Source organism: Massilia litorea, assembly GCF_015101885.1.
GTDB lineage: Bacteria > Pseudomonadota > Gammaproteobacteria > Burkholderiales > Burkholderiaceae_D > Telluria > Telluria litorea.
Map to the genome: position 1 here is coordinate 3,133,976 of NZ_CP062941.1, position 111,090 is coordinate 3,245,065.

The following is a 111,090-nucleotide window of genomic DNA, read 5'->3' on the forward strand; positions in this document are numbered from 1 at the left end:
CCTGGCCGGGCAGGACGTGGGAGAGGGCGCCGGGTGCGGCGTCGGTTGGACCAAGGGTGTTCGGAATCAGGTAAAGGGTGCCGGGCATGAGTCAATCAATAAGTTAAATGCCGAAAAATGCCACGCCGGCGCGGCGCAGCATACCGGTCAGGGCGATCAGGGGCAGGCCGGTGAGGGCGGTTGGGTCGGAGGAGTCGATGCGTTCCAGCAGGGCGATGCCCAGCCCTTCGTTCTTGGCGCTGCCGGCGCAATCGTAGGGCTGCTCGATGCGCAGGTAGGCGTCGAGCTCGGCATCGGGCAAATCGCGAAAGCGCACGAAAACCTGGATATTTTCCACCTGGGCGCTGTGGTCGCGGCCGTCCCACAGGCACAAGGCCGTATGGAACACGACTTCGCGCCCGCGCATCGTCTGCAGTTGGGCCAGGGCGCGCGGATGGTCGCCCGGTTTGCCGATCTGCTCGCCATCGAGCGTGGCGACCTGGTCGGAGCCGATGACGAGCGCGCCCGGATGCCGGAGGGCGATCGCCTCGGCCTTGGCGCGCGCCAGGCGCAGGGCGGTCGCCTGCGGTGCCTCGCCGGCCAGGGGCGTCTCGTCGATATGGGGTGCGATCGCCTCGAAGGGCAGGTGCAGGCGCCCCAGCAGCTCGCGGCGATAACTGGAACTCGAGGCCAGGATCAGGCGCGGCGTGGAAGAACTTGGTATCATGTGCGCGCTTCAGCAAAATTGAACAGGAAAAGCAGTCCCGGCAGGCAGCGCCCATGAAGGGGCCAGCGCAGGCGCCGGGCCGTGGCGCGCCGCAACAGATGGACGGCGCCAGGGCCAAAAAAACGCGCAAGTCTTTGACTGCGCGAGGATAACCCTGTTATTATCGCAGGTTTTCCGGGGACGTTTTCTGCAATGAGCGCTTTTGTCATCGACGCCTTTGAGTTCTGCCGCACTGGCGGCTATCGCGAAGGGGTGACCCCGGTCACGGAAATGACCCGCCTTGCCGCCGACTGCGCCAACGCCAGTGGCGAGATCGCCTGGTCGATCCAGGGTGGTGTAACCCCGCAAGGCTATCCGACGATGACCCTGTCGGTGGCCGGTCCGGTCCAGCTGGTATGCCAGCGTTGCCTGGCCCCGTTTGATTACCGCATCGATTCGTCGACCCAGCTGGTCTTGGGGCGCGACGACGAGGAAGCGGACGGGATGGAAGAAGTCCTCGACGATGAAAGCATCGACGTGATCGTCGGCAGCCACACTGCCGATATCCGCGAGCTGCTCGAGGACGAAGCGCTGCTGGCCCTGCCGCAGGCGCCGAAACACGAGGTATGTCCGAGCACCACGCTGCTCGACACCCTGAAGTCTGAAAAGGTATCGCCGTTCGCCGGCTTGAAGAACCTGAAATCCGAATAAGCCGAATTGGCAAATAAGTCGTAGTAAGCAGTTGTAGTCAAACGCGCGCACAGTCGAGTATGTCAGGGCAGCGTTTCAAATATTCCGGCAATCGTGAGGTTGCCGGTGGGATACTCGATGTGCATGTTTTTGCAAATCGATTGTGTTAGAATTTTAGAACTTTAGTATTAGGAGTCATCATGGCAGTTCAGCAGAATAAGAAGTCCCCATCGAAGCGCGGTATGCACCGTTCGCACGATTTCCTGGTTGCCCCTAACCTGGCAGTCGAGCCGACGACCGGTGAAACCCACCTGCGTCACCACATCAGCCCGAACGGCTTCTACCGTGGTCGCAAAGTCCTGAAGACCAAGAACGACGAGTAATCGCCGTCTTGTTTTTCTGTACCATGAAAGCGGTGCAACGTATGTTGAGTGCGTGGCGCCGCTTTTTCTTTGTCCCCGGTCGCCGATTTTTGCGCACCAACACGGTTGCTGTCCCGGACCGGCATCGCGCCGACGCGCGCATGCACCTTGCCGCCACCGTCGTGTGAGTCGCGGTATTACCCCCACAGATGACAATTAAAATATCCATCGACTGCATGGGCGGAGACCACGGTCCTTCCGTTACCATTCCAGCAGCCCTGTCCTTTCTCAAGCAGCAGCCCGAAGCCGAACTGATCCTCGTCGGCCTGGAAGAGTCGCTGCGCGCCGAACTGAAAAAACACCACGCCGACACCAATCCGCGCGTGACCATCAAGCACGCCTCCGAAGTGGTGGAGATGGACGATCCGGTCGAAGTCGCGCTGCGCCGCAAGAAAGATTCCTCGATGCGCGTCGCGGTCGAGCTGGTCAAGGACGGCACGGCCAATGTCTGCGTGTCCGCCGGCAATACCGGCGCCCTGATGGCCGTCTCGCGCTATGTGCTCAAGACCATGGCCGGCGTCGACCGTCCGGCGATCTGCTCGATCCTGCCGAACCAGAAGAACGGCCCGACCTACATGCTCGACCTCGGCGCCAACGTCGACTGCAGCCCGCACCACCTGCACCAGTTCGCGATCATGGGCTCGGTCCTGTTCTCGGCCATGGAAGGGGTCAAGAAACCGACCATCGGCCTGCTCAACGTGGGCACCGAAGAGATCAAGGGCAACGACGTCGTCAAGGAAACGGCGCTGCTGCTGCGCGCCGACCACGAGCGCGGCTCCCTGAATTTCCATGGCAACGTCGAAGGCAACGACATCTTCAAGGGCACGACCGACGTCGTCGTCTGCGACGGTTTCGTCGGCAATGTCACGCTGAAAGCCATCGAAGGCCTGTCGCGCTACATGAAGTCGGTGTTCAAGCAAAGCTGGCTCTCGATGCTGGGTGCACTGATCGCCCGCGGCGCGCTGAAAAAACTGAACCCGGAACGCTATAACGGCGCCGGCCTGCTCGGTTTGAAGGGCCTGGTGTTCAAGAGCCACGGCGGCGCGAATGCGTACGCTTTCGAGTGGGCAATCAAGCGCGCTTTCGACGCGGCGAAATATAATGTACAAGAGCAACTCTCGGCGATGATCGCCGAGCTGATGCCAGACACGCCTGACGCCCAGCGCCAGGTTTGATTGACGACGGAACTCGGGTGGAATCGCAATGACTGTCTACAGCAAAATCATCGGCACCGGCAGCTACCTGCCTGCGCGCAGGGTCAGCAACGACGAACTGGCGGCCGAACTGGCCGCCAAGGGCATCGAGACCTCGGACGAATGGATCAGCTCGCGCAGCGGCATTTCCGCGCGCTACTATGCAGCGGCCGACCAGAACTCGTCCGACCTCGCCGTCGAAGCAGCCCAGCGCGCCCTCGAGGCTGCGGGCAAGAGCGCAACCGATATCGACATGGTGATCGTTGCCAGCTCGACGCCGGATTTCCAGGGCAGCTTCCCGAGCACCGCCTGCATCGTCCAGCGCAAGCTCGGCATGACCAACCATAGCGCCGCCTTCGACGTGCAGGCCGTCTGCAGCGGCTTCGTCTACGCGGTTGCCACCGCCGACGCCTTCATCAAGGCCGGCATGCACAAGACGGTGCTGGTGATCGGTTCGGAAGTGTTTTCGCGCATCCTGAATTTCGAAGACCGCACCACCTGCGTGCTGTTCGGCGACGGCGCCGGCGCCGTGGTCATGAGCGCTTCGCAGGAGCCGGGCATCCTGGCCGCCAAGCTGCACGCCGACGGTACCCATTCCGACATCCTGTCGATCCCGCCGAGCCCGGCCGGCAGCCCGGCCAGCGGCGGCTTCCTGCACATGGATGGCCAGGCCGTGTTCAAGCTGGCCGTCACCGTGCTCGAAGAAGTCGCGACCGAAGTGCTGGACGCGGCCCAGATGGCGCCATCCGACGTCGACTGGCTGATCCCGCACCAGGCGAATATCCGCATCATGAAGAGCACGGCCAAGAAACTCGGCCTGCCGCTCGAGCGCATGGTCGTCACCGTCGACGAGCATGGCAATACCTCGGCCGCCTCGATCCCGCTGGCGCTCGACCTTGCCGTGCGCGACGGTCGCATCAAAGCAGGCGACAATATCCTGATGGAAGGCGTCGGCGGCGGCTTTACCTGGGGCGCCGTCCTCGCGCGCATGTAACGCAGTAAGCTTCAATACGAGGAACATAACAAGATGAGCAAATTCGCATTCCTGTTCACCGGCCAGGGCGCGCAAGCGGTCGGCATGCTGAACGGCTTCGCCGGTAACGCCGTGGTGGAGCAGACCGTCGCCGAGGCATCCGATGCCCTCGGCCTGGACATCGGCAAGCTGATCGCCGAAGGCCCGAAGGAAGACCTCGACCTCACCACCAACACCCAGCCGGTCATGCTGACCGCCGCCGTGGCCGTGTACCGCGCCTGGATCGCGGCCGGTGGTCCCGTGCCCGCCATCGTGGCCGGCCACAGCCTCGGCGAATACTCGGCCCTGGTAGCCGCCGGCGTGATCGATTTCAAGGACGCGGTGCCGCTGGTGCGCTTCCGTGCCCAGTCGATGCAGGAAGCGGTGCCGGTCGGGCAGGGCGGCATGGCCGTCGTGCTCGGCCTGTCCGCTGACGACGTGCGCGCCGTCTGTGCCGAGGCAGCCCAGGGCGACGTGGTCGAAGCCGTGAATTTCAACGAGCCGACCCAGATCGTGATCGCCGGCCACGCCGCCGCGATCGACCGCGCCTGCGAGATCGCCAAGGCGAAGGGCGCCAAGCGCGCCATGAAGCTGGCAGTCTCGGCGCCGTTCCACTCCTCGCTGCTGAAGCCTGCTTCGGACCGCCTGCGCGAGTACATGGAAAAACTGAGTTTCAATGCGCCGCGTATCGATTTGATCAACAACGTCGACGTGGCTATCCTGAAAGACCCGGAGGCGATCAAGGATGCCCTGGTGCGCCAGGCAGCCGGCCCGGTGCGCTGGGTCGAGACCATGGAGAAAATGGCGGCCGAGGGAGTCACGCAAGTCATCGAATGCGCCCCGAGCAAGACCCTGATCGGCATGGCGAAACGCATCGATCCGGTGCTCGTCGGCGAAGCCCTGACGGACCAGGCCGCGCTCGAGCGCGTGCTGGCAGCCGTCAAGGGCGCCTGAGCGTCAACATCGTTTCAAGTAAAGGAACAGAATGAATCTGGAGAACCAAGTCGCTCTCGTCACCGGTGCCTCGCGCGGCATCGGCAAAGCCATCGCTCTCGAACTGGCCCGTCAAGGCGCAAAAGTCGTCGGCACCGCTACCAGCGAATCCGGCGCGGCGGCCATCACCGAATACCTGGCCGAGTTCGGAGGCAAGGGTCTCGTGCTCGACGTCACCGACGCAGCGCGCTGCACCGCCGTCATCGACGAGGTGCAGAAGGGCTTCGGCAGCCTGTCCATCCTCGTCAACAATGCCGGCATTACCCAGGACAACCTGGCCATGCGCATGAAGGACGAGGAATGGGACAGCGTCATCGCGACCAACCTCACCGCCGTCGGCCGCCTCTCGCGCGCCGTGCTGCGCGGCATGATGAAGGCCAAGCAAGGCCGCATCATCAACATCACCTCGGTCGTCGGTTCGTCCGGCAACCCGGGCCAGATGAACTACGCCGCCGCCAAGGCCGGCGTGGCCGGCATGACGCGCGCACTGGCACGCGAAATCGGCAGCCGCAACATCACCGTCAATTGCGTCGCGCCGGGCTTCATCGATACCGACATGACCAAGGGTCTGGGCGAAGGCCAGCACGAAGCGCTGCTCACGCAAATCCCGCTGGGCCGTCTCGGCCAGCCGGAAGACATCGCCCATGCGGTGGCTTTCCTGGCCGGTCCGACCGCGGCTTATGTCACCGGTACCACGCTGCACGTGAATGGCGGCATGTACATGAATTGACTGAAAGTCTGCCGGCACGGGGCGTACGATTGAATTTCGCCCCATTTACATCACGGCAGAATCTCATCTTTTAGCAGGAGTTTCGGCTGAATTAGCGTCAGACGCCGAAAATAGTTTTTCAGCGCGCAAACCTGATAAAATGCGCGCACTTTCCGCAACACATACCTAATGGAGCCATAACATGTCGGATATCGAACAACGCGTTAAAAAAATCGTCGCTGAGCAACTGGGTGTTGCAGAAGCCGACATCAAAATCGAGTCCTCGTTCGTTGACGATCTCGGCGCCGATTCCCTGGACACCGTTGAGCTGGTGATGGCCCTGGAAGACGAGTTCGAAATGGAAATCCCTGACGAGCAGGCTGAGAAAATCACCACCGTCAAGCAGGCGATCGACTACGCGACCGCGCACGTTAAGGCCTAAGCGGGCCTAAGCTGTTTTAGTTTTCGGGAGAATCGCTTGAGCCGTTCACGCAACCGCCGCGTTGTCATTACCGGCCTGGGCTGCGTTTCACCTATCGGCAATAACATTGCCGATGCGTGGAGCGCAGCGCTGGCTGGCAAGTCGGGCATTGCCAACATCACCAGGTTCGATGCAACGCCGTTTTCGACCCGCTTTGCCGGCGAAGTCAAAGGCTTCAATATCGAGGATGTCATCCCCGCCAAGGAAGCCCGCAACATGGATACGTTTATCCATTTCGGCATGGCAGCGGGTATCGAGGCGCTGCAGGATTCCGGGATTGAAGTCACCGAAGAGAATGCAGACCGTATCGGCGTGATCGTCGGTTCGGGCATCGGCGGCTTGCCGCGCATCGAAGAGCAGAAGGACGAATACGACAAGCGCGGCCCGCGCCGCATTTCGCCGTTCTTCGTGCCTGCTTCGATCATCAACATGATCTCGGGCGACCTCTCGATCAAATTCGGGTTGCGCGGTCCGAACCTGGCCATCGTCACGGCCTGCACCACCGGCCTGCATTGCATCGGCGCGGCCGGCCGCCTGATCGAATACGGCGACGCCGACGTGATGATCGCCGGCGGTGCCGAGTCGACCATCTCGCCGCTGGGCCTGGGCGGTTTCGCCTCGGCACGCGCGCTGTCCTCGCGCAACGAGGATCCGGCCACCGCTTCGCGTCCCTGGGACCGCGACCGCGACGGCTTCGTGCTGGGCGAGGGCGCCGGTGTCATGGTGCTGGAAGAGTACGAACATGCGAAGGCACGCGGCGCGAAGATCTACGCCGAGCTGCTGGGCTTTGGCATGAGCGCGGACGCCCACCACATCACGGCGCCGATGGAAGACGGCAGCGGCGCAAGCCGGTGCATGGTCTCCGCCATGGCCAATGCCGGCATCAATGCCGACCAGGTGCACTACGTCAATGCGCATGGCACCTCGACGCCGCTGGGCGACCTGGCTGAAGTGCAGGGGATCAAGCGTACCTTCGGCGACCATGCCCACAAGCTGGTGGTCAACTCGACCAAGTCGATGACCGGCCACCTGCTGGGCGGCGCTGGCGGCCTCGAGTCGGTGTTCACGGTGCTGGCGATCCACAACCAGGTCTCGCCGCCGACGATCAACCTGTTCAACCAGGATCCGGCCTGCGATCTCGACTTCGTGGCGAACACCGCCCGCGACATGCAGATCGACTATGCCGTGAAGAACTCGTTCGGCTTCGGCGGTACCAACGGTACCCTCGTCTTCGCCAAGGTCTGAAGTTCGAGCATGTGAACAAGACAGATCGACACCCGAGTGGTGTCGATTTGTTTTTTTGCAGCTTATGTCTGAACCTGCTGCGCCCGGTCCTGTCTAAGGTATTGGACGCCTGACCCTGCCGCACCCCGCGCGCGGCAGGCGTTCCGTTTCACTTTCCCTTCATATCGTGTCCCTTGCCGTGTCCGCACGTGTTGCGCCGTCACGCCGTTTGCGCGCAGGCCTCCTGCTGTTCGCGCTGGCGCAGCTATGCGCCGCCACTCTCGTCGGCATGGTGTTGCCGGGCCGCTTAGCCGGCGCCCCTTTTTGCGTCGCTTTTTTCCTGCTTGCAGCGCTCAGTTTGCTGCACCGATGGGCGAGCACGACAAAGACGCACCGGATTGATGTATCTGGAACCGGCACCATCCGCCTGACGGTACAACAGGAGATGGGAGCCGAACCGCCGGCCTCCGACGGACGGGTGGTCACACTGTTGCCCGCAAGCCTGGTCTGGCCTTCGATGCTGCTGCTGCATCTGGCCGACGAGGCCGGTACCAGGCACCTCGTCCCGGTGCTGCGCGACAGCCTGCCGCCATCCGACTACCGGGCGCTACGCGTGGTGATCGGCACGCTGGGCAGGCACCCCGGGCGAGCGGCAACGACATCCGAAATACTTTGAACTTATTGCAGCGGGCCAACTCTTAGACAGGGAGGAGATACGATTCTCCCGTCGGCGCAGGCCCCAACGGGACACGGTCAGTGACGACAGAACGCGAGGGTGATCAACTGCTGGTCGAACGCGTCCAGGCCGGCGACAGGCAGGCGTTCGACTTGCTGGTGGCGAAGTATCAGCGTAGGCTGATGCGGCTGGTGTCGCGCCTCGTGCACGACCCTGCCGAAGCCGAGGACGTGGTGCAGGAAACCTTCATCAAGGCCTTTCGCGCCTTGCGCCATTTCCGCGGCGAGTCCGCGTTTTATACCTGGCTGTATCGGATCGGCATCAACACGGCAAAGAATTATCTCGTCACACAGGGCCGGCGCGCACCGACCTCGACCGAGGCAGATACGGAACGCGCTGAAGCGTTTGACGATGCGGATAGCTTGCGAGACATTAATACACCGGAATCAGTGTTAGCGAGTAAGCAGATCGCCTACACGGTCAATGCGGCAATGGAAGCGCTCCCGCTGGAACTGCGGACAGCAATTGTCTTGCGCGAAATTGAGGGTTTGAGCTACGAAGAAATCTCCGAAGTGATGGCGTGTCCAATTGGAACCGTGCGCAGCAGGATTTTTCGCGCGCGCGAAGTCATCGCCGAAAAATTGAAGCCTTTGCTCGATTTTCCGGCTGACAAACGTCGGTAGCTAGCGTTATCGCAACAACAAGGAGGGCGGAAGGTCAAAGCAGATGGATCGCTCGCCTCCCTGAAAACTGGACCACTTTTTGGATCAACAGCTACTGGAACGACCGATGGACACGAACAAAAAAAACCGCGAACGTATCTCCGCCCTGAGCGACGATGCATTGCCGAAAGACGACCACGAACTGGCCTGCGCAGCCCTGCGCACGGCCGATGGAATGGCAGCGTGGGAAGTGTATCACCTGATCGGCGATGTGCTGCGCACGGGAGAGCCTGCCGATCTCTCGCCCGGCTTCGCGGCACGCCTCAGCGCGCGCCTGGCGGCCGAGCCGCTGCATCCGCGCCGCCCCCTCGTCGAGGCCGAGCTCGCCAAGCCTGGCGTGCTGGCGGCCTCCACACCCTCGTCCTGATACCTGCCTCTGCGGCAAGCCGGCCGGCGATCGTCGCCACGATCGCTGCGCGGTCCTCGCCTCCTTTTCCGCGGCTGCGCCGCGCACCCGTCCGCCGGATGCGCGACAAGACGGTGGTTTTTGGCTTACCATAACGTCAATTCCCCCGTCCTCAACCGTGACTTCCATGACAAGCAAAAAAATTGCCAACGTAGTCGTGTCGGCCCTGCTGTTGGCGTGCGCCGGCTTTTCCGTTTCCACTGCCGCTAGCGCCGCCGCTCCCGTGCCGGTCCCGGTGGTGACGGGCCTGCCCGACTTTTCCGACCTGATCGACAAGGCAGGTCCCGCGGTCGTGAACATCCGCACCACCGAGCGTGTACGGATGGGGCAGGGCGGACCGGGCGAAGAGGAAATGCAGGAATTCCTGCGCCGCTTCTTCGGCCAGCCGATTCCGCGCCGCCGCTCCCCCCAGCAGCAGCCGCAGCAGGAAGAAGAAGTGCAGCGCGGCGTCGGCTCCGGCTTCATTATTTCCGACGACGGCTATGTGCTGACCAATGCCCACGTGGTCGAGGGTGCCGACGAAGTGACCGTCACGCTGACCGACCGCCGCGAATTCAAGGCCAAGGTGCTGGGCTCGGACAAGCGCTCCGACGTCGCCCTGCTGAAGGTCAGTGCGACCAATCTGCCTTACCTGCGCACCGGCGACTCGAGCAAGATCCGGGTCGGCGAGTGGGTGATCGCCATCGGTTCGCCATTCAATCTCGATAACACGGTGACAGCCGGCATCATCTCGGCCAAGTCGCGCGACACCGGCGAATACCTGCCGCTCATTCAAAGCGACGTCGCCGTCAATCCCGGCAATTCGGGCGGCCCCTTGATCAACATGCGCGGCGAAGTTATCGGCATCAACTCGCAGATCGCCACGCTTTCCGGCGCCTACAACGGCATTTCCTTCGCCGTGCCGATCGACGAGGTCATGCGCGTGGCCGAGCAGCTCAAGAAGACCGGCACCGTCACCCGTGGCCGCCTGGGCGTGCAGATCAGCGAAGTCACGCGCGACGTCGCCGAGTCGCTGGGCCTGGGCAAGGCGCGCGGGGCCGAAGTGTCGATGGTCGAAGCGGGCGGCCCGGCCGAAAAGGGCGGCATCAAGGTCGGCGACATCATCCTGAAGTTCAACGGCCAGGCGATCGAGACCACGCGCGACCTGCCGCGCCTGGTCGGCGCGACCAAGGTCGGCGCGCGCGCGACGGTCACCGTCTGGCGGCGCGGCCAGCAGATCGATGTGCCGGTGACGATCGTCGCGCTGGAAGACGAAAAGGCGGTCGCCCCCAAGCCGCAACCGAACAAGCCGGCGCCGGGCGCAGCGCCGAATGCGCTCGGCCTGCATGTGTCGAACCTGAATGCCGAACAGCGCCGCGGCCTGCGCCTCGAGGGCGGCGTCGTGGTCGACAGCGCCGAGGGCAGGGCGGCCGCGGCGGGCGTGCGCGAGGGCGACCTGATCCTGCAGATGAACAATGTCGAGATCAAGGACGCGGCCCAGTTCAACGCGCTGGCCGGCAAGCTCGATCCGAAGAAGAGCGTGGCGGTGCTGGTGCGGCGCGAGAACGTGACGCAATACCTCGTCATCAAGCCGGTCAAGTGATGCGCTTTACTCTCTATTCGCGCAGCTACTGCCATCTTTGCGAGGATATGCTGAACGCCCTGCAGGCCATGGCGCCGGCGGGGCAGGCCTTCGAGGTCGACGTCATCGATGTCGATGCCGACCCGGCGCTGGTGGAGCGTTTCGACGAGCTGGTGCCGGTGCTGTATGGGCGGCTCGATGAGCCTGAGCTGTGTCACTATTTTCTCGATGCCGAGGCGGTACGGCGCTATCTCGACCGCGAGCTGGTGCGGGCTTCGTAGGGTGGGCTCCGCCCACGCGGAACACGGCATGCAAACCGCACCGTTTCCCGCAAGCTGGGGCGGTATGCACGAGTTCGACCGCGTGGGCAGAGCCCACCCTGCGGTGCGCCGACCTTACTGGTCACAAAGACTCCCCAGCAGCCCTCCCACAGAAACCGGGCTTTCTACCCTGAAATCCGGTAAAATGCCTGGCTTGGAAAAGCTTTTGTCCCTCGCACACAGGCTTACACGTTGAGATAAGGCGCTCGCCTGGGGAGAACCAGCCCCACACGAAGCGCCTTTTTCGTATTGCGCCGGCAGTTCGCGGCGCCGCCCGGCAGCCTGTCGGCGGCTTCGCCCCTTTTTGGTTTTGAGCTTTGTTAATGAACAACATACGTAACTTCTCCATCATCGCCCACATCGACCACGGCAAATCGACCCTGGCCGACCGCATCATCCAGCTGTGCGGCGGCCTGTCGGACCGCGAAATGGACGCGCAGGTGCTCGACTCGATGGACCTGGAGCGCGAGCGCGGCATTACCATCAAGGCGCAGACCGCTGCCCTGCAATACAAGGCGCGCGACGGCCAGGTCTACAACCTGAACCTGATCGATACCCCGGGCCACGTCGACTTCAGCTATGAAGTCTCGCGCTCGCTGTCCGCCTGCGAAGGCGCGCTGCTCGTCGTCGACGCTTCGCAAGGCGTGGAAGCGCAGACGGTCGCCAACTGCTACACCGCACTGGACCTCGGCGTGGAAGTCGTGCCGATCCTGAACAAGATCGACCTGCCGCACGCCGATCCCGAGAACGCCAAGAAGGAAATCGAGGACGTGATCGGCATCGACGCGTCCGACGCGACCGTGTGCTCGGCCAAGACCGGCCTCGGCGTGGAAGACGTGCTGGAAACCCTGATCGCGAAAGTCCCGCCGCCGAAGGGCGACCCGGACGCACCGCTGCAGGCCCTGATCGTCGACTCCTGGTACGACCCCTACGTCGGCGTCGTGATGCTGGTGCGCGTCGTCAACGGCACCCTGCGTCCGAAGGACAAGATCCTCCTGATGGCGACCGAGTCGGTGAACCTGGTCGAGAACATCGGCGTCTTCACGCCGCGCTCGGTCTCGCTGCCGGAACTGAAAGCGGGCCAGGTCGGCTTCATCATCGCCGGCATCAAGGAACTGACCGCCGCCAAAGTGGGCGACACCGTGACCCTGGCGAACCGTCCGGCCTCAAGCCCGCTGCCGGGCTTCAAGGAAGTGCAACCGCAGGTCTTCGCCGGCCTGTTCCCGGTGGAAGCGAACCAGTACGACGCGCTGCGCGACTCGCTGGAAAAGCTGAAGCTGAACGACGCCGCGCTGATGTACGAGCCGGAAGTGTCGCAGGCGCTGGGCTTCGGCTTCCGCTGCGGCTTCCTGGGCCTGCTGCACATGGAAATCGTGCAGGAACGCCTCGAGCGCGAATTCGACATGGACCTGATCACGACGGCCCCGACCGTGGTCTACGAGGTCGAGATGCGCGACGGAACGGTTATTCGCGTCGACAACCCGTCGAAGATGCCGGAACCATCGAAGATCAACGAAGTGCGCGAGCCGATCGTCGACGTCAACCTTTACATGCCGCAGGAATATGTCGGCTCGGTGATGACGCTCTGTAACGGCAAGCGCGGCATCCAGATGGACATGGCCTACCACGGCCGCCAGGTGAAACTGCACTACGAAATCCCGATGGCGGAAATCGTGCTCGACTTCTTCGACCGCCTGAAGTCGACCTCGCGCGGCTATGCCTCGATGGACTACGAGTTCAAGGAATACCGCTCGGCCGACGTGGTGAAGGTCGACATGCTGATCAACAGCGAAAAGGTCGATGCGCTGGCGATCATCGTGCACCGCGCCAACGCGCCGTACCGCGGGCGTCAGGTAGCAGCGAAAATGCGCGAACTGATCCCGCGCCAGATGTTCGACGTGGCCATCCAGGCGGCGATCGGCGCCACCATCATCTCGCGCGAAAACGTCAAGGCGCTGCGCAAGAACGTGCTGGCGAAGTGCTACGGCGGCGACATCAGCCGCAAGAAGAAACTGCTTGAGAAACAAAAAGCCGGTAAAAAACGCATGAAACAGGTTGGTTCGGTGGAGATTCCACAGGAAGCCTTCCTCGCCATCCTTCAAGTGGAAGATAAATGAACCTGCAACCAATCCTGGGGAATTTTGCGCTTATTCTGTTCGTACTCATGGTGGTCACGGGCGTCGTCTGGTTCCTGGACGTCTTCGTCCTGGCCAGGCAACGCCGGGCCGCCGCGGACGCCGCGCTGGCCGAATACGATGCCCGCACGGCCAAGCTGATTGCGGACGGCATCAAGGTCGACAACAACGGCAACCGCGCGGCAATCGAGGCGGCGCACCTGCGCCAGCCGACCTGGGTCGAGTACTCGGGCAGCTTTTTTCCGGTGATCGCGCTGGTGTTCTTCCTGCGTTCCTTCCTGTGGGAACCGTTCAAGATCCCGTCGAGCTCGATGGTGCCGACCCTGCTGGTCGGCGACCTGATCCTCGTGAACAAGTACACCTACGGCATTCGTCTGCCGATCGTCAACAAGAAGATCATCGAGATCAACGATCCGCAGCGCGGCGACGTCATGGTCTTCAAGTATCCGAAGGACATGAGCCAGGACTACATCAAGCGCGTCATCGGTGTGCCGGGCGACAAGATCACCTACGAAAACAAGCGCCTGACCGTGAACGGCGTGCCGGTGCAGTACACCCCGCTCGACGAATACCTGGACGACGAACGGCCGGTCTACCACAAGCAGTTCGTGGAAAAACTGCCGGGCATGGAACACCGCATCCTGAACACGGATCCGGCACGCTCCTTCAACCTCGACGGCGTGGAGAACTTCCCGCACCGCGACGCCTGCGACTATTCGTATGATAAATTTACCTGTACCGTACCGGCAGGCAACTACTTCATGATGGGCGACAACCGCGACAACAGCGCGGACAGCCGCTACTGGGGTTTCGTCCCGGACAAGAATATCGTCGGCAAGGCCTTCCTGGTCTGGATGAACTTCGGCGATCCGAAGCGCATCGGCGCGATCAAGTAACAGGAAAGAGGCCGGGTTCGGCCTCGCCAAGGAGTCATGATGCAGGACCGCAAACCCGTAAGCTCGACGAAGCAGCAGGGCATCTCGCTCACCGGCCTGATCCTGGTGTTGATGGTGCTGGGCGTGTTCGCCCTGCTGGCGATCAAGGTCGTTCCGTCCTATCTCGAGTTCCGCGCCGTTCGCGACGGCATCGCGCGCGCCAAGGCGGCCGGCGGCAGCGTTTCCGAGATGCGGCAAGCCTTCGATAAGTCGGCTGAAATCAATAATATCGATGCGATCCGCGGCCGCGACCTCGTCATCGGCAACGAAGGCGGCAGCCCGCAGATCAGCTTCGCCTACGAAAAACGCATTCCCCTGACCGCGCGCGCCACCCTCGTCATCGATTACGATGGCACGACCGACCCGAGCGGCGTCGTGGCGGCGAAAGAGGGCGGCTCGAACTGATCCGCCATCCGGCCGCGCCGCTTCGACGCGTGCCGGGCAGGGAACCCGCCGCTGCCCGTCTTGGAGCGGGGGAACCCTCATGGCGCGCGCCGCCCGGCGCCGCCCAACCGAGCAGGAAGCGCCGCCTTCGCTGCGGCCGTACTACAATACATCGACAATGAATCTTCAGTTATTGCAAACACGCTTGGCTTATACGTTCCGGGATGCTGGCCTCTTGCAGCAGGCCCTGACACATCGTAGCCATAGCAGCCTGCATAACGAACGCCTCGAATTCCTGGGCGACTCGATCCTGAACTGCGTCGTGGCCTCGATCCTGTACGAACGCTTCAGCCACCTCGACGAGGGCGACCTGTCGCGCCTGCGCGCCAATCTCGTCAAGCAGCAGTCGCTCTTCGAAATCGCGACCAGGCTCGAACTGTCGCAATTCCTGCGCCTGGGCGAAGGCGAGCTGAAATCGGGCGGCTTCCGCCGTCCCTCGATCCTGGCCGACACGCTCGAGGCCCTGCTCGGCGCCATCTTCCTCGACGCCGGTTTCGATGCCGCGCGCGACGTCATCCGTGCTTTCTACATTCCCTTGCTCGACACGGTCGACCCGCGCACCCTCGGCAAGGATGCCAAGACGCTGCTGCAGGAATTCCTGCAAAGCCGCAAGATTTCCTTGCCTACCTATAACGTGATCGCCACCCATGGCGCCGCCCACAGCCAGGAATTCGAAATCGAATGCCTGGTCCCGAAACTCGGCATCCAGGTCTTCGGCCGCGGCGGCAGCCGCCGCGCCGGCGAACAGGCCGCCGCGCGCCTGGCGCTGGAAACAGCCGAACAGGCGCTGCGCAAGACCCCGGCCGCCGGCCGCAAGGCCAAGCCGCGCGCCGCCCAGCTCAAGCTGGCCGGCATCGCCACCATCCAGGGCGACGAGGCCGCAGACGCGCCACTCGCCGTTCCGACCAAACAGGCATGAAGAAGCTCAGTATGAATACCGAAGACCACACCCCCGACAACACGCCCGGCCAGGACCTTCCCCAGAACGACGCGGGTGAAGAGCAGGGCGCCGACCTGAACGCCTTCTTTGCCGACCGCAAGGACGCCAGCGGCGGCGCCTCGCCGCAAGGTTTCCGCTGCGGCTACATCGCCATCGTCGGCCGCCCGAACGTGGGCAAGTCGACGCTGATGAACCAGTTGATCGGCGCCAAGGTGTCGATCACCTCGCGCAAGGCGCAGACCACGCGCCACCGCATCACCGGCATCCAGACCCATGACGACGCCCAGTTTATCTATGTCGATACGCCCGGCTTCCAGACCCGTCATGCGAATGCACTGAACAAAACGCTCAATAAAACTGTCTCGAACACGCTGACCGCCTCGGACGTCGTCCTGTTCGTGATCGAGGCCGGCAGCTTCGGCCCGGCTGACCAGCAAGTGCTGGACCTGCTGCCGAAGAACGTGCCCGTGATCCTGGTCATCAACAAGTCGGACCACATGAAGGACAAGGCGACCCTGATGCCCTTCGCGCAGAAGGTGGCGTCCCTGCGCGACTTCACGGCCATCGTGCCGGTGTCGGCCAAGTTGCGCTTCCAGATCGATTCGCTCGAACGCGAGATCCGCAGCCACCTGCCGGAAAATCCGCCCGTGTTCGGACCGGACGACATCACCGACCGCAGCGAGAAATTCCTTGCGGCCGAGATCGTGCGCGAGAAAGTGTTCCGCCTGCTGGGCGACGAGCTGCCTTACACGAGCACGGTGATCATCGAGCAATTCCTGCAGGAAGGGAATCTGCGCCGCATCTTCGCCGCCATCCTGGTCGAGCGCGATACCCACAAATCGATGATCATCGGTAACAAGGGTGCGCGCCTGAAGGAAATCTCGACCCAGTCGCGCCTCGACATGGAAAAGCTGTTCGGCGGCCCCGTGTACCTGGAGATCTGGGTCAAGGTCAAGTCCGGCTGGGCCGACAACGAAGCGGGCCTGCGCGCCTACGGCTACGAGTAAGCCCCCGGAGGACTTCCCCCAACGCATGACGAGCCTCGACACTCCTCTCGATCCCGACAAGACGGCGGCCGAGGGCTCCGCGCCCGTGCCTCGGCGCAGCCGCGCGCCCCTCAGCCAGGTCCGTGTCAACGGCCAGCCTGCGTTCGTGCTGCACAGCTATCCCTACAAGGAAACGAGCCTCATCGTCGACCTGTTTACGCGCGACCACGGGCGCATTGCCGTCGTGGCGAAGGGCGCGAAGCGGCCGCTCTCCAAACTGCGCGGGGTGCTGCAGACTTTCCAGCCCTTGTCGGTGTCCTGGAGCGGCAAGTCCGAGCTGCGTACCCTGATCGACGCCGAATGGGTCGGCGGCATGCTGCCCATCGAACGCACGGCCTTGCTGTGCGGCTTCTACCTGAACGAATTGCTGGTGAAATTGCTGGCGCGCGATGATCCGCACCGGGCGCTGTTCGACCACTACATTTCGACGCTGAACGAGCTGGCGCACGGCGAACCGGCACAAATTGCCTTGCGAAAGTTCGAACGGGCCTTACTTAAGGAAACAGGCGTCGCCGCCGACCTGAAACGCTCGACGACGACGCGCGAGACGGTCGACGCCGCGCTCGATTACGTGGTCGATCCCGAGCGTGGCGCCCGCGAAGCGCGCGTGTCCGATGTCTGGCCGGTTGTTTCCGGCAAGACCCTGCTCGACATGGAGCGCGAGGATTACGCCGATCCGGCGACGCAGGCGCAGAGCAAGCAATTGATGCGCTTCCTGCTGGCGCACCACCTGGGCGGGGTGCCCTTGAATACGCGGCAGATTTTGATCGATTTGATGCAGTTATAAAACCTAAACAACCATGAGCTTCCTGCAACCCGTCGGCCCGGTCATCGACCTGGGCGTCAACATCGACCACATCGCCACCGTGCGCAACGCGCGCGGCACCGTTTACCCGGACCCGTTGCGCGCCGCCTTATTGGCCGAGCAGGCCGGCGCCGACCTGATCACGCTGCACCTGCGCGAAGACCGGCGCCACATCAAGGACGCCGACGTGCTGGCGATGCGCCCGCAGCTGGCCACCCGCATGAACCTGGAAGCGGCCGTCACGCAGGAGATGATCGACTTCGCCTGCCAGGTGCGTCCGCAGGACGTCTGCCTGGTGCCGGAGCGGCGCGAGGAAGTCACGACCGAAGGCGGCCTCGACGTCATCCGCTATTTCAAGGAAGTCGAGACGGCGGTAAAGCAGCTGAAAGGCGAGGGCATCCGCGTCTCGCTTTTCATCGATGCCGACGAACAGCAGATCGAAGCCGCGGCCCGCACCGGCGCCACCGTGATCGAGCTGCACACCGGGCGCTATGCCGAGGCGGAAGCTTCCGAGGCGCTGCACGAACTGGAGCGCATCAAGGCCGGCGTGGCAGCCGGCGTGAAGCACAGCCTGGTCGTGAACGCCGGCCACGGCCTGCACTACACCAACGTGCAGCCGGTCGCCGCGATCCGCGACATCGCCGAACTGAACATCGGCCACGCGATCGTGGCCCACGCCTTGTTCGCCGGCTGGGAAAACGCCGTGCGCGAAATGAAGGCGATCATGGTTGCCGCGCGCTTGGGCGTGACGCTGGGGGCACAGTGAGCGAGGGGTTGACATGATTTATGGCATCGGCACCGACATCGTCCAGATCTCGCGTGTCGAGGCCGCGCTCGCGCGCAGTGGCCCACGTTTCGCGGAAAAGATCCTCGGGCCCCAGGAGCTCGAGAAATACCATGCGCGGCGCGCGCGCAGCGAAGTACGCGGCCTGCGTTTCCTGGCCACGCGCTTTTCGGCCAAGGAAGCGTTCTCGAAGGCGATCGGCCTGGGCATGCGCATGCCCATGACCTGGCGCTCGGCGCAAATGCTCAACGCCCCGAGCGGCAAGCCGATGATCGTCTGCAGCGGCGCACTCGAGGAATTCATGCGCGAGCACCGCCTGAGCGCGCAGGTAACGATCAGCGACGAGGCTGATTACGGTGTTGCCTTCGTGATCGTAACGCAGGACGCCGCGCCATCGTCATCAGATAAGTGATACGCCAGTGACCCAGGAAGTGGATTCGAACGAGTTGCCGGAGGACCCGGCGCCAGACAACAAGCCTGCCCATGCGGTGGCGGAAGCGCCGATCGCCTATGCGGCCGCGGGCGGGGCCGCCATGCCTGCGCCGCATCCCGTCGAGGGCAAGCCCGCGAGAGGCAAGCGAGCCGAGGGCTCCGCCCCGCGCGCCCGTCCCGACGCCTGGCAGGTAATGAAGGAAGAGCTGACGGCGACCCTCAAGGGCGACGCCCTTGACCCCGTGCAGCCCAGCCTGTCGGCGCGCGAGCAGGTGCTGGCGACCGTTGCCAAGCTGCCCGGCCTGCCTGGTGTCTACCGCTATTTCGACGCCAACCAGAACGTGCTCTACGTCGGCAAGGCCCGCAACCTGAAGAACCGCGTGTCGAGCTATTTCCAGAAGAACCTGTCGAGCCCGCGCATCGCGATGATGGTGTCCCAGATCGCCCATCTGGAAACGACGGTCACGCACAGCGAAGCCGAAGCCCTGATCCTGGAAAACAACCTGATCAAGGCTTTGAAGCCGCGCTACAACATCCTGTTCCGCGACGACAAGTCCTATCCCTATTTGAAGATCACGGGCGGCGATTTCCCGCGCATGGCGTATTACCGCGGCGCCCTGGACAAGAAGAACCAGTATTTCGGCCCTTTCCCAAGCGCTTGGGCGGTCAAGGAATCCATGCAGATCCTGCAGAAGGTGTTCATGCTGCGCACCTGCGAGGACAGCGTGTTCGCCAACCGCACGCGTCCCTGCCTGCTGCACCAGATCGGCCGCTGCAGCGGGCCCTGCGTCAACCTCATCGACAAGGAAGCCTACAAGGTAGATGTCGAGAACGCCGCGAAGTTCCTGCGCGGGCGCCAGACCGAGGTCATGGAAGACCTGCAGGGCAAAATGCACGGCTTCGCCGAAAAACTGATGTTCGAGCAGGCGGCCGGCGTGCGCAACCAGATCCAGTCGCTTTCGCGCGTGCTGCACCAGCAGAGCATGGAAACGACGGGGGACGCCGACGTCGACGTCATCGCCGTGGTGGTGCAGGGTGGGCGCGCCTGCGTCAATCTCGCCATGGTGCGCGGCGGACGCCACCTGGGCGACCGCGCCTATTTCCCGACCCAGGTCGGCGAGGCGATCGCCGAGCTGTCGATCGAATGCGAAGTACTGGCCGCCTTCCTGGTCCAGCACTACACGGACAAATTCATCCCGGGCACCCTGATCCTGAACATCGAGTTCGACCAGCCGGAACTGATGGTGGCGCTGATCGAGCAGTGTGGTCACCGCATCAACCTGATTTTCCAGCCGCAGGGCCAGCGCCGCCAGTGGCTTGAGCTTGCTCAAAAGGGCGCCGAGATCTCGCTGGCCCGCCTGCTGTCTGAACAAGGGTCGCAACAGTCGCGCACGCGCGCACTGGCCGAGGCCTTGTCGCTGGACGCGACCGATCTCGACACCTTGCGCATCGAATGCTTCGACATCAGCCACACGGCAGGGGAGGCGACCCAGGCATCCTGCGTGGTGTTCCACCACCACGCGATGCAGAACGGCGAATACCGGCGCTACAACATCAACGGCATCACGCCGGGCGACGACTATGCGGCAATGCGGCAGGTGCTGATGCGCCGCTACGAAAAAGTGGCGAGCGGCGACGGCGTGATGCCCGACGTCGTGCTGGTCGACGGCGGCAAGGGCCAGGTCGAGATGGCGCGCCAGGTATTGTCCGAGCTGGGCCTGGACATCGGCCTGATCGTCGGCGTGGCGAAGGGAGAAGGCCGGCGGGTCGGCCTGGAAACGCTGATCTTCGCCGACGGCCGCGCACCCCAGGAGCTGGGCAAGGAGTCGGCCGCCCTGATGCTGGTCGCCCTGATCCGCGACGAGGCGCACCGTTTCGCCATTACCGGCATGCGCGCCAAGCGTGCCAAGACGCGCCAGGCTTCGCGTCTCGAGGAAATCGAAGGCATCGGCGCCAAGCGCCGCCAGCGCCTGCTGGCCCGCTTCGGCGGCCTGCGCGGCGTGGTCGACGCCAGCGTCGAAGACCTGTGCCAGGTCGAGGGCATCTCGACCGCGCTGGCGGAAGAGATTTATCGGCAGTTGCATTGAAGGCTCATGCCCTTCGCGCTTGCATCGGGCGGAGGTCATCGCCAACTCTGTGCCGACGCTGCAAACGCGTGGAGTCAGGACTCCACGCGTTACGGTGCCTGCATCCCGCCACCGCATCTCCTCGCCCCTGCCGAGCTCAACTGGTTTAAAAAGCAATACCCATGTAGACTAGCGGCGCACGCATTTTTCAACGGTAAGCCAGATCACGCCCTTATGCCTTTCAACATCCCGATTCTCCTGACCTGGTTACGTGTAGCACTCATTCCCCTCGTTGTCGGCGTCTACTACCTCCCCACGCACTGGCTGCCGGTCGCCGACCGCAACCTGGCTGCCACCCTGGTCTTCATCGTGGCCGCGATCACCGACTGGTTCGACGGCTTCCTGGCGCGCCGCTGGAACGAAACCTCGGCCTTCGGCGCCTTCCTCGATCCGGTCGCGGACAAATTGATGGTGGCCGGCGCGCTGCTGGTGCTGGTCCAGCTCGACCGCGTGAACGCGATCATCGCCTTCGTCATCATCGGCCGCGAAATCACGATCTCGGCCCTGCGCGAATGGATGGCCGAAATCGGCGCCCGCAAGTCCGTCGCCGTGAGTTCGCTGGGGAAGGTGAAGACCGCGGCCCAGATGGTGGCGATCCCGGCGCTCCTGTTCCACGACACCCTGTTCGGGATCGACGTCCACTTCTGGGGCGAGATCCTGTTATGGGTCGCCGGCGTCCTCACGGTGTGGTCGATGTTCTACTATCTGCGCAAAGCGTGGCCGGTGATTAAGGAAAAAGGCGGGAATCTGTAAGATTACTTCTCTGTCATCCTTGACGTACGGATCAGATCATCTATAATGCTTGCCTGTTGTGACGACATCGCAGCAAACGACAGACAAAGCGGGAGTAGCTCAGTTGGTAGAGCGCAACCTTGCCAAGGTTGAGGTCGAGAGTTCGAGACTCTTCTCCCGCTCCAAAGTTTGCAGCAGTCGGCAGTAGCAAGCAGTAAGGGTTGTCTTGGAAATTGCCACTAATTCTGAGATAATCGATGTTTCCAGAATGCGGGAGTAGCTCAGTTGGTAGAGCGCAACCTTGCCAAGGTTGAGGTCGAGAGTTCGAGACTCTTCTCCCGCTCCACTCCGGAGCAGCAGTAAGCAGGTAAAGAAACACACTCCATGCGGGAGTAGCTCAGTTGGTAGAGCGCAACCTTGCCAAGGTTGAGGTCGAGAGTTCGAGACTCTTCTCCCGCTCCAAAAAGCGTGTGGTTAGCAGTAACTCCTAAGCGGGAGTAGCTCAGTTGGTAGAGCGCAACCTTGCCAAGGTTGAGGTCGAGAGTTCGAGACTCTTCTCCCGCTCCAAGAATTCAGAGAAGTCCTTCTTCTCCTGTTGATGCGGCACATAACCCGCCGGCTCAGCAGCAATACCATATCCTCTGGCGAGGTAGCAAAGCGGTTATGCAGCGGCCTGCAAAGCCGTCTAGACGGGTTCGACTCCCGTCCTCGCCTCCAAATATCAAGGACTTAGCTCGCATTGGGCTGGTTCATCAAGCGGTAGCACCTCCCGACGCGGTAGGTGCACCTCCCAGTGAAACGGCCAATTGGCCGTCGTCTTCCGGATGCAGGCTCAGTGAGGGTTGAGTCATGGCATCCATCAAACAAACTCCATCCGGCGCATTCCAGCTCTGCGTCAAGAACCGGCTCCTTCCGAAAACGCTGTGGGCGACGTTCGACACGCGCGAAGCGGCCGAACAGTACGGCCTCCAGCTTTAGCGGCTGCTCGGGCAGGGCATTGTGCCCTCGGCGCTGCTCGTGCGCGTCAAGGTTGGGCTGAAGCCAGGCCAGCGGAAGCCGCCTATTAAGATCGATGAGGATGCGCCTTGCTTGTCTTCGTAGAAGGGCGAGGAGACTTTTCAGGTTCCGGGATTCGTCAACGTCGTACCGACGGGTGCACGCGGCGCGGTGGACACACTCGCGTTTGGGATCGTGGGAATGACCTCAGTGTCGGCGAAAGGTAAGCGTACTTACGAGATCAATATTCGGGGCAGCGCTCGACCGGTGGTCGTAAGACACTGCCTTGGCGCCGAAGGCGTGAATTTTCGCCTTTACCATCGTATGGGAGATGCTAAACCATATGCGACGTATTACTTCGCCCTCGGTTACGACACCGAGCGGGACTGCCGGTGAGTTCGTTTAGCACCGAAACAGCGGAATCCATGGCCGGGCGGTGACTATTTTCCTGCCTCTTCCTGCATTCGATTAATCAGTCCCTCCAGACAGGCCATCAGCGGCTTTGCCTCCTCGGCCGAGAGCGCACCTGAGAAACTCACGACCGTGTCATATGGTTGATTCTTGTAGCGGGTGGCGAACTGCATCCGTTCGCCCTCTAGCAGTGCGGTGACCGCAGACAACGTACCGATGAAGTCGGCGAGACCAAGAATGTATCCTGGCGAGTCGGCAGCAAATATCTTTGTCGGGATAAGCGCTTTGCCTTCTGATTCTTTCGCGATCCAGAAGTTAGTCGGGCCAGGCAGCACGACCTTTTGTTCGAACTGCCCCTTTTTGAACTTGGCTCCGGGCGTCTGCAGCTTGCCAGCCTTAATAGCTCCCGCGGTCATGCCAAGACGCAGATTAAGAGAAAAGTCGTATGCCTCGACCACGTCAGGTTTCATGTCAAGCACGACAGCGCGCATACCGCACGTGGTGTAACCGTTCGCGTCCCTGCCAATCTGAGGTTGGAGTTGCGCACTTGCCGCTTGCATGACAACTTGGGCCTGTACGGGAAGGCTCAGCGTACTTACCAGGCCCATCAATATTAGTTTTTTCATCCTGACGATTATACCGTCGGGTTTGATGCTCGGTAGCAAGTTCGAAGGTCGGGACAGCATTGGCCTATCGTATGTAGGGCCGACGGTGATTTGTCGATCGTCGATATTTTCTACAAGTGACAATGTGAGATATTTTTCCGTAAAGATACTGATAAGCTTGGTTGCAAACGTAAACAGAAGTTCGGCCAATGCACCCGCTTGTATTCCATCCTCCTTCCAAGAGAAGTCGCGTTGCGATTTCGACAGAGCGCCATTCCGAATACACGTCGGCCGCCATGCACAGGCAAAACCGGACGCTACCGTTCGACGTACGCACGCTTACGGATGGCGCCCTGGTAGGGATATCCGCGACAGGGGATCACCTGTTTCTTCATCAAGATGAGCTCGATTGCCTGCTCAACGATCCTGACAAGTTCCCGCCGAAGCGCAAGGCCGAGCTGGCGGCGCGCTTCTTTCTCCCTAACCACGGTCGCAACGTGGGAAAGGAGCGCCTGCTCGCCGCCCGCCGTGCCGCGAAACGCGAAACCGTCGCCGCTGGCCCGTCGCTCCACATCATCGTGCCAACGCTGCAGTGTGGGCACACTTGTCAGTACTGCCAAGTTAGCCGCGCCCAGTCCGACTCCGGATTTTCCATGACGCCAGCGGCGCTCGACGCCGCGTGCGAGCGCATCTGGGAGAGCGACGCAGATGTCCTGACGGTGGAGTTTCAGGGCGGCGATCCACTGTTGCGCTTTGACCTGATCGTTCGGGCGGTGGAGAGACTGACCGACATGAACCATGACGGAAATAAGCGCCTCCGATTCGTGGTTGCATCGACCTTGCACCAGCTGACCGAGGAAATGTGCGCATTCTTTCGGGCACATGACGTGGTTCTGTCCACCAGCCTCGACGGGCCGGAACACTTGCACAACCGTAACCGGCCAGTGCCGGGTAGGGACAGCTATCGGCGCACCCTGGACGGAATCGCGCTGGCCCGGCAGCGCATTGGCGAACACGCGGTATCGGCGCTGATGACGACGACTCGAGCGTCTCTCGAGTTTCCCGAGCAGATCGTCGATGAGTACGTTCGCCTGGGCTTCAACGAAATCTTCTTACGCCCCCTGAGCATTTATGGCTTCGCGAAGCGCAACTTGGCGCGGGTCGGCTATTCGCAGGAAGAGTTCCAGGTGTTTTACGAGCGGGCGCTGCAGCGAATACTGTGGTGGAACCAGCAGGGCGTCCCGGTGCGCGAAGTGTACATGTCCATCGTGATGAACAAGATTCTGTCGACCTTCGACGCCGGCTATGTGGATCTGCAAAGTCCGACTGGCGCCGGATCGAGCGTGCTGGTCTACAACTACGACGGCTGGGTCTACCCGAGCGACGAGGCGCGCATGCTCGTCGAGACCGGCGATGCGAGCCTGCGTATGGGCCGAGTAACCGATTCGCTGGCCCAGTTGCTGTCTTCGGAAACGAGACTGCAACTGATACAGGCGAGCGAAACCGCGGCAGCCGACTGCACCTCATGTGCTTACCGCCACTATTGCGCCCCGAACCCAGTGGACAGCCAGGCCCAGTTCGGCCGGCCCGACGTGCCGGCGCATCAGACGGAGCATTGCGGGCGTCACCAATGGTTGTTCGACACGGCGTTCGCGCTGCTGCATGGTGCTGACGCAAATTCGGAAGAGATGTTCCATGTATGGGCGCGGCCGAGTACGACGCAGGAGGCCGCATGCGACAGGTAAGCGTCGAGGTAGGGATGGCCGCGGCGCGCGGCATCTATCGCGTCGTCGCGTTCGCAAACCTGGCGGAGCAGTGGCAGGACGATCTCCAGTTCCTGGTGCTGGCGCCCGACGAGGCGTCGTTGGCCCAGGTCGAGACTTTGCGTCAGAAAGGGCTTCGCAATATCGCGGCGGCGACGGCGCTCGGCTTGGAGGAGGGCGACATTGTCGACTGCGAACCTGATCGCGCGAGGGCGACTGTGCTGTTCCGCGAGAGCGACGTGCACCACAGCTTGTTCCTGACCAACCGCTGCAACAGCTACTGCGTCATGTGTTCCCAGCCGCCGACTCGTCATGACGACGGATGGCTGGTGGACCAGGCAATCGATATCGTGCGTCATGTCAGAGTGCCGCCACCTGTCATCGGCGTCTCCGGCGGCGAGCCGCTGCTTGCTGCCGCAGGGCTGGAGCGCGTCCTTGCGAGTATCAAGGACTGCTGGCCCGGGACGGACGTCGAGGTATTGACGAACGGCCGCCTGCTGCATGATGTCCGCGTCAAGGAAGCGCTGTTCAGCGAGCCGCCGGCCAATGTCCGCTGGCTGGTGCCGCTCTACGGGCACGCTGACTTCCTGCATGATTTCGTGGTCCAGTCGCCTGGCGCATTCGACGAGACGCTAGATGGACTGCTTACCCTGCAGGAGATGCGCCAGCCGATCCAGCTGAGGATCGTGCTTATCCAACCGGTGCTCGACGTCCTGGACGAGCTGTGCCGCTTCATCGGGCATAACCTGCCGTTCGTCGAGTGTGTCGCCTTGATGGCTTGCGAGCCGACAGGGTTTGCGCTGGCGAACCGGGACATCTGTGACCTGGACTTGTTTGAGGCGGGACCAGCGCTGGAGCGCGCTTCGCGTGTACTCGACCGATATCAGGTTCGGCACGTCTTCATGAACGCGCCGCTGTGTGCGCTGCCGCCGCGTCTTTGGACGCGGGCCACACGCAGTATTTCGGACTGGAAGAATACGTATGCCGACGACTGCGCGAGGTGTACGGTCAAGGACCGCTGTTGCGGGCTATTCGCGTGGCACGAGAAGAATTGGAAACCCACCAAGTTGAAGCCGATAGAGGAAGCGATCGCATGAGCAAATTTATTCGAAATCTCACCCTGTTCATCGCTGGGCTGCCGCTCGCGACAAGTCGCGCCGCCGAGGTACCTGCGCCGCAGGCGCCTCGACTCGACGACCTCGATAAAGCGGTTTCGCTTCGGCCGCTGAACCTGGAGATGGACAATCTGTTTGCATCCCATCGTTCGCATTCGTCCCATCGCTCGCACTCGAGCCACAGTTCGCACTACTCTGGGTCTGGCGCGAGTAGCAGCTACGTGCCCAGTTATACCCCGCCGGCGGCGCCTACCCCGTCGCCTGAGCCGGTGGTGACAACACGCGCCGCGCGGCTCACCGACGCAAACGAGGCGGCGATGGCCGCGAGCGCGAGACCGCCTGCTTTGACCGTCGACGAAAAACGCCGGCTACAGGTGATGCGTGTTCAAATAAGACTGAACAGCTTGCACCTGTACGATGGGCACCTCGACGGAATCTTCAGTAGCGAGACGAAGGAGGCGCTCAAGCTGTTCCAGAAGGTAAAGGGACTGCCCGATACCGGGCTGATGAGTACTCCAACGCTGAATGCGCTTGGCATTTCGGCGGTGAAGTAGAGGGTGGATGCAGTTGGTCCGCGAATCACCTACCAAGCGTTTCGAGCTCGTTTCGCCTACGGCTGACCGCGAAGCCGGGATTGACGCCGACACTAGACGAATGACGATAGAGGAATTACCCGTTCGCTAACTCGGGTAGCTGACTATCAAGGTCAAATTTGTTCAGAGATCGCATGCATCGTCAAAGACCCATTGGACCAATGCTTTCCACGTGGCACGATTGAGGGCGTGATGTAGCTCTACTAACGCTGGTAGCTGCTACACCCATCCAACTACGATGGCCTTGTACCGATAAAGCGCCCTAAATTCCCCACGGTCGGCTCAAAAGGAGGTTCCAATGCAAGCTCCTGATTTTACTGATGAGATACGGCCTGCAAAGCCGTCTAGACGGGTTCGACTCCCGTCCTCGCCTCCAGAATGCAAGTCAAAATCGCCTCCTGAAGGCGATTTTGCATTTCTGGCACCTCAGGCATGAGCGCGTCCCGGCGTCCGACGTCAAACTGCTTGATACCGTGCATCTGTTACCTGCCCTGCACCTGTCGCCGCCAGGATACCGGGCGATGGTAGGGCGGGGCAGTCTGAACGGCTTGCGGCCTCCCGCCGGATTACAGGTTGGGGCCGAGATTCATCGTCGGCGAGGGGCGGTACATCGCGTGGGCGACGCGCACCTCGCTGGCTGCGATGTCCGCCGCCATGCCTTCGAGCGCCTCGAGCAGCCGGTGCGCCAGCGCGGCCTGGTCCTTGTCGAGCCGCGAGCGGTCCACCGCGTCGTGCCAGGTGCGCGGCGTGGCCCCGTCGACCGACTGCAGGGCCAGCTCCTCCAGGTTGCCAAGCACCGAGATGAGCCGTATCTCCTCGTGATTCGCCCAGCCGTCGCCGCTTGCGGGAAGAAAGCGCCTGCGCAGCTGGTCCGCCGCGCAGGCGCCGGCGGCGGCAAGATTGCCCACCTGTTCAGGATCCATGTTCAGATGCAGTCCGCCCTCGTCCTGCTTCAGGCTCAGATGGACGACCCGGTCGCGGTAACCGGCATACGGAAACAAGATATCGTCGCGCCAGGACTGCATGGTGTTGACGATCGCGGTGAGGAAGGGCAGGATGCCGGCGCTTTCCGCCGCCGGCTCGGTCCAGTGCCTGCCGCGGCCGGCGCTGTTGTTACGCGGCAGGTAGGCACGCCCGTTCGCGGGACAGGCCAGCCTGTCGTCGATCCGGAAGCTCGGGTGTTCGCGTTTCAGGTTCACCGCGAAGGTGGGATGGCGCGGCAGCAGCGCGTCGAAGAACTGGAGCGGCAGGTTGCTGCTGATGCCGCCATCGGAAAACCACACGCGTTTCAGGGGTGCCGGTCCGTGGCGGGCTTTCTCGGTATAGTCGAAGGCGTACAGCGGAATGGCGGAGAGCAGGATCGGGAAACTCAGGCTCATGCGGACGGCGACGATGACCGGCAGCGCGCCGGCGCGCGGCAGGGGCAGCAGCTGGCGGCCGTCTTTCGTTACCGGACCGGGTTCGCCCTCTTTCGCGGCCGCGCGCAGGTAGTCCAGCACCGTCTCGGGGAACAGTTTGTCCCATTCGTCCGGATCGAAATACCAGGCCTGTGCATCGGCGCGAAAAGGCAGGGCATAGGGCGTGTGCTGGGATACGGCCGTCGTCACCACCTGCAGGTCGATGGCGCGTTCTTCATCGGCAGTCGCCGCGCCATGGTGCCACAGGTCGCCGAAGGTGAGGGGAACGCCCGGCGCCATGCCCGCCAGCTCATTCAGGTAGACGTGCAGCCAGTCGGTGAGCGCGGGCGCGCGGGTCGGCCCCATGGTGCGGCCGGAACACATGCCATGAAAATTGCTGCGCAGCGCAGCCAGGAAGCCGCGCAAGGCAGCGCCCAAGCCCCAGGCGCAGGACAGGATGCTGGCAAAAACGGCTGCGAGCAGCCAGGCAGGCGCGGCGCCCGGATGGTCGCGCCAATAGATGCCGGTGGCCAGCACGCCTGCCGCGGCGGCGACGAAGGCGGCGCTGCCGGTCCGGTCGGGGCCGGCAGCGCCGGCGCGGCCGGCCAGGGCCCACGCGATGGCGCCGGCCAATCCTGCCGCACCCAGTGCCGCCAGTTGGGAAATCGCTACCCTGTGCCAGGGCAGGCCGGTGGCCGCGCTCACGGCTAGCGTGGTGCAGAGCAGGAGCAGGAGCGGCCAGCGGACGGCGCCGGCCAGCCGCAACAGCACCGAGCAGGCGGCCGCGCCAGGGTTGGGTGCGGAAACGGCGGCCAGCAATAACTCGAATGCGCGCCCGGCCGCGGCGATGGGCTGGAACAGGTGCAGCAGCCGGCTGCGCCCGCCGCTGTGCCGGCCACTGCGTGCGCCCAGCTGTTCTGGCAACTCGTCGAGGGCGTCGAAGGCGTCGGGGCGGCGCCCGGACTGGCGTCCAAGCTCCGCGGCGGCGCAGGCGGCAGCGGCAATCGCGCCCGCCGACGTGCCGCCGATATTCTTGAAACGATAATCACGCGCCAGGCGGCTGGCCAGGCGTGGATAGATGATTCCGCTTGTGACGCCGCCTTTCATGACGATGTCGCACAGGGGCAGCGTGGTCGGGTCCATGGCAAGGAGGATAGCAGCATGCTAAGAATGCGGCGCATGAACAAGCGTTGCGGCCCGACGGGGGCCGCAATGCTCGCTGGCACGCGCAGGCACGCATTCAGCGGTTCCACGGTGAGGGACAGAGGATTTATCTACCCGAGTATTCATTTTTAGTCAGGAAAGTGTCAACATGGGTGGTGTTGGCTGATCCATTCCATCGGCCCCTCGAGCGAAGTCGCTCGGCGTCAATACGCCCGCGCCGCTCGAGAGGCTGATCATTCGCGACACAGCGGCCTTGTCCGCCGCTGCCTCGTGGACGCTCCGGCCCAGCCGTCTTCCACTCTACAACCAATCGAATCACCGTCCATGATCATTTCGTCCGCCACCGATTTCCGCGAAGCCGCCCGCCGCAAGCTGCCGCCATTCCTGTTCCACTACCTCGATGGCGGCGCCGGTGCCGAGCAGACGCTGCGCAATAACGTCAGCGACCTGCAGGCGGTCAAGCTGCGCCAGCGCGTGTTGCGCGGCGCCGAGCAGCTCGACCTCGGCGTCGAACTCTTCGGTGAGCGCTACGGCTTGCCGATCGCGCTGGCGCCGATCGGCCTGGCCGGCATGTACGCGCGCCGCGGCGAGGTCCAGGCGGTGCGCGCCGCCTGCCGCGCGAATATCCCCTTCATCCAGTCGACCGTCTCCGTCTGCCCGCTGTCGGAGGTCGCGGCCCAGGCCTCGCATCCGATCTGGTTCCAGCTGTACGTGCTCAAGGACCGCGCCTTCATGCGCGACGTGATGCGCCGCGCCTGGGAGCTGGGGGCGAAAAACCTCGTGTTCACGGTCGACATGCCGGTTCCCGGCGCGCGCTACCGCGACGCCCACAGCGGCATGAGCGGCCCGTATGGACCGCTGCGGCGCGTCCTGCAGTCGATGCTGCATCCGAAGTGGGCGCTGGACGTGGGCGTCTTCGGCCGGCCGCACGACCTGGGGAACATCTCGGCCTATCGCGGCCATGCGACCGGCCTGGCCGACTACATCGGCTGGCTGGGCGCGAACTTCGATCCCGAGATCGCGTGGAAGGATCTGCAATGGATCCGCGACGAGTGGAAAGGGAAGATGATCATCAAGGGCATCCTCGACCCGGACGACGCGCGTGATGCGCTCGCGTTCGGGGCCGACGGCATCGTCGTGTCGAACCACGGCGGCCGCCAGCTGGACGGGGCCATGTCGACGGCCGAGGTGCTGCCGTCGATCGCCGCCGCGGTCGGGGGCCGGATGACGATCCTGGCCGATGGCGGGATCCGCACCGGCACCGACGTGTTCCGCATGCTGGCGCTGGGCGCCGACGGTGTGCTGATCGGGCGCGCCTTCGTCTACGCACTGGCGACCGGGGGACAGGCTGGGGTCGAGAAGCTGCTGGCGATCATGGAGAAGGATATCCGCACGAATATGGTGCTGACCGGCGTGAAGTCGGTTGCCGAGATCGGGGAACAGTTGCTGGCCCGATAGACCATCGGCGGGCCCATCGCACAGGCCGGCCAAAAGAAGGCTACAATGCAAGCTGTTGATTTTATTGATGAGATACGGCCTGCAAAATCCATCCAGATGGGTTCGGCTTCCGTCCTCTCCTCCGGACTGCACTGAAAATCGCCGCCCAGCCGGCGATTTTGCATTTCCGGCTCTGTTCAAGATTGCGAATACGACCATGGGTCACAATATCCACACCCTCAAGGAAGCCCGCGCCCTCGCGCTGCGGGTCTGGCGCGATGCCGCCACCTTTTTCCTCAGCATCGAACTGGCACTGATGGTACTGGTGGCGGTGTCCACCGTCGCCGGCGTCTTCTTCGCGTTCATGGGCGATCTTCGCAGCGTGGTGGCTTTCGGCTTTGCGATCGCCTATGTCGCCGTCCGCTCGATATTGCACGTCAGGCGCAAGCTGAGCTGGCCGTTCATTTGATCCGGAGCCGGCTATCACGGCGCAGGTCCGTCCGTTGAGGTGGTCTTCCCCGCACCACGACCCACAGTCGCCGCTACATGCTGTGGTGCTGAGGCGGAAGATTGCTGAGTGCCCAGGCATACAGGGCAACGAAAACCAGGACGTCAAAGGCGCTGCCCAAGCAGACATAGAGAAGCGGCATGCTCAGCCGCGTCCCAAAGTGCAGCGCGACGATATGCAGAATGATCTTGTGAGGGATCATGACAATGAAATAGGTTTCGATCGCCAGGCTGTAGAGCAGCTTCACGACGAGCCGTTCGTCGAACAAGTGATACCCTACTCCTAGCATGAAAGGAAACACCAGAAGGCAGCGGTAACCATTGGTCATCAGGTCGCCGGCATGTTGTTCGAGAGAGTAGGCAAACGACTCCGGCCACACCAGCAGGACCAGGATACTGAGCAGGAGAATGACACAGAGCGAGCGCAGCAGGTACTTGATGGGCAGCAGCCTCCCTTCGAGGCGGCCTGCGGCGAACCAGGCTGCGCCGCCAAATGCAAGGGCCCCGAACAGCATTTCCGGCGAAGGAATCGCTGACTTCAGCGGCGCCAGCAGCTGATGCAGCGGCTCCGCCTGGCTCGCCCCGACGATGGTGCCAGCCGGCAGACCCAGCGCTTTCAGCCAGAATCCGATGTATTGCGTCCACTGGTGTATCAGCAGCGGCTGCGCAGCGAGTAATAGCGCCCATAGAACGAATGCGATGCATACCCCGGTAGCCAGATTACGGGTGTCGAATGGTGCTCTCGCCAGCGACCTGTGCGGCGCCACGGCCGCGAACATGGCCTTGGCCTCCCCGAGCTTTCGCAGGGGGAGCCGGAACGCGGTGTCGTCAGTATCGATCATGTGCTTGTGGCGCCTAGAAGTCGTGAAAAGCCGAGACGGTCACTCCTTTGCGTCGAAACAGGCTGTTCGCGTAGCGATGGGCTTCGATTGCGATTCCTGAACGGCGGCTTGTCCAGTAACGCCATGACAGCGACGTCTCATGGCTTGGGTAGCCGACCAGGCTGCTACCGGGTGCAAATGGCAGATACCCCTCCGTGCCCCAGCCGTGGCGGGCAATGAACAGCTGCTTGCCATGCTCCCCGTAAGTCGCGGCGACGTATTTTTGCCTTGACGAGACCGCTCCTGGGTCGCTGATATTGCGCCGGATGCCGCCCTCGAGCACAAGGGGAATGGCGAAGTAGTAGATGAGGCCCAGGCTGGTGCTGCGATCGACGTGGCCGTCGGGAGCCCGATAGCGGCCGAAGCCGATCGACGTGACAAGAGATTTGCTCGCAAGCCACTTTTTGTTGAGAAAGGCATCAATCCTGTATTTCGGCAGGAAAAAACTGCCGTCACCCACACCCAGCGCGAGACTTCCATACCAGTCCGGCGAAAAAACATAGGTATCTGATATTCCTGCGAAGTTTCCGTGGACTCGGAAATGCTGCTGCGACGAAAGCTCTGCCTGAAGCAGATGGTCACCGACCTGCAGCGCTCCGCGCAGGCTCAGATCGCGCCACTTGCCCAGTTCGCCAGTTAGGCTGTCGTACCGTGCGGCTAGTTCGAGCTGGCGCAAGGCGCCAGCGTCGATCGCTTGCGATTCCGGTGCCAGCGTTTGCGCATTCGAAACCTGTGGCATGCACAGGAGGATGAAGACTGAATAAAGTGCGTAAATGCGTTTCATAGAACTCCCAAAGCAGTGGCAAGGACTGGCGGTTCGCACGGCTGCGATTGTTAATAGGGCCATCGGCGCGTTTCCTGTCCGGCACACGAGCGCCGCATCGCGCTAGCGGCACGAGAGCTCGGCGACGGCGGGTCCTATGCCGCGTGCGTCGAGAACCTGTCGCGTTATCTCGTCCGATACCGTCCAGTGCGTCGAGTAGCGTAAATGAGCAGTTTCGCGCAGCCAGCAGGCGGCAGATTCGAGATCGCCCTGGCGTAATGCGATCAACGCGAGGACCCCCCATGAAAAGTCATCCGGCGCGCGGGTGAGCCATTCCCCTCGATGCGCTTTCATCCAGCTTCGGTAATACGCGCGCGTCGTGCCCGGTAGTGCCGGATACCCAAACAATAAGGGCAGAATCTGGGCGACGGCGTCCGGGTAGAACGCATGCGGCATGTCTGCCTGTTCCGCTTGTGTAGAAACCAGGAAGCGCAGCTTGCCGGCATGCCAGAACACCTTGTGGATCGCGCTCAGGAGCTTGCGCGCGCGGACCTGGTCGGCGGCGGTGCGCTGACTGGACCAGAACCACCAGATTTCGAGATTGTCCATGAACAGGCTGTGCGGGTAGCTCGGCGATACCAGATAGACGCCCCTTGACTGATCGTACAGCCGTCCCAGCGCAGCGTCGCTACGCGCAAGGCTGGGCTTGGCCAAGCCGCGCGGCGCGAGCGCGCCGGACGAGCGAAGGAGCTTCATCCACATGGCCAGCAGGGCATCGTCGGCGTCGGCTGGTTTGCACGCGGACCAGCCTGTCGCGCTACGGCAGAACCGGTCGAAAGCGCCGTCAGGCCGCTGGCGCAGCGCCAGAAAGGCAATCCAGCGCCGGGTATCCGCGTCCGCATCGAGCCCATATTCCTTGGCCAGCAGTAGGGCCTGTATCGCAAAGTAGGGGTCGACGATGTCGCCGCCGCGCAGTATGGTAATCGCTCCCCCTGGGTCACTGAAGCCGCTGAGGTCGAGCAGGGGCCGCTGCTGGGCCTGCACGCACTGGAACAGCAGTCCGGACACCAGCAGCGCGCACAAGGTTCGTATGAACGTCTTCATGCCGTCACCACCCCGGCCTTGCGCGCCCATACCGTGCCATGTGCGACCGCGCCGGTCTCGGCAAGCACGCGCGCTGCCGCCAGGGTGGTCGGGATGGCCTTTGTGCCGATCCGCGAACCGCTGGCCAGGCGTACGTCGCCCTCGCACACGATGGGTCCTCCGACCCAGCAGTCAGGCCCGATCTCGATATCGCCTCCGCACACCAAGGCACCGTGAACCTGCGCTCCGCGCTGCAGCCGCACGTGACGGTGGGCCTTGACCGAACCGTATACAAGGGCGTCCTCGGCGAGCCGGATCGTGCCGCCTGCAAGCAGCGTACCCTCGAGATACCGGCCTGCCGGAAGGAGGACGTCGCCTTTTGCGCGATAGCGCTTCGGTCCACATGGCGTCAGGGCGGACAAGTCCGGCGGCGGAGGAGGGCCGGGTGGGCGCGCCAGGGGCGTTGCGCAGGCGTCCTCGCTGATACCGAAATGGATGACGGGTGCATGAATGCGGCAAAAGCCGCTGCCCTTGTCGAGCATGAGCGCAACGCCAGCGGTCAGGCGATGCAGGACGACACCTCCGGCCCCCAACGACAGGATGCCGTCCGCATGTGCCCATTCGCTGATACGGGTCTCGGGCCCGAGCGCCGCATTGCCGGTGCATAGCAGGGCCGGCAGGTGTGCTCCGCTTGGCAAGACTGCATCGCCGCCAGCATACACCGGGCTGGGGCAGGCCAATGTACCGCTGACGTGAAGGGAACCGTCGACCATGACCGCCCGTTGTGCTGCCGACCATGGAAAAGCCTCGGCCGGAGTGGACGCCCTGAGGATGCGCACGGTGGTGTCCATAACCGGGCCGGCACCCGCGCAGGCTTCGTTGACGTGCTTGCGGAATGCGTCGGCAAAATAGCGGACGTTGTTCACCTCGTCGCGCGCGATGACGAGGGCCGCCAGGTCAGTCGGCCGCCGCCACTCGTTCCAACACGGTACGAAGGGCAGCACGAGGACCAGCAGGGTCACGGCACCCAGCAGGACCCAGGCAGCGGCGGGATAGTTCGTCATGGCGTCCGTTCCGCTGGCGCCCCTGCGGCTTTTCGATAGCGGACGGTTTTGTCCCATACCAGTTCGCGTTTTCGGATCGAATCCGCCAGCAATTGCCACGAAGCGCGCGAGATCACGACCAGGCTGACGCAAAAGCCCAGCAGGCTCAAGGGCAGTAGCCGCAGGCGCTTGCGGTTCCCGTCCAGGATCACTGCAATCGCGATTTCGAAAAACGCCGCAAAGCTGCCGTTTGCTCCATAGGCCGAGAACGCCCAGGCGGCGACGAACAGGCTGAGCAGGGAAGGCGACGACAGCATGTAACACAGCAGGGCCAGGATCCATCCGAACAGCAGGACCGGTGGCATGGCAAACACGAACAGCAGCAGGAACCCGTCCACCCGGGCGCGCAGCGAGATACAATCGCTGAAGAGGAAACTCGACCAGTATCGGACGAGGACCTGGTTGTGGCCTTTCGACCAGCGCATGATCTGCTTGATACGAACCGACCACTCTTCGGGCACTTCCTCGTAGCATTCCGAGCGATTGCTGTAGACCACATTCCAGCCGCGGCATACCAGCCGGTAGGTGATATCTGTGTCTTCCGCCAACGTGTCGTCGCGAAAGCCGCCTACCTGCTCGACGGCGGAGACGCGCAGTCCTCCCACGGTCCCTCCGAATTGCGGGATCAGGCGCAGGTTCATGCGCGCCTGCTGGTCGACCTGGTATCCGCCGGCACGCTCCAGGTCGAGCAGGCGGGTCAGCAAGTTGGTGCTGGCGTTGACCGGCACCACGCGGCCCATGACCGCGCCGACCTCGGGGTCGAAAAATGGCGCAGCCAGCTGCCTGAGCAGGCCGCGGCCGGGTGTGTAGTCGGCATCGAAAATGATGATGATGTCGCCTTCCGCATGGGCAAGCGCATCCTTGATGGCCGCGGCCTTGCCGGCCTTGCCCGAGGTACGGTGGAATGGCACCACACGGTCCGGATAAGCCTTCACATAGGTATCGATGATGCGCCTGGTATCGTCGGTCGAACGATCGTTGACCGGAACGATCTTCAGACGGTCCTGCGGATAGTCCGTTTCCAGCAAGGCCTCGATACAGCCCGCGACGACCTTTTCCTCATTGTGCGCGGCAATGAAGACGGTGATCTGCGGCCATTCGGCGCAGTCGATATCCAGGTAGGGATGGCGCTGCCGGCCGAACATGCGGCTCAGCGAAAAGATGAGATGGCGGCAGGCATACACGAAAATCGCGGCCACGATCAGCAACAGCAGGGTATTCGCCAGGAGCAGGGCGGGACCGCCAGCCTGTTCGTCCGCCAGGCCCGCTACGGTACCCGCATGCGCCGGCAGGCAGGCGCAAGGCCCGCAAAGGAGGACCGCGCTCGCGCTGCTGCGCCAGGTGGAGCGGACGGACACCCGGATGGTGCTGCTGGTGCTTGGATCCATATGAGCGCCTGTTTATTGGCTTGTACGCCGCCGCAGGGCCTGCATTTCCGCTGCAGGCCATACGGCGGGACAGTGCCTACCTGTGCATGCTGGTGAAGATAAGGCTGATGCCGCCGCTGGCCGAGACGACCCAGCTGCTACCGCCATCGGTCACGTTGGCGGCGCCCGTGTTCACGAGAGGCTGTCCGTAGTCCGATTTAGGCAGCAGCCAAGTCATCGAGGCCAGGCTGCTGGGGTGCGATGCGACGAATTGACGCGGACCAGATCCGGATCCGAGCTCGCTCCACTTGACCAGATTGCGCGATGCCATGAAGTCGGCAAGCGCCGGCATGGTGTACCACCTGAAGGTCTTGCCCTTGGACTGGGCATAGCTCATCAAGTTTTTCAGCACGTCGAGCCAGTCGACCGCGCCGGGAGGATGGGCATAGATTAGGCGGCTCGAGCGGGTGGCGACGTTGAAATCGATCAGGGAGGTGTACCACCTGATCACGTCTGCTTTGGGCACGCCGAAATCCTGGAATTCCTCGAAGGTGGCATAGGTGCCGAAAGGCACGACCGGGAACGCCCACATGCTGAGATTCCTGAGCACGCCATCACGGTAGGAACGCGTCGGGCTCATTCCCGTATGGCCAGTGTAATAATAGCCGACCTGACCTTCCCGCTCCGACCAGTCCAGCGCCCAGCGTGGGTTGTTGCCTTCAGGCGAAGAGTATTCCCGGATTTTTTTCCCAGTTGCCTGTTCGATTGCGCTCTTGTTGAGGATCAGCAGGTCGTTGAAGGTATGGACTCGATCAGCCGTCAACACATTCTGGTTCTCCTCGGTGGCATTCAAACCATAGTAGTCGTGGATCCAGCCGCCGTGGCTGCCGACTGCATGTCCCTGCCTGACGAAGTCCCTCAGGAACTGCTGGGCGACGGGGTTGTTCGGCAGGTCGAAGCCCAGCCTGTCGCCGAACGACACCGTGTCCGGCCCTGCTGTCATATCCATGGAAAATGGCCCTTTGTTCCAGACGCCTGCGTTCTTGAGGGTCTGCATCGGTTCCAGCGCCGCTGCCGAGTCGAGGTGCCAGTTGAGGGTCATTCCACCCACGCCATCGGGCTGCTTCGACAGGCTGGCCAAGCGTAGCAGATCCGATGAGAAGAAGGAGAGGAAGCCATGCAGGAGCATGCCGTCGGTGGCGCCCTTCAGGTAGCCGAGTGGTGTGTTCACGAAAAGCACCTTGCCGCCTGCGGTGCCGTACGAATTGATGCCCGCAATCAGGCCATGGGTGGGTGACGACATAATCGTCTCGCCCGGATACTGGCCGCGGGTGACATAGCTCGGATAGGTCAGGTAGCCATACACATAGCCTGAAATGGCCTCGATCGTGCCGGAGGGCGCAGGCGTGGATCCGCCGACCCTGGCCGTGGTGATTGCATTGGTGAAGCGTGTGGAAATGACGGGCTTTCGGGTAGCTTGGCCACCCCGGCGTTTAACGAATTTATATTTGAATTGCTGGCCATGGTTGTACTGCTTCAAACTCGTGCTACCTCCGGCGAGGAAGCTTGCGGTCGTGGTACTGGGCGCTGTATAGACGCTGCTCTTCCCTGGTGGTACGGCGATGCGGCGCATTTGCGACGATGTGCCCACGATTGGCCCAAGTCCCGTCGTGCGGTCGCCCAATTCGGAATACATCAGGTATTCGATACCGGCCAGCTGGCTCAGGCGAGACGCTCCCGAGAGCGGGTAGAAGCCCGCATCGTCCTGCGCCGCGAAATCGAAAACCAGCATGGCCTTCCCGCCGGCTTTGACAAAATTCTGGATGGCGTCGAGCAGGGGCTGGCCGGCCCGCACATGCACCTGGTCCGGAAGAATGATTCCCTGGTAGCCGGCGCCGCCGTTACTCATGAAAGCAGAATCGGTAATGACGTCGACGCGCAAACCTTCTTCCTGGGCCGCGTCGGTCCATGCTGTTACCAGCGGATGCGAACTGGGTGTGCCATCTGGTACGAGCAATCCCAGCGGTGCAGTCTGCGACCACGCTGCCGGGGATCCGAATGCAGCAATCACTAGCGCAACCTGTAGCAGGAAGCGGGACAGCGCGCGAATAAGGATGTTCATGTTTACCTCCGGTTTAACGGTATTTCAGTAAGCGACGTGCAATGTTTATTGCTAGATCGAAAAAATTCTCATATGAAGGGAGCGATTGCTGATGAGTGCTTGCGATCATACAAAGCAATTTAATCGAATTTTTCGCTGAAATTATGCGATGCGGATCATTCTATCGAAGGCTTCAGGTGTGAACGTTTGATCTGGAACACTTTTTAAAAGAAATGCACAAAACGACAATTTGTCTGAGAAATTGTTCCACCTCAAAGGAAGCGCAAAAAATGTCCAATATCTTTCAATGCATAGTGAATAACAACAGCGATCAGTTTGTACAGCCAATATAAGGGGGGCAGGCCATGAAAGTTCTCACTGTTTTTGGTACACGCCCAGAAGCTATCAAGATGGCTCCTTTGGTTAAGGCACTACACAGGGCCTCGGAGGTGGAATCCATCGTATGCGTCACTGGGCAGCACCAGGAAATGTTGCAGCAAGTGTTAAAACTATTTGCAATCGAACCCGAGTACCATCTTTCCCTGATGGCGCCCGACCAGCAATTGAATGGACTCGCCTCGCGAATGTTAGGTGCGCTCGATTCCGTGTTCCAATACGTGCAGCCCGAGCGCGTACTGGTCCATGGCGACACTACCACCGCGCTGGTAGCAACGCTTGCCGCATTTCATCGGAAGATTCCTGTAGGGCACGTTGAGGCCGGCCTCCGAAGTGGAAATATCGCCCAGCCATGGCCTGAGGAAGTAAATCGCCGCGCTGTCGATATCATGTCCCATCAACTATTTGCGCCGACCGAAGCGGCTCGTGCGAACTTGTTGGCGGAAAACCTGGGCGGGGCCATTTATGTAACAGGTAACACGGTAATCGATGCGTTGAGGATCGCCGACATGGCGCTGCGTCAGGATAAGGATTTGCGATCGGAAGTCGATGCGCGCCTGCCTCCTGAGCAATTAGGGAAGAAACTGCTGTTGGTGACTGGACACCGGCGTGAGAATTTCGGCACCGGCTTCGCCAATATCTGCACGGCGCTACAAGCCTTGGCCAGTTTCGGAGACACGCACATCGTCTACCCGGTCCATCTGAATCCGAATGTCCAGAAACCCGTGAATACCACGCTTGGTGACTGCCGGTTCATCGACCTGATTGCCCCACTCGACTACCTCGGCTTCGTACGGATGATGCAGCGCGCGGACTGCATCCTGACCGACTCTGGCGGAATACAGGAAGAGGCGCCTTATCTCGGCAAACCTGTGCTGGTCATGCGCGATGTGACTGAACGACCGGAGGCTGTTTCGGCCAAGGCAGTCCGCCTTGTGGGCACCGATCCTGCGCGGATCGTTGACGGTGTACGCGCGGTATTGGGCGAACACGCGAACTGGCATATGTCGGCAACGCAGTTGTACGGCGACGGATTTGCCGCGGAACGGATCGTGGACGCCCTGCTGGGACGTGCGACAGACCATTTCGTCAACCATGCTGTCGACAGCGACAAGTTGCTCACGGCTTAGCTCAAGCCAGCGCCTTCACAGCCTGCACCACAGATTGTCAATGCGTGGTATTTACTTTAGGTTATTTACCTGATACCGTTGAAGATAGAGACATTGACACTTCTACCACGCTTCCGGCGCTCGTTCACGTAGGAGCAATAAATGATTCACGTCGGCATTGTCGAGCCTTACGAGATATTGCGTAAGGGTTTGTCAAGCCTGATTAAGGAATGCGGCGGGATGCGCATTGTCGCCGAGGCTGGCAATGTGGCGGACATGGCTGCCCAGCTGGAAGGGGCCCGTATCGATGTGCTGGTGCTTGAGCCTCTCGCGGCATGGGGGCTCAATCTGGAGGCAGTCCGGGTAATCCAAAGCAAAATGGACAATTTCAGGATTCTGGTCTTTTCCGAGTCGACTGCTGAGGACAAGGTTCAGGCGGCCCTACGCGCCGGCATCGTCGGATTCGTTTCGAAGCGGGCAAGGCTGAGTGAACTGATCCAGGGCATACAAAATCTCGCCCGGGGCGAGCCCTTCCTGTGTGCGGAAGTCACAGCCAAGCTGACCAACTGCATTATCAATACCTTTTCCAAGCATCCGCACGAGCTCCTTAGCAATCGCGAGTTGGAGATTCTCTTGCTGTTAGTGAACGGAAAATCGATAGCGGATGCTGCTCATGAATTAAATCTTAGCGTGAAGACAGTCAGCACGCACAAAATGAGACTCATGCAAAAGATGGAGCTGGAGTCTTTTTCGAAGCTGGTGCAGTACGCTACGGCGCATGGCCTGATTTCCAACAGCGCGAAAGACTCCAACTGAGCGAATACAACGCTGGATTTTTCCGAAGTGAAACGCTATATGCCCACTACATGCTGGCAAGAATTAGTTTGATTTGAAAAATATCTTGAAAAAGATGCTAAATCGAACGCATGGGATTAATTGGCGACGCCGATGAGGCCATCCTATTAAATCGCCCGAATGTGGCACGGAGGGGTGAGGCACACCGCCTACAAAATCGCCATGCGCATGAAATAGATTTGACAGGACACAGTAGTGCGATAATAATAACTAAGCGAGCGCGAGCAATGTAATAAAAATACTCTTCCGCAAGCAATAATAAGAAATGATTTACTTCAATGAAACTCCGTATTCCGTCCTGAAAGAGCTGGCGCCGTCTATTGCCAGCTGGACTCGATAGATAATAACGGCGTGTGAATTCGCCATAGCGTATAGCGTCCGGCCACCCGAACTTCTTGAAATGCAACGGTTGCGTTGGCAACTGGAGCCTGGTGTCCTGCGTCCTGCGTTATGCAATCCACATAAAAAATCAACTGGGGAAATGCATGCGGCACTCATCGCACACTTCATTGCCGGGCCCTCGGCATGCCTACAGTTCGGTTATCGTGCGAAACGCCGATCCGGGCTTGTTCAGGCGTTATTCGGAACGCCAGGTGCTTCGGTCGCCTTGCCAACATCCCGGAAAACTGCAGGTTCTGCTTTCGGGATACGCAAAAATATCGGCGGTCAGTGAAACCGGCCAGGAAGACATCCTGGGTTTTGCCATGCCTGGAGACATTCTCGGTCTGGATGCGCTGACAACGCACACGATTCCTTCCGAAATCATCTTCCTCACCGAGGCCATGGCGGGGGAATTGACGCTGGAAGACGCCATTGGCCTGGAAGGCAGTGTGGGAGGACTTGGCGAGGGCGTCGGCAACCTCATCAGCCGGGAACTGTTGCGAACCCAGTGGCGCAACCGGTTTGTCCGAAACGCCTCCGTCAAGACGCGGGTCGCCCAGTTCTTGCTGGAGCTCGGCAGGCGCTTCGACGAGATCGATCTTCCTTCCCACAAATACCGATTGTTCATGCCACGCGAGGACATCGCCATTTTTCTTGGAATGACTCAGTGCACGCTGAGCCGAACCTTGCATGTATTGTGCAAGAGCGGGCTGATCGATATCGATGGGAGCAGGTGGATCGAAATCCTGGATCCAATCGGGTTGAACCACGTCTAGCCGGACCAGCAAAGCGAGCGTGCGAGCGGATCGCTCACGCTCATTCGGGGATTCGGTTCCATTGAGGTACAAGCTGGCTCACAGGCGTATCCCGAAATGGAAGCGGATGCCGAGAAAGCGTTGATCGAACTGGCCCAGTCCGGCGACGAACTGGCATACGATTCGCTGTTCACGCTTTACCGCCCGCGGGTCTATCGGATCGTTCAATATATCCTGCGAGACGATGCCGAGGCCGAAGACGTCGTGCAGGACATTTTCCTGAAATTGTTCAAGGCACTGGGAAGCTTCCGCCACGAATCCTCGTTTTTTACCTGGATCTATAAAGTCGCGGTCAATGCGGCGCGCTCGCGCCTGTCCTCCAGGGCGCGGGAGGCGCATCTTCTCGCCGATTCCGGCAGTCAGGTGCTCGAAGAATCGTATTCGTCGGAAGCCGACCAGCCGGAATTCGTGCATCAGCGCGCCGAGCAGGTCCGCATGCTGGACCTGGCCATTACAAGCCTGCAGCCCAACCTGCGCGAGGCATTCCTGCTGCGCGAAGTCGACGGACTCAGCTACGCAGAAATTGCCGATCTAATGCATTGTCCGGTGGGAACGGTCAGGAGCCGGATTTCGCGGGCAAAGTCGTTTCTGGCCGAGCGCATCGCCGCCCCCGAAGCGAACGGCGGCTGACTGTGGCGCGGGCAGCCTCACGCTGGCAATTCCGGCAATGCCGTGCTTACCATGCATGCCGTTCAGCGCCATATGGCGGCCATGCGGCACCGACCTTGTCAGTGGCCTTACCTTACTTGAACGTCTCGACTCAACGCGCTGGCAGCACCATTCCCGCAACTTCGCCGAAGCCAATGCGCGGCAGCCCGGTGCGTCCCGTCCAGCCGCGCATCACGATGCGGTCGCCGTCCTCCAGGAACACGCGCTGCTCGCCGTTCGGCAGCGTCAACGCCTGCTTGCCCCCGGCGCTCAGTTCCAGCAGCGAACCCGCTTCCGCCGCATCCGGCCCCGACTGCGTACCCGAGCCGAGCAAATCTCCCGCCTGCAGCGCGCAGCCGTTGACGGTATGGTGCGCCACCAGCTGGGCGACGCTCCAGTACGAATGGCGGAAATTCGATTGCGAGATGCGCGCCGGCGGCACACCGTCGCGGCGCATGGTCTCGGTCTCGATCAGCACTTCCAGCTCGATGTCGAAGCCGCCCCTGGTGCGCAGCGCCGGGTAGTCGAGATAGGGCAGCGGCTGCGGATCGGCCGCGTCGCGCTGCCAGGCGGCGCGGTAGGGCGCCAGCGCTTCGATGGTGACGATCCAGGGCGCGATCGTGGTCGCGAAGTTCTTCGACAGGAAAGGGCCGAGCGGCTGGTATTCCCAGGCCTGGATGTCGCGCGCCGACCAGTCGTTCAGCAGGCACAGGCCGAACACGTGCTCTTCGGCCTGGCCCGCCTCGATCGCCTCGCCCTGGACATTGCCCCTGCCGACAAAAATGCCCACTTCCAGTTCGTAGTCGAGGCGCGTGCAAGGCCCGAATTGCGGCTCGTTCCCGGAGCCGGAGCGGGTCTGCCCGATCGGGCGGCGGAAGTCCTGGCCGGAGACGCCGATGGTCGAGGCGCGCCCGTGATAACCGATCGGCACCCATTTGTAGTTGGGCAGCAGTGGTTCATCGGGCCGGAACAGCTTGCCGACCGAGGTCGCATGGTGGATCGAGGTATAGAAATCGGTGTAGTCGCCGATCCGTGCCGGCACGCCGTACTCGGCCTCGGCCTGCGAGACCAGCACCGCGGGCCGCGCCGGCGCGCCGCTGCGCAGGAAGCGCGACAGCGCCAGGCGCAGCGCCGACCAGGCCGGCGGGCCGGCCGCCATCAGGGCGTTCAGGCTGCTCTGCGCACCGAGCGCCAGCGCCGTACGGGCCGCGCCGTCGAATGCATCGCCCAATGCCGCCAGGTCGACGACCTGGTCGCCGATCGCGACGCCACCGCGGAACGGTTCACCGCTGCCGAGCCGGCGGAACACGCAGAAGGGCAGGTTCTGGATCGGGAAGTCCGAGGTCCCGCTGTTGGCGGATTCAACCCAGCTGGTGAGCGCGGGGTCGTGGGTTTCGTTCAGTCGTGCGCTCATGGCTGGTTCTCGTTGAAGTGTTTATGGAAGCCCTGCCAGCACTGGTAGTAGTCCGGCTGCAGCTGGGAGGATGACAGCGCGTGCGCGGTCGGGCAGATCGGGTCGCGCGTCTCGAACATGAAGGCCATGGTCGCGTCGACTTTATGGGGCACGCTGGTGTCGGCGCTGCTGGCCTTGTCGAAGGTCGGCGCATCCGGGCCGTGGCCGCTCATGCAGTTGTGCAGGCTGGCGCCGCCGGGACGGAAGCCTTCCGATTTGGCGTCGTACTGTCCCGCGATCAGGCCCATGAATTCGCTGGCCACGTTGCGGTGGAACCAGGGCGGACGGAAGGTGTCTTCGGCGGCCAGCCAGCGCGGCGGGAAGATCACGAAGTCGAGCGTGTCCACGCCCGGCGTGTCGGAGGGCGCTTGCAGCACCAGGAAGATCGACGGGTCCGGATGGTCGTAGCTGATCGAGCCGATGGTGTTGAAATGGCGCAGGTCATATTTATAAGGGGCGTAGTTGCCGTGCCAGGCGACGACGTCGAGCGGCGAGTGGCCGATCTTCGCGGTCCACAGGTTGCCGCCGAATTTGGCGACGAGTTCGAAGTCGCCCTCGCGGTCTTCGTACGATGCGCACGGCGTGAGGAAGTCGCGCGGATTGGCCAGACCGTTCGAGCCGATCGGGCCCATGTCCGGCAGGCGCAGCAGGGCGCCGAAGTTCTCGCAGACATAGCCGCGCGCTGCGCCGTCCGGCAAGCGGATCTGGAAACGAATCCCGCGCGGGATGACGGCGATTTCCTGCGGTTCGATGTCGAGCGTGCCCAGCTCCGTCGCGATCGACAGCCGGCCCTGCTGCGGCACGATCAGCAGCTCGCCGTCGGCGTCATAGAAAAAACGGTCCGTCATCGAACGGTTGGCCGCGTACAGGTGGATCGCGCAGCCGCTTTGCGCCAGCGGCGAGCCGTTGCCGGCCATTGTCACGAGGCCGTCGATGAAGTCGGCCGGCTCGGTCGGCAGCGGCAATGGGTCCCAGCGCAGCTGGTTCGGCGGCGCCGCGACCTCGTCGAAACGGCTGACGATGCGGCCGTTACCGATCTGGCGGAAGGGCTGGTGCATGGCGGCCGGCCGGATGCGGTACAGCCAGGAACGGCGGTTGTGGGCACGCGGCGCAGTGAAGGCGGTGCCGGACACCTGCTCGGCATACAGGCCGTAGGGGGCGCGCTGGGGCGAGTTCCGGTGCGCGGGCAGGGCGCCTGGCAGGGCCTCGGTGGCAAATTCGTTACCGAAGCCGGACTGGTAGCCGGGATGGGCCAGATTGGTGGTCACGCTTGTCTCCTGAATGGGCGGTTTCGGGACAATGTAGTGCAGCCGTCCCACTTTTGCGATATAAATAGAAAAATTCCAGGTATTTATAACGTAAATAGAGGTGGCGATGGACCTGCGCGAACTGGACCTGAACCTGCTGCTCGTCTTCCACGAAGTCTTCCGCGAACGCCAGATCTCGAACGCCGCCAGGCGCCTGAGGGTGACCCAGTCCGCCGTCAGCAACGCCCTGGCGCGCCTGCGCCGCAGTACCGGCGACGAGCTGTTCGTGCGCACCGCGGAGGGCATGCAGCCGACGCCCTATGCGCAGCAGCTGGCGGAGCCCGTTGCGGCCGCGCTGGCCCAGCTCGAGCAGGCTTTACAACCCCAGCAAGCCTTCGACCCAGGCCATAGCCGCCGCCGCTTCACGATCGCCATGACCGATGTCGGCGAACTGTATTTCATGCCGCAGCTGGCCGCCGCCTGCGCCCGCCTCGCGCCCGGCGTCGATATCGCCTCGAAGCGCGCCGGCCAGCTCGACCTGCGCGCGGAGCTCGAAGCGGGGAGGGTGGATCTGGCGATCGGCGCCTTCGAGGATGCCCCCGCCGTGCTGTATCAGCGCCGGCTGTTCAGGCAGGGCCACGTGTGCATGTTCCGGCGCGGCCATCCGCTGGGAGAAAAAGAGCTGACGCCAGAGCGCCTGGGCGCAGTACGGCACCTGGTGGTGACGGCAATGGAAAGTCCCTACGACAGGATCAACGAGGCGCTGGAAAAGGCGGGCATCGCGCCGGGCAGCGCGACCAGCGTGCCGCATTTCGCGGCCGTCCCCTATATCCTCTCCAGCACCGACCTGGTGGCGACGGTGCCGCACAAGCTGGCCGAACGCGCCAGCGCACCCTTCGACCTGCAGTACGTGGCCTCGCCGCTGGCCCTGGCGCCGCTGCAGACCAACGTCTTCTGGCACCGCCGCTACAACCAGGACGAGGGAAACCGCTGGCTGCGCGCCCTGGTGGTGGAGCTGTTCGCCGAGTAGGGCGAGCTTATTTGCGCGGCGTGCTGCGGCGCGTACGGTGCTTGCGGCGCGCCGTGGTGCGGTGCGCCGGCTTGTGCGCCGTCTTCGTTTCGCCGGCCTGGGCGCGCTGCTTGTTGACGATGCGTGCCGCGACTTCGTCCTCGCGGCCCTTGTAGCGCTTTTCCTTCTTGAATTTGCGTTCGAGCTTCTTGGCTTCGCGCTCGCGGCGCGGACTGGCTCCCCTTGGCATGGCATTTCCTCCTGTATCTCATCGGTGTGCTGACGATCTTACTGAAGAAGTCGCGGCAGGGACGCACGCTTCCGTCGGCTCATTCGACGTCCGTATCGAAGGTCTCCTTCACCAGCTTGCGCAGCCACATATTTGCCGCGTCGTGCTGGAAGCGCGGATGCCAGAACTGGCGGATGCCGAAGGGGGGCACGCGGACCGGCGTCTCGACCATGCGGATGCTTTTATAGGTCGCGAACTTCGTCGCCAGCTCGCGCGGCACGGTGGCGATCAGGTCCGGGTTCTGCTCGATGATCATCGGCACCGTCAGGAAGTGCGGCGTGGTCAGATACACGCGGCGCGACCCGTTGCCTTGCGCATTGCCCTCGTCGATCACGGCATCATAGGCGTCCTCGATCCGCCCCGACAGCGAAACAAGGATGTGCTCCATCGCGAAGAACTGGTCGCGCGAGAGTACCTCACCGATCGTACGGTTACTGCGGTTGACGATGGTGACGAAGGAGCGCGCGAACAGCTGCTGCTGGAACAGCCCCTCGGGCACCGAATGGAGGGACCCCAGCGCGAGGTCCGCTTCGCCGCTCTCCAGCACCGCCTGGATCTGGTGCATCGGCACCTGCAGCGTGCGCAGCGTGCAGCCGGGCGCCGCGCGGCGCAGCTGGGCGATCAGGCGCGGCAGGAAGATCAACTCTCCCATGTCGGTGAGACAAAGGCCGAAGCTGCGGCGCGCGCTGGCCGCGTCGAAGCCCTCGCGCACCAGCAGCTCGCCGCGCACCGTCGCCAGCACACTCGACACCGGCGCCAGCAGCTCCAGGGCGCGCGGCGTCGGCTGCATGCCGCTGCCCGTCTTCAGGAACAGCGGATCGCCGAAGAAGCTGCGCAAGCGCTTCAGGGCGTGGCTGACCGCGCTCTGCGACATGTCCAGCTCTTCGGCCGCACGGCTGACGTTGCGTACCCGGATCAGGGTGTCGAAGACCGGCAGCAGGTTCAGGTCCAGATGACTGGTCAAACCCGCGTTATGTATGGAATTCATACGCGCTATCGATGAACGATGATTGTCAGATAGTACGCCAGCTCGTATCGTCTGCCTATCGACATCGCATTCCAAAAACCGAGGAGACCATCGTGGCAGAGAAAAAATTCGCATCCCAGGCCGACCTGGAAGAGAAGAAGACCAGCTTCATCAAGCTGTCCGACAATGCCTATGCCTACACCGCCGAGGGCGACCCGAACTCGGGCGTGATCATCGGCGACGACAGCGTGATGGTGATCGACACCACTGCGACCCCGCTGATGGCGCAGTCGCTCATCAGGCATATCCGCAGCGTGACCGACCTGCCGATCAAGTACGTCGTGCTGTCGCACTACCATGCCGTGCGCGTGCTGGGCGCCTCGGCCTACTTTGAAGAAGGCGCCGAGCAGATCATCGCCTCGAAGGGCACGTATGAACTGATCGTCGAGCGCGGCGAGCAGGACATGAAGTCCGAGATCGAGCGCTTCCCGCGCCTGTTCGCTGGTGTCGAATCGGTGCCGGGCCTGTCCTGGCCGACCATGGTCTTCGACAAGGAAATGACCATCTTCATGGGCAAGCTCGAAGTCAGGCTCGCCCACATCGGCATGGGGCACACCAAGGGCGACACCATCGCCTGGATCCCGTCGCAGAAGATCTGCTTCTCGGGCGACCTGGTCGAATACGGCGCGGCCGCCTACACCGGCGACGCCCAGCTCGAAGAATGGCCGGCGACCCTGGAAGCGCTGCGCGCGCTCGGCGCCGAGAAACTCGTTCCCGGCCGCGGCGAAGCGCTGGTGACGCCGCAGCAGGTCAACGAAGGCATCGACTACACCAGGGACTTCGTCACCACGCTGCTCTCCAGCGCGAAAGAGGCCGTGGCCCGGAGCATGTCGCTGAAGGAAGCGATGGCCCATGTGCGCAGCAAGATGGACCCGAAGTTCAGCCAGGTCTTCATCTACGAGCACTGCCTGCCCTTCGACGTGACGCGCGCCTACGACGAGGCCAAAGGCATCAAGCATCCGCGCATCTGGACCGCGGAACGGGACCAGGAAATGTGGCATTCGCTGCAGGCCTGAGCAGGCCATCCACGCTTCCGGACCGATCATGGACATCGACTACCAGGGCTGCGAATTCGCGTACACGCCGGGCAGCGGGCGTCAGGGAGGCCGCCATCCAGTCGCCGTGGTCGGCGCCGGGCCGGTGGGCCTGGCCACCGCCATCGACCTGGCGCAAAGCGGCGTGCCGGTCGTGCTGCTCGACGACGACAACAAACTGTCGAGCGGTTCGCGCGCCATCTGCTTTTCCAAGCGCACCCTCGAGGTGTTCGACCGCCTCGGCTGCGGCCAGCGCATGGCCGATAAAGGCGTCAGCTGGCACGTCGGCCGCATCTTCCACCGCGACCAGGAGGTCTACAGCTTCGACCTGCTGCCCGAGGAAGGCCACCAGCGTCCGGCCTTCGTGAACCTGCAGCAGTACTATGTCGAGGGCTACCTGCACGAACGCGCGCAGGAACTGCCGAACCTCGACCTGCGCTGGCGTTCGCGCGTCAGCGGCCTGGTCCAGCATCAGGACCATGTGGCGCTGACGGTCGACACCCCGGAAGGCGAGTACCTGCTGGAGGCCGCCTACGTGGTCGCCGCCGACGGCGGCAAGAGCACGGTGCGCAGCCTGATGGGCCTGGAGAGCCATGGCCGCAGCTTCCGCGACCGCTTCCTGATCGCGGACGTGAAGATGACGGCCGACTTCCCGGCCGAGCGCTGGTTCTGGTTCGACCCGCCATTTCACCGCGGCCAGTCGGTGCTGCTGCACCGCCAGCCGGACAATATCTGGCGCATCGACTTCCAGCTCGGCTGGGACGCCGATCCGGTGGCGGAAAAGGCGCCCGAGCGCGTCATCCCGCGCATCGAGGCGCTGCTGGGAAAGGACGCCCGGTTCGAACTCGAATGGGTCAGCATCTACACCTTCTGCTGCCTGCGCATGGACGAATTCCGCCACGGCCGCGTGTTGTTCGCCGGCGACGCGGCGCACGGCGTCTCGCCCTTCGGCGCACGCGGCGCCAACAGCGGCGTGCAGGATGCCGACAACCTGGCCTGGAAACTGCGCCTCGTCGTCGAAGGCAAGGCCCCGGACACGCTGCTCGACAGCTATGCCCGTGAACGCGAATACGCGGCCGACGAGAACATCCTGAACTCGACCCGCTCGACCGACTTCATCACCCCGAAGAGCGAAGCGAGCCGGCTGTTCCGGGACGCCGTGCTGCAACTGGCGAAAGACCAGCCCTTCGCCCGCAAGCTGGTCAACAGCGGGCGCCTGTCGACGCCCTCGACCTACATCGATTCGGCGCTCAACACGCCCGACCTCGACGGCTTCGCCAAAGGCTTGCGTCCCGGCGCGGCGGCGGCGGACGCACCGCTCATGTACCAGGGCCAGCCCGACTGGCTGCTGCGCCACACGGGCGGCAGCTTCACCGGCATCTACTTTGCCGGCGGCCTGCGCGATGCCGAGGTCTTCGCGCAGGCCGAGGCACTCGCGAACGAAGCCATCGCCCTGCGCACCCTGGTCGTCGCACCAATGGGGCAGGGCGGTGCCGGCATGTTCGAAGACAGCGCAGGCCTGTTCGCGGCGCGCTACGACGCCACGCCCGGCAGCTTTTATCTGCTCCGTCCCGACCAGCACGTCTGTGCGCGCTGGCGCAGTTTCAACCCGCAGGCAGTGCGCGCCGCCGTGGCCCGCGCCAGCGGCAACACGGCCGCAGCGCGCTGCGCCGGACAAGCCGCCTTCCAGATGGAGCACGCATGAACGCCCGATTGAATGTCGAACCGAACCTGCCCGAACCCGACACCTTCTACGAGATGCTGGTCGATACCCACCAGGATTTGACTGACGAGCAAAGCAGGATGCTCAACGCCCAGCTGGTCCTGCTGCTGTCGAACCATATCGGGGACATCGACGTATTGCGCGAAGCCTGCGCGATTGCGCGCGCCAACGCGGCGCAGGCCTAGCCGCGCGCCACGGACCGGCGGGCCGGAGGTAAGCTCATTTGTTCAAATGAACCCATGCCCACCGGGCGAGGAGGAACCGTGAACCAGATGAACTTCCAGGAATGTATCGACGCCTGCGAGGCCTGCGCTGCCGCCTGCGACCGCTGCGCTGCCGCCTGCCTGCGCGAAGAAGACGTCAAGATGATGGCCGGCTGCATTGCGCACGACATCGATTGTTCCCAGCTTTGCCGCCTGGCGGCCGGATTCATGGCGCGCTCGAGTCCCTTTGCGCGGGAGTTGTGCCGCCTGTGCGCGGAGGTCTGCGCGGCCTGCGCGCAGGAGTGCGGGCAGCACGATGCGCAGCATTGCAAGGAATGCGCCGCGGCCTGCCGGCGCTGCGCCGACGCCTGCCGCGCGATGGCGGGAGCCGCGTAGGGTGGGCGGCTCTGCCTGGGCCTGTGATCATCGATAGCGTCAATGCCGCCCACGCGTTCAGCCAGCCCAGGAAACCTCGCGGCGGAGCTGGCGTGCGTTGAACGTGTGGGCGGCCCCACCCTGCGAACACCGCAGGCAAACCGCAGTCCCGTCAGCCCGCCTTGTCCAGATTCCCCAGCGCGCGCGCCAGGAAGCCGGCGAACTGCGTCATCTCGGCTTTGCTGAAACCGGCAAACGCACTGACCAGTTTCGTCGACACCTCGGGCAGCACCTGCTCGATCAGCGCGCGTCCCTCCGGGCGCAGGGTGATCATGACGCTGCGGCGGTCGCCCGCGCGCGTGCCCCGTTCGATCAGTCCGCGCGCGGCGAGGTCGTCGCAGACCCGGGTCAGGTTGGCGGGTTTTTCGTGGCAGGCCTCGCTCAGCTCCGATGCGGTCGAGGTTTCGTCGAGGCTGCCGTACAGGATCGCCAGCACGATATAGCCGGTGTCGGCCAGGTCATGCGGCTTGAGCGCGGCGTTGGTGCGGTCGCGCAGGCGCTTCTGCAGATGGTGGTTCAGGCGCACCAGCAAGATCGGCTCGTACGGAAAGCCCGGGACCCGGGCTTCGATGTTGCGCAATCGTTTTTCCGTTGGCTCGAACTCGCTCATGAACGCTCCCGCTTGAATTAGCAAATTGTAACGGGCAGATTGTAACCGTCCCGGCTGCGCAGCGGTAGAGCGCTGCGGCCGGAGAAGCGCGCACGGATCGATCAACGGGTCGAATCGGCACCTTTGCCGCTGCGTGCGGCAACATCGGACTCCTGGTGACCGTCGGTCATCAGCGCGACGGCAGGCCTGGCGCTGGCGGCAGGGGCGCTGGCGGTGTTGCGGGCTACGCTGGCCGTCGACTTGCTGTCGTAGTCTTCCTGATGGCCGTCGGTCATGACGAGGCCGGCCGGGTTGGCGATTTTCACCCAGTTCGGATACACGTAATCGGCTTCCGATGGCGGATAGCTGCCGTCCTTGCGCGCCTGTTCGAGTTCGGCGACGACACGGGCGCGGACCGGATCGGTCGATGCCGGTTGGGCGAAAGCGCTGCCGGCGAGCAGGGTGGCGAGGAGGGCGGGGACGAGGTATTTGGCAGACATGGAAGGCTCCTGAAAATTCGGTAATTCAGCGCAAGGATTTGCGCGATGAATCTATTTTACTCCTGAATAGTTCATTTGTGTATTAACGCGCGAATTTTCGGGTTTGTGCGGTGTGCGCGGCCGTGCCCGCAGGTGTTCGTGGTGGGGGTAATGCGCAGGAAGATGGGCGGCGCGGGATCGGGCCGCCCTGTGGAGACTGGCGAATGGATGAGTGCGTAACGCGTAGGGTCCTTGCGGCCAATGGCCGCAAGGACCCTACGTTACGCGGCGGCCAACGAAATCTACTGGCAGCTGAAGTTTGCTGCGTCCTCGATGCTGCCGGTGCCCTTGTAGCGTGCCACCTTCGGATAGGCGCACAGGGGCCGGGTACGGTTGGCCGCCCAGGTGGCCGGCACGTCCGCGTTGACGCCGCCGGCGTTGCCGGCGCCGCGCACGCTGGCCGTCACGCTGTCCGGCGCCTGGCCCTTTTCGACCCAGTTCACCAGCGGCGTCAGCATGTCGAACTGGTCGGCGGCGGGACCGCCCGAGCAGTGGTTCATGCCCGGCACCGGGAAGAAGCGCGCGAAGTTCGAGGCGTCGGATCCGTTGGCGGCGCGCAGCTGCTCGTACCAGACCGTGGTGTCGTTGCTCGAGAAGATAGGGTCGCTGGTGCCGTGATAGACCATCATCTTGGCGCCGCGGTTCTTCAGCGTCGACAGGTTGCCCGGGTTCGGCGGCGTCATGAACGACAGTGCGTTCTCCGGATACGTCGAGCTGGTGGCGTTGATGCGCGCCAGCAGGCTGTCCAGGTTGGCGTTCAGGACGAAGTCGCGGCCGTTGAAGGTGGCCCGGTCGGCGGGCGGCACCGACCAGATGAAGGCGGCCGCACCCGAATCGCGGTCGATCGGCGAGGCGAATTTCCACGACGCCCAGCCGGCCGTGGCCAGGCCCGCATCCCAGGGGAAGCTGGTGTAGATGGTGGCGCCGCTTTCGGTCTTCGCTCCGGCGAACAGGCCCCCGATCGCCGTCTTCTGCGCCGCGCTCAGGCAGGTACCGTCGCGCGTGCCGGAGCAGGTCGGCACGTCGCGATTCAGGTCGAAGGCTTTCTGGCAGGCCGCCGTGTCCTGCACCAGGCCGTCGGCGCTGCCGTCGAGCGCATCGCATTTGCCCAGCACCGCGTTCGAGACCAGCGCCCGTTCGGCCTGGGTGAAGCCGGTCGTGAGGTCGCCCGGCGTCGAGGCCAGCGCGGCATAGGTCTTGCCGCCGGCGATGTTCGCGATCGCGGCCAGCGGCAGGCGGTAGCCCGGGTTCCCGACCAGGAAGCCGTCGTACTGGTCGGCGTAGCGCGCCGCCGCCACCATGGCGTGGCGTCCGCCGTTCGAGCAGCCGCCGATGTACGAGCGGTCCGGACCCTTGCCGTAGGCGGCCTGGATGATGTTCTTCGCCATCGGCGTCAGCTTGCCGACTGCGGCGTAGCCGTAATCGAGGCGCGCCTGCGGATCGACGCCGAAGAAGGGCGTCGGCGCCTGGTGGCCGGCGTCCGAACTGATGACGGCAAAACCGAGGTTCAGCGCGTTCTCGAGCGGTCCGCCGCCGCCCACCGGCCCGGTCGCGGTGACGACGCTGCCGTCGACGCCGCCGTTGGCCTGGTAGAAGAAGCGGCCGTTCCAATTGGCTGGCAGGCGCATCTCGAAGCCGATCGCATAGGCCTGGCCGTCGACCGGGCTGGTACGGCGGGCCAACTGGCCGGTGACGAGGCAGTGCTCGCCGATCGGTTTGCCGGCGATCGTCAAGCTGCCCGCCGGGATCGAGGTGGCGCCGGTGATCACGGTTTCGGGATAGGTGATGCGGGTCGCCAGTTCCGCGCAGGCGCCGAGCGTGGCGCCGACGGCCGGCGCGAGTTGCGGCAGCGGCGCCGCCTGGACCGGCGGGACAGGGGCGATGATGGGGCCGTGGTCGTTGTCGCTGTTGTTGCTGCAGCCCGCCAGGGCGAGGGCGGCAAGGCTTGTTGCGGTGGCGATTTTCAAAGCGTTCATGCGTGCGTACTCCTCTGCAAAAAAACAGATGGGGAACATCAGGATGGGGTGCGCAGGGCCGGGGCAGCCGGCCCTGCGATGCTGACTACGGAACCGGGACTCAGTCCGGCATCACGTCCTTGAGGGTGCCGATCGGCTGGTTGACCAGCTTGCCGTTCACGCGCTTGACCTCGCGGATGTACATGTTCTGCACGATGTCGCGGGTCTTCGGATCGATGCTGATCGGGCCGCGCGGGCTGTTCCACTTCATGCCCGAGAGGGTCTTGACGGCGGCGTCGCCGGTGACATTCCCGTTCAGCTTCTTGATGGTCTCGTAGATCATGCCCATCGTGTCGTACGCGGCGACGGTCACGAAAGTCGGAGGCTTGCTGTTCGGATTGGCGTCCGCATAGGCCTTCAGGAAGGTTTTGTTGGCGTCGTTGTCCAGCGCCGTCGAGTAATTCAGGACGGTCACCGCACCCAGCGCGCGCTCGCCCAGGGCCTCCAGGGTCGGCGAGTCGCTCGTCATGTCGCCCACGCCGAGGAACTTGATGCCGGCCTTGTCCAGGCCCTTGTCGCTGTAGGCTTTCAGCAGGCCGATGCCGTCTTCCACGCCGGGCGCGAAGAAGAACAGGGCATCCGGCTTCTCGTCCTTCACGCGCTGCACGAAGGGCGAGTAGTCGGGATTGGCCAGCGGCGTACGCGCCGAGCCGACGATCTTGCCGCCGCCTTCAGTAAAACCCTTGGCGAACAGTTTTTCGGCGTCGTGCCCCGTGCTGTAGTCGGAGACCAGCGAATACACGCGGCCGATCTTGTTCTGCGCGGTCCAGGTGCCGAAAGGTTCGGTCATCTGCTGCATCGTCATCGAGGTGCGCAGCATATAGGGCGACTTCGCCGTGATGCCGGTCGTGACGGCGTTCATGACGATCATCGGCACCTTGCCCTGCGTCGCCACCGGCGCCACCGCGAGCGCGCTCGGCGTCAAGGAAAAGCCGACCAGGAAGCTGACCTTCTCGCGCCCGATCAGCTCCTGGGCCGCGCGCTTGGAGAGTTCGACGTTGCTGCCGCCGTCGTCGCGGTAGATGATCTGGATCTTCTTGCCGGCGACGGTGTCGCCATTCGCCTTCATCCAGGTCTTGATGCCGTCCTCGAAAGGCTTGCCGATGTTGACGAAGGGTCCGGTCAGGGCGGCGATGACGCCGATCTTGATGGTGTCCTGCGCCAACGCGCTGCTGCTCGCGAAGGGAAGGATGGCCAGGGTCATGCAGGCGAGGGTCTTGAGTTTCATGCTGTCTCCTTGTCGTTTTAAGTTTTATGCTGCGGTTTTAAGCTGCAACGATTACGCTTGAATCCGTTCCGTCGTACATCGCATCGACCAGGGCCGCGCGCCGCTGCAACACCGCCGCCTGGTTGATCGAACCCTTGTCGGTCTGCTCGCGCGCATCGATCGAAGGCGGTTCGGCGAGCAGCAGCATGCGTTCGATCCGGGTCGAGGAGCCGGTGGCATTCACGTTCAACGTCTCGAGCAGCTGCCCGAAGAAGGCGCGCACCGGCGTACTGGCCAGTACCTCGGCCGCCGGCGTCCCGGCCGGCAGCGTCGACAGCGCCAGGCAGTTGTCCATGCGCGGGAAGATCATCAACCCGATCGCGTGCCGGTCCAGCCCCGTGACGACGGCGTCCTGCACATAGGGCGCGCCCTGGCTGATGACGCGCGCCCGCAGCGGTCCGACGCTCACGAAAGTGCCCGAGCTGAGCTTGAAGTCCTCGGCGATGCGCCCGTCGAACATGAAGCCCAGTTCCGGCTTGCTCTCGTCGACGAAGCGCAGGGCGTCGCCGGTGCAGTAATAGCCGTCGGCATCGAAGGCCTCGCTGGTGAGGTGCGGCGCGCGCCAGTAGCCGGGCGTGACGTGCGGGCCGTGGAAGCGCGCTTCCAGCTTGCCGTTGGTCGGCACCAGTTTGACTTTGCAGCCCGGCGCCGGCACGCCGACATAGCCGGCGCGGCTGATCGGCCCGGTGCCGAAGGTGCAGGAAGGCGAGGTCTCCGTCATGCCCAGGCCGGTCATGATGCGGATCGATTCGCCGCAGCGTTTGAGCGCCACCTCGTCCAGGTGCTCCCAGGCCGCCTGCGACAGGCCGGCGCCGGCGCAGAAGAACAGCTTGACGCGCGAGAAGAAGGTCTGCGCCAGCTGGTCGTCGGTCTCCAGCGCTTCGGCCAGCATCTCCCAGGCGACCGGGATATTGAAATAGACCGTCGGCGCGATCTCGCGCAGGTTGCGCAGGGTGCCGGCGAAGTCCTTCGGCGTCGGGCGGCCGTCGTCGAGGTAGAGGGTGCCGCCGTTGTACAGCACGATGCCGACGTTGTGGCTGCCGCCGAAGGTGTGGTTCCAGGGCAGCCAGTCGAGCAGCACCGGCGGTTCCTCGCCGAAGAAGGGGAAGGTCTGCAGCAGCATCTGCTGGTTCGAGCAGAGCATCTGGTGGGTCGTGATGACCGCCTTCGGCTTCTTGGTCGAGCCCGAGGTGAACAGGAACTTGGCGATGGTCGCCGGGCCGACTTGCGCGTTGCGCGCGTCGATCGTGGTCGGTTCGGTGGCGAGCAGGGAGTCGAAGCTGGTGGCCGTGTGGCCCGGCACCTCGCCGCGCGCCAGGATCAGTTCCGCGTCATGGGGCAGCACGGCTTCGAGGGCGCGTGCAAACGCCGTGCCGTCGCAGGCAAAGACGGCGCCCGGCGTCAGCTGTTCGATCAGGTCGCGCAGCTTGGCCGGGTCGGTCGCCACCAGGGAATAGGCCGGCGACAGCGGCGAGTAGGGAACGCCGGCATACATCGCGCCGAGCGCGAGCTGGAAGTGCTCCAGGTCGTTCCCGGACACGATGACCAGCGGACGCTCCTCCGACAACCCGCGATCAGACAGCGCCTGGCCGATGCGGCGCACCTTGTCCAGCACGTCCGCATACGACAGGCGGATCCACTCGCCATCCGGCCCGCGGCGCGCGACCAGCGTGCGCTCGGGGTGTTCCCGCGCGCCCGAGACCAGGCGGTCCGTGAAGCGCGCGGGGAAGGGCGCCAGCGGGGTCACGGCGTCGACATGCCAGACGCCGTCTTCCTGCCAGGCCTTGACCTCGGGGTTGCCGAGGGCGACCGCGCGCCGCTTCCCGCCGCCTGCCGGGCTTGAAACTTCAGTCATCACGGCCTCCTCAGATCGGGAAGTGGCGCGGCGTCGTCTGGACCGTGATCCAGCGCAGGTCGGTGAACTCGGCGATCGCCGCCTTGCCGCCGAAGCGCCCGTAGCCGCTGCCCTTCACGCCGCCGAAAGGCATCTGCGCCTCGTCGTGCACGGTCGGCCCGTTGATGTGGCAGATGCCCGACTCGATGCGCTGGGCGACCGCCATCGCGCGGCCGATGTCGCGCGAGAACACGGCCGAGGACAGGCCGTATTCGCTGTCGTTGGCCATCCGGATCGCTTCCTCGTCGGAGTCGAAGCGCAGCACCGAGACGATCGGCCCGAAGGACTCTTCCTGGTAGACCAGCATCTCGGGCGTGACGTCGTCGACGATTGCCGGCTGCATGATGTTCCCTTCGACGCTGGTGCCCGACTGCGTGACCCTGGCGCCGCGTGCGCGTGCATCCTGCAGCATGTTTTCGACACGCGCCGCCGCGCTCGGGTCGACCATGCCGGCCAGCGGCGCGTCCGAACGCGCGGCCTTCAGGGTCGCGGTCTTGGCGGCCAGCTTTTCGACAAAGGCGGGGGCGATCTTGCGGTCGACCAGGATGCGGTCGGCCGACATGCAGATCTGCCCCTGGTTGAAGAAGGCGGAAAAGGCCGCCGCTTCCACGGCCGCATCGAGGTCGGCGTCGTCCAGCACGACGACCGGATTCTTGCCGCCCAATTCGAGCAGCACCGGTTTCAGGTAGCGTGCCGCCGTCTGCGCGATGATCTTGCCGACCTTGGTCGAGCCGGTGAAGTTCACGCGGCGCACGGCCGGGGCGGCGATCAGGCGTTCGACGACTTGCGCGGCGTCGTCCGGCGCATTGGTGATGACGTTGACCACGCCTTCCGGGAAGCCGGCGTCCACGAACACCTGGCCGATCAGGCGGTGCAGGGCCGGGCACAGCTCGGACGCTTTCAGGATCACGGTATTGCCGCAGGCGAGCGGCATGGCGACCGCGCGCGTGCCGAGGATGATCGGCGCATTCCAGGGTGCGATGCCGACCACCACGCCGCAGGCCTGGCGCACGCCCATCGCGAGCGAGCCGGGTACGTCGGACGGAATGACTTCGCCGGCGATCTGGGTCGTCATGGAGGCCGCTTCGCGCAGCATGTTCGCCGCCAGCGTCACGTTGAACTGGTACCACATCGGCGCACCGCCGCACTCGGCGACGGCGGCTTCGACGAACTGGCCGCGCAGCGCTTCCATCTTGTCGGCCGCTTTCAGCAGCAGCGTGCGCCGTGCGCCCGGCGCCATGGCCGACCAGGCCGGGAAGGCCGCCTGCGCGGCTTGCACCGCGGCGTCGACGTCGTCGAGCGTGGCGGCGGCGGCGCGGCTGGCGACTTCGCCGGTGGCGGGATTGCGGCGCTCGAAACTGGCGCCATTCGATGCGGGACGGGCCTGGCCGTTCAACAGCAGTTCTGCTTGGAACATCAGAGGTCTCCTCTATGTCGATTGGAAAGGGGCGGCTACCTCGGAAACCGGGTGCCGCCTCCGTTTTTATTCTCTTACTGTCTTATTGTCTTACGCGTCGCTTTTTGGACGCTTGTAGGTCTGCAGGCCCGGCTTGATCGTCTTATCGTCCAGGAACTGCTTGAGGCCTTCCTTGCGGCCCTTTTCCGGATCGCGCTGGTTCGACTGGTCGGTCTTGGCGTACAGGTAGTCCTCGCCTTGCTCCCAGGTCAGTTCGCGGCAGCGCTTGAAACCGATCTTCGCATAGCGCAGCACGACTGGATTCTTTTCCAGCAGTTTATTCGCCAGCTCGATGACGGCTTCGCGCAGCTGCTCCTTCGGCACGCTCTTGTTGATCAGGCCCATGCTTGCTGCTTCCTTGCCGGTGAAGGTGTCGCCGGTCATGATGTAGTGCAGCGCCTGGCGGTGGCCCATGGTATCGGCCACGGCCTTGCTGACCAGGTTGCCCGGCGGGATGCCCCAGTTCACTTCCGACAGGCCGAACACGGCGTCGTCGGCGGCAATCGCCAGGTCGCAGGCGACCAGCGGAGAAAACGCGCCGCCGAAGCACCAGCCGTTGACCATGGCGATGGTCGCCTTGCTGTACATGCGCAGCAGCTTCCACTGCCATTGCGAGCAGTCGCGCCGCATGCGTTCCTGCATGATTTCCGGCTTGCCGTCGGTCTCGCGGAAGTATTCCTTCAAGTCCATCCCCGCGGTCCAGGCGTCGCCGGCGCCGGTCAGCACGACCACTTGCGCGTCGTCGTCGAGCTCGAGGGTTTCGAGCACGTCGATCATCTCGCGGTTCAGCGTCGGGCTCATCGCATTGCGCTTTTCCGGACGGTTCAGGGTGATCCAGCCGATACCGTTCTCCACATCGACCTTGACGGTCTTCCAGCGCGCTTCGTATTTGGACATAATGTCTCCTCGTCGTAAGTTTTATTTATCAGGCTGCCTGATATGTGACTTATACTATTCGGACCTGATTCGCTTTGCAAGCACCTTTTTCATGACGACTTCAAAAAAACTTTCGGCAGCGAGCCCAGCCGCATCCGCCGCCGCCAAACCGATGGGCCTGGCCTACCTGGTGGGCCGCCTCGACCATGTGCTGAACCAGCGCCTGCGCGACAGCCTGGCGCCCGCCGGGCTCTCCGTGCCGCAATACACGGCGCTGTCCGTCTTCCGGGCGCACGGCTCCCTGTCGAACGCCCAGCTCGCCACACGGACGATGATTTCGCCGCAGTCGGCCAACGAGATGGTCAAGCAGATGGAAGCGAAGGGCTGGATTGCGCGCACGCCCGATCCGGCGCATGGGCGGATCATCCAGATCAGTTTGACGGCAAGCGGGGAGGCGGTGCTGGGGGAGTGCGATGCGAAGGTGGCGGAGGTGGAGCGGACCATGTTTCCGGAGCTCGATGAAGCGGGGAGGGTGGAGATGCTGGGGCAGTTGAGGGGCGCGGTGAGGGCCTTGAGCATGCAGGGGATTTGACGCCACGCGCCACCTGTTGGTACAGATGACGCACTTGCCCGACTTTTCAGGCCGGCCTGCCGGTTCAGGAGTAGACTGAAGTTCTCACCTCGCATGCTGTTGACGGCACCATCCGCATTCATACCGGAAAGGACCGATCGTGATCGTCGTCTACAAATACGGCTACCCACCCGGCACGGCGACGCCCGATATCAGCCCTTTCGTCGTCAAGCTCGAAACCTGGCTGCGCATGTCCGGCATCCCCTATGAAACCCGCACCGGCACCCGCCGCGACATGCCGAAAGCCAAGTTGCCATCCGCGCGCGTGGATGGGCAGCTGATCGCCGACTCGTCCTTCATCATCGCTCACCTCCAGCAGCATGACCCGCGCGCGCTGCGCGACACCCATCTCAGTGCCTTGCAACAAGCCCAGGCCGAGGCGATCAAAGCCCTGGCCGAAAGCCAGCTGTATTTCGTCGGCTACTACTTCCGTTGGTGCGTTGCCGGGAATTTCGACCGTTACCGGCCCTTGCTGCTCGACTACGCCAGGCGCAGCGTGCCAGCCTGGCAGCGCCCCTTGCTGCCGCTGCTCGGGAATGTGGTCCTGTCCATGATCCGGCGCCAGAAGGCACGCCAGGCATGGGAGCAGGGCATGGGGCGCCACAGCGACGAAGAGGTGCTGGCCATCGGCCGCAGTGGGGTGCAGGCCTTGGCCACGCTGCTCGGGCAGCAGGATTACCTGTTCGGCGCGCTCCCGAGCACCGTCGACGCGAGCGTGTATGGCCAGTTGCACACACTCGTCAGGCATCCGTTTCCGGGGCCGCTGCAGGACTTCGCACTGGCGCAGGCGAACCTGATGGCCTACCACGACCGCATCGCGCAGCGCTACTGGGCATAGGGTCGGCGATGAGGCAGCGGCTCGACGTCGAGTTCGTATCCGGCCAGGAAGGCGAGCATTGCCGGGCCTGGCTGTACGAGCCTGAGGGAAAGGGCCCGTTTCCGGTCATCGTCATGGCGCACGGCCTGGGAGGCACGCGGGAAATGCGCCTGGATGCCTTCGCGGAGCGCTTTTCCGGCGCCGGCCATGCCTGCCTCGTCTTCGACTACCGTCACTTCGGGGCGAGCGATGGCCATCCCCGGCAATTGCTCGACATCGGCCGGCAGCTGCAGGACTGGTCTTCCGCCATCGCCTTCGTGCGGCAGCAGGAAAACTGCCGGGCCGACCAGGTCGTGCTGTGGGGAACGTCCTTCAGTGGCGGCCACGTGCTCGTTGCCGCGGCGGAGGACAGGCAGGTCGCTGCCGTCATTGCCCAGTGCCCATTCACTGACGGTATCGCATCCGCACTGGCCATGGACTGGCGCAGCAGCGTCAAGGTGACGGCCAAAGCCGTCTGCGACGTGCTCCGGTCGGCTGTGGGAATGTCGCCGCTGTTCGTGCCTGCCGCAGGTCCGCCGCGCTCCGCGGCGCTGATGACCGCGCCGGACGCGCAGCCCGGTTACCTGGCGCTGGTGCCCACGGAAACGCTCTTCGACAACCGGGTCGCCGCGCGCTGCGCGCTGGACATTATTCCCTACCGGCCGGGCCGCAGGGCGGCGCAGCTAACCTGTCCAGTGCTGTTCTGCATTTGTGAAGCCGACTCGGTCGCCCCGGCCGGGCCAGCCCTGCGTTATGCAGGAGAGGCGCCCGGCGCCGAGGTGCGCTTGTATGCGCACAGGCACTTCGATATCTATGTCGGCGCAGGCTTCGAGGAAGCCGTTGCCGACCAGCTCGCGTTTCTGCGGCGCTGCATTGCGTGACAGGGGGGCTGTGTCAGCGCCCGCGGCAAACGAACCCGTATTCGGTCACGCTGCAGTCGCGCTTGATGCATTGCGCCGCGTGATATCCATGTTCCCTGCATGCCTTCAGCGTTGCTTCCATCGAGGTGTCCGGTCCTGATCGCTTTTCTGTCGCAGCGACGCTTGCGCGCGCGAGCTGGCGGGCGGGGGCGGGTTCGGGCTTGGCCTTTGCGCGCCTGGCTGGCGCGTCGGGCCGGGCGCGCTCCTTCTGGCTCGATCGCTTGGGTATCGGGTAGATCCGTCCTTGTTCCGCGGCAGGGGCAGGTTTCGAAGACGTCCGCGACTCTGCCGGGCTTTCCGCCAATGAAGCGGGCTGTTCAGCCTTGGCGGCAGGGGCCGGATCAGCCTTGGCGGCAGGGGCCGGATCAGCCTTGGCGGCAGCGCGCGGCTCAGGTGGCAGGTAGACAAGGGGCGGCACGGACGACGCAGGACGGCTCGCGGGTTCGACGGGCCCTGGGCCGGCGTCGGCCTGAGGCGCCGGCGCCGGCGCCTGTGGAACGACTGCCTGACGCTGCACGGCCTTGTCGGCCTGCGGCTTGGCCTTCACATCGTCGGCGATGCGCGCGAGCGCTCCTGCATCCTTGCGCTCCTGGTACAGCCACCGGCCGCCCAGACCGAGGAGGGCAACCGACAGCAGGCAGGCACCCCACAGCAGATAGCGCTGCCTGGACCGCGTGGCGCGGGCAGGAGGCGTGAACGGATTGTCTGCCTGCAGTTCCGGCGAGGGCAGGGTGAAGTCGAACAAAGGGTCTTGCGGCGTGGTCGGGGCGTCCGCCGGATCCGGAGCGAGCGTGGGCCGGGCCGGAGGAACGGCAGGCTCGTGCATGGGCCGGGCTGGAGGAATGGCAGCCTCGGGCATGGGCTGGGCTGGAGGAATAGCAGCCTCGAGTATGGGCTGGGCAAGAGGAACAGCAGGCTCGGGCATGGGCTGGGCTGGAGGAACAGCAGCCTCGTGCATGGGTCGGGCCGGAGGAACAGCAGCCTCGTGCGTGAACGCGGCCGGAGGAATCGCAGCCTCGTGCGTGAACGCGGCCGGAGGAATGGCAGGCTCGTGCATGGGCCCGGCCGGGGGCGCGGGAAGCTCGTGCCGGGGTGCGGCCGGCGCCACGGGAGGAGCATGCGGCTGCACTGGCGCCACATACTGGGCCTCAAGGGCCGCGATTTCCTCGAAGACGTTGTCCAGATCCAGAGGGGCCGGTGCTTGCGCCGGCTGCTGCGGCGTGGGGATGTACGGCTCGGCTGCGGGCGCCTGCCTCCATACGCCGAGGGCGGAGCGGGGCCTGGCAGGCTGCGCCTTCGCTGCGGGCGCAAGCGCGTGCACCTCGCCGGCCGCGTTCGATGGTCCGGCTGGGTTGGAAGGCGCAAGGGATGATGCCGTGTTTTCGCCGATGTCTTCAAGCAATTGCGTCTTCATGATGTGCTACCCACTTCTACGTTCCAAGCGTAGAGCTTAGCGCTTTTTGAAAATCGGGATCGCGCAGTTTGTAAGGAGATGTGAGTTTGTGGCGGCTACGCCTGAAAGCGCCTGACTCAGCGCCGCAACTCCGACATGATCTTCTCCGCCAAAAAATCGCAGGGCGGTCGCTTCGACTTGCTGCTGCGCGCCAGGATCACCTCCAGCGCATCGATCTCCGGCAAACCCTGCGCCTGCCCCAGCAAGCTGAGGTGGGCAGGCACCGCGCAGCGGGCCAGCGGCGCGATCGCCAGTCCCGCTTCGACCATGCTGAGCAGCCCCATCAGGCTCGGGCTTTCGTACGAAGTGCGGTACGGAATCTTCGCCCGCTCGAGACTGCGGATCGCATTTTCCCGCGCCACGCTGCCCGGCAGGAAAACGGCAATCGGCAATGGCCGCTCGCGCCAGATATCGGACGCCCCGGGGCTCGCCGCCCAGACCATCGGCTCGAAGCGGATGAACTCGCCCGACAGCCCTTTTACGCGCGTCGCGCAGACCAGGTCGACCGATCCGTCCTTGACCATCGGCGCCAGCGCCACGCTCGGCAGGCCCACCACCTGGATCTCGACCTTGGGGTAGGTGGCCGAGAATTTCTTGAGGATCGAGGGCAGCAGGGAAGACGCGTAGTCGTCGGGCACGCCGATGACGACGCGGCCGGTGATGTCGGGCCGCACCACGGCGGCCCAGGCTTCGTCGCGCAGCGCGAGCATGCGCCGCGCGAAGCTCAGCAGGACCTCGCCGTCCTGCGTCGGCGTTACGCTCCTCGGGCCGCGCACGAACAGCGGTTTGCCGAGTGCCGTCTCCAGGGTCTTGATCTGCATGCTCACTGCCGATTGCGAGCGGTGCACGACTTCCGCCGCGCGGCTGATGTTGCCGGTATCGGCGACCGCCACGATCATCGCCAGTACGTCCAGGTCGAGTGCTTTCATAGGTATCAGATAAGTAGATAGGTACGATCAATATTATGCGATTTTCTTAGACTAGCACCTAGTGCATAGTATTGGAAAAGGAGCCCATCATGAACGCACGCACCGACCCAGCCATTCTCGCCGCCCCGAAGGTGTATTTCGCCACGATGCCGTCCGGCATACGGGTGCCTTACGTGACTTCCGGTTCCGGCGCGCCGCTGCTGTTCGTCCATGGCTCGCTGTGCGACTACCGCTACTGGAACAGCCAGACGGGGGCGCTCTCCCGGCACTTCCAGTGCGTGTCGGTCAGTCTCGGCCATTACTGGCCGGGCGAGGACGCAGCGGTGCAGGGAGAGTTCAGCTGGAAGCGGCACGTCGACGAACTCGCCGAGTTCATCGGAGCGATGAACGTCGGGCCGGTGCACCTGGTCGGGCATTCGCGCGGCGGCTGCGTCGCCTTCCAGCTGGCGCGCGCATATCCCGACCTGGTCAGGACGCTGACGCTGGCCGATCCGGGCGGCCCCCTGGAGGTGGATGGAGCGACGCAGGCTGCCCTGCCGCCGGCGACCGAAGCGCTGCGCGCGAACGTGGCCGGGCTGATCGAACGCGGCGCGATCGAGGCCGGGCTGGAACTGTTCGTCGACTCGGTCAGCATGCCCGGCATCTGGCGCCGCAGTTCCCCAGGCTTTCGCATGATGGCGACCGACAACGCGGCCACTTTACCCAAGCAGTTCCGCGATCCCTTGCCCGCCTATACGCAGGCAGCAGCAAGCGAAGTGCGCTGCCCGACCTTGCTGATCGCCGGCGAGAAGAGCCCGCGCATGTATCGCGACAACGTGGACCAGCTGGCGCAATGGATCGCGAACGCGCAGCAGCAGGTGGTGCCTGACGCCTCGCACGGGATGAACGTGACGCATGCGGGCACGTTCAACCGGCTGCTCCAGGCTTTTGCCGGCGAAGGGCCGGCCTGAAGCCCTCAGCCGCGCGCGATCACGAGCATTCCCGCTGCGATCAGCGCGGCGCCCGCCAGTTTCGCCGGCGTGATCGCCTCATGCAGGATCCACCAGGCCAGCAGCACGGCGACGACCACGCTGCCCTTGTCGATCAGCGCCACCGTGGACACGTCGCCCAGTTTGATCGCCTTGTAATAGAAGATCCAGGAAGCCGCGGTCGTGACGCCCGACAGGCCGAGCCAGAAGAAATTCTTCCAGGTGAGCGTTTCCAGCTGCGAGAAGGGAACCACCACACTGGCGAACAGCAGCACGAACACGAAGACGAAGCAGGTTCGTATGGCCAGTCCCAGGTCGCCCGAGATGCCGGTCAGCCCGAGCTTGGCAATCACCGAGGTAAAGCCGGCGAATGCCATCGAAAAGAATGCGTATGCGACCCAGCGCTCCATTAATCGGCCTTTCTATAACCGTATAAATCGTTCGGCGCACAGGTACGGAACCCGGCGAAGATGTCGTCGCGCCCGGGCGCATAAAAATTGCGGAACTGCGGCGACTGCAGGCGCGGCGGCGTCGCGAAGGAGGCGCCGCGCAGGGTCTGGCAGCTGCCGAACGAGGGCTGCGAATACTCGCGGTAGCGGTCCGCGCTGAAGCCGGGGTAGGGCAGGAAGGGCGATGCCGTCCATTCCCATAGCTGGCCCCAGCTGAAGCCGGGATGGCCCGCGCCGGCCGCGAATTCCCACTCTTCTTCGCGCGGCAGGCGCCTGCCGGCCCAGCTGCAGTAGGCCTCTGCTTCGTGCAGGCTCACGTGGCGTACGGGCGCCGCCGGATCGAGCGGCACCGGGCTGCCGAAGCGCAGCGTGTGCCAGTCTTCGCCCGTCCGTTGCCAGTAGCGCGGGGCCCTGCGTTCGTGTTCCATCAGCCATGCGCGGCCGGACGCGCTCCAGTGCCGGGGATTCTTGTAGCCGCCATCGCGCATGAAGGCTAGCCAGGCCGCATTCGATACCAGGCCGGCGTCGATCGTGAAGGCGGCGACGCGGCAGGGCGCGGCCTGCCGTTCGTTGTCGAACACGAAGCCGCGCGACTGCTCGCCGCCGAGCAGGAAGTCGCCGCCGGCAAAGGAGATCTCGCCCGCCGCTGGGGGCTGCGGCGTGTACGCCCCGAATGCGGGCGCCGCCGCGCCAAGCGTCTGCAAGGTGTAGAGCAGGGCTTCGCCGTGCATGTCCTCGTGCGCCAGCACCAGGCGATACGGGTAGAGCGCCGCGTCGTCGTCAAGCGTGTGCGCCAGCCGCTCGCGTATCGCGTCCAGCACCTCGCAGCACCAGGTCTGGATTGTGCCGGGGGCCGGCAGGTCGAGGGCCCAGCGCGTGTCGTGGGCCACCGTGTTCGAGTCGAACCAGCTGTCTGCCTTCGCCAGCAGCGAAGGGCCGGCGGCGTCGCCGGGCTGGCTGCTGCGCGCCGCGCGCAGGACGAACCATTCAGCGAACCAGGCGACATGCCCCAGTTCCCACAGCGGCGGGTTCAGGATGGGAAGGTGCGGCACCTGCGCCGCCCGGTCGTAACCGCTGGCTGCGAGGGCGTCGAACAGGGCCAGCGTGTGCCGGCGCGCATCCTGCAATGCGGCGCCCAGCGCGCGCGGGTTCATCCGGCGAAACGATGCTGAGGTCTCTGTCATGTATCCATTGTAGGGGATCGTGCGGCCACTGGCAGTGCCTGAGGTACAATTCGCATTTGCACAAATGTAGATTTCCGGCGCTATCCCGGCAGTTTTCGCTGCCCGGCGCGACCATCCCAAACCCCACGGCCTTCGGCCATACCGACGCTCGCATGAAGCACACCCACAACTGGCGCGACAGGATGCGCGTAGAACTCTCCGATTGGCAACTCTGGTCGGGGAGGGCGGTCGTGGTGGCGCTGGCGGTGCTGGCCGGGCTGACCGTGGTCGCGTTTACCTGGCTGTGCGAAATCGCCTTCGATGCCTTCGACTGGTTGCGGATCGTGATCTGGTGGAGCCCGCTCATCTGGACGCCGGCCTGCACCGCTGCCATCGTCTGGTTCACGCGCCGCCATGCCGCGGGCGCGGCCGGATCGGGCATCCCGCAAGTGATGGCGGCGCTCGAACCGGCGCTGCCGCCCGAACGACGCGGGCTGTTCGTGGCGCTGCGCCTGAGTATCGCCAAGGTCGGCCTGACCGCGGGCGGCCTGCTGGCCGGACTGTCGCTGGGACGCGAAGGCCCGTCGGTGCAGATCGCGGCCGGCGTCATGCTGCAGGCGCGGCGCCTCCTGCCCGCGCGCACCTCGATCAATGCCCATGGCCTGTTGGTGGCCGGCGGCGCGGCCGGCATCGCCGCCGCCTTCAACACGCCGCTGGCCGGGGTCATGTTCGCCATCGAGGAACTCGCGCGCGCGCCCGAGCAGCGCAGCAGTGGCCTGATCATCACCGCGATCGTGCTGGGTGGCCTGGTGGCCGTGTCGGCGCACGGCAACGCGACTTATTTCGGCGTCATCCACATCGGCGCAATCGGCACGGCGCTGCTCCTGCCCGGCATCGCGGTGGCGCTCTGTACGGGCGTGGCGGGGGGATTGTTTTCGCGGCTGATGATCGCCTCGACCGCCGGCCTGGGCGTCGACCCGATGAGCCGGCTGCGTGCACGCAGGCCGGTGCTGTTCGGTGCCGTTTGCGGCCTGGTCGTGGCGGTGATCGGGCTGGTCACCGCCGGGAGCACCTTCGGTTCGGGCTACGCGCCGACCAGGTCGATGGTCGACGGCGTCGCGACCATGCCGATGATGTACGCGCTCTTCAAATTCCTGGCGACCTGGCTGAGTACCTGGTCGGGTGTGCCGGGCGGGATTTTCGCGCCTTCGCTGGCAATCGGCGCGGCACTCGGCAACGACGTCGCCGTGGCCTTTTTCCAGACCCAGGCGCCGGCCCTGATCGCGCTGGGCATGGTCGGCTTCCTGGCCGCCGCCACGCAGGCGCCGCTGACGGCCTTCATCATCGTCATGGAGATGGTCGATGGCCACGCGATGGTCCTGAGCCTGATGGCCTGCGCGCTGGTGGCGAGCATGCTGGCGCGGATCATCAGTCCGCCGCTGTACCCGTCGCTGGCGCGCATGCAGCTGGCGCGCGCCGGGATGGGATGAGACACTGGCCGCTAGCCGGTGCGTGCGGCACGCGCGGCCAGCAGCGCCATTCCTGCGGCCGCCAGCAAGACCACGGCGCTCGCGCTGAAGGTCGCGCGGTAGCCGGAGCCGTCGAACAGGATGCCGCCGACGGTGGCGCCGAGCGCGATCGCCAGCTGCACCACCGCCACCATCAGCCCGCCGCCGGCTTCCGCGTCCTGCGGCAGCGTTCTGGCGAGCCAGGTCCACCAGCCGACCGGCGCCGCGGTGCCGACCAGGCCCCAGACGCCCAGCAGCAGGGCGGTCGCGAAAGGCGAGGCGCCGAAGACCATCAGACCGACCCCGATCGCCGCCATCAGCAGCGGGATCGCGACCAGCGTCCGGTACAGCCCCTCCTTCAGGAAGGGGCCGATCACGGTGGTGCCGATGAAGCCGGCCACGCCGATCACCAGCAGCATCAGCGAGGTCGTCGTCGCACTCGCATGCGTCACGCTCTCGAGGAAGGGGCGCAGGTAAGTAAACAGCGCGAACTGCCCCATGAAGAACAGGCTGACCGCGATCATGCCGAGGGCGACCGGTGGCCGCCTGAACAGCGTGAACACGTTGCCGCTGCGTTGCGTGCGCCCGGCCGGCATCGCGGGCAGGCTGACCCATTTCCAGGCCAGGGCCAGCGCCGCGACCGGGATCAGGAAGAAGAAGGCACCGCGCCAGCCGACCAGCGCGCCGAGGAAGCTGCCCAGCGGCGCCGCGACGACCGTGGCCAGCGCATTGCCGCCGTTGACGATGGCGAGCGCCTTCGGCACCTGGTCCGTGGGCACGAGGCGCATGGCGACTGCTGCCGACATCGACCAGAAGCCGCCGATGGCCACGCCGATGAACGCGCGGCCGGCCATGAAGACGGAATAGTTCGGCGCAAAGGCGGCGATGCTGCCGGCGACGACCATCAGCAGGGTCAGGGCCAGCAGCAGGACCTTGCGATCGAGCTTGCCGGCCAGCGCAGGCAGCGACAGGCTCGTCACCAGGGCGAAGGCCCCGGAGACCGCGATCGATTGCCCGGCCTGGCCTTCGGTGACGTGCAGGTCGCCGGCGATGGAGGTCAGCAGGCTGACCGGCATGAACTCCGAGGCGACCAGCGCGAACGCGCCGAGCGAGAGGGCGAACACGCCGCCCCAGGCCGCCGGCATACGGACGGCGTCCGGCGCGGTGGTGGTGGAAACCGGCGCCTGCATCTCAGCCACCCAGCGTCGCGCTGTCGATCACGAAGCGGTACTTGACGTCGCCCTTCAGCATGCGCTCGTAGGCTGCGTTGATCTCGTCGGCCCGGATCATTTCGATGTCGGCGACGATGCCGTGTTCGGCGCAGAAGTCGAGCATTTCCTGGGTCTCGGGAATCCCGCCGATCATCGAGCCGGCCAGCGCGCGGCGCTTCATGATCAGGTTGAACACCTGCGGCGACGGGTGCGGAGACGATGGCGCGCCGACCAGCACCATGGTGCCGTCGCGTTTCAGGAGCGTGAGGAAGGCGTCGAGGTCGTGCGGCGCGGCGACCGTGTTGACGATCAGGTCCAGCTTTTGCGCCTGCGCGGCCATGGCATGTGCGTCGCGCGAGACGACGACTTCATGCGCGCCCAGCGCTTGCGCATCCTGGCGCTTGCTTTCGGAGGTCGTGAACGCGACCACGTGGGCACCCATCGCACGGGCCAGTTTGATGCCCATGTGACCGAGGCCGCCGATGCCGACGATGCCGACGCGCTTGCCCGGCCCCGCATTCCAGTGGCGCAGCGGAGACCAGGTCGTGATGCCGGCGCACAGCAGCGGCGCCACGGCGGCCAGCTGTTCTTCCGGATGGCGCACGCGCAGCACGAAGCGCTCGTCGACGACGATCTGCTCGGAGTAGCCGCCCAGGGTATGGCCGGGGGCATCCGCGGTGGGGCCGTTATAGGTGCCGACCATGCCGTCGCAGTAGTTCTCGAGGCCGTCCTCGCAATCGGCGCAATGCCTGCAGCTGTCGACCATGCAGCCGACGCCGACCAGGTCGCCGACCTTGTATCTGGTCACGTGGGCGCCGGTGGCGGAGACACGGCCGACGATCTCGTGGCCCGGTACGCAAGGGAAGAGAGTGCCGGCCCATTCGGCGCGCACCTGGTGCAGGTCGGAGTGGCACACGCCGCAGTAGGCGATGTCGACCTGCACGTCGTGCTGACCCGGCGCGCGGCGGGTGATGTCCATCGATTCGAGCGGCTTGTCGGCGGCGTGGGCGCCGTAGGCTTTGACGGTCATGGGTTTTCCTTTGAAAGAGTTGCGCCAGCGCTGGAGGCGTGGCGGGACAGGACGCATGGTAGCGGCAAACGTCAAGGGAAAACCGGGCGGGGATTGCTTGGGCTTATGAATGCCCGTCATGAATGGAGGGTGTGTTTCAGCTTATGGATTACTGAAAGAGGCTGCGGGCATTCGGCTCCCCTGCGTTCGGGTTTTTCGTTTATTGTAGGCAAACGGTCAATTACAACATTCGGGAGCGCCACATGCTGCAGAGCCGTCTGAAGGCCCAACGGTGCTCCTGGCTGGCCCTGCCTGCTGGCCGGCCGCGTTAGGAGCTGCCATGCCCGGTCAAGGACAACGTCTGCAGGTACTCTGCGGTGGAATCTTCAGCCTGCTGCTGTCGCTGGGCGTGGCCCGCTTCGCCTATACTCCGCTCCTGCCCCTGATGCAGGAGCAGGCGGGCCTCGGCGTTCGCGCGGCCGGCTGGCTGGCGGCAATCAACTATGCAGGCTATCTGTGCGGCGCCCTGGCTGCTTCCTCCATCGGCGACCTTGCGCTCAAGGACCGGCTGTACCGGGTCGGGATGGTGATCGCCGTGGTGAGCACCCTGGCGATGGGGCTCACCACCGATGTGGTCCTGTGGGCGCTCCTGCGCTTCGTTGGCGGCCTGAGCGCAGCCGCCGGCATGCTGCTCGGAACCGGCCTGATTCTCCATTGGCTGATCCGGCATGACCATCGCAGCGAACTCGGCATCCACTTCTCCGGCATCGGGCTCGGCATCGCCGGTTGTGCGGCGCTGGTGGAATTCCTGACCCAGGGACTGGACTGGCGCGAACAGTGGTTTGCGTTTGCGGCGGTGGGCGCGTTCCTGCTGATTCCCGCCCTGCGCTGGGTACCCAGGCCCGATGCGAGCGGCGTGACGACGACCGGCCAGAAGATGGAAGACCGGCCGCCCGGCGCGCTCTATCTCCAGATTTTTATCGCCGCCTATTTTTGCGCAGGGTTTGCCTATGTCATCGGCGCCACCTTCATCGTCGCCATCGTCAACAAGCTGCCTGGCCTGGCCGGGCAGGGAAACCTGGCTTTCCTCGCCATCGGCATCGGCGCGGCGCCGGCCTGTATCGTCTGGGACCTGGTCGCCCGCCGCACGGGCGACCTGAACGCCCTGATCCTGGCCGCCGTCCTTCAAATTGCCGGGATCCTGCTGCCGCTGCTGGCCGGCGGCCTGGTCATGACCATCGTCGGTGCCCTGCTGTTTGGCGCGACCTTTGTCGGGATGGTCAGCCTGGTCATGACCATGGCCGGCCGCTACTACCCGAACCGGCCCGCCAAAATGATGGGGAAAATGAGCATGTCCTACGGGGCGGGACAAATTGTCGGTCCGGCCGCCACCGGTGCGCTCGCCGCCCATTTCGGCAGCTACGAGGTGGGACTGTACCTGGCGGCGGCGATGATGCTCCTCGGGACCTGTCTGTTGCTGGTCCTCCGATCGGTGGAAAGCGGAGCCGAGGCGCGTGCGGCCGACGGCAAGGAGCCTGCCCGTCGCCAGGCGAGGCAGTCCGGGCGGTCCTGATCGTTCAGCCATCGCGCGGACAAAAACGGCCAGGATCGGCCAGCCTGCCTTCGCGTTCCGCGCAGCCTTCGTATTCCGCGAAGCGCCAATTGCCGATATCGGGAAAAGCTGCATAATCATCCATCTCACCACTACCGGCCGTCGGAAAAAGAAAGGACATCGTGGATCTCAAGCTCACCAACAAACTGGCACTCGTCACCGGCAGCACCGCCGGCATCGGCCGTGCAATCGTCGAAGCGCTGGCACGCGAAGGCGCACGCGTGATCGTGAACGGGCGCACCCAGGCCGCGGTCGATGCGGCGATTGCGGAAATCAACACCTCCACCGGCGCGGACGTGCTCGGATTCGCCGGCGATCTCGGCACCGCAGCCGCCGCCGAGGAGCTTGGACGCCGGTATCCGGCTGTCGACATCCTGGTCAACAACCTGGGCATTTTCGAGGCGAAGCCGTTCGAGGACATTCCCGACGAGGACTGGATGCGCTTTTTTGAAGTGAATGTGCTGAGCGGCGTGCGCCTGGCGCGCCTCTACCTGCCATCGATGAGGCAGCGCAACTGGGGCCGCATCATTTTCATTTCGAGCGAAAGTGCGATCCAGATCCCCACCGAGATGATCCATTACGGCACCACCAAAACCGCCCAGCTGGCGGTGTCGCGCGGTCTTGCCGAAACGGTGGCGGGCACCGGCATTACGGTCAACAGCATTCTCCCGGGGCCTACCAGGTCGCGCGGCGTCAGGGACTTTGTCGAAGAGCTGGGCAAGGCGCAAGGCATGTCATTCGACCAGACCGAGAAGGAGTTCTTCGAGAAGGCGCGTCCGACCTCGCTCATCAAGCGCTTTGCCGCACCGGAGGAAGTCGCTTCGCTGGTGGCGTACATCGCCAGCCCGCTGGCGTCCGCCACCACGGGCGCGGCCTTGCGTGCGGACGGCGGAGTGGTGAAGAGCGTGGTCTGACTACCCGTGGCGGATCGAGAAGCGCGGTCGGTCAGCAGAAACAGACAGGAAGATGTACGTCAGGCGGCTGCGACGACGGTCCCCTGCGCGAGCGCGCACAGCGTTTCGACACCCTCTACCACAACGAAGATCTCGCACTGGCACACGGCCTGGCGCTTGCCCGCACTACGTGCCCTGGCACGCGCCAGCAGGTGCGACCCCTTGGCCGGCTTGATGTAATTGATCTTGAATTCCGAGGTCAGCGCATTGCCGCCCAGGGCCAGGCCGCCAGCGAAGGTAATGGCGTTATCCGCCAGGTAGCTGAGCACCCCGCCATGCACGAAGCCATGCTGTTGCTTGTGGTGGTCTGCTATCCGCAGGGACAGTTCGGCATGATCGGACCCGACCTGGGTCAGCTCGGCACCGATGAACTGGCTGAAAGCTTGCGATTCAAACACCTGATGGGCGAAAGCCGATAAATTTTCCATCGTATTTCCCAGGGGGCTAAATTGCTGTTACTGTAAAAGATGGTCGCTTTGGTATGCCAGCCGGAATATTCGTACCTGGCATGTTCTCAAGAGTTCATCTGCTCTCGTCCATGGCTGCAACCATCAGCCTCTTCACCCCAGCTGGCCACCCATCCCGTGAGCGAGTGGAACCAGGAGGTCGGCAACGACGTCACCCCGAAGTGGGCCATCTACAAGTTCAGCGAATTCACGCATCTGGTTTCGCAGCTCGGCCATGCGTGCAGTAGGCTCGGCTTGTGTCGCCCAGCAGAGTTCGGACGGCCATTGGGCATACGCGAAATAGTGGCCGTCGGCGCACCGATGCAAACGCGACCCCAGACCGCCTCGCTCATCGCGTATAAGTCTGGTCAGTTCCAGCCAGGCGTGCTCGAAGTCTCGCTCATGACCAGAGGCTACTTTCCATCTAAAGTAAATCGCGTGCATCACATCCTGTCGGGTTGTGGCCAAATCCTTCCGGCCGCAAGTCGATACCAGTTTGCCTTTAATAGTTCAGGCAGCAGGACCCCTTGCCATGGTTACAGGAGCGAAGGTCCGCTCACGCGTATAAATGCCGACCGCTTTGCCGTATATCTCAGTTTCCGCTTCATGAGTCAGTCCAAGGCGCCCGGCAACGCGCAGCGATGCTTCATTGGCTGAAGAAATGAGAGCCCGAACTTTGGGTTCGCGTCGGATCTCGAACGCATGGTTCAGGGCCGCCGCCGCCGCTTCGTTCGCGAATCCCTGGCCCCAAAAGGCGCGATAGGTATTCCAGCCAAGTTCCATCACGGTGGAGTCCTCGCGAAAGAACGCGCCGACAGTCCCGATGAGTTGACCAGTCTCCTTTTCCTCGACAGCCCACCATCCGGCGCCATGGATGAGCCATAGTCCGGCTTGTGAACAGAAGATGCGCCATGCAGCCTGGCGGGCGGCCGGGACCAGGTGGGCCGAGCTGACAGGGTCGGCGCAATGCGCTGCGAAAGCGTCAAAGTCCGCCCGTCGATATTCACGAAGCACGAGTCGCTTCGTGTGAAGGGTGGGAACAGAAGTGATGAACTCGCTATTCATGAGCCAGATTCCATGTGCTGGTGCCGGATAAGTATGGCTCAGTGTACGAGCTTGTTGCCATCAGAGCAAGTAACAGGCGCGCGCGCAGCGGGCGTCGGTTTGTTTTGTCATACGGCCGGCCGCGTTGCGGGGCAGGCTGCGCATCGCGCAATGCGCGAACCACAGGTATGCCGTGATTGGCTTAAAATAGACCGGCTATCCAATCCGCCGCACCTTGCCGTCGCGCGGCCGGGCACGCAGCCGGGCGCACGGTGGTACTGGAGGAAAGCGAATGAACCTGCTACAGGCTATCGACGATCCGTCAGCGCTGCGCCGGCTTCCGCGCGCCCAGCTTGAACCGCTGGCCCGGGAGTTGCGCCAGTTCCTGCTCGAATCGGTGGCGCGTACCGGCGGCCACCTCTCATCCAACCTGGGCACCGTCGAGCTGACGATTGCGCTGCACTACGTGTTCGACACGCCGCGTGACCGCATCGTCTGGGACGTGGGGCACCAGAGTTATGGCCATAAGGTGCTGACCGGCAGGCGCGAGCGGATGGGGTCGCTGCGCCAGCAGGGCGGCCTCTCCGGCTTTCCGCGCCGCAGCGAAAGCGTCTACGACACCTTCGGCACCGCCCACTCGTCCACCTCCATTTCGGCCGCGCTCGGCATGGCGCAGGCCGCCAGGCTGTGCGGCGAGGACCGGCATGCAGTGGCCGTCATCGGCGACGGCGCGATGAGCGCCGGGCTGGCCTACGAGGCCATGAACAACGCCGGGATTGCCGGCGACCTGCGGCTGCTGGTCATCCTGAACGACAACGAGATGTCGATCTCGCCCGCGGTCGGGGCCCTGAGCCGCTATCTGGCGCGCCTGCTCTCGAGCCATGCGGTCGCGGCGGCGAAGCAGGCCGGCCAGGCCGTGCTGCCCGAGCCGGTGCTTGAAGTGGCGCGCCGGCTGGAAGAGCACGCCAAGGGCATGGTGTTGCCGGCCGCGACGCTGTTCGAGCATTTCGGCTTCGACTACGTCGGGCCGATCGACGGCCACGATCTCGACGCCCTGGTGCCGACGCTGGAAAACCTGCGCGCACGCACGGGCCCGCAGTTCCTCCACATCATTACGAAGAAGGGGCGGGGCTACAAGCTCGCCGAAGCCGAGCCGACCCGCTACCACGGCACCGGCAAATTCGATCACGCGCTCGGCTTGACCGCACCGGCGCCGGCGGCGGGCAAACCGAGCTATACCGAGGTGTTCGGCGACTGGCTGTGCGACATGGCTGCCGCCGACCCGCGCCTGGTCGGCATCACCCCGGCGATGCGCGAAGGCTCGGGCCTGGTCCGCTTCGAGCAGCTTTATCCGGAGCGCTATTTCGACGTCGGCATCGCCGAGCAGCACGCCGTCACCTTCGCGGGCGGCCTTGCAGCCGAGGGCATGAAGCCGGTGGTGGCGATCTATTCGACCTTCCTCCAGCGTGCCTACGACCAGCTGATCCACGACGTGGCGCTGCAGGATCTCGACGTCACCTTCGCCATCGACAGGGCCGGCCTGGTTGGCGCCGATGGCGCCACGCATGCCGGGAATTACGACATCGCTTACCTGCGCTGCGTCCCGAACATGGTGCTGATGGCAGCGTCCGACGAAAACGAATGCCGCAGGATGCTCAGCACGGCGTACCGCCACCCCGGGCCGGCCGCGGTGCGCTTCCCGCGCGGCACCGGGCCCGGCGTGGCGGTGGAGGAGACGCTGGAGGAGATCGCTTTCGGGCGCGGCGAGATCCGGCACGAAGGGCGCGGCACGGCCATCCTCGCCTTCGGCTCCATGCTGGCGCCGAGCCTTGCCGCCGGGCGGACGCTGGGCGCGACGGTGGCGAACATGCGCTTCATCAAGCCGCTCGACGGCGAGCTGGTACTGCGGCTGGCGCGTACGCACGCCCGGCTGGTGACGGTGGAGGAGGGCTGCCTGATGGGCGGCGCGGGGGCCGCGGTGGCGGAGGCGCTGGCCGCCGCAGGCGTGGTCAAGCCCCTGCTGATGCTGGGCTTGCCCGACATTTTTGTCCAGCACGGCGATCCGGCCGCCCTGCTGGCCGCCGCCGGGCTCGACGCGGACGGGATCGCCGCTGCGATCCGCCGGCGTTTTCCGGACGAGCAGGGAAGGCGGGTGGCGAATGACAGCTGAGCGCGAACAGGCAGGTGCCGGGACCGGCGCGCACCATGCAGGTGCCCCGGGGACGCCCGCACCCGCGCCCACGCCCGCGCCGGCACCGGTGCGCAGCTCCTTCTACACGGCGATGCGCCTGCTGCCGGCGCCGCAGCGCGCCGCGATGCTCGAGATCTACGCCTTCTGCCGCGCGGTGGACGACATCGCCGACGGCACCGACCCGGTGCCGGCCAGGCGGGCCGCCCTCGAACGCTGGCGCGCCGACATCCGGGCCTGCTGCGCGGGCGCCGGTCCGGAAACACTGGGGGCGCTGCAAGGCCACATCAACGCCTTCGGGCTGGCCTGCGCGGATTTCGAGGCGGTCATCGACGGCATGCTGATGGACGCCGGGGCCGAGCCGCTGTGTGCGCCGCCGGCGGCCACCCTGGACCTGTACTGCGACCGCGTCGCCAGCGCCGTCGGGCGCCTGTCGGTGAAGGTGTTCGGCGTGCCAGGCGACGACGGCGTCCTGCTCGCGCATCACCTGGGACGCGCGCTCCAGCTCACCAACATCCTGCGCGACATCGACGAGGACGCCGCCGTCGGGCGCGTCTACCTGCCGCGCGAGCCGCTGCTGGAGGCCGGCGTCGTCCTGGACGACAGCACGGCCGGCGCCATCGCCGCCGATCCGGCCCTGGCCCGCGCCTGCCCGCAGGTGGCGGCCCAGGCGCAGCGGCATTTCGACGCCGCCCGGCGCCTCATGCGCGGCTACCCGGCGGCGCGCGTGCGCACGCCGCGGCTGATGGGCGCGGTTTACCTTGCGCTGCTGGGGCGCCTGTGCGAACGTGGCTGGGACTGTCCGCGCGCGCCGGTGCGGGTCGGCAAGCTGGCGCGGGCAGGCATCCTGTTGCGGCATGCGCTCGTGTAGCGTCGGCCAGCGTGAAGAGGGAGCGATGCGATATTCGGCGTGCGGAGCGATGGGGATGGAGGCGGGCCTGGCCGGCGCGGCCCGCCTGGACGCGCAGCCTACCCGGCTCGCCAGCGCGATCGATGCCGCGCTCGGCGCCGTGCTGGACGACCAGCGGCCCGACGGGCACTGGGTGTACGAGCTGGAAGCCGATGCCACCATCCCGGCCGAATACGTGCTGATGGTGCATTTCCTGGGCGAGCCGCCCGATGCAGTGCTGGAAGCCAAGATCGGCCGCCACCTGCGCCGGGTCCAGGGCGCGCACGGCGGCTGGCCGCTGTTCCACGGCGGCGCCTACGACCCCAGCGCCAGCGTGAAGGCCTATTTCGCGCTGAAGATGATCGGCGACCCGGTCGACGCCCCGCACATGGCGCGTGCCCGCGCCGCCATCCTGGCCCACGGCGGGGCCGAACAGAGCAATGTGTTCACGCGCTTCCTGCTGGCGCTGTACGGCATCGTGCCCTGGGACGCGGTGCCGGCCATGCCGGTCGAGATCGCGCTGCTGCCGGAGTGGTTTCCTTTCCACCTGACGAAGGTGTCGTACTGGACCCGCACCGTGCTCACGCCCTTGCTGGTGCTGGGCGCGCTCAAGCCGCGCGCGCGCAACCCGCGCGCGGTCGGCATCGACGAGCTGTTCCTGGCGCCCCCTGGCCAGCTGCGGGTGACGGCGCGCGCGCCGCACCAGAGCCGCCTGTGGTTCGCATTCTTCCGCACCGTCGAGCGCCACGTGCGCCGCCTGGAGCCGCGCATTCCCGCGCGCCTGCGCCGCCGCGCCATCGAGCGCGCCAGCGCCTTCGTGCGCGCGCGCCTGAACGGCGAGCACGGGCTGGGCGCCATCTTCCCGGCGATGGTCAACGCGGTCCAGATGCTGGACGCGCTGGGCCTGGAGCGCAATACCGGGGAGTACGCCGGCGCGCGCCGCGCCATCGACAGGCTGCTGGTCGACCGCGGCGAGGAGGCGTATTGCCAGCCCTGTTTCTCGCCGGTCTGGGATACGGCGCTGATGTGCCACGCGCTGCTGGAAACCGGGACCCTGCAGGCAATCGATGCCGCCTTGCGCGGCCTCGAATGGCTGCGCCCGCTGCAGATCCTCGACCTGCACGGCGACTGGAGCCTGAACCGTCCCGGCCTGCGTCCCGGCGGCTGGGCCTTCCAGTATGCGAACGCGCACTACCCGGACGTGGACGACACGGCGGTGGTGGCCATGGCGATGCACCGCGCCGACCGCGTGCTGGGCGAGCCCAGGTTCGCCGACGCCGTCGAACGCGCGCACGAGTGGGTCCTCGGCATGCAGAGCCGCGACGGCGGCTGGGGCGCCTTCGACCCCGACAATACCTGCCGCTACCTGAACAACATTCCCTTTGCCGACCACGGCGCGCTGCTCGACCCGCCGACCGCCGACGTCTCGGCGCGCTGCCTGTCGATGCTGGCCCAGCTCGACCCGCAGGCCTGCCGGCGGCGCGGCTCGCCGGCGGCGCGCGCGCTCGACTGGCTGCTGTGCGCCCAAGAGCCGCACGGCGCCTGGTACGGCCGCTGGGGCATCAACTACGTGTACGGCGTCTGGTCCGCGCTGTGCGCGCTCAACGCGGCCGGCATGGGGATGGAGGCCAGGCCGGTCGCGCGCGCGGTCGACTGGCTGCATGCGGTGCAGAATCCGGACGGCGGCTGGGGCGAGGACGGCAGCAGCTACCGTCTCGACTATGCCGGCCATGAACCTTTCCAGTCGCTGCCGTCGCAGACCGCCTGGGCGCTGCTCGGCCTGATGGCGGCCGGCGCCGTCGACTCGCCGGCGGTCGCGCGCGGCATCGACTGGCTGCTCGAACAGCAGCGCGCGGACGGGCTGTGGGACGAGGAACACCATACGGCGACCGGCTTTGAACGGGTGTTCTACCTGCGCTATCACGGCTACGCCCGTTACTTCCCGCTGTGGGCGCTGGCGCGCTACCGCAAGCTGCGCGCGTCCGGCAGCAAGCGGGTCGGATTCGGGATGTGAAGCCGGACCCCGCCCATAGCGGTGCACCGGTGCTGGTCGTGTGCGGCCTCGCCTTCGAGACGGCCATCGCGGCAGGACCAGGGGTGATCGCGGTGTGCGGACCCGGGCCGGCGAGGGTGGCGGCGGCCATCGACGCGCTCGCTGGCGGCACCGATGCCGGCTGGGCCGGCATCCTCAGCTTCGGTTGTGCCGGTGCGCTCGACCCGGCACTGCGGGCAGGGGACTGCGTGATGGCATCGAGCGTGACAAGCGCCGCGGGCACGTTCGCAGTCGATCCAGCCTGGACGCGCAGCTTGCAGGAGCGTCTGCCGCGTGCCCACTGCGGAGCGCTGGCGGGGTTGGACGCGCCGCTGATTTCGCGCGCCGCCAAGGCGCAGCTGTGGCAGGCGAGCGGGGCGCTGGCGGTCGACATGGAATCGCATGCTGCTGCGCTGGCCGCGCGCCGCCTGGGCTTGCCATTCGCCGCCATGCGGATCGTGCTCGACCCGGCCAGCCGCAGCCTGCCGCCCTGCGCGCTGACAGCGATGCGCAAGGACGGCACGACCGACCCGGCGGCACTGCTGCGCGCACTGGCCCTCGCCCCCGGCCAGCTGGCGCCGCTTCTCCTGCTTGCCGCAGACGCATGGCGCGCCCGGCGCACGCTGCGCGCGGTGCGGGCAAGATTTGGGACGGCGCTTGCCCCGCCCGGCGGATCTCGCTCTGGCGCGCCTGACAAAATCTGTTGATTGCTTCAAGGTAGCTAGACCGCACACTGGGCCGTTCTGGCTACCAATCACTAGTGTCGTCCACGCCGGATTGCCCCCTCACCGTCATTCCAGCAATGCTGCGCGCGCAACAGCGAGGTGAGGCAGAAATTGCCATGCCTCGTTCCAGCAGATTTAACCTTGGCCTCGGGCATAAAGATTGCCCGGAAAAAAAGCCCGCCTTGGGGACAAAGCAAGACGCTAAAATACGTCTGCAATCGGCCAAGAGCGGTCGTTCCAATCAGCGTCTGTAATGTTAATCATTTGAACCTACAACCGTAACCAAGGCTATGAACGAAGGCTGGCAAAACGACGATTACCTGATTCTTTTGGCTGAAGATGAGAGTGCCAAAGCGATGACAGCCTACGGTTTTGATCGGTTCATCCCGGGCTACTCACTAGTCGGTCTCAAAGGATGGGAAGAATTTATCGTGGTCAGTCCATCAGGTAGCCTGCACGTCGTCCCAACGGTTCCACTTGATGCTTCCCATGTCGTACCCTGTGTACTTCCTCAACCGATTTCGCTGCAAGCCGACAGTCGCTTTACGAACAAGATCAAGTGGTACTTGAAACCCTTGGTTTTCGGAGGTAGCCCAACAGATGACGCGAACGTTGCATGGATCTCGCATGCGCAACACACTGAAGTCGTCCGCTGGTGGAACGAGCAGTACAGGCAAGCGAAAGCGTAGTAATTGGTTGGGCTGCCCGCGACTGGCAGAGGCCATGGAATGTCTGCAACGGGTCGTAAGCAGACTCTACTGAATGCCCGCAGCCGGCGAGGAGCAGACCTTAATTCGAGTAAAGTCGTGTTCGTCAATGGAATAGACGAAGCGCGAGCCCACGAAGTTTGTGCTTGTGGTGATGGACATGAGGAAGTCGAAGTCGGTAATGAATCCGACGGAGGAGGCCGCGCGCCTCCGTGCTCTTCGCCGACCAGCTCCAGCGCATGCTGACCACGCTGTCAGGACCGCCAGCGATAACCGGAACTCGCGACAACGCTCAGCGGTGAGTGCTTTTGCACGCCCACACGTCTCTGCTCGAGCTTCCACATACTTAAGCTGTGGTGTATGGTTGCACAATCTCAATTATCCGGAAATAACAATGACGATTCGTCGCTCAGCAGTACTGGCAAGGTTACGGTCCGCTAACCATGTGGATTCGTACGCAGAGGCTTTATGCATGCTTGTGACCGGCGCGCATGATAAACCGTACGAAGGCGCATCGGCAGTTAAAGTCGAGAGGCTTGACACTTACAATATTTTAATCCTCGCGCACCATCGACAGGTGATTGGCCGCTACGCGCATGTGTTTAGTACTGAAGACAACTTGGTAGTGGGGCGGTATGAGTTTTTGCTCATGCCGGCTCTGTATGAGGGCGCCTCCACGGTTCCAATTAAGATATTCGATTTTTCGTTCAACTACGAGGGCGAATTTCGTCTGACTAACGACCCGCTTAACAGAGAGTTCCTGTATTGCAATCCTGATGATTACTATAAGCCTTTGATGAGAGACGCTATATTGAATCATGTACTCGGGGCGCTTCAGGAATCGCTGTCCGAGTAGCAGCCAAGCCCGCCACGTCGGCGAACTTTGTCGATGACGGTCCACTTTCGCAGATAGCCCTGGGGCCATTGTCACGTTCAGGATACGATAGACTACACAGGTTCTTAACCTGACAACCACACTCCACGTGCGCGGATTATGGCTGCGGGCTTTGTGTGGCGCGCGCAATGGTGCAGCCCTAGTGTCTGCGCCCTAAGAGCGCCTAACAAAACCACTTACCTGCTCTGGTGGCAACAACCTCGTACATTGATCCGACGTCCGTTCTCGGCCAGAATCGGACGTCTACGAGCAGAAGGGGATGCGGTGTCAGACCATAATCAATCTAACTTACGCCCTCTTCGTCCTGAAGAGGATTCACTCGTGCGCGCTCTGCTTCGACACGTGACGGGCGGCGAGCAGTTGCTCGACCAACTGGAGTGTGCTCAGGTCCGCGACATGGACGATGGCGCAATGGGTAGCCTTGAGTTTGCAGGAGGCGGCCACCGGTCTTTAGGTAGCTGTATTGTAGAAGCCGAGTATCTGGATCGCGATGGCGTCACAGTGAGTATCGCGCTCAACTCGGACACAAATGGGCTGCTCTATGAACTCGACATGTGGAAAGTCGACTTCGCTCCACTCCTTGAATACCCCGATTTTGAACGTGTGACGATCAAGACCTGAAATCGAAGAGTTGTATGTCCGCTTCGGGTCGATAGTGAACACTGATACATCGGAAAAAGGAACTATGGCAGAGTACAACAAATTGCAGATTGCTTCGCAGCTCTTACTAAGTGCGGCGAGGGATTTCGAGACGGCGACGACGGATACCGATTACGTGAAGTGCATCCTGCTAGCCGGTGCGGTCGTCAACGTCTGCTATCCCATCGTTGAGGAATTAGGTGGGAAGACCAGTCAACGAGAAACTGCGGAGTTGGCAACGAAACTGACTGAGTTGCGTACTGGAGCCACCCTCGACGAAAAAGCCAGAGATGCCTTAATAAAGCGCTTCATCGGATCGGACGTGTTCGTCTACAACGCCCTCAAGCATGCCGGTGATCGAAGAAAGAATGTCGCTGCGACCAACGATATTTTCTTTGAAGCAGATCTGAAACACGAGGCAAGGGAGCTGATCCTTATCGCTATAGACAATTTCAGGTTACTGCCGCATTCGCCAGGCGCCATAGCCAATTTCGATCCTGAGCTGCTTACGTTGGTGAACTCGCCTTGGCCGTTGGGTAGGCGCTGAGCTGACATCAAGGAAAGAGAAATGGATAAGGTTTCGATCATGCAGACAGTTACGTTCGCAGTAGCCGTTCTTGGGGCCGTATTGGGCGTCATCAATACCTGGATTGGACTGGACAAGTCCCGTATAAAACTTAAGGTGGTACCGGCTCATGCGATTCCAGTCGGCGGAACCGACCCGCGGCTCCAGTTTTGCTTGACGATCACGAATTTGGGTGCATTCGCCGTTACGATCGATGACGTAGGATTACTCTACGCTCGATCCACAAGCCGGGGTAGTTTGACCCAACCAGTGATCGGTGATGGTGGTCCATGGCCAAGAAGGTTGGAGCCGCGGTCTTCGGTAACGCTGTATGCTCATCAGCCTGGACCAAATGGTAGGCATCGGATCAAAGCCGCTTATGCTCGCACAGCCTGTGGTGTTACAAAAACGGGTAACAGTCCAGCGCTTCGACAGATCGCTGCTGGCAAAGCCAACTTCTAACGGAAAATGATGAGTAACAAACCGTTAGGGTTGGCACCGTGCCCGAAGTGCAAGTAACCAGAAAAACTGTCACCTGAACTGCACATCGTTATCGCGCTAGTGGTGTGCAACGAAGGCTCGGGTCGAACGCGGATGCTACCAGAGGTCCGCAATCGGCCAGAAGCAGACGTCGATTGACGGCTATACTCAACAAAAATTACACACGCAAACTATGAAAATTCCCGCACTACGCATTGAGGTGAATGGTGAGCTGGTTGCATTAGCTGGTGCAGAAGGTCTCGACATTCTTTCTGGCCAAGTCGCCTTCGGTGCCAGCCCAACTGGTGGTATTGAGGTTTCGAGAGTTGCACTTGGCGTGATGGGACTTGCTGTTCACGGTCCAAGTCCGCGACAACTAAGTTGGGGGAACGGAATCAAGCTGGGGCTAGGTGATCGGGTAACCTTCGAAATCGCAGAAGTGGAACAGCCGAGTCCACCCGACGAAACTTTGGGCACGCCGACTTCGGACGAACTTGCCGCCGTGGCAACTGCTGAAAGAAAGCAGGCACGACGAAAATAGTATGAAACCGCTAGGTCTGCTTTGGGTCGTAAGCGGACGCTACAATGGGTCTGCAATCGGCCAGGAGCGGCCATTGGCAAACTCTAATCCGCTCAATACTGCTTTTATTTTTTTGAGAGCCTATGTATGCTCCCTTCATCTCGATCAGATGAGTCAACGCCACCCACTGGGCCAATGTCTGCTGCCGACAAGCTCTGGTGGGGCGTTGGCAGGTTGTGGTTGAGCGCTTGCATGGCTGTTATCGGATATGTTTCATTGGTATTTCTGCCTGCGTTCGTATCTAACGCTCTCAACATCGCGTCCAACGGAGCATTCGCGAAGTTTGTGCAAATCGCACTACCCATTGGCGGGCTTGGGCTCGGTGTTGTCGTTGGTATGGCCGGCCTAAGTTTCATAAGCCGCAGATTCCTCTCATCTGCCACCCATGCGGATTTCGAGCAGCGGTATAAAAGAAGCGCAGAGCCTGCTTCTTCAGTTTGGGGGCAATGTGAATATCATTTTTACAAGGCCATTCTTCCGCTCGATTGGCCTTTGCACCGCAGATAATAGACGGGCAATCAAGAGGCCTTGTTTTTTTTGCTTGGCCTTTATCGACGCAGTCCCAAGCTCAGCAAAGTCCGCTTCGGGTCGATAGCGGCCGCTACAATAGATCTGCGAACGGCCAAGAGTAGTCCTCGACGACGGGTGAGATGGGCGGGGGCGCGACTGGGTACGCGCAAACTGAGGTTTTCCCACAGCTACCGCAGTTTTGCAGCTATTCACAATTCGGGCTTTGGACAATGTCGACAGAGGTTCCTCTTGATTACGAGCATATGGAAGAGCAACTGCACCTCCTATTGGGGCGTTTTTTTGTAACCTTTGCGAGAGTTGAGCTAAACCTTTCATTGCAAGTAGGAGGCTCTGGGTCGTTTCGTGAGAAGCTCGAACGCTACATTGATGATGTTGGCGCTCGTTTCAGTGAAAACAATGAAGAGTTCCACAAGATCGCGACTTGGTATATGGCCGCCGACTCTTTGCGCGAGGTTAGGAATCTCTTCGCGCATGGTCGTTGGGGGATTGCCCAGAATACGCAGCAAATCGCGCATGTCGCTGGTTATCTGCCAGATACACAAGTCGAACGCCGTTTTTCCCTATCGGAGCTAAACAGCTGCTGAAGGAGGCTGAACTGGTGGACAAACAACTACCTAAAATTCTTTGGTAGCCGTGACCGCTATCGGCCAAAAGCAGACGGTAAGTGTGGTGAAGTAAACAAAAAAAATGAACTTCGCCACAGTCCAAGTATCTGTGTTGGTCGGCGCGCCGTACGGTGACGATGATTACCAGGAAGCGCCAATGGAGGAAATATCATCAACGGTAGAAAACGCAGGGCAGCGTCGATCAGCTGCATGTGAAATACACGCAGCCTGAACTAAATACATTTTATTTTGACTCGCCTTTCCACTTTATGGCGCTCGAAGTCAACGGCATCCCCGACATGGCACCGGCCACAAAACTAGTCTAAGGGAACTCCGTTTGTAGGCTGTAAGCCAGTTCCTGAAACAGCCATTATTTGATGCTGACTTCTCGTCTTCATGATATTTTGGCCGTGTTCACGCAAATGCCTAACCGAAACATTATGCAAATTAAATTCCCGTTTCGGGGGGCGATACCTTTTCTTTGGATTCCACTGTGAAAATCCTTCTACTTTTTTTGTTCGCACTGGCGGCACCCGCGTTTGCCGCCGAACCCAGCCCACTCACGGCCACCCTGAAGCTGACTCACACTGCCAAGGACAACTGGCGTGCCGATTTCGAATTCTCCGAACCGGTCGAAAAGCTGGAGCTTAGCTATACGGGCACGTCTTACCGCCAGCAAGCCTGGCATATCCGCACGCCCGGCGTGGCGCTCCAGCGCCACGGCGATGATGAGCTCCTGGTTGCATCCGAGCCAGTGCGAAGGGTCAGTGTCGATGTAGACCTGTTCCTCCCTTATGGTGAAAAGAGCTATACGCCGATGGACCGCTACAGCGATGGCGGTACTGATGTCTTCCTGGGATTTTTCGATGGCCGCGCCATCGTTGCAGGCAAGCCACGCGCTCTATTGATACGCTTCTCGCTCCAGCCTCTGCCCGGTGAGCACGCTGTGGCCCCGCCGGACGATCCACAATTGCCCGATATGTATGCCTACTTCGGCCCAAGTCAAGCAATTCAGGGCGGTGCGTCGAAGCTCATTCTCGATCCCGCCACGCCGGCGTGGGCACAGGAAGTCCTGCGCACCACGACAGACCGCGTTAGTGCCTTCTACACGCAGTCGCTGGGTCGCCCCTTGCTATTTTCGCCGCTCGTCATGGTCGCGATGGGCGACCTGACCCGTCCGGGTTATTCGGTGAAGGGCGGAGCGATCGGCTATCAACTGGTATATCGGATGGAAGGCGCGCAGGTCACCCTGGACACACCGGACGGACGCGCACGCCTGGCGCACGTGGTAGCGCATGAACTCGCGCATATCTGGCAGAACAGCGTAAAGCAGGGTGGTATTGGCGAGGGCCCGGCCTGGGTGCACGAAGGTGGTGCTGAAGCGCTGGCCACGGCCGCGCTGCGCGACAGCGGCATTGTTAGCGCGGAACAATCGTCCGCCATGGTTCGGCAACTGGTTGACGAGTGTATCGTCCTGAAAGAATCCACAGACGGCTACCGGGGCACGTACGCTTGCGGCTTCAAGCGCCACGTCGATAGCGGCGTCGCGCCCGTAGTCCTATGGAAGCGCATGATGAACTTGTCCGAGCGGTCCGGTCAAAGCTATTCGCCCACCATGTTCGAGCAGGCTGCTCGACAGTAGTCGGCGATCGGCTTCAGACCTTGCTCGGGAGCCTCATGAATCACTGAGGCCCGGGTTTGAATTTCCGCAACTGCCTGCGTAGCATGGGCGAAACGCCTCGGTACGCGCCGTGCGCGTCACGCAGAAACCGGGCATTCCCGACGTCTTCAAGGCCAGCTTCGACAAGGCGAACCGCTCGTCGATCCACTTTGGACGCAGCCCGGGCCTGGTTGTCGGCATGCCGGGCTTTCCTATTCCCTGCGCGCACCCTGGCCCGACTCGGTGCCGGGGCGGGCGTCAGCCGCGCCGCCGGCGTCGTAGTCCGGCAGCGCCTGCGGCCGGTCCTCGTCCAGCTTGGACTGGCGCCGCGCCAGCCAGGCATCGCGCACGAACAGGTATTTGTCGAGCGCCGCCTGTTCCAGCAGGTCGGTCGCGTTCAGGTAACGCGCGCGGGTGCTGACGAAGTCCAGCCCCCACAGCACGTTGCGTGCTCGTGGCTCCGCATAGGTCGTCGGACTGGCGTACTGGTCCACGCCGAAGCCGGCCGCGTCGCGGAAGGTGCTCGGGCCGAACAGCGGCAGCACCAGGTAGGGCCCGCTGGCTACGCCGTAGTGGCCCAGGGTCAATCCGAAGTCCTGCTCGTGCGCCGGGATCCCGGCCGGGGTGGCGATATCGAGCACGCCGAGCACGCCGAAGGTGCTGTTCAGGGCAAGGCGCATCAGGTCGGACATGCCGTCGGCAAAACGCAGCTGGGCGAAGTTGTTGAGCATGACGGGCACGGTGCCGAGGTTGGCGAAGAAATTCGCGACCCCGGTCCGGATCGGTCGCGGCACGACGCGGTTGTAACCGCGCGCCACCGGCTGGGCGATGTGCCGGTCGATCACGTCGTTGAAGCGAAAGGTGGCACGGTTGAGCGGTTCGAGCGGATCGGCCGGGTTGCGCTCGGGGCCGGTGGCGCAGCCTGCCGTCGCGGCCAGCGCGCAGGCGGCCAGGAGGAGGCGTCGGGTGTGCTGTGCATGCATGCCGGTTCCAGTCATGGTCGTGGTGGTTCGGAAGGAATTCAGGAGGAGGAGTGTTCCAGCCCGGCGCCGGCCTTCCGTGCGCGCGCACGCGGCGTGCCGAGCAGGATGGGCTGGAAGAAGACGGCGCCGACCAGGGTGCAGGCCAGCGACAGCACCAGCAGCGCACCCATGCTGGCGGTGCCCGGGTGGTGCGACAGCCACAGGCTGCCGAAGGCGGTGCCGGTGGTGGCCGCGCTCAGGATGATGGCCTCGGTCAGCCCCTGTTCCAGCAGGGCCGCCTGGCCCGCGCGCCAGGCCATCACGTAATAGATTTTAAAAGCGACGCCGACGCCCAGCAGCAGCGGCAGGGCGATGATGTTGGCGAAATTGAGCGGCATGTCGAGCAGGACCGTCGCTTCGAGCGTGACCAGGCCCGACACCAGCAGCGGCACCATGGTCAGCAGCACGTCGCCGAAGCGCCGGAACGCCAGCCACAGCAGCAGCGTGATCGTCGCCACCGCCAGCAGCGCGGCCTGGACGAAGGCGTTGACGATCAGGTCGGCCGCGCCCATCACCGCGATCGGTCCGCCGCTGGCCTCCGGCGCGACCCGCTGCACGGCCAGCGCGAAGCGGCGCAGCAGGGCGTCGTCGCGCACCGCGGCCGTCCCGCCGGCGGCTTGCCGGGCGCCTTGCGGACGGCGCGGGCTGGCGTCGACCAGCGCGCGGCCGTCGGCGGCGATCCAGTTACGCCGCAATTCCTCCGGGACGGATGCCAGCGTCACCGGTCCGGCCCCCAGCGCCTGGCGCAGGGCGTCGAGCGCAAGCGCCAGCGGCAGCGCCAGCGCCAGTTCGGCGCGATCGCGGCCGGCCGCATCGCCCCGCGCCAGCGCCGCCAGCGCGCGGCCAAGGCGCTGGGCCGCTGGCGCGCCGGCGCCGGGATGGTCGAGCGCGGCATTGCGCAGCGCCAGCGCGGCCGCGCGCAGGGCGCCAACGCGCGCCGCGTCCGGCGCCGGCGGCAGGGGCGCTCCTTCCAGGGCCGGCGCCAGGGCAGTGGCGGCGGCGCCGATCAGCGGCAGCTTGGCCGCCTGCTGCTCCGGCACCAGGCTGGCGGCGGTGACGACCCGTCCGACTTCCGGCAGGCGTTCGAGGCGGGCCGCCACCAGCCGCGCCTGCGCCAGCGTCGGGGTGAGCACCTGGATGTTGTCGAGGCCGATATCGGTGCTGCGCGACAGCGCCTGCAGGGCCACCATCGATTCGCTTTGCGGGCTTTTCAGGTGCAGCGGATTGAAGTCGAACTCCAGGTGCCGCAGCAGCGGCAGGCCGGCAATCACCAGGGCCAGGGTGGCCACCAGCAGCGGCTTGCGGTGGGCCTGCAGGGCGCGGTCGACCGGGGCCAGCCAGGGATAGCCGGGGGCGCTGGCGGCGGGGCCTGGTGCGAGCACCTGGATCAATGCCGGCAACACGGTGAGGCAGGACGGCAGGGCGACGCACAGGATGCCGACGCCGGCGATCTGGCCCAGTTCGGCCACGCCGCGGTAGGCGGTGGGCAGGAAGGACAGGAAGCCGAAGGCGGTGGCGATGGCGGCCAGGGTCAGCGGCAGGGAGATCGCGTGCGAGGTCTCGCGCAGGGCTTCCGCCGTGACGCCCTGGTGCCGGTGCAGCTCGCGAAAGCGCATGCCGAACTGGATGCCGAAGTCGATGCCGATCCCGACGAACAGGATCGCAAACGCAATCGAGATCAGGTTCAGGGCGCCCACCATCATCAGCCCCAGCGCCGAGGTCAGCACCAGGCCGCCCGCCATGGTCAGGCAGACCGCCAGCACCAGCTTGCCCGAGCGCAGTGCCCGCCACAGCAGCGCCAGCACCAGCAGCAGCGAGAGCAGGCCTTCGAGCAGCGTGCCTTCCTGCAGCGACGCGAATTCGTCGTCGGACAGCGGAATCGGCCCGGTCAGCATGATGCCGGCGTGGTAGCGCTCGGCCAGGCGCAGCTCGCGCGCCGCGGCGCGGATCGCCTCGGCGGCAGCCGCGCCGGGCATCAGGCCGCTGAAGTCGAGGACCGGCCTGACCTCGACCAGGCTGGACGCCGGGGCAGCCTTGGCGGCGCCATCGGCACCGGCCAGGTCCTGCCAGGACAGCGCCGCGGGCCGCCCGGCCAGCACGGCCTCGACCACGTCGGCGCTGCGCGCCAGCAGCGGCGCCATGCCGGCCAGCTCGACCTGGCCGGTCTGCAGCGGCGTGCCGAGCGTCACCGACAGCAGGTTGGCCAGCCCGCGCAGCGAGGGATCGTGGGCCAGGGCCTTCAGGAGCGGCCTGGCGTCGCGCAGCTGCCCGGTGAGATCGGCCAGCTCGGGCACGGACAGGTAGAGCAGCCCATTGCGCTGGAAAAATGGGTTGGCCTCGCCGAGGTTGACCGAGTGGAAGCGCTGCGGCTGCCCGCGCAGGCGCGCGGCCAGTTCGCGCGCAGCCTGCGCGGCCAGCTCGGGCGCCGGCGCGCGCACGACGATCACCGTGGTGTCGCTGCGCTCGCGGAAGGCGGCCGTCACGGCGGCGTCGCGTTGCGCCCAGGGCGCGCCGGGATCCATCAGGCGGCCGACGTCGGTGGTGATGGCGAAGTGGCTGGCGGCATACAGCCCGGCCGCAAACACCAGCAGCGCGTACGCACCGATGACCGCCCAGGCATGGCGTACCGAGAGGTGGACGATCCGGGCGATCAGCTTGGTCAGCATACGCATGAAATAATTGGCCCGCACGCCCATGTGAATTGGGCCGGCGCGGATACACCATAGTACCAAGTACCATCCAGGCCGGCTTCGGCGTATGCTGGCGATGTCGTATTAAGGCCGCACGCACGGAAGGAGACCCCATGAAACTGTCGATCATCCTGTTGCTGGCCATGCTGGTGCGGGCCTTCCCGGCCTATGCTGAGCAGGCCGGGAACCAAGCCGACAAACAGACCGGGGTGCAGGCCGCAATCGGATCGCCCGACCAGGCTGTAAAAACCACCATCGAGCGCGTGATGTCGGCCATCCACGGCGACCCCGGGGGCCGCGCCGGCGACCCGGAGCGCATCTACCAGCTGGTCCAGCAACATTTTCTGCCCGCCACCGATTTCGCCCTGACCACCCAGTATGCGGTCGGTCCGGCCTGGGCCAAGGCCACCCCGGCCCAGCGCGAGGCGCTGGTCGGGCAGTTCCAGACCTTGCTGGCGCGCACCTTCGCCCTCCAGCTGACCCAGATCCGCGAGCAGGACACGCGCTTCACCTACGCGCCGGCGGCGCCGCTCGCGGAGGGCGCCGGCGACGCCGTGGTCAGGACCAGCGTGCTGACCGAGGGCGAGCGCATGCCGATCGACTACCGCCTGCGCAAGACCGGGGCCGGCTGGAAGATCTACGACATCAACATGATGGGCGCCTGGATGATCCAGGTCTACCGGCGCCAGTTCGCGGCCCAGCTCGCTTCCGGCGGGATCGATGGTCTGATCAAGTACCTGGCTGCCCATAACGCAGCCGTGTGAGCTTAGCGCGGCCGCACGCGCGGCGCCGGCTGCCTCCGACGCAGGCGCCTGGCTTCGAACCAGTGCCAGGACAGCAGGGCCGGCAGGCCGAGCACGATCTCGCGCATGCGCTTGACCAGGGCCAGCGCCAGCGCGGTTTCGCCGCCGACACCGGCCAGGTAGCCGAACAGCAGCACGGCGGCCTCCTGTACCCCAAGGCCGGCCGGCACCACGAAGCTCGCGTGGCGCACGGCCTGGGTCAGCGCCTCGATCGCGATTGCGGTCGCGAGGTCGACCGGATGGCCGAGCAGGCGCAGCGCAGTCCAGGTCTCCAGGGTGCCGAGCAGGTAAGAGAGCAGCTGCCAGCCCAATGCCCGCAGCAGCGCGCCATGGCGGCCGAACAGGCGCGCCACCGCAGCGTCGAGCGAGGCGCCGTCGAGACCGGCCAGCGTGCCGCGCGCACCGAGCAGGCGCAGGCTCCAGCGCTCGAGGCGCTGGAAGGGCGCGCCATGGCGCAGCAGCCACCAGGCCAGCAGCGGCAGCGGCAGCGACAGCGCCAGGCTGGCCGCGATCACGCCCACCTGGGGCATGCCGGCGGCGATGTGCGCCATCAGCACCACGCCCAGGCCGCAGAACAGGTAGAGCACGACCATCGTGAGCAGCACCTCGACGATCACGCTGGCGGTGATGGCGGCGGTATCGGGCAGCCGCGTGCGCACCAGGCGCACGCCGACCACCTCGCCGCCGACGCCGGCCGCCGGCAGCAGGCGGTTGACGGCTTCGCGCACGGTTGCCACCCAGAGCAGGAAGGAGAACCCCGGCGCCGGTCCCAGCAAAACCTGCCAGGCGCGCACATCGAGCGCCAGCGTGAAGAGGCGCAGCGGCACCAGCCACAGCAGCGCCCAGCCGGCTTGCCCGACGGCCCCCAGCACGTCGTGCCACCCCTGCCAGGCGACCAGTACGCTCAGCAGGAGCAGGCCGGCCAGGGCGCCGCCGATGGCCAGGCGGCTCATGCGGGCAGCAGGTCGGTGAAGCCGCCGAAGCGAACGCCGCTTGCGCGCAGGGAGGCGCGCACCTCGGCTACGCGCGGCGAGACCAGGGCGGCGAATTCGTCGGCGTGGCGGTAGCCTGCCATCGAGGCGGCGATCGCCGTGCCCGACTCCAGCGCCGGGTGCAGGTAGAGTTCGCCGATCCCGGCCGGCGGCAGCCGCTCGAGGGCCGCCAGCAGCGCGTCCTCGTCGAAGCGGCCCGAGAGGCGCAGGCCGATCAGGTAGTCGTTGTGCGCGATGCCGGCTGCGCGCAGGCGGGCGCGCAGCAGGAGCAGCCAGGGTTGCAGCCCGGCCGGCAGACCAGCTTCGTCAGGCAGGCGCACCGCCCGCAGGCCGAATTCGCGGCCGATGCCGAGGATCAGCGAGAGCACGGTCGGGTGCAGGTGGAAGTGTTTATGCGCGTTGACGTGGTCGAGTACCAGGCCGGTCGCGGCGAAGGCCTCGAACTGGGCGCGGATCTCGGCGGCCAGCTGGCGCCGCACGCGCGGCAGGAAGAAGAAGCGGAACCCGTCACGGACCATGCGCGCGCCGAAGCGGCCGTTCGCGTCCACCAGGTCGGGAATCAGGCGTGGCGGCAGCACGGCGGCGCCGTCGGCCAGCACCAGGTGCAGGCCGACCCGCAGGCCGGGACAGGCGCGCGCGACCGCCACCGCATCGGGCGCGGCGGCCGCCCCGACCATCAGGCTGGCGGCGCACAGCACCCCCTCGCGATGGGCGTGCAGCACGGCGCGGTTGACGCTCTCGTGCAGGCCGAAATCGTCGGCGGTGATGATCAGGCCCGGACTGAGACCGTTCACGCCTGCTCCGCGCCGTGCTCGCGCAGGAAGCGGAAGAACTCGACCCCTTCGCGCAGGCGCCGGCGCGTCATCTCCCAGCTGCGCAGCATTTCGCGCACGATTTCCCAGATCTTCGCCGGCCGAAAATAAAAGCTGCGGTAGAACTGCTCGAGGCTGTGGTACATCTCCTGGCTCGACAGGTGCGGGTAGTTCAAGGCCGCCAGCTGGACCCCGCTTTCGTTGACCAGGTGGATGGTCTTGTTCGGCGGGATCCACTCGTTTTCCAGCGCCTGCTCGTACAGCTTGGTGCCCGGATAGGGGGCGGCGAGCGAGACCTGGATCGTATGCGGGTTGATCTCCTTGGCAAATTCGATCGACTTGGCGATCGTCTCGCGCGTCTCTCCCGGCAGGCCGAGGATGAAGGTGCCGTGCACGGTGATGCCGAGTGCGCGGCAGTCGGCGGCAAAGCGGCGCGCGATGTCGGTGCGCAGGCCCTTCTTGATGTTCAGCAGGATCTGGTCGTCGCCCGATTCGTAGCCGACCAGCAGCAGGCGCAGGCCGTTTTCCTTCATGATTTTTAAAGTGGAGTAGGGCACGTTGGCCTTGGCGTTGCAGGACCAGGTCACGCCGAGTTCGCCGAGACCGCGCGCGATCTCCTCGGCGCGCGGCCGGAAATCGGTGAAGGTGTCGTCGTCGAACATGATCTCCTTCACCTCGGGCATGTTTTCCCTGATCCAGCGGACCTCCGCCAGCACGCTCTCCGGCGAGCGGATCCGGTAGCGGTGTCCGCCCACGGTCTGCGGCCACAGGCAGAAGGTGCAGCGCGAGCGGCAGCCGCGCCCGGTGTACAGGGAAACATAGGGGTAGTTCAGGTAGCCGATGAAGTAGTTGCGCAGGTTCAGGTCGCGCTTGTAGATGGGCGCCACGAAGGGCAGCGCGTCCATGTCCTCGATCATCGGGCGCGGCGGATTGTGGTGGATGCCGCCCTCGGCGTCGCGCCAGCTGACCCCGGCGATGCCGGCCAGCGGCTGGCCCTCGGCGATGTCGCGGCAGGTGTAATCGAACTCCTCGCGCGCGACGAAGTCGATGGCGCTGCTGGCCTGCAGCGAGGGGCCAGGGTCGACCGCGACCTTGGCGCCGACCATGCCGACCATGATGTCCGCCGAGTGTTCCTTGATCAGTTCCGCGAAGCGGGCGTCGGCCGGGAAGGAGGGTGTGCTGGTATGCATGATGACCAGCTCGTATTCTTGCGCGATGGCCAGCGCCTGCGCCACCGACAGGCCGTCGGCCGGGGCGTCGAGCAGGCGGCTGCCGGGCACCAGGGCCGCGGGTTGGGCCAGCCAGGTCGGGTACCAGAACGAACGGATCTCGCGCTTCGCCTGGTAGCGTGAGCCGGCGCCGCCGTCGAAGCCGTCGAACGAGGGCGCTTGCAGGAACAGGGTTTTCATCATGGGAGGCTCCCGGGTTCAGGTTTTTTCGAGCGCGGCCGGCACGGCGCCCGTCGCGCGCCGGCCGTCGACGCGCAGCAGGTGCCCGCGCCAGCGGGTGGTGCTGCCGGCGAAGGCGCTCAGCCACTCGACCAGCAGCAGGCCGTCGCGCAGCGGCACGAGCGGCAGCGCGGCAAGATGCGGCTGGGCGCGCCAGTGCAGCAGCAGGCGCGCGCCCAGGCCGGGCAGCGCGACCGCCCAGTTCCAGGGCGCCGGTGCCAGCCACAGGCCGAGCGCCAGCATCGGCAATGTGAAGGTGACGAAACAGAAGGCGTAGCCGGGCGGATTGAGAGAGCGGATGGTCTGCATCCAGCGCCGCTCGCGTGCCCAGAGGGCGGCCAGGCTGCGCTCGGTGACGTCGGTCGTGACCTCGACCTCGGACAAGACCGTTGCGAGGCCCTGGCGCCGGGTCAGCTCGCCGAGCCAGAAATCGTCGGCCAGCCGGTCCTTGATCGCCTCGAAACCGCCGATCCTGTCCAGCGTCCCGGCGCGCAGCGCGATGGTGGCGCCGAAGCCGAAGGCGCTGCCGCCGCCGCGGCTGGCGACGCGAACCGAGGGCGCGAACCAGCTGTCGATGAAAAGCACCCCCAGCCGGCTCCAGAACCCGCCGGCCGCGACCCCGCGGTAGAGGCAGGTGACGATGCCGGTGCCGGGCTCGGCCAGCGGCGCGCTCACGCGCTCTAGGTAGTCGGGGCCGACGCCGATGTCGCTGTCGGCCAGCACCAGCCACGGGTGGCGCGCCGCCGCCCGCATGTTGATCAGGTTGCTCACCTTGAGGTTGCTGCCGTGCACGCGCGGATCGGCCACCAGCCGTATGTCGAGTTCGGGAAAGCGCCGCGCCAGGCGCGCGACGGTCGCGGCGGCCGGATCGTCCGGATCGCGCACGCCGAACACCAGCTGGTAGCAAGGATGGGTTTGCCGGCACAGGCTGGCGAGCTTGCGTTCCAGGTTGGGTTCGGCGCCGCACAGGGGCTTGAGCACGCTCACCGGAACCGGGGCCACGCCACCCCTGGGGGGCCGCCAGGTGCGCGGGCGGCACAGCAGCGCGGCCAGCGCGTACAGCGTGGCCAGCGCGGTCAGCAGCGCTCCAACGACGGTGAGGGCAGAGGCCATTTACCTGTCTCCGTCTCAGCCGGAATCGGCAGCCTTGCGCGGCGCGCGGCGCCCGCGGATCTCTTCGAGCTTGATGGCAACGTGGCGTGTGTGCACGAACTGCGCCGGGCGCTGATTGTCGAGTGCCAGGTCCGGCGCCATCGGTCCGCCCGTGCGCACGCCCGCCAGCGCGACCCTGGCTGCCGCCAGCGGGTGCGCGATGGTGTCGAGCACGGCACTCGCCTCGTAGCCGCTGTGCACCATGCAATCGGCGCACTTTTCGTAGCGCCCGGTGCCGTAGGCATCCCAGTCGGTCTCGTCCATCAGTTCCCTGAAACTGGCGGCATAGCCTTCGCCCAGCAGGTAGCAGGGGCGCTGCCAGCCGAACACGGTGCGCGCCGGGTTGCCCCAGGGCGTGCAATGGTAGGTCTGGTTACCCGCCAAAAAGTCCAGGAACAGGCTGGACTGGCTGAAGGCCCATTTGCGGCCGCGGTCGCCGCGCGCAAAAATGTCGCGAAACAGTTGCTTGGTTTTCGAGCGGGTGAGGAAGTGGTCCTGCTCCGGGGCGCGTTCGTAGGCATAGCCGGGCGAGACCGTGATGCCGTCGACGCCGAGTTCCTTGACCGAATCAAAAAACGCGGCCACGCGCTCGGGTTCGGCGTCGTTGAACAGCGTGCAATTGATGTTGACGCGAAAGCCGGCTGCCTTGGCGCGCCCGATTGCCGCCACCGCCCGTTCGTACACGCCCGGTTGGCAGACCGAGCGGTCGTGCATCTGCCGGTCGCCGTCGAGGTGCACCGACCACACCAGGAAGGGGCTGGGACGGTACTGGTCCAGCTTTTTCTCCATCATCAGCGCGTTGGTGCACAGGTAGACGAAGCGGCGGCGCGCGACGATGCCGGCCACGATCTCCGGCATCTCCTTGTGCAGCAGCGGCTCGCCGCCGGCAATCGAGACGACCGGGGCGCCGCACTCGTCGACCGCGCCCAGGCACTCGTCGCGCGACAGGCGCAGGTTCAGGATCTCGTCGGGATAATCGATCTTGCCGCAACCCGCGCAGGCAAGGTTGCAGCGAAACAGCGGTTCGAGCATCAGGGCGAGCGGATAGCGCTTCTGTCCCGCCAGGTGCTTGCGCAGGATGTAGGCGCCGACGAGGGTCTTTTGCAGCATCGGAATGGCCATGTCCGTTCCCCTCAGGCGGCGTGGCCGGACAGTTCGGCCGGCAGCCGGAACTCCACGTGCTCGACCAGGCCGTCCATCGTCGAGAGCTCGACCGGGGCCAGGCGGCGCAGCGCATCGATGACGCTTTCCACCATCGCCTCGGGCGCGGAGGCGCCGGCCGTGATGCCGACCGTACCGGCCCCGGCCACCCAGGCGGGATCGAGCTCGCTGCCGTCGGCCAGCAGGTAGCTCGGGATGCCGCATTCGGTACCGATCTCGCGCAGCCGGTTCGAATTCGAGCTGTTGGCGGCGCCGACGATGAGCAGCACGTCGACCTGCCGGCACAGCTCGCGTACGGCGCGCTGGCGGTTCTGGGTGGCGTAGCAGATGTCGCGCACGTTGGGGCCGACGACGTCCGTGAAGCGGCGCTCGAGGGCGGCGATCACGCCGCGCGTGTCGTCCACGCTGAGGGTGGTCTGGGTGACGTAGGCGATCGGGGTGTCGGGCGCCAGGTCGAGCGCCTCGACGTCGCGCTCGTTCTGCACCAGCAGCACGCGCCCGTCGATCTGGCCGGTCGTGCCCTCGACTTCCGGATGGCCGGCGTGGCCGATCAGGATCACGACCCGGCCGCCGGCCGCGTACTGGCGGCCCTGCAGGTGGACCTTGGCGACCAGCGGACAGGTCGCGTCGAGCACGTGCAGGCCGCGGCCGGCGGCCTCGGCCTCGACGCTGCGTGCGACGCCGTGCGCGCTGAAGATGGTGACCGCGCGCGGCGGCACCTGATCGAGGGCGTCGACGAAGATCGCGCCCTTGTCGCGCAAGCCGTCGACCACGGCCTTGTTGTGGACGATTTCGTGGCGCACGTACACCGGCGCGCCGTGGCGTTCGAGCGAGCGCTCGACGATCTCGATGGCGCGGATCACGCCGGCGCAGAAGCCGCGCGGCTGGGCTAGGATGACTCGCATGGACGTTCCGCTTTCAAAAATGTGCTCGAAAGTGAGCATCGTTTTGTTCCTGCCTCGAGCCGTCTGGCCGACCGTGCTCGTGCCTGGCAGGCGTGACTTTCCCGTCTCCCGCCGACCCCATGCCGGCGGCAGTGCCTGGCGTTGCCGCCAAGCTCGCCACGGGTAGCGCAGACTGCGCCGCACAGGCGCCGGTTGCGAGCCGTTTCAAATTGATCGCGTAGCGCGGCAAAGTAACGGCGCCATGCTTTGGCAAGGTTGGCGAATGGTTGGGAGTGGGCATCGCGGTGGATGGCGCGCAACCATGGCTGACCTTCGGCATTGAGCCAGTCTGGATGTGCATACTTGATAGCGTTGAAATGCTTTTTCAGTGCCATCGCGTTGGGGCGCTGCCCAGCAGCTACCTGGCGCTGCCACTGCGCCAGGGCCCAGTTCCAGACGCGGCGTGCGGTGCCTGCCGCGCGCGCAAAGTAATCACACTGCACAGGTGTCGGGTCGAGTCGGATGCGGTGGGCCAACAGCATGTCAACAACGGGTCGCGGACGACGAAATGCTGGACCCTCCTCGCACTTGGCCAGTTCAACCGACCGTGCTGCAGGTGCGCACCCTGCGTATGGTTGCTCACGTTTTTCCATCGTCTTCGGGACTGGAGTCAGGCTCCCTGTCTGGCGTCCTGGTTGGGGAGTTGTTTTGATTGTGTTCAGCCGAATGTGTTCAACCAAAGCGCGCAGGATTACAATTCCCGCGCGGGCGCCACCCTCCCGGCGCGCGGGGAGGCCACCATGGATGGGCAGGAAACGGTCCTGATCACCGGCGCGGCCGGGTTCATCGGTTCCGCCGTCGCGCGCGCAGCCGCGGCGCAGGGCTACCGGGTGCGCGTGCTGGTGCGCGCCAGCAGTCCGCGAGATAACCTCGCCGGACTCGACGCCGAAGTGTTTGAGGCCGACATGCGCGACCAGGCGGCCGTGGAACAGGCCCTGGCCGGCGTGCGCTGCCTGTTGCACGTGGCCGCCGACTACCGGCTCTGGGCACGCGATCCGGAAGAGATCGTGCGCAACAACCTGGCCGGCACGGCCTCGGTGATGCGCGCGGCGCTGGCGGCACGGGTCGAACGCGTCGTGTACACCAGCAGCGTGGCGACCCTGCGCGTCGGCCCGGCGACGGTGGAGTCGCGCGAGGACGAGCCGCTCGCGCCGCAGGAGGCGATCGGCGCCTACAAGCGCAGCAAGATCCTGGCCGAGCGCCTGGTCGAACGCATGGTCGTCGAGGATCATTTGCCGGCCGTCATCGTGAATCCGTCGACCCCGATCGGTCCGCGCGACCTGCGGCCGACCCCGACCGGACGCATCATCGTCGAGGCGGCCAGCGGGCGGATGCCGGCCTATGTCGAGACCGGGCTGAACGTGGTCGACGTGGCCGACGTTGCCGAGGGCCACCTGCTGGCGCTGGCGCAGGGCAGGGTGGGCGAGCGCTACATCCTGGGTGGCGAGAACCTGATGCTGCGCGAGCTGCTGGGCGAGATTGCGCTTCTCGCGGGACGGCGCGCGCCGCGCCTGCGCCTGCCGGTGGCGCCGCTGATCCCGCTGGCGCACGCGGCCGAGGCCATGGCGCGCCTGTCCGGACACGAACCCTTCCTGACGGTGGACGGCCTGCGCATGTCGCGCAACCGGATGTTCTTCAGTTCCGCCAAGGCCGGGCGCGAGCTCGGCTACCGGCCGCGCCCACACGCCGCCGCGCTGCAGGCGGCGCTCGACTGGTTCGGACGCGCCGGCTATCTCGGCTAGCGGCGCTGGGATCGATGGAGGGGGCGCGAACACGGCAGCTCCGATCTAGGAAGGGCGGCGCCCGAGCAGGCGCAGGGCGACGCGCACCAGGCGCGGTACCGTCGTGGGGCGCAGCAGCCGTTCGTCGTAGCCGGCGAAGCGGCGCGCGTTTTCCGCCAGGCAGAGCGCCAGCAGTTCGGGCAGGGCGGGCGGATCAAAGGCAACCGATTGCACGCCGTTCAGGGTGAAGTTGTTGTCCTGGGCGGCGGCATCGCCCTCGACGGCGCGCGCCAGGCCGATGCGTTCCCACACGAGGAAGGCCCAGACCGCCGCCACCTTCGCTTCGAAACGCAGCCGCCGCCAGGGCGACAGCCCCGCGCGATGCCAGGCGATCCAGTTGGCGAACAGCAGGATGTGGCGGCACTCTTCCTGCATCACGGGCTCGAAGGTGTCGACCAGTTCGCGCGGGAACAGGCCCGAGCGGCGGGCGACCTCGAACAGGCCGAAGGCGAAGAAGCTGTCGATGCACTCGCTGAAGCCGGTGACCAGGTAAGCCCGTTCCGCATCCGCCGGCCAGGCATACGGCGCTTCGGGCGCGAGGCGGATGCCGTAGGCCGCGACCATGCGCGCCAGCACTTCCTTGTGGCGGTTTTCCTCCCAGGCATTGAGGGCCAGCGCGGCGCGCATGTCCGGGTCCGGCACCGTCCCGGCATAGGCCGCCATCCGCAGCCTGGCCTTGCCCTCGGTCTGGACCGCGATGTCCCAGATCGGCAGGGCGACGATGCGCGCCAGCGCCGCCGGCGCCAGCCGTGGCCAGTCGAGCACGGCCGGCCGGTAGGGATTGAAGGTGTCGCGGAACATGCGGCAGGTTTCGCGCCGATGCAGGTCGGAGCCGGGGTTGAAGCGGCCCTCGGCCCGGCTGGTCCACTGCCGCATCCCGGCATCGGCCGCGTCCAGCGCCGCGCCATCGGCGGGCGGCGCGCCTGCGGCCACGGGCGCACGAAAGCCGGGCACCAGCTGCGCAATGTCGAACTCATCCTCGAGATACCCGTCCATGCCGGCTCCTGGCGTGGTGCGATCGGATCCGTCGATTATGCATCTTTCATGAAGCTGCGTCGATTGCGCGTGCTGGCGGTGTATCCAGCGCGTTGGGATGTATGATCGTTGCACACCCTGCCAGACGCGAGCCGCTTCGATCGGCCGTTTCCAAGGAGAACCACCATGCGCGTTTCAATGTTGACGGCAGCGAGCGTCGTTTGCTTGCTTGGATGTGCCAGCCCTCAAGAAAAAGCGATGAAGCAACAAGCTGAGATGGACCGCATGATCGCTGAATACGGGCCGGCCTGCACGCAGCTGGGTTACCCGGCGAACTCGGATCCATGGCGCAATTGTATTGTCCAGTTAGCGGCGAAGAACGGTGCCAGCTATGGAGGCGTCTCGACCTCCATTTTCGGTAGCTGGGGCAGCTGGGGGCGCGGTTCCGGCGTCGGCATCGGCGTTGGGGTGGGACGCTAGGCTGGCGCAGGCCATGGCTGAGCGTGCGTGCGCCGGCACTGTCCATGCCGGCTTGTGTGCGAGGTTCTTTGGCCGGCGCGAAGCCACAGCCTCCGCAGCACATCAAACGACTTAAAAGTAACTAACCAACACCGGCAGGTTGGATACAAGTGCAGCGAACAAGGCGTCGCGGCCGGCCGCTGCCGACGGAGCTGCCGGGCTCACTCCGCCAGCGGCGCTGGTTTACCGCGTGATCCCCCGATGTCGGCCGTCCCTTACAGCCGCGCCAGCACCGCCGCCACGATCCGGTCGCAACGCTCCCCATCGAAGGAAAACGCCGTATCCACCGCCCGGTCGAAGTCGCGCGCCAGCGCCTCGCGCAGCAGGCCGCGGGCGCGGAAATACTGGCTGCGCACCGTCGCCTCCGGGATGCCGAGCGCCGCCGACGTTTCCTGGACCGACAGGTCCTCCACCGCGCGCAGCATGAAGACGGTGCGCAGCTGGTCGGGCAGGGCGTCGATGCGCGCTTCGATCAGGCGCCGCGCTTCCGCGCGGAGCGCCGCGGTGTCCGGCGTCTCGGGCGCGCCAGGTTCGTCGCTCATGGCTTCCTCTCCGTCGGTCTCGAACCCGTTCGCTCCCGGCACCAGCGCGATGATGTCGGCCCGCCGCCGCGTCTTGCGCAGCCTTCCAGTCGCCTCGTTGACGACGATGCGGGTGAGCCAGGTGGCCAGGCTGGCGTCGCCGCGGAAGTGTGCCATCTTGCGGTAGGCCAGCAGGTAGGATTCCTGCACGATGTCCTCGGCCTCGGCGTCGTCGCGCACGATGCTGCGCGCAGTGCGGTACAGCGCGCCGTTGTGGCGCCGCATCAGCACCTCGAAGGCGCCCGGATCGCCGGCGGCGACCATGCCTGCCAGGTTAGGATCGGTCGCCTGCGCCGGATCGGCTGGTCTGCGTTGTTCCATCGAGCGCTCCTTCATTTCACGACCAGGGTGGCCGTCATCGTGCTGTGCAGCGTGCACAGGTAGGGGTAGGACCCGGGCTTGGCCGCCTTGAAGCGCCAGCTGGCCCCGGGGGCGATCGCCGGCGAGCTCGGACCGCCGCTGCCGGACTGTGTAGCGGTCGCCGTGTGCGGGAACGGGTCCTTGTTGCGCCACACGACGGTGTCGCCCGCCTTCACCTCGACAGTTTGCGGGATAAAGCGCATGCCGTCGATCAGGACCGTGTGCACGGCAGGGGCTGCCTGCACCGCCGGGCCGAGCGCGGCCAGCAGGGCGAGCGCGTAGCCCGCCCTTTTTAGAAGGAAAGCCACGGCCGCCGCCTTATTTCATTGTCGACTGCAGCTGTTTCGCGTGCTCGAGGTGGGCCACGAAGGCCGGACGGGTCTTGACCAGCGTGTCCTTCAGCTCGGCGTTCTTCGCATTCGGGATCAGGGTCTTGTCGAGCGCGTCGATCACGGCCTGGTGGTAGGTCACTTCGTGGTCGACATAGGCCTTGTCGAATTCCTTGCCCTTGAGCCCCTTGAGCTTGGCGATGTTCTCGGCGCCGCCCGCTTTCAGGCTCTTGCTCAGATCACTGTCCGTCGGCGTCACCTTCAGTTTCTTTACGAGCGCGCCCGCCTGCTTGTTGACGCCGGTGTGGTCGGTCACCATCTGTTTGGCAAACGACTTCACCTCGGCCTGCTTCGTCGTCTTTTGCGCGAGCTTGCCGGCATCGATATCGACTTGATTGGCGGCAACGACGATACCGGCAATCTGGGCGTCGTCCGGCGCCGTCTGTGCGAAGGCGCTACCGGCGAGGGCGAACGCGCCGGCAATGGTGGCGCACAACAGCTTGTGGGTAAATTTGCTCATGGCATGCTCCTCTGTAGGTGGATGTTGTTCTTGCACCCATTAGATGTCGCATCCTGCGTTTGCGTTGCAAGAATTAAAGGAGCACGATCCCGAACCGTTTCACCGCCAGCGCGAAGGCACCGAAGCAGGCAACCGTGAGCAGGGTGCAGGCACCCAGGGTCGGCCAGAAGCCGAGGCGGCCCAGCAGCCAGGGAAAGGCGAGGAACATCGGCAGCGTCGGCACTACGTACCAGAAGGTGTACCAGGCGTGGTTGGCGACCTTGGCCGCCGGCTGGTTCTCCAGGTGCAGCCAGACGAGGGTCAGCAGCGTGACCATGGGCAATGCTGCGATGAAGCCGCCGATGCGGTCGCTGCGCTTGGCCAGCTCGGACACCAGCACGACGACCGCCGCGGTGACCAGGTATTTCGTGATGATCCACTTCATGTTTTACGCTCACACGTTGATATGTCTGGGCAGCATTATCCATGGGACTGCAGAACCTGGCAGTATGCTTGACCATGAGGCCACCAGCCCGTTTCCCCGGGTTCTGCCGGAGCCCCACCTTGCGTCACTCCCGCCTTCCGCCCCTACGGTACCGGGTAGCACGGCTCATCCAGCCCAGCAGTCAACATTCCACGCTGCCCCCTGATGCATTGTTAAGCTGGAGTTAATAATGGTTTGAGTCCAGCGTCGTTCCGGACCGTCCGTCCCCCGGTACAGTGCATGCACGACATCACCTACCCAGACGGAGACAGCAGCAATGAAAACCTATCAAATCGCAACCATCCCAGGCGACGGCATCGGCAAGGAAGTCGTGCCGGCGGGCCAGCAAGTCCTGGCGGCGCTGGCTGCAGGCAGCAACCGCTTCCAGTTCGCCTTCGAAGACTTCGACTGGGGCGGCGACTACTACCGCAAGCATGGCGTCATGATGCCGGCCGACGGCCTCGACGCACTGCGCGGCAAGGACGCAATCCTGTTCGGCTCGGCCGGCGACCCGGATATCGCCGACCACATCACCCTGTGGGGCCTGCGCCTGAAGATCTGCCAGGGCTTCGACCAGTACGCCAACGTGCGTCCGACCCGCATCCTGCCCGGCATCGACGGTCCGCTCAAGCGCTGCGCACCGGAAGACCTGAACTGGGTGATCGTGCGCGAGAATTCGGAAGGCGAGTACTCGGGCGTCGGCGGGCGCGTGCACCAGGGCCATCCGATCGAAGCGGCGACCGACGTCAGCATGATGACCCGCGTCGGCGTCGAGCGCATCCTGCGCTACGCCTTCACACTGGCGCAGTCGCGTCCGCGCAAGCTGCTGACCGTGATCACCAAGAGCAATGCCCAGCGCCATGCGATGGTGATGTGGGACGAGATCGCGCTGGAAGTCTCGCGCGACTTCCCGGACGTGAAATGGGACAAGGAACTGGTCGACGCAGCCACGGCCCGCATGGTCAACCGTCCGGCCACGCTGGACACGATCGTCGCCACCAACCTGCACGCCGACATCCTCTCCGACCTGGCCGCGGCACTGGCCGGCAGCCTGGGCATCGCCCCGACCGGCAACATCGATCCCGAGCGCCGCTACCCGTCGATGTTCGAGCCGATCCACGGTTCGGCCTTCGACATCATGGGCAAAGGCCTGGCCAACCCGATCGGCACCTTCTGGTCGGTCGTCATGCTGCTCGAGCACCTCGGCGAATCCGAAGCCGCGCAGCAGGTGATGGCGGCCATCGAAAGCGTGACCAGCACCCCTTCGCTGCACACGCGCGACCTGGGCGGCAGCGCCACCACCGTCGAAGTCACCCGGGCGGTGTGCGACTGGATCAAAGCCCGCGGCGAGCGCGCCGCAGCGTAAAACCGGTTCGTCCACCGGCGCCGCGCCCTGCGGCCCGGTTCAGAAATACCCGCGTCCCCTCGTACAACACCCGCCGCAGAGCGGGGAGGGGGCGCTGCAAGCAGCAGACATCAAGGAGACATCATGTCAACCCGCATTTTCGGAAAACTGTACGTGCAGGTCCTGATCGGCGTGCTCGCCGGCGGCCTGCTGGGCTTCCTCTATCCCAAGCTGGGCACCGACCTCAAACCCTTCGGCGACGTCTTCATCCGCCTGATCAAGATGGTGTTCGCACCGGTCATCTTCGCGATGGTGGTGCTCGGCATCGCCCGCATGGAAAGCATGAAGGAACTGGGGCGCGTCGGTGTCCGCGCCCTGGTCTATTTCGAGGTCCTGTCGACCTTCGCCCTGCTGCTCGGCCTCATCGTCGTCAACGTGTTCCAGCCCGGCGCCGGCATGAACGTCGACGCCAGGGCGCTCGACACCCACTCGATCGCCAACTACACGGCGGCCGCCGCCAGGTCGACCGGCTTCGTCGACTTCCTCCTGAACATGGTGCCGACCAGCGTGGTCGATGCGCTGGCCAAGAACGACATCCTGCAGATCCTCGTGTTCGCGACCATGTTCGGCGTGGCGCTGTCGCATATGGGACGTGCGGCGAAACCGGTGGTCGACATGCTGGAAGCCTTCAGCAACGCCATGTTCGTGGTGGTGCGGATGGTGATGCGCATCGCGCCGGTCGCCGCTTTTGGCGCCATCGCTTTCACGGTCGGCAAATACGGCCTGGCCTCGCTGCTCTCGCTCGGCCAGCTGATGGGCTGCATGTACCTGACCTGCCTCGCCTTCATCTTCGTCGTGCTCAATGCGATTGCCCGCGTCTCGGGCTTCAGCCTGTGGAAGTTCCTCCGCTATATCAAGGACGAGATCTTCACGGTTCTCGGCACCAGCTCCTCGGAGTCGGTCGTGCCGCAGCTGATGCACAAGCTCGAGCACCTCGGCGTCTCCCGGCCGGTGGTCGGCCTGGTGGTGCCGGCCGGCGTCACCTTCAACCCGGACGGGCAGTGCATCTACTACACGATGGCCGCGATCTTCATCGCCCAGGCCACGAACACGCCCTTGTCGCTACTGGACCAGTTCGTGATCATGGGCGTGCTGATGGTGACCTCGAAAGGCTCGGCCGGCGTCACCGGTTCCGGCTTCATCACCCTGGCGGCGACGCTCGCCTCGATGGGCAACATCCCGGTCGCGGGCATGGTGCTGCTGCTGGGCGTGGACCGCTTCATGTCGGAAGCGCGGGCGATTACGAATACAATCGGCAATGCGGTCGGCACGGTGGCGATCGCGAAGTGGGTGGGCGGCATCGACAGCGAGCGCATGCACCGCATCCTCGACGGCCAGGAAGTGCCGTCGCTGGTCAGGCCGGTCGAGGAAGCCCCTGTGCCGGTCGACCTGAATGTCGTCGGCCTGGCCGGCGGCCAGAAGGCCTCGGCCTGAACCCGTTCTACGTGCTGGAGAAAGAAATGGAGAGCGAGCGTGACTTCCTCGAAGGCTTGTTCCGGGCCGCGATCGCGGCGGCCCAGCCGGCCCTGTGCATCCCGGCGTATTTGCCGGAAGCCCCACGCGGCCGCCTGCTCGTGATCGGCGCCGGCAAGGCCTCGGCCGAGATGGCGCGCGCGGTCGAGCGCCACTGGCCGGGCAAGCTGGAAGGGCTGGTGGTCACGCGCTACGGCCATGCGGTGCCCTGCGAGCGGATCGAGATCGTCGAGGCCGCGCATCCGGTGCCCGACCAGGCCGGGTTGGACGCCGCCGGACGCATGCTCGCGCTGGTCGGCGGCCTGACGGCCGACGACACCGTGCTGTGCCTGATCTCGGGCGGGGGCTCCTCGCTGCTGCCCTTGCCGCTGCCCGGCATCACGCTGGCGGACAAGCAGGCGGTCAACCGCGCGCTGCTCGCTTCGGGCGCCAGCATCGGCGAGATGAACTGCGTGCGCAGGCACTTATCAAGCATCAAGGGCGGCCGCCTTGCCGCTGCCTGCCATCCGGCGCGGGTGCTCACGCTCCTGATCTCCGACGTACCCGGCGACGACCCGCGCGACATCGCCTCCGGTCCCACGGTGGCCGACGCCAGCACCTGCGCCGACGCACTCGCCATCGTCGAGCGCTACGGTATCGCCTTGCCGCCGCAGGTACGCCAGGTCCTGGCAAGCGGCGCCGGCGAATCCGTGAAACCGGGCGACCCGCGCCTGGCGGGAAATACGGTGCACATGGTCGCCACGCCCCGGATGGCGCTCGAAGCGGCGGCGCGGGTTGCCGAAGCCGCGGGCGTCAAGGCGTATATCCTCGGCGACAGCGTCGAGGGCGAAGCGCGCGAGGCCGGCAAGGTGATGGCCGCCATCGCCCTGCAGGCCGCACGCCGCGGCCAGCCCTTCGCAACCCCGTGCGTGCTGCTCTCGGGCGGCGAGACCACGGTCACCATCAAGGGGGACGGCAGGGGCGGGCGCAACGTCGAATTCCTGCTCTCCGCGGCCATTGCCCTGCGCGGCGAGCCGGGCGTGCACGGCCTGGCCGGCGACACCGACGGCGTCGACGGCGTCGAGGAAATCGCCGGCGCCTACTTTTCGCCGCAGACCCTCGACCGCGCCTTCGCCCTCGGAACGCGGCCGCAGCAAAGCCTGGACCGCAACGACGGCCACGGTTTTTTCCAGCGGCTGGGCGACTCGGTCGTCACCGGGCCGACACTCACCAACGTCAACGATTTCCGGGCCTTCCTCATCAACCCGGCATCCAGGAATGAAACATGAATCGCAACCGTAAAGCCAAAATCGTCGCCACCGTCGGTCCCGCCAGTTCCAGCGCGGCCACCCTGGAAGCCATGTTCCGCGCGGGCGCAGACGTCTTCCGCCTGAACTTCAGCCACGGCACCCACGAGGACCACAAGGCGCGGCTGGCCATCCTGCGCGGCCTGGAAAAATCCCTGGGCCGGCCGATCGGGGTGCTGCTCGACCTGCAAGGACCGAAGCTGCGCATCGGCAGCTTCGCCAACGGCCCGGTGAAACTCGCGCCGGGCGCCGCCTTCCGGCTCGACCTGAACAGCGGACAAGCGGGCGACGTCGAGCGGGTCGCGCTGCCGCATCCGGAAATCTTCGCAGCCCTGGAGGAGGGCGCGCGCCTGCTGCTGGACGACGGCCGCATCGAACTGCAGGTCAAGCGCTTCGGCGACAATTACGCCGATACCGTCGTGGTCGCCGGCGGCATGCTGTCCGACCGCAAGGGCGTGAACGTGCCGGGCGTGGTGGTGCCGATGTCGGCACTGACCGAGAAGGACCGCAGGGACCTGGATTTCGGGCTGGCCCTCGGCGTGGACTGGATCGCGCTCTCCTTCGTGCAGCGGGCCGAGGACATCCATGAGATCAAGGAAATCGTCCAGGACCGGGCCGGAATCATCGCCAAGCTCGAAAAGCCGGCCGCGATCGCCCAGCTCGACGCCATCGTCGAGGCGGCCGATGCGGTGATGGTGGCGCGCGGCGACCTCGGCGTCGAGATGCCGGCCGAGCAGGTGCCGGCGATCCAGAAGCGCATCGTGCGCGCCTGCCGCCGCCTCGGCAAGCCGGTGATCGTGGCAACCCAGATGCTCGAGTCGATGGTGTCGGCGCCGGTGCCGACCCGCGCCGAAGCCTCCGACGTCGCCACCGCCGTCTACGACGGAGCCGATGCGGTGATGCTGTCGGCCGAATCGGCCTCCGGTCAGTTCCCGGTCGAAGCCGTCAAGATGATGAACAGCATCATCGAGCACACCGAATCGGATACCTGGTACGCCGAGAGTATCAAGGCGGCCCAGCACCCCACGCGCGCCGAGATTGCGGACGCCATCGGCCTGGCGCTGCGCAACGTGGCCGACCTGCTGGACGTGGCCGCGACCGTCGCCTACACCATGTCCGGCCACTCGGCCCTGCGCGTGGCGCGCGAACGCCCGCGGGCGCCGATCATCGGCATGACGCCCAAGCTGGCCACGGCGCGCCGCCTGGCCCTGGCCTGGGGCGTGCATGCGGTGCTGGTGCACGATGTGGAGTCGGTGTCGGAGATGACGGACTTCGCCTGCGCCACGGCCGGCCGCGAGGGCCTCGCCAGGCCCGGCCAGGCCATCGTGATCGCGGCCGGCATGCCCTTCGGCGCCGCCGGCACGACCAACCTGCTGCGCATCGCGCGCCTGGACGAAAACGGCGGCGGACAGTGAGGACCGCACGTTTGCGCCTGTAGAAAGCGCCGGGATCAGGCGCCGGCGCCGGCCTCGTTCGACGGCCAGCGCGCCACTTCCTGTCCCATCGGCGTCGCCGCCGAAAACGCGGCGGCGACGAAGTCGACGAAGGAACGCACCCGCGCCGCCGTCTGCAGCTGGTGCGGGTACACCGCATAGATGTCGGCGCCCGGCGTCTCCCAGTTCGCCAGCACCTGGCGCAGGCGCCCGCTCTGCAGGTATTTCGCGATATCCCATTCCGCCCGCATGATCAGCCCGTGCCCTTCGAGCGCCCAGTTGACGGCGATCTCGCCATCGTTGGTACTCAGTTCGCCGCGCACCTTGACCGTCTCGGTGCGCTGGCCGGAACTCAGGTGCCAGATGCCATATCCCTCCGCGCCCTGGCGGATGCCGATGCAGCTGTGGTGGGTCAGGTCGTTCGGTACGCGCGGCGTGCCATGCCGTTCGAGATAGGCGGGGGCGGCGCAGATCAGGCGCCGGTTCGAGGCCAGGCGGCGCGCGATGACGCGGGTATCGGGCGGTTCGCCGAAGCGGATCCAGACGTCGCAGGCGTCCTCGATCAGGGTGGGCGGATTGACGGTCAGCTGCAACTGGACATGCACGTCCGGATGGCGCTTGTGGAAGGCCGAGATCAGCGGCGCGATATGGCTGCGGCCGAAGCCGAGGGTGGCGTTCACCCGCAGCAGGCCCTTGGGCGCCGTGGCGGCGCTCGTGATCATCTGCTCCATGTCCCCGATGTCGGCCAGGATGCGGCGCGAATGTTCGAGGTAGATCTCGCCCTCGGCCGTGAGCCCGATGCGGCGCGTGGTCCGGTGCAGCAGGCGGGTGCCCAGGCGCGCCTCCATCTGCGACAGGCGCTTGCTGACCCCGGCCGTCGTGACATTCAGTTCGCGCGCCGCCGCCGAGAGGCTGCCGGCACGCACCAGCAGGCTGAAAAAGGCCATCTCGGACTGGGCGTTGACGGGAGTGGACATTGTTAATCCAAGTTTAATAATGGTTCAACTTTAGCGTCATCTTTGAGTGCTCGCAACCCGTATATTCAGCTCCTGACCCGTCGTTACCAGCCCGGCAACCGGGACCACGAAGCGAATCCATAACAATTCAGGAGACGAGCATGCAAAAGCATCCCCGGCAGTACCAGCGTATTGCCCAAGCCCTTGCGCTGGGCGTGTTACTCGGAAGCGGCGCCAGCGCAATGGCCCAGGCCTGGCCTGCAAAAACCATCAGCATCGTGGTCCCGTTCGCGACCGGCGGCACCACCGATGCGATCG

General features: G+C 64.7%; 110 protein-coding genes, 5 tRNA genes and 1 pseudogene (2 of these 116 only partly in view). 70 read left to right on the forward strand and 46 right to left on the reverse strand.

Annotation, left to right across the window (positions count from 1 at the left end):
• Together LPB04_RS14015 and LPB04_RS14020 are read right to left on the reverse strand one after the other, a co-directional pair.
• Positions 1-88 carry the 5' end (the start) of an SAM-dependent methyltransferase gene (locus tag LPB04_RS14015; protein ID WP_193685166.1) on the reverse strand. Its footprint begins 662 nt before the window's first position, so only the first 88 of its 750 coding nucleotides appear in the window; it begins with the start codon at positions 86-88; its stop codon lies off the left edge, out of view.
• 15 nt (positions 89-103) lie between these two features.
• On the reverse strand, positions 104-706 hold the full coding sequence (locus LPB04_RS14020) for a Maf-like protein (RefSeq protein ID WP_193685167.1): 603 nt from the start codon (positions 704-706) through the stop codon (positions 104-106).
• A 192-nt stretch (positions 707-898) separates the two neighbouring features.
• Between LPB04_RS14020 and LPB04_RS14025 the strand changes: the two genes are divergently transcribed.
• From LPB04_RS14025 to LPB04_RS24300, 29 genes are all read left to right on the forward strand, one after another.
• Positions 899-1,396 (forward strand): YceD family protein, encoded by a 498-nt coding sequence (locus LPB04_RS14025; RefSeq protein WP_193685168.1) that lies wholly within the window; start codon positions 899-901, stop codon positions 1,394-1,396.
• A 179-nt stretch (positions 1,397-1,575) separates the two neighbouring features.
• Positions 1,576-1,758 carry a 50S ribosomal protein L32 gene (gene rpmF / locus LPB04_RS14030; protein ID WP_028104096.1) on the forward strand — a complete coding sequence of 61 codons (183 nt, stop codon included), beginning with the start codon at positions 1,576-1,578 and terminating at the stop codon, positions 1,756-1,758.
• 188 nt (positions 1,759-1,946) lie between these two features.
• Positions 1,947-2,972 carry a phosphate acyltransferase PlsX gene (gene plsX / locus LPB04_RS14035; protein ID WP_193685169.1) on the forward strand — a complete coding sequence of 342 codons (1,026 nt, stop codon included), beginning with the start codon at positions 1,947-1,949 and terminating at the stop codon, positions 2,970-2,972.
• Between the two features lie 28 nt (positions 2,973-3,000).
• On the forward strand, positions 3,001-3,984 hold the full coding sequence (locus LPB04_RS14040) for a beta-ketoacyl-ACP synthase III (RefSeq protein WP_193685170.1): 984 nt from the start codon (positions 3,001-3,003) through the stop codon (positions 3,982-3,984).
• A 33-nt stretch (positions 3,985-4,017) separates the two neighbouring features.
• Positions 4,018-4,956 (forward strand): ACP S-malonyltransferase, encoded by a 939-nt coding sequence (gene fabD, locus LPB04_RS14045; protein WP_193685171.1) that lies wholly within the window; start codon positions 4,018-4,020, stop codon positions 4,954-4,956.
• Positions 4,957-4,987: 31 nt separating this feature from the next.
• Positions 4,988-5,725: a 3-oxoacyl-ACP reductase FabG gene (fabG, locus tag LPB04_RS14050; protein WP_193685172.1), complete on the forward strand. Its 738-nt coding sequence runs from the start codon at positions 4,988-4,990 to the stop codon at positions 5,723-5,725.
• Positions 5,726-5,906: 181 nt separating this feature from the next.
• Positions 5,907-6,146, forward strand: a complete 240-nt coding sequence (gene acpP / locus LPB04_RS14055) for an acyl carrier protein (RefSeq protein WP_020653257.1) — start codon at positions 5,907-5,909, stop codon at positions 6,144-6,146.
• Positions 6,147-6,182: 36 nt separating this feature from the next.
• Positions 6,183-7,430: a beta-ketoacyl-ACP synthase II gene (gene fabF, locus LPB04_RS14060; RefSeq protein ID WP_193685173.1), complete on the forward strand. Its 1,248-nt coding sequence runs from the start codon at positions 6,183-6,185 to the stop codon at positions 7,428-7,430.
• 178 nt (positions 7,431-7,608) lie between these two features.
• Entirely contained in the window at positions 7,609-8,085 is a 477-nt protein-coding gene (locus LPB04_RS14065; protein ID WP_307727176.1) for a protein YgfX, read from the forward strand.
• Between the two features lie 80 nt (positions 8,086-8,165).
• Entirely contained in the window at positions 8,166-8,768 is a 603-nt protein-coding gene (gene rpoE / locus LPB04_RS14070; RefSeq protein WP_193685175.1) for an RNA polymerase sigma factor RpoE, read from the forward strand.
• Between the two features lie 106 nt (positions 8,769-8,874).
• A complete protein-coding gene (locus LPB04_RS14075; RefSeq protein WP_193685176.1) occupies positions 8,875-9,174 on the forward strand; it encodes a sigma-E factor negative regulatory protein in 300 nt (99 codons plus the stop codon).
• Positions 9,175-9,340: 166 nt separating this feature from the next.
• Complete coding sequence (locus LPB04_RS14080) at positions 9,341-10,795, forward strand: DegQ family serine endoprotease (protein ID WP_193685177.1); 1,455 nt, start codon at positions 9,341-9,343, stop codon at positions 10,793-10,795.
• Complete coding sequence (locus LPB04_RS14085) at positions 10,795-11,055, forward strand: glutaredoxin family protein (RefSeq protein WP_193685178.1); 261 nt, start codon at positions 10,795-10,797, stop codon at positions 11,053-11,055. The genes LPB04_RS14080 and LPB04_RS14085 overlap by 1 nt, the downstream gene beginning before the upstream one ends.
• A gap of 362 nt (positions 11,056-11,417) precedes the next feature.
• The gene (gene lepA / locus LPB04_RS14090; RefSeq protein ID WP_193685179.1) at positions 11,418-13,211 is read left to right on the forward strand and encodes a translation elongation factor 4; all 1,794 of its coding nucleotides are present in this window, start codon (positions 11,418-11,420) and stop codon (positions 13,209-13,211) included.
• A complete protein-coding gene (gene lepB / locus LPB04_RS14095; RefSeq protein WP_193685180.1) occupies positions 13,208-14,125 on the forward strand; it encodes a signal peptidase I in 918 nt (305 codons plus the stop codon). Before lepA ends, lepB begins: the two co-directional genes overlap by 4 nt.
• Positions 14,126-14,161: 36 nt before the next feature.
• The gene (locus LPB04_RS14100; RefSeq protein WP_227496408.1) at positions 14,162-14,569 is read left to right on the forward strand and encodes a DUF4845 domain-containing protein; all 408 of its coding nucleotides are present in this window, start codon (positions 14,162-14,164) and stop codon (positions 14,567-14,569) included.
• A gap of 184 nt (positions 14,570-14,753) precedes the next feature.
• Positions 14,754-15,527 (forward strand): ribonuclease III, encoded by a 774-nt coding sequence (rnc, locus tag LPB04_RS14105; RefSeq protein ID WP_407943860.1) that lies wholly within the window; start codon positions 14,754-14,756, stop codon positions 15,525-15,527.
• Positions 15,524-16,555, forward strand: coding sequence for a GTPase Era (gene era / locus LPB04_RS14110; protein WP_227496409.1), 1,032 nt, complete (start codon positions 15,524-15,526; stop codon positions 16,553-16,555). Before rnc ends, era begins: the two co-directional genes overlap by 4 nt.
• A 25-nt stretch (positions 16,556-16,580) precedes the next feature.
• Entirely contained in the window at positions 16,581-17,381 is an 801-nt protein-coding gene (gene recO, locus LPB04_RS14115) for a DNA repair protein RecO (protein ID WP_193685182.1), read from the forward strand.
• 13 nt (positions 17,382-17,394) lie between these two features.
• A complete protein-coding gene (locus LPB04_RS14120) occupies positions 17,395-18,165 on the forward strand; it encodes a pyridoxine 5'-phosphate synthase (RefSeq protein WP_193685183.1) in 771 nt (256 codons plus the stop codon).
• A gap of 13 nt (positions 18,166-18,178) precedes the next feature.
• Entirely contained in the window at positions 18,179-18,595 is a 417-nt protein-coding gene (acpS, locus tag LPB04_RS14125; protein WP_193685184.1) for a holo-ACP synthase, read from the forward strand.
• A 214-nt stretch (positions 18,596-18,809) separates the two neighbouring features.
• Entirely contained in the window at positions 18,810-20,702 is a 1,893-nt protein-coding gene (gene uvrC, locus LPB04_RS14130) for an excinuclease ABC subunit UvrC (RefSeq protein ID WP_193689002.1), read from the forward strand.
• A gap of 213 nt (positions 20,703-20,915) precedes the next feature.
• The gene (gene pgsA / locus LPB04_RS14135; protein ID WP_193685185.1) at positions 20,916-21,494 is read left to right on the forward strand and encodes a CDP-diacylglycerol--glycerol-3-phosphate 3-phosphatidyltransferase; all 579 of its coding nucleotides are present in this window, start codon (positions 20,916-20,918) and stop codon (positions 21,492-21,494) included.
• A gap of 88 nt (positions 21,495-21,582) precedes the next feature.
• Positions 21,583-21,658: transfer RNA gene (locus LPB04_RS14140), tRNA-Gly, on the forward strand.
• 85 nt (positions 21,659-21,743) lie between these two features.
• A tRNA-Gly gene (locus LPB04_RS14145) sits at positions 21,744-21,819 on the forward strand.
• A 40-nt stretch (positions 21,820-21,859) separates the two neighbouring features.
• A tRNA-Gly gene (locus tag LPB04_RS14150) sits at positions 21,860-21,935 on the forward strand.
• 29 nt (positions 21,936-21,964) lie between these two features.
• Positions 21,965-22,040: transfer RNA gene (locus tag LPB04_RS14155), tRNA-Gly, on the forward strand.
• Between the two features lie 76 nt (positions 22,041-22,116).
• Positions 22,117-22,190, forward strand: a tRNA-Cys gene (locus tag LPB04_RS14160).
• Between the two features lie 132 nt (positions 22,191-22,322).
• A complete protein-coding gene (locus LPB04_RS24300; RefSeq protein ID WP_267878198.1) occupies positions 22,323-22,451 on the forward strand; it encodes a hypothetical protein in 129 nt (42 codons plus the stop codon).
• A 458-nt stretch (positions 22,452-22,909) separates the two neighbouring features.
• On the opposite strand, the gene LPB04_RS14165 is transcribed toward LPB04_RS24300, so the two are convergent.
• Positions 22,910-23,695: a hypothetical protein gene (locus LPB04_RS14165; RefSeq protein ID WP_193685186.1), complete on the reverse strand. Its 786-nt coding sequence runs from the start codon at positions 23,693-23,695 to the stop codon at positions 22,910-22,912.
• A gap of 86 nt (positions 23,696-23,781) precedes the next feature.
• On the opposite strand from LPB04_RS14165, the gene hxsB reads away from it, so the two are divergent.
• From hxsB to hxsA, 3 genes are read left to right on the forward strand one after another with little or no spacing between them, the layout of a single operon-like run.
• A complete protein-coding gene (gene hxsB, locus LPB04_RS14170) occupies positions 23,782-25,230 on the forward strand; it encodes a His-Xaa-Ser system radical SAM maturase HxsB (protein WP_193689003.1) in 1,449 nt (482 codons plus the stop codon).
• Complete coding sequence (hxsC, locus tag LPB04_RS14175; protein ID WP_193685187.1) at positions 25,218-26,345, forward strand: His-Xaa-Ser system radical SAM maturase HxsC; 1,128 nt, start codon at positions 25,218-25,220, stop codon at positions 26,343-26,345. The genes hxsB and hxsC overlap by 13 nt, the downstream gene beginning before the upstream one ends.
• A complete protein-coding gene (gene hxsA / locus LPB04_RS14180; RefSeq protein ID WP_193685188.1) occupies positions 26,342-26,917 on the forward strand; it encodes a His-Xaa-Ser repeat protein HxsA in 576 nt (191 codons plus the stop codon). Before hxsC ends, hxsA begins: the two co-directional genes overlap by 4 nt.
• 605 nt (positions 26,918-27,522) lie before the next feature.
• Here the strand turns inward: hxsA and LPB04_RS14185 are convergent.
• A complete protein-coding gene (locus LPB04_RS14185; protein WP_193685189.1) occupies positions 27,523-29,496 on the reverse strand; it encodes a patatin-like phospholipase family protein in 1,974 nt (657 codons plus the stop codon).
• 345 nt (positions 29,497-29,841) lie between these two features.
• Between LPB04_RS14185 and lldD the strand changes: the two genes are divergently transcribed.
• Both lldD and LPB04_RS14195 read left to right on the forward strand, forming a co-directional pair.
• Positions 29,842-30,975 (forward strand): FMN-dependent L-lactate dehydrogenase LldD, encoded by a 1,134-nt coding sequence (gene lldD, locus LPB04_RS14190; RefSeq protein ID WP_193685190.1) that lies wholly within the window; start codon positions 29,842-29,844, stop codon positions 30,973-30,975.
• Between the two features lie 196 nt (positions 30,976-31,171).
• Positions 31,172-31,423, forward strand: coding sequence for a hypothetical protein (locus LPB04_RS14195; protein ID WP_193685191.1), 252 nt, complete (start codon positions 31,172-31,174; stop codon positions 31,421-31,423).
• A 73-nt stretch (positions 31,424-31,496) separates the two neighbouring features.
• Here the strand turns inward: LPB04_RS14195 and LPB04_RS14200 are convergent, their stop codons facing one another.
• The 6 genes from LPB04_RS14200 to LPB04_RS14225 form a co-directional block, all read right to left on the reverse strand.
• Complete coding sequence (locus LPB04_RS14200; protein WP_193685192.1) at positions 31,497-32,303, reverse strand: hypothetical protein; 807 nt, start codon at positions 32,301-32,303, stop codon at positions 31,497-31,499.
• Positions 32,304-32,316: 13 nt separating this feature from the next.
• A complete protein-coding gene (locus LPB04_RS14205; protein ID WP_193685193.1) occupies positions 32,317-33,126 on the reverse strand; it encodes a YaiO family outer membrane beta-barrel protein in 810 nt (269 codons plus the stop codon).
• Positions 33,127-33,228: 102 nt separating this feature from the next.
• Positions 33,229-34,209, reverse strand: coding sequence for a hypothetical protein (locus LPB04_RS14210; RefSeq protein ID WP_227496411.1), 981 nt, complete (start codon positions 34,207-34,209; stop codon positions 33,229-33,231).
• A complete protein-coding gene (locus LPB04_RS14215; protein WP_193685194.1) occupies positions 34,206-35,252 on the reverse strand; it encodes a bactofilin family protein in 1,047 nt (348 codons plus the stop codon). The genes LPB04_RS14210 and LPB04_RS14215 overlap by 4 nt, the downstream gene beginning before the upstream one ends.
• The gene (locus LPB04_RS14220) at positions 35,249-36,679 is read right to left on the reverse strand and encodes a glycosyltransferase family 2 protein (protein ID WP_193685195.1); all 1,431 of its coding nucleotides are present in this window, start codon (positions 36,677-36,679) and stop codon (positions 35,249-35,251) included. The genes LPB04_RS14215 and LPB04_RS14220 overlap by 4 nt, the downstream gene beginning before the upstream one ends.
• A 76-nt stretch (positions 36,680-36,755) precedes the next feature.
• Entirely contained in the window at positions 36,756-38,780 is a 2,025-nt protein-coding gene (locus LPB04_RS14225) for a polysaccharide deacetylase family protein (protein ID WP_193685196.1), read from the reverse strand.
• A gap of 344 nt (positions 38,781-39,124) precedes the next feature.
• On the opposite strand from LPB04_RS14225, the gene wecB reads away from it, so the two are divergent.
• From wecB to LPB04_RS14245, 4 genes are all read left to right on the forward strand, one after another.
• Entirely contained in the window at positions 39,125-40,285 is a 1,161-nt protein-coding gene (gene wecB / locus LPB04_RS14230; protein ID WP_193685197.1) for a non-hydrolyzing UDP-N-acetylglucosamine 2-epimerase, read from the forward strand.
• A 141-nt stretch (positions 40,286-40,426) separates the two neighbouring features.
• The gene (locus LPB04_RS14235) at positions 40,427-41,080 is read left to right on the forward strand and encodes a LuxR C-terminal-related transcriptional regulator (RefSeq protein ID WP_193685198.1); all 654 of its coding nucleotides are present in this window, start codon (positions 40,427-40,429) and stop codon (positions 41,078-41,080) included.
• 584 nt (positions 41,081-41,664) lie between these two features.
• Positions 41,665-42,276 carry a Crp/Fnr family transcriptional regulator gene (locus LPB04_RS14240; protein WP_193685199.1) on the forward strand — a complete coding sequence of 204 codons (612 nt, stop codon included), beginning with the start codon at positions 41,665-41,667 and terminating at the stop codon, positions 42,274-42,276.
• A 96-nt stretch (positions 42,277-42,372) separates the two neighbouring features.
• The gene (locus tag LPB04_RS14245) at positions 42,373-42,945 is read left to right on the forward strand and encodes an RNA polymerase sigma factor (RefSeq protein WP_193685200.1); all 573 of its coding nucleotides are present in this window, start codon (positions 42,373-42,375) and stop codon (positions 42,943-42,945) included.
• A gap of 130 nt (positions 42,946-43,075) precedes the next feature.
• Here the strand turns inward: LPB04_RS14245 and fahA are convergent, their stop codons facing one another.
• Together fahA and hmgA are read right to left on the reverse strand one after the other, a co-directional pair.
• Positions 43,076-44,377: a fumarylacetoacetase gene (fahA, locus tag LPB04_RS14250; RefSeq protein ID WP_193685201.1), complete on the reverse strand. Its 1,302-nt coding sequence runs from the start codon at positions 44,375-44,377 to the stop codon at positions 43,076-43,078.
• Positions 44,374-45,684: a homogentisate 1,2-dioxygenase gene (gene hmgA / locus LPB04_RS14255; RefSeq protein ID WP_193685202.1), complete on the reverse strand. Its 1,311-nt coding sequence runs from the start codon at positions 45,682-45,684 to the stop codon at positions 44,374-44,376. Before hmgA ends, fahA begins: the two co-directional genes overlap by 4 nt.
• Positions 45,685-45,790: 106 nt before the next feature.
• On the opposite strand from hmgA, the gene LPB04_RS14260 reads away from it, so the two are divergent.
• The gene (locus LPB04_RS14260; protein ID WP_193685203.1) at positions 45,791-46,693 is read left to right on the forward strand and encodes a LysR family transcriptional regulator; all 903 of its coding nucleotides are present in this window, start codon (positions 45,791-45,793) and stop codon (positions 46,691-46,693) included.
• A gap of 7 nt (positions 46,694-46,700) precedes the next feature.
• On the opposite strand, the gene LPB04_RS14265 is transcribed toward LPB04_RS14260, so the two are convergent.
• Positions 46,701-46,922, reverse strand: coding sequence for a hypothetical protein (locus LPB04_RS14265; protein WP_193685204.1), 222 nt, complete (start codon positions 46,920-46,922; stop codon positions 46,701-46,703).
• Between the two features lie 79 nt (positions 46,923-47,001).
• Positions 47,002-47,949 (reverse strand): LysR family transcriptional regulator, encoded by a 948-nt coding sequence (locus LPB04_RS14270; protein WP_193685205.1) that lies wholly within the window; start codon positions 47,947-47,949, stop codon positions 47,002-47,004.
• A 92-nt stretch (positions 47,950-48,041) separates the two neighbouring features.
• On the opposite strand from LPB04_RS14270, the gene LPB04_RS14275 reads away from it, so the two are divergent.
• The 4 genes from LPB04_RS14275 (at position 48,042) to LPB04_RS14290 (ending at position 51,344) form a co-directional block, all read left to right on the forward strand.
• Entirely contained in the window at positions 48,042-49,004 is a 963-nt protein-coding gene (locus LPB04_RS14275; RefSeq protein ID WP_193685206.1) for an MBL fold metallo-hydrolase, read from the forward strand.
• A gap of 28 nt (positions 49,005-49,032) precedes the next feature.
• Positions 49,033-50,727 (forward strand): FAD-dependent oxidoreductase, encoded by a 1,695-nt coding sequence (locus tag LPB04_RS14280; protein WP_193685207.1) that lies wholly within the window; start codon positions 49,033-49,035, stop codon positions 50,725-50,727.
• A complete protein-coding gene (locus LPB04_RS14285) occupies positions 50,724-50,930 on the forward strand; it encodes a DUF2783 domain-containing protein (protein ID WP_193685208.1) in 207 nt (68 codons plus the stop codon). Before LPB04_RS14280 ends, LPB04_RS14285 begins: the two co-directional genes overlap by 4 nt.
• Positions 50,931-51,017: 87 nt before the next feature.
• Entirely contained in the window at positions 51,018-51,344 is a 327-nt protein-coding gene (locus LPB04_RS14290) for a four-helix bundle copper-binding protein (protein WP_227496750.1), read from the forward strand.
• A gap of 151 nt (positions 51,345-51,495) precedes the next feature.
• Here LPB04_RS14290 and LPB04_RS14295 read toward each other — a convergent pair whose 3' ends face one another.
• The 7 genes from LPB04_RS14295 to LPB04_RS14325 all read right to left on the reverse strand — a co-directional run bounded on the left by LPB04_RS14295 (position 51,496) and on the right by LPB04_RS14325 (position 60,040).
• Positions 51,496-51,993, reverse strand: coding sequence for a MarR family transcriptional regulator (locus tag LPB04_RS14295; RefSeq protein WP_193685210.1), 498 nt, complete (start codon positions 51,991-51,993; stop codon positions 51,496-51,498).
• A 101-nt stretch (positions 51,994-52,094) separates the two neighbouring features.
• The gene (locus LPB04_RS14300) at positions 52,095-52,472 is read right to left on the reverse strand and encodes a DUF4148 domain-containing protein (RefSeq protein ID WP_193685211.1); all 378 of its coding nucleotides are present in this window, start codon (positions 52,470-52,472) and stop codon (positions 52,095-52,097) included.
• Positions 52,473-52,753: 281 nt separating this feature from the next.
• Positions 52,754-54,487, reverse strand: coding sequence for a tannase/feruloyl esterase family alpha/beta hydrolase (locus LPB04_RS14305; protein ID WP_193685212.1), 1,734 nt, complete (start codon positions 54,485-54,487; stop codon positions 52,754-52,756).
• 100 nt (positions 54,488-54,587) lie between these two features.
• Positions 54,588-55,754 (reverse strand): ABC transporter substrate-binding protein, encoded by a 1,167-nt coding sequence (locus LPB04_RS14310; protein WP_193685213.1) that lies wholly within the window; start codon positions 55,752-55,754, stop codon positions 54,588-54,590.
• Positions 55,755-55,791: 37 nt separating this feature from the next.
• Entirely contained in the window at positions 55,792-57,648 is a 1,857-nt protein-coding gene (locus LPB04_RS14315) for a feruloyl-CoA synthase (RefSeq protein WP_193685214.1), read from the reverse strand.
• A 10-nt stretch (positions 57,649-57,658) separates the two neighbouring features.
• Complete coding sequence (locus tag LPB04_RS14320; protein WP_193685215.1) at positions 57,659-59,104, reverse strand: aldehyde dehydrogenase; 1,446 nt, start codon at positions 59,102-59,104, stop codon at positions 57,659-57,661.
• A gap of 90 nt (positions 59,105-59,194) precedes the next feature.
• Positions 59,195-60,040, reverse strand: coding sequence for a p-hydroxycinnamoyl CoA hydratase/lyase (locus LPB04_RS14325; RefSeq protein ID WP_193685216.1), 846 nt, complete (start codon positions 60,038-60,040; stop codon positions 59,195-59,197).
• 91 nt (positions 60,041-60,131) lie between these two features.
• Between LPB04_RS14325 and LPB04_RS14330 the strand changes: the two genes are divergently transcribed.
• From LPB04_RS14330 to LPB04_RS14340, 3 genes are all read left to right on the forward strand, one after another.
• Complete coding sequence (locus tag LPB04_RS14330) at positions 60,132-60,611, forward strand: MarR family winged helix-turn-helix transcriptional regulator (protein WP_193685217.1); 480 nt, start codon at positions 60,132-60,134, stop codon at positions 60,609-60,611.
• A 139-nt stretch (positions 60,612-60,750) separates the two neighbouring features.
• Entirely contained in the window at positions 60,751-61,488 is a 738-nt protein-coding gene (locus LPB04_RS14335; RefSeq protein WP_227496412.1) for a glutathione S-transferase C-terminal domain-containing protein, read from the forward strand.
• 8 nt (positions 61,489-61,496) lie between these two features.
• Complete coding sequence (locus LPB04_RS14340) at positions 61,497-62,387, forward strand: alpha/beta hydrolase (RefSeq protein ID WP_193685218.1); 891 nt, start codon at positions 61,497-61,499, stop codon at positions 62,385-62,387.
• Positions 62,388-62,400: 13 nt separating this feature from the next.
• Here the strand turns inward: LPB04_RS14340 and LPB04_RS14345 are convergent, their stop codons facing one another.
• Entirely contained in the window at positions 62,401-63,840 is a 1,440-nt protein-coding gene (locus LPB04_RS14345; protein WP_193685219.1) for a hypothetical protein, read from the reverse strand.
• Between the two features lie 116 nt (positions 63,841-63,956).
• Complete coding sequence (locus LPB04_RS14350; protein WP_193685220.1) at positions 63,957-64,808, reverse strand: LysR substrate-binding domain-containing protein; 852 nt, start codon at positions 64,806-64,808, stop codon at positions 63,957-63,959.
• An 89-nt stretch (positions 64,809-64,897) separates the two neighbouring features.
• Here LPB04_RS14350 and LPB04_RS14355 point away from each other — a divergent pair, with 89 nt between their 5' ends.
• Positions 64,898-65,758, forward strand: coding sequence for an alpha/beta fold hydrolase (locus LPB04_RS14355; protein ID WP_193685221.1), 861 nt, complete (start codon positions 64,898-64,900; stop codon positions 65,756-65,758).
• A gap of 5 nt (positions 65,759-65,763) precedes the next feature.
• Here the strand turns inward: LPB04_RS14355 and LPB04_RS14360 are convergent, their stop codons facing one another.
• Both LPB04_RS14360 and senA read right to left on the reverse strand, forming a co-directional pair.
• Positions 65,764-66,186 (reverse strand): EamA family transporter, encoded by a 423-nt coding sequence (locus LPB04_RS14360; RefSeq protein ID WP_193685222.1) that lies wholly within the window; start codon positions 66,184-66,186, stop codon positions 65,764-65,766.
• Positions 66,186-67,409 (reverse strand): selenoneine synthase SenA, encoded by a 1,224-nt coding sequence (senA, locus tag LPB04_RS14365; protein WP_227496413.1) that lies wholly within the window; start codon positions 67,407-67,409, stop codon positions 66,186-66,188. Before senA ends, LPB04_RS14360 begins: the two co-directional genes overlap by 1 nt.
• A 152-nt stretch (positions 67,410-67,561) precedes the next feature.
• Between senA and LPB04_RS14370 the strand changes: the two genes are divergently transcribed.
• Entirely contained in the window at positions 67,562-68,878 is a 1,317-nt protein-coding gene (locus LPB04_RS14370) for a chloride channel protein (RefSeq protein WP_193685223.1), read from the forward strand.
• Positions 68,879-68,889: 11 nt separating this feature from the next.
• On the opposite strand, the gene LPB04_RS14375 is transcribed toward LPB04_RS14370, so the two are convergent.
• Together LPB04_RS14375 and LPB04_RS14380 are read right to left on the reverse strand one after the other, a co-directional pair.
• Positions 68,890-70,086, reverse strand: a complete 1,197-nt coding sequence (locus LPB04_RS14375; RefSeq protein WP_193689007.1) for an MFS transporter — start codon at positions 70,084-70,086, stop codon at positions 68,890-68,892.
• Position 70,087: 1 nt separating this feature from the next.
• A complete protein-coding gene (locus LPB04_RS14380; protein WP_193685224.1) occupies positions 70,088-71,137 on the reverse strand; it encodes an NAD(P)-dependent alcohol dehydrogenase in 1,050 nt (349 codons plus the stop codon).
• Between the two features lie 319 nt (positions 71,138-71,456).
• Here LPB04_RS14380 and LPB04_RS14385 point away from each other — a divergent pair, with 319 nt between their 5' ends.
• Positions 71,457-72,689, forward strand: a complete 1,233-nt coding sequence (locus tag LPB04_RS14385; protein ID WP_193685225.1) for a YbfB/YjiJ family MFS transporter — start codon at positions 71,457-71,459, stop codon at positions 72,687-72,689.
• A 4-nt stretch (positions 72,690-72,693) separates the two neighbouring features.
• On the opposite strand, the gene LPB04_RS14390 is transcribed toward LPB04_RS14385, so the two are convergent.
• Entirely contained in the window at positions 72,694-72,849 is a 156-nt protein-coding gene (locus tag LPB04_RS14390) for a hypothetical protein (protein ID WP_193685226.1), read from the reverse strand.
• Position 72,850: 1 nt separating this feature from the next.
• On the opposite strand from LPB04_RS14390, the gene LPB04_RS14395 reads away from it, so the two are divergent.
• On the forward strand, positions 72,851-73,642 hold the full coding sequence (locus LPB04_RS14395; protein ID WP_193685227.1) for an SDR family NAD(P)-dependent oxidoreductase: 792 nt from the start codon (positions 72,851-72,853) through the stop codon (positions 73,640-73,642).
• Between the two features lie 59 nt (positions 73,643-73,701).
• Here LPB04_RS14395 and LPB04_RS14400 read toward each other — a convergent pair whose 3' ends face one another.
• The 3 genes from LPB04_RS14400 to LPB04_RS14410 all read right to left on the reverse strand — a co-directional run bounded on the left by LPB04_RS14400 (position 73,702) and on the right by LPB04_RS14410 (position 75,192).
• The gene (locus tag LPB04_RS14400) at positions 73,702-74,109 is read right to left on the reverse strand and encodes a PaaI family thioesterase (RefSeq protein ID WP_193685228.1); all 408 of its coding nucleotides are present in this window, start codon (positions 74,107-74,109) and stop codon (positions 73,702-73,704) included.
• 132 nt (positions 74,110-74,241) lie between these two features.
• Positions 74,242-74,571 carry an antibiotic biosynthesis monooxygenase family protein gene (locus LPB04_RS24445; protein WP_193685229.1) on the reverse strand — a complete coding sequence of 110 codons (330 nt, stop codon included), beginning with the start codon at positions 74,569-74,571 and terminating at the stop codon, positions 74,242-74,244.
• Between the two features lie 66 nt (positions 74,572-74,637).
• Complete coding sequence (locus LPB04_RS14410; protein ID WP_193685230.1) at positions 74,638-75,192, reverse strand: GNAT family N-acetyltransferase; 555 nt, start codon at positions 75,190-75,192, stop codon at positions 74,638-74,640.
• Between the two features lie 271 nt (positions 75,193-75,463).
• On the opposite strand from LPB04_RS14410, the gene dxs reads away from it, so the two are divergent.
• From dxs to LPB04_RS14470, 12 genes and pseudogenes are all read left to right on the forward strand, one after another.
• Entirely contained in the window at positions 75,464-77,341 is a 1,878-nt protein-coding gene (gene dxs, locus LPB04_RS14415; protein ID WP_193685231.1) for a 1-deoxy-D-xylulose-5-phosphate synthase, read from the forward strand.
• 112 nt (positions 77,342-77,453) lie between these two features.
• The gene (gene hpnD, locus LPB04_RS14420) at positions 77,454-78,230 is read left to right on the forward strand and encodes a presqualene diphosphate synthase HpnD (protein ID WP_407943903.1); all 777 of its coding nucleotides are present in this window, start codon (positions 77,454-77,456) and stop codon (positions 78,228-78,230) included.
• Positions 78,231-78,279: 49 nt separating this feature from the next.
• Positions 78,280-80,262 carry a squalene--hopene cyclase gene (shc, locus tag LPB04_RS14425; protein WP_407943904.1) on the forward strand — a complete coding sequence of 661 codons (1,983 nt, stop codon included), beginning with the start codon at positions 78,280-78,282 and terminating at the stop codon, positions 80,260-80,262.
• Complete coding sequence (locus LPB04_RS14430; protein WP_193685233.1) at positions 80,259-80,987, forward strand: phosphorylase family protein; 729 nt, start codon at positions 80,259-80,261, stop codon at positions 80,985-80,987. The genes shc and LPB04_RS14430 overlap by 4 nt, the downstream gene beginning before the upstream one ends.
• Positions 80,988-81,295: 308 nt before the next feature.
• Positions 81,296-81,694, forward strand: coding sequence for a hypothetical protein (locus LPB04_RS14435; RefSeq protein ID WP_193685234.1), 399 nt, complete (start codon positions 81,296-81,298; stop codon positions 81,692-81,694).
• Positions 81,695-82,106: 412 nt separating this feature from the next.
• The gene (locus tag LPB04_RS14440; RefSeq protein ID WP_193685235.1) at positions 82,107-82,568 is read left to right on the forward strand and encodes a hypothetical protein; all 462 of its coding nucleotides are present in this window, start codon (positions 82,107-82,109) and stop codon (positions 82,566-82,568) included.
• Between the two features lie 138 nt (positions 82,569-82,706).
• Positions 82,707-83,228, forward strand: coding sequence for a DUF6984 family protein (locus LPB04_RS24450; RefSeq protein WP_407943861.1), 522 nt, complete (start codon positions 82,707-82,709; stop codon positions 83,226-83,228).
• 64 nt (positions 83,229-83,292) lie between these two features.
• The gene (locus LPB04_RS14450) at positions 83,293-83,793 is read left to right on the forward strand and encodes a hypothetical protein (protein ID WP_193685237.1); all 501 of its coding nucleotides are present in this window, start codon (positions 83,293-83,295) and stop codon (positions 83,791-83,793) included.
• Between the two features lie 691 nt (positions 83,794-84,484).
• Positions 84,485-84,832: a hypothetical protein gene (locus LPB04_RS14455; protein ID WP_193685238.1), complete on the forward strand. Its 348-nt coding sequence runs from the start codon at positions 84,485-84,487 to the stop codon at positions 84,830-84,832.
• Between the two features lie 812 nt (positions 84,833-85,644).
• Entirely contained in the window at positions 85,645-85,986 is a 342-nt protein-coding gene (locus LPB04_RS14460; RefSeq protein WP_193685239.1) for a hypothetical protein, read from the forward strand.
• 514 nt (positions 85,987-86,500) lie between these two features.
• The gene (locus tag LPB04_RS14465; RefSeq protein ID WP_193685240.1) at positions 86,501-87,649 is read left to right on the forward strand and encodes a hypothetical protein; all 1,149 of its coding nucleotides are present in this window, start codon (positions 86,501-86,503) and stop codon (positions 87,647-87,649) included.
• Between the two features lie 109 nt (positions 87,650-87,758).
• Positions 87,759-87,878 (forward strand): annotated as a pseudogene (locus LPB04_RS14470) (3-deoxy-8-phosphooctulonate synthase); the annotation flags it as partial.
• Position 87,879: 1 nt separating this feature from the next.
• Here the strand turns inward: LPB04_RS14470 and LPB04_RS14475 are convergent.
• Positions 87,880-88,650, reverse strand: coding sequence for an MlaA family lipoprotein (locus tag LPB04_RS14475; RefSeq protein ID WP_193685241.1), 771 nt, complete (start codon positions 88,648-88,650; stop codon positions 87,880-87,882).
• 38 nt (positions 88,651-88,688) lie between these two features.
• Complete coding sequence (gene hpnN / locus LPB04_RS14480; protein WP_307727178.1) at positions 88,689-91,361, reverse strand: hopanoid transporter HpnN; 2,673 nt, start codon at positions 91,359-91,361, stop codon at positions 88,689-88,691.
• A gap of 131 nt (positions 91,362-91,492) precedes the next feature.
• Between hpnN and LPB04_RS14485 the strand changes: the two genes are divergently transcribed.
• On the forward strand, positions 91,493-92,143 hold the full coding sequence (locus LPB04_RS14485) for an MlaC/ttg2D family ABC transporter substrate-binding protein (protein ID WP_193685242.1): 651 nt from the start codon (positions 91,493-91,495) through the stop codon (positions 92,141-92,143).
• 2 nt (positions 92,144-92,145) lie between these two features.
• On the opposite strand, the gene LPB04_RS14490 is transcribed toward LPB04_RS14485, so the two are convergent.
• The 7 genes from LPB04_RS14490 to LPB04_RS24060 are packed head-to-tail and all read right to left on the reverse strand — an operon-like array spanning position 92,146 to position 99,284.
• A complete protein-coding gene (locus LPB04_RS14490) occupies positions 92,146-93,135 on the reverse strand; it encodes a lysylphosphatidylglycerol synthase domain-containing protein (protein ID WP_193685243.1) in 990 nt (329 codons plus the stop codon).
• Positions 93,132-93,968 carry a hopanoid biosynthesis-associated protein HpnK gene (gene hpnK / locus LPB04_RS14495; RefSeq protein ID WP_193685244.1) on the reverse strand — a complete coding sequence of 279 codons (837 nt, stop codon included), beginning with the start codon at positions 93,966-93,968 and terminating at the stop codon, positions 93,132-93,134. Before hpnK ends, LPB04_RS14490 begins: the two co-directional genes overlap by 4 nt.
• On the reverse strand, positions 93,965-95,398 hold the full coding sequence (hpnJ, locus tag LPB04_RS14500) for a hopanoid biosynthesis associated radical SAM protein HpnJ (protein WP_193685245.1): 1,434 nt from the start codon (positions 95,396-95,398) through the stop codon (positions 93,965-93,967). Before hpnJ ends, hpnK begins: the two co-directional genes overlap by 4 nt.
• 15 nt (positions 95,399-95,413) lie before the next feature.
• Entirely contained in the window at positions 95,414-96,547 is a 1,134-nt protein-coding gene (hpnI, locus tag LPB04_RS14505; RefSeq protein WP_193685246.1) for a bacteriohopanetetrol glucosamine biosynthesis glycosyltransferase HpnI, read from the reverse strand.
• A 15-nt stretch (positions 96,548-96,562) separates the two neighbouring features.
• A complete protein-coding gene (hpnH, locus tag LPB04_RS14510; RefSeq protein ID WP_193685247.1) occupies positions 96,563-97,708 on the reverse strand; it encodes an adenosyl-hopene transferase HpnH in 1,146 nt (381 codons plus the stop codon).
• An 11-nt stretch (positions 97,709-97,719) separates the two neighbouring features.
• The gene (gene ispH, locus LPB04_RS14515) at positions 97,720-98,652 is read right to left on the reverse strand and encodes a 4-hydroxy-3-methylbut-2-enyl diphosphate reductase (RefSeq protein ID WP_193685248.1); all 933 of its coding nucleotides are present in this window, start codon (positions 98,650-98,652) and stop codon (positions 97,720-97,722) included.
• On the reverse strand, positions 98,637-99,284 hold the full coding sequence (locus tag LPB04_RS24060; RefSeq protein ID WP_307727179.1) for a helix-turn-helix domain-containing protein: 648 nt from the start codon (positions 99,282-99,284) through the stop codon (positions 98,637-98,639). Before LPB04_RS24060 ends, ispH begins: the two co-directional genes overlap by 16 nt.
• Positions 99,285-99,431: 147 nt before the next feature.
• Here LPB04_RS24060 and hpnA point away from each other — a divergent pair, with 147 nt between their 5' ends.
• The gene (gene hpnA, locus LPB04_RS14525; protein ID WP_193689010.1) at positions 99,432-100,433 is read left to right on the forward strand and encodes a hopanoid-associated sugar epimerase; all 1,002 of its coding nucleotides are present in this window, start codon (positions 99,432-99,434) and stop codon (positions 100,431-100,433) included.
• A 45-nt stretch (positions 100,434-100,478) separates the two neighbouring features.
• On the opposite strand, the gene LPB04_RS14530 is transcribed toward hpnA, so the two are convergent.
• Positions 100,479-101,468, reverse strand: a complete 990-nt coding sequence (locus tag LPB04_RS14530; RefSeq protein ID WP_193685249.1) for a ferritin-like domain-containing protein — start codon at positions 101,466-101,468, stop codon at positions 100,479-100,481.
• Positions 101,469-101,705: 237 nt separating this feature from the next.
• Here LPB04_RS14530 and LPB04_RS14535 point away from each other — a divergent pair, with 237 nt between their 5' ends.
• A complete protein-coding gene (locus tag LPB04_RS14535) occupies positions 101,706-101,927 on the forward strand; it encodes a hypothetical protein (protein WP_193685250.1) in 222 nt (73 codons plus the stop codon).
• A gap of 254 nt (positions 101,928-102,181) precedes the next feature.
• Here LPB04_RS14535 and LPB04_RS14540 read toward each other — a convergent pair whose 3' ends face one another.
• The 4 genes from LPB04_RS14540 to LPB04_RS14555 all read right to left on the reverse strand — a co-directional run bounded on the left by LPB04_RS14540 (position 102,182) and on the right by LPB04_RS14555 (position 104,180).
• Positions 102,182-102,883: an RNA polymerase sigma factor gene (locus LPB04_RS14540; protein WP_193685251.1), complete on the reverse strand. Its 702-nt coding sequence runs from the start codon at positions 102,881-102,883 to the stop codon at positions 102,182-102,184.
• Positions 102,880-103,215, reverse strand: a complete 336-nt coding sequence (locus LPB04_RS14545) for a cupredoxin domain-containing protein (RefSeq protein WP_227496415.1) — start codon at positions 103,213-103,215, stop codon at positions 102,880-102,882. Before LPB04_RS14545 ends, LPB04_RS14540 begins: the two co-directional genes overlap by 4 nt.
• A gap of 10 nt (positions 103,216-103,225) precedes the next feature.
• The gene (locus LPB04_RS14550; RefSeq protein ID WP_193685252.1) at positions 103,226-103,756 is read right to left on the reverse strand and encodes a DUF4142 domain-containing protein; all 531 of its coding nucleotides are present in this window, start codon (positions 103,754-103,756) and stop codon (positions 103,226-103,228) included.
• Between the two features lie 73 nt (positions 103,757-103,829).
• Positions 103,830-104,180 carry a DUF3147 family protein gene (locus LPB04_RS14555; RefSeq protein WP_193685253.1) on the reverse strand — a complete coding sequence of 117 codons (351 nt, stop codon included), beginning with the start codon at positions 104,178-104,180 and terminating at the stop codon, positions 103,830-103,832.
• Between the two features lie 316 nt (positions 104,181-104,496).
• Here LPB04_RS14555 and LPB04_RS14560 point away from each other — a divergent pair, with 316 nt between their 5' ends.
• The 4 genes from LPB04_RS14560 to pyk all read left to right on the forward strand — a co-directional run bounded on the left by LPB04_RS14560 (position 104,497) and on the right by pyk (position 109,798).
• Positions 104,497-105,585: a tartrate dehydrogenase gene (locus tag LPB04_RS14560; RefSeq protein ID WP_193685254.1), complete on the forward strand. Its 1,089-nt coding sequence runs from the start codon at positions 104,497-104,499 to the stop codon at positions 105,583-105,585.
• 123 nt (positions 105,586-105,708) lie between these two features.
• The gene (locus tag LPB04_RS14565) at positions 105,709-107,058 is read left to right on the forward strand and encodes a dicarboxylate/amino acid:cation symporter (protein WP_193685255.1); all 1,350 of its coding nucleotides are present in this window, start codon (positions 105,709-105,711) and stop codon (positions 107,056-107,058) included.
• A 26-nt stretch (positions 107,059-107,084) separates the two neighbouring features.
• A complete protein-coding gene (locus LPB04_RS14570) occupies positions 107,085-108,365 on the forward strand; it encodes a glycerate kinase type-2 family protein (RefSeq protein ID WP_193685256.1) in 1,281 nt (426 codons plus the stop codon).
• Positions 108,362-109,798 carry a pyruvate kinase gene (gene pyk / locus LPB04_RS14575; RefSeq protein ID WP_193685257.1) on the forward strand — a complete coding sequence of 479 codons (1,437 nt, stop codon included), beginning with the start codon at positions 108,362-108,364 and terminating at the stop codon, positions 109,796-109,798. Before LPB04_RS14570 ends, pyk begins: the two co-directional genes overlap by 4 nt.
• Before the next feature lie 35 nt (positions 109,799-109,833).
• Here the strand turns inward: pyk and LPB04_RS14580 are convergent, their stop codons facing one another.
• Positions 109,834-110,793: a LysR substrate-binding domain-containing protein gene (locus LPB04_RS14580; protein ID WP_193685258.1), complete on the reverse strand. Its 960-nt coding sequence runs from the start codon at positions 110,791-110,793 to the stop codon at positions 109,834-109,836.
• Between the two features lie 140 nt (positions 110,794-110,933).
• Here LPB04_RS14580 and LPB04_RS14585 point away from each other — a divergent pair, with 140 nt between their 5' ends.
• A protein-coding gene (locus LPB04_RS14585; protein WP_193685259.1) for a Bug family tripartite tricarboxylate transporter substrate binding protein crosses the window boundary here: on the forward strand, positions 110,934-111,090 show its 5' portion. 830 nt of this gene lie beyond the right edge of the window; only the first 157 of its 987 coding nucleotides appear in the window; the start codon lies at positions 110,934-110,936; the stop codon falls past the right edge of the window.

What these genes read in the sequence shown, in the direction of transcription:
- LPB04_RS14020 (WP_193685167.1), bottom strand. Translation starts at nt 706, where the DNA reads ATGATACCAAGTTCTTCCACGCCGCGCCTGATCCTGGCCTCGAGTTCC.
- LPB04_RS14025 (WP_193685168.1), top strand. Translation starts at nt 899, where the DNA reads ATGAGCGCTTTTGTCATCGACGCCTTTGAGTTCTGCCGCACTGGCGGC.
- rpmF (WP_028104096.1), top strand. Translation starts at nt 1,576, where the DNA reads ATGGCAGTTCAGCAGAATAAGAAGTCCCCATCGAAGCGCGGTATGCAC.
- plsX (WP_193685169.1), top strand. Translation starts at nt 1,947, where the DNA reads ATGACAATTAAAATATCCATCGACTGCATGGGCGGAGACCACGGTCCT.
- LPB04_RS14040 (WP_193685170.1), top strand. Translation starts at nt 3,001, where the DNA reads ATGACTGTCTACAGCAAAATCATCGGCACCGGCAGCTACCTGCCTGCG.
- fabD (WP_193685171.1), top strand. Translation starts at nt 4,018, where the DNA reads ATGAGCAAATTCGCATTCCTGTTCACCGGCCAGGGCGCGCAAGCGGTC.
- fabG (WP_193685172.1), top strand. Translation starts at nt 4,988, where the DNA reads ATGAATCTGGAGAACCAAGTCGCTCTCGTCACCGGTGCCTCGCGCGGC.
- acpP (WP_020653257.1), top strand. Translation starts at nt 5,907, where the DNA reads ATGTCGGATATCGAACAACGCGTTAAAAAAATCGTCGCTGAGCAACTG.
- LPB04_RS14075 (WP_193685176.1), top strand. Translation starts at nt 8,875, where the DNA reads ATGGACACGAACAAAAAAAACCGCGAACGTATCTCCGCCCTGAGCGAC.
- LPB04_RS14080 (WP_193685177.1), top strand. Translation starts at nt 9,341, where the DNA reads ATGACAAGCAAAAAAATTGCCAACGTAGTCGTGTCGGCCCTGCTGTTG.
- LPB04_RS14085 (WP_193685178.1), top strand. Translation starts at nt 10,795, where the DNA reads ATGCGCTTTACTCTCTATTCGCGCAGCTACTGCCATCTTTGCGAGGAT.
- lepA (WP_193685179.1), top strand. Translation starts at nt 11,418, where the DNA reads ATGAACAACATACGTAACTTCTCCATCATCGCCCACATCGACCACGGC.
- lepB (WP_193685180.1), top strand. Translation starts at nt 13,208, where the DNA reads ATGAACCTGCAACCAATCCTGGGGAATTTTGCGCTTATTCTGTTCGTA.
- LPB04_RS14100 (WP_227496408.1), top strand. Translation starts at nt 14,162, where the DNA reads ATGATGCAGGACCGCAAACCCGTAAGCTCGACGAAGCAGCAGGGCATC.
- era (WP_227496409.1), top strand. Translation starts at nt 15,524, where the DNA reads ATGAAGAAGCTCAGTATGAATACCGAAGACCACACCCCCGACAACACG.
- recO (WP_193685182.1), top strand. Translation starts at nt 16,581, where the DNA reads ATGACGAGCCTCGACACTCCTCTCGATCCCGACAAGACGGCGGCCGAG.
- LPB04_RS14120 (WP_193685183.1), top strand. Translation starts at nt 17,395, where the DNA reads ATGAGCTTCCTGCAACCCGTCGGCCCGGTCATCGACCTGGGCGTCAAC.
- acpS (WP_193685184.1), top strand. Translation starts at nt 18,179, where the DNA reads ATGATTTATGGCATCGGCACCGACATCGTCCAGATCTCGCGTGTCGAG.
- uvrC (WP_193689002.1), top strand. Translation starts at nt 18,810, where the DNA reads ATGAAGGAAGAGCTGACGGCGACCCTCAAGGGCGACGCCCTTGACCCC.
- pgsA (WP_193685185.1), top strand. Translation starts at nt 20,916, where the DNA reads ATGCCTTTCAACATCCCGATTCTCCTGACCTGGTTACGTGTAGCACTC.
- LPB04_RS24300 (WP_267878198.1), top strand. Translation starts at nt 22,323, where the DNA reads ATGGCATCCATCAAACAAACTCCATCCGGCGCATTCCAGCTCTGCGTC.
- hxsB (WP_193689003.1), top strand. Translation starts at nt 23,782, where the DNA reads ATGCACAGGCAAAACCGGACGCTACCGTTCGACGTACGCACGCTTACG.
- hxsC (WP_193685187.1), top strand. Translation starts at nt 25,218, where the DNA reads ATGCGACAGGTAAGCGTCGAGGTAGGGATGGCCGCGGCGCGCGGCATC.
- hxsA (WP_193685188.1), top strand. Translation starts at nt 26,342, where the DNA reads ATGAGCAAATTTATTCGAAATCTCACCCTGTTCATCGCTGGGCTGCCG.
- LPB04_RS14185 (WP_193685189.1), bottom strand. Translation starts at nt 29,496, where the DNA reads ATGGACCCGACCACGCTGCCCCTGTGCGACATCGTCATGAAAGGCGGC.
- lldD (WP_193685190.1), top strand. Translation starts at nt 29,842, where the DNA reads ATGATCATTTCGTCCGCCACCGATTTCCGCGAAGCCGCCCGCCGCAAG.
- LPB04_RS14195 (WP_193685191.1), top strand. Translation starts at nt 31,172, where the DNA reads ATGGGTCACAATATCCACACCCTCAAGGAAGCCCGCGCCCTCGCGCTG.
- LPB04_RS14200 (WP_193685192.1), bottom strand. Translation starts at nt 32,303, where the DNA reads ATGATCGATACTGACGACACCGCGTTCCGGCTCCCCCTGCGAAAGCTC.
- LPB04_RS14205 (WP_193685193.1), bottom strand. Translation starts at nt 33,126, where the DNA reads ATGAAACGCATTTACGCACTTTATTCAGTCTTCATCCTCCTGTGCATG.
- LPB04_RS14210 (WP_227496411.1), bottom strand. Translation starts at nt 34,209, where the DNA reads ATGAAGACGTTCATACGAACCTTGTGCGCGCTGCTGGTGTCCGGACTG.
- LPB04_RS14215 (WP_193685194.1), bottom strand. Translation starts at nt 35,252, where the DNA reads ATGACGAACTATCCCGCCGCTGCCTGGGTCCTGCTGGGTGCCGTGACC.
- LPB04_RS14220 (WP_193685195.1), bottom strand. Translation starts at nt 36,679, where the DNA reads ATGGATCCAAGCACCAGCAGCACCATCCGGGTGTCCGTCCGCTCCACC.
- LPB04_RS14225 (WP_193685196.1), bottom strand. Translation starts at nt 38,780, where the DNA reads ATGAACATCCTTATTCGCGCGCTGTCCCGCTTCCTGCTACAGGTTGCG.
- wecB (WP_193685197.1), top strand. Translation starts at nt 39,125, where the DNA reads ATGAAAGTTCTCACTGTTTTTGGTACACGCCCAGAAGCTATCAAGATG.
- LPB04_RS14235 (WP_193685198.1), top strand. Translation starts at nt 40,427, where the DNA reads ATGATTCACGTCGGCATTGTCGAGCCTTACGAGATATTGCGTAAGGGT.
- LPB04_RS14245 (WP_193685200.1), top strand. Translation starts at nt 42,373, where the DNA reads ATGGAAGCGGATGCCGAGAAAGCGTTGATCGAACTGGCCCAGTCCGGC.
- fahA (WP_193685201.1), bottom strand. Translation starts at nt 44,377, where the DNA reads ATGAGCGCACGACTGAACGAAACCCACGACCCCGCGCTCACCAGCTGG.
- LPB04_RS14260 (WP_193685203.1), top strand. Translation starts at nt 45,791, where the DNA reads ATGGACCTGCGCGAACTGGACCTGAACCTGCTGCTCGTCTTCCACGAA.
- LPB04_RS14265 (WP_193685204.1), bottom strand. Translation starts at nt 46,922, where the DNA reads ATGCCAAGGGGAGCCAGTCCGCGCCGCGAGCGCGAAGCCAAGAAGCTC.
- LPB04_RS14270 (WP_193685205.1), bottom strand. Translation starts at nt 47,949, where the DNA reads ATGAATTCCATACATAACGCGGGTTTGACCAGTCATCTGGACCTGAAC.
- LPB04_RS14280 (WP_193685207.1), top strand. Translation starts at nt 49,033, where the DNA reads ATGGACATCGACTACCAGGGCTGCGAATTCGCGTACACGCCGGGCAGC.
- LPB04_RS14285 (WP_193685208.1), top strand. Translation starts at nt 50,724, where the DNA reads ATGAACGCCCGATTGAATGTCGAACCGAACCTGCCCGAACCCGACACC.
- LPB04_RS14290 (WP_227496750.1), top strand. Translation starts at nt 51,018, where the DNA reads ATGAACTTCCAGGAATGTATCGACGCCTGCGAGGCCTGCGCTGCCGCC.
- LPB04_RS14295 (WP_193685210.1), bottom strand. Translation starts at nt 51,993, where the DNA reads ATGAGCGAGTTCGAGCCAACGGAAAAACGATTGCGCAACATCGAAGCC.
- LPB04_RS14300 (WP_193685211.1), bottom strand. Translation starts at nt 52,472, where the DNA reads ATGTCTGCCAAATACCTCGTCCCCGCCCTCCTCGCCACCCTGCTCGCC.
- LPB04_RS14305 (WP_193685212.1), bottom strand. Translation starts at nt 54,487, where the DNA reads ATGAACGCTTTGAAAATCGCCACCGCAACAAGCCTTGCCGCCCTCGCC.
- LPB04_RS14310 (WP_193685213.1), bottom strand. Translation starts at nt 55,754, where the DNA reads ATGAAACTCAAGACCCTCGCCTGCATGACCCTGGCCATCCTTCCCTTC.
- LPB04_RS14315 (WP_193685214.1), bottom strand. Translation starts at nt 57,648, where the DNA reads ATGACTGAAGTTTCAAGCCCGGCAGGCGGCGGGAAGCGGCGCGCGGTC.
- LPB04_RS14320 (WP_193685215.1), bottom strand. Translation starts at nt 59,104, where the DNA reads ATGTTCCAAGCAGAACTGCTGTTGAACGGCCAGGCCCGTCCCGCATCG.
- LPB04_RS14325 (WP_193685216.1), bottom strand. Translation starts at nt 60,040, where the DNA reads ATGTCCAAATACGAAGCGCGCTGGAAGACCGTCAAGGTCGATGTGGAG.
- LPB04_RS14330 (WP_193685217.1), top strand. Translation starts at nt 60,132, where the DNA reads ATGACGACTTCAAAAAAACTTTCGGCAGCGAGCCCAGCCGCATCCGCC.
- LPB04_RS14340 (WP_193685218.1), top strand. Translation starts at nt 61,497, where the DNA reads ATGAGGCAGCGGCTCGACGTCGAGTTCGTATCCGGCCAGGAAGGCGAG.
- LPB04_RS14345 (WP_193685219.1), bottom strand. Translation starts at nt 63,840, where the DNA reads ATGAAGACGCAATTGCTTGAAGACATCGGCGAAAACACGGCATCATCC.
- LPB04_RS14350 (WP_193685220.1), bottom strand. Translation starts at nt 64,808, where the DNA reads ATGAAAGCACTCGACCTGGACGTACTGGCGATGATCGTGGCGGTCGCC.
- LPB04_RS14355 (WP_193685221.1), top strand. Translation starts at nt 64,898, where the DNA reads ATGAACGCACGCACCGACCCAGCCATTCTCGCCGCCCCGAAGGTGTAT.
- LPB04_RS14360 (WP_193685222.1), bottom strand. Translation starts at nt 66,186, where the DNA reads ATGGAGCGCTGGGTCGCATACGCATTCTTTTCGATGGCATTCGCCGGC.
- senA (WP_227496413.1), bottom strand. Translation starts at nt 67,409, where the DNA reads ATGACAGAGACCTCAGCATCGTTTCGCCGGATGAACCCGCGCGCGCTG.
- LPB04_RS14370 (WP_193685223.1), top strand. Translation starts at nt 67,562, where the DNA reads ATGAAGCACACCCACAACTGGCGCGACAGGATGCGCGTAGAACTCTCC.
- LPB04_RS14375 (WP_193689007.1), bottom strand. Translation starts at nt 70,086, where the DNA reads ATGCAGGCGCCGGTTTCCACCACCACCGCGCCGGACGCCGTCCGTATG.
- LPB04_RS14380 (WP_193685224.1), bottom strand. Translation starts at nt 71,137, where the DNA reads ATGACCGTCAAAGCCTACGGCGCCCACGCCGCCGACAAGCCGCTCGAA.
- LPB04_RS14385 (WP_193685225.1), top strand. Translation starts at nt 71,457, where the DNA reads ATGCCCGGTCAAGGACAACGTCTGCAGGTACTCTGCGGTGGAATCTTC.
- LPB04_RS14390 (WP_193685226.1), bottom strand. Translation starts at nt 72,849, where the DNA reads ATGTCCTTTCTTTTTCCGACGGCCGGTAGTGGTGAGATGGATGATTAT.
- LPB04_RS14400 (WP_193685228.1), bottom strand. Translation starts at nt 74,109, where the DNA reads ATGGAAAATTTATCGGCTTTCGCCCATCAGGTGTTTGAATCGCAAGCT.
- LPB04_RS24445 (WP_193685229.1), bottom strand. Translation starts at nt 74,571, where the DNA reads ATGCACGCGATTTACTTTAGATGGAAAGTAGCCTCTGGTCATGAGCGA.
- LPB04_RS14410 (WP_193685230.1), bottom strand. Translation starts at nt 75,192, where the DNA reads ATGAATAGCGAGTTCATCACTTCTGTTCCCACCCTTCACACGAAGCGA.
- dxs (WP_193685231.1), top strand. Translation starts at nt 75,464, where the DNA reads ATGAACCTGCTACAGGCTATCGACGATCCGTCAGCGCTGCGCCGGCTT.
- hpnD (WP_407943903.1), top strand. Translation starts at nt 77,454, where the DNA reads ATGCGCCTGCTGCCGGCGCCGCAGCGCGCCGCGATGCTCGAGATCTAC.
- shc (WP_407943904.1), top strand. Translation starts at nt 78,280, where the DNA reads ATGGGGATGGAGGCGGGCCTGGCCGGCGCGGCCCGCCTGGACGCGCAG.
- LPB04_RS14435 (WP_193685234.1), top strand. Translation starts at nt 81,296, where the DNA reads ATGAACGAAGGCTGGCAAAACGACGATTACCTGATTCTTTTGGCTGAA.
- LPB04_RS14440 (WP_193685235.1), top strand. Translation starts at nt 82,107, where the DNA reads ATGACGATTCGTCGCTCAGCAGTACTGGCAAGGTTACGGTCCGCTAAC.
- LPB04_RS24450 (WP_407943861.1), top strand. Translation starts at nt 82,707, where the DNA reads ATGGCTGCGGGCTTTGTGTGGCGCGCGCAATGGTGCAGCCCTAGTGTC.
- LPB04_RS14450 (WP_193685237.1), top strand. Translation starts at nt 83,293, where the DNA reads ATGGCAGAGTACAACAAATTGCAGATTGCTTCGCAGCTCTTACTAAGT.
- LPB04_RS14455 (WP_193685238.1), top strand. Translation starts at nt 84,485, where the DNA reads ATGAAAATTCCCGCACTACGCATTGAGGTGAATGGTGAGCTGGTTGCA.
- LPB04_RS14460 (WP_193685239.1), top strand. Translation starts at nt 85,645, where the DNA reads ATGGAAGAGCAACTGCACCTCCTATTGGGGCGTTTTTTTGTAACCTTT.
- LPB04_RS14475 (WP_193685241.1), bottom strand. Translation starts at nt 88,650, where the DNA reads ATGCATGCACAGCACACCCGACGCCTCCTCCTGGCCGCCTGCGCGCTG.
- hpnN (WP_307727178.1), bottom strand. Translation starts at nt 91,361, where the DNA reads ATGCGTATGCTGACCAAGCTGATCGCCCGGATCGTCCACCTCTCGGTA.
- LPB04_RS14485 (WP_193685242.1), top strand. Translation starts at nt 91,493, where the DNA reads ATGAAACTGTCGATCATCCTGTTGCTGGCCATGCTGGTGCGGGCCTTC.
- LPB04_RS14490 (WP_193685243.1), bottom strand. Translation starts at nt 93,135, where the DNA reads ATGAGCCGCCTGGCCATCGGCGGCGCCCTGGCCGGCCTGCTCCTGCTG.
- hpnJ (WP_193685245.1), bottom strand. Translation starts at nt 95,398, where the DNA reads ATGATGAAAACCCTGTTCCTGCAAGCGCCCTCGTTCGACGGCTTCGAC.
- hpnI (WP_193685246.1), bottom strand. Translation starts at nt 96,547, where the DNA reads ATGGCCTCTGCCCTCACCGTCGTTGGAGCGCTGCTGACCGCGCTGGCC.
- hpnH (WP_193685247.1), bottom strand. Translation starts at nt 97,708, where the DNA reads ATGGCCATTCCGATGCTGCAAAAGACCCTCGTCGGCGCCTACATCCTG.
- ispH (WP_193685248.1), bottom strand. Translation starts at nt 98,652, where the DNA reads ATGCGAGTCATCCTAGCCCAGCCGCGCGGCTTCTGCGCCGGCGTGATC.
- LPB04_RS24060 (WP_307727179.1), bottom strand. Translation starts at nt 99,284, where the DNA reads ATGGAAAAACGTGAGCAACCATACGCAGGGTGCGCACCTGCAGCACGG.
- hpnA (WP_193689010.1), top strand. Translation starts at nt 99,432, where the DNA reads ATGGATGGGCAGGAAACGGTCCTGATCACCGGCGCGGCCGGGTTCATC.
- LPB04_RS14530 (WP_193685249.1), bottom strand. Translation starts at nt 101,468, where the DNA reads ATGGACGGGTATCTCGAGGATGAGTTCGACATTGCGCAGCTGGTGCCC.
- LPB04_RS14535 (WP_193685250.1), top strand. Translation starts at nt 101,706, where the DNA reads ATGAAGCAACAAGCTGAGATGGACCGCATGATCGCTGAATACGGGCCG.
- LPB04_RS14540 (WP_193685251.1), bottom strand. Translation starts at nt 102,883, where the DNA reads ATGAAGGAGCGCTCGATGGAACAACGCAGACCAGCCGATCCGGCGCAG.
- LPB04_RS14550 (WP_193685252.1), bottom strand. Translation starts at nt 103,756, where the DNA reads ATGAGCAAATTTACCCACAAGCTGTTGTGCGCCACCATTGCCGGCGCG.
- LPB04_RS14555 (WP_193685253.1), bottom strand. Translation starts at nt 104,180, where the DNA reads ATGAAGTGGATCATCACGAAATACCTGGTCACCGCGGCGGTCGTCGTG.
- LPB04_RS14560 (WP_193685254.1), top strand. Translation starts at nt 104,497, where the DNA reads ATGAAAACCTATCAAATCGCAACCATCCCAGGCGACGGCATCGGCAAG.
- LPB04_RS14565 (WP_193685255.1), top strand. Translation starts at nt 105,709, where the DNA reads ATGTCAACCCGCATTTTCGGAAAACTGTACGTGCAGGTCCTGATCGGC.
- LPB04_RS14570 (WP_193685256.1), top strand. Translation starts at nt 107,085, where the DNA reads ATGGAGAGCGAGCGTGACTTCCTCGAAGGCTTGTTCCGGGCCGCGATC.
- pyk (WP_193685257.1), top strand. Translation starts at nt 108,362, where the DNA reads ATGAATCGCAACCGTAAAGCCAAAATCGTCGCCACCGTCGGTCCCGCC.
- LPB04_RS14580 (WP_193685258.1), bottom strand. Translation starts at nt 110,793, where the DNA reads ATGTCCACTCCCGTCAACGCCCAGTCCGAGATGGCCTTTTTCAGCCTG.